The 115343-nt window shown below is 51.6% G+C and carries 101 protein-coding genes, 1 tRNA gene and 1 pseudogene (2 of these 103 cut by a window edge); 55 read left to right on the forward strand and 48 right to left on the reverse strand.

Annotation, left to right across the window (positions count from 1 at the left end; all coding sequences use genetic code 11):
• The 6 genes from KHQ09_RS06440 to KHQ09_RS06465 form a co-directional block, all read left to right on the forward strand.
• Positions 1–1317, forward strand: the 3' portion of a protein-coding gene (locus KHQ09_RS06440; protein WP_213630818.1) for a heme lyase CcmF/NrfE family subunit. The gene continues 672 nt to the left of window position 1, outside the view; the window shows 1317 of its 1989 coding nt (coding positions 673–1989); its start codon lies off the left edge, out of view; the stop codon is at positions 1315–1317.
• On the forward strand, positions 1314–1826 hold the full coding sequence (locus KHQ09_RS06445; protein WP_238481577.1) for a cytochrome c-type biogenesis protein: 513 nt from the start codon (positions 1314–1316) through the stop codon (positions 1824–1826). The genes KHQ09_RS06440 and KHQ09_RS06445 overlap by 4 nt, the downstream gene beginning before the upstream one ends.
• A gap of 127 nt (positions 1827–1953) precedes the next feature.
• Positions 1954–3486, forward strand: a complete 1533-nt coding sequence (locus tag KHQ09_RS06450) for a Do family serine endopeptidase (protein WP_022709998.1) — start codon at positions 1954–1956, stop codon at positions 3484–3486.
• Between the two features lie 87 nt (positions 3487–3573).
• A complete protein-coding gene (locus KHQ09_RS06455) occupies positions 3574–4284 on the forward strand; it encodes a response regulator transcription factor (RefSeq protein ID WP_022709997.1) in 711 nt (236 codons plus the stop codon).
• Positions 4281–5699, forward strand: a complete 1419-nt coding sequence (locus KHQ09_RS06460; RefSeq protein WP_213630819.1) for a sensor histidine kinase — start codon at positions 4281–4283, stop codon at positions 5697–5699. Before KHQ09_RS06455 ends, KHQ09_RS06460 begins: the two co-directional genes overlap by 4 nt.
• A gap of 30 nt (positions 5700–5729) precedes the next feature.
• On the forward strand, positions 5730–8660 hold the full coding sequence (locus KHQ09_RS06465) for a bifunctional [glutamine synthetase] adenylyltransferase/[glutamine synthetase]-adenylyl-L-tyrosine phosphorylase (protein WP_213597161.1): 2931 nt from the start codon (positions 5730–5732) through the stop codon (positions 8658–8660).
• A gap of 2 nt (positions 8661–8662) precedes the next feature.
• Here KHQ09_RS06465 and KHQ09_RS06470 read toward each other — a convergent pair whose 3' ends face one another.
• Entirely contained in the window at positions 8663–11047 is a 2385-nt protein-coding gene (locus KHQ09_RS06470) for a PAS domain-containing sensor histidine kinase (RefSeq protein ID WP_213630820.1), read from the reverse strand.
• A 319-nt stretch (positions 11048–11366) separates the two neighbouring features.
• Entirely contained in the window at positions 11367–14006 is a 2640-nt protein-coding gene (gene pepN, locus KHQ09_RS06475; protein WP_213597162.1) for an aminopeptidase N, read from the reverse strand.
• A gap of 287 nt (positions 14007–14293) precedes the next feature.
• Here pepN and KHQ09_RS06480 point away from each other — a divergent pair, with 287 nt between their 5' ends.
• Positions 14294–15250 carry a DMT family transporter gene (locus KHQ09_RS06480; protein ID WP_420832836.1) on the forward strand — a complete coding sequence of 319 codons (957 nt, stop codon included), beginning with the start codon at positions 14294–14296 and terminating at the stop codon, positions 15248–15250.
• Between the two features lie 110 nt (positions 15251–15360).
• Here the strand turns inward: KHQ09_RS06480 and KHQ09_RS06485 are convergent, their stop codons facing one another.
• Both KHQ09_RS06485 and KHQ09_RS06490 read right to left on the reverse strand, forming a co-directional pair.
• The gene (locus tag KHQ09_RS06485; RefSeq protein ID WP_213597163.1) at positions 15361–16659 is read right to left on the reverse strand and encodes an MFS transporter; all 1299 of its coding nucleotides are present in this window, start codon (positions 16657–16659) and stop codon (positions 15361–15363) included.
• Between the two features lie 271 nt (positions 16660–16930).
• Positions 16931–17836, reverse strand: coding sequence for a uracil-DNA glycosylase (locus tag KHQ09_RS06490; RefSeq protein WP_213597164.1), 906 nt, complete (start codon positions 17834–17836; stop codon positions 16931–16933).
• Between the two features lie 358 nt (positions 17837–18194).
• Between KHQ09_RS06490 and KHQ09_RS06495 the strand changes: the two genes are divergently transcribed.
• Positions 18195–19859: an electron transfer flavoprotein-ubiquinone oxidoreductase gene (locus KHQ09_RS06495; protein ID WP_213597166.1), complete on the forward strand. Its 1665-nt coding sequence runs from the start codon at positions 18195–18197 to the stop codon at positions 19857–19859.
• 169 nt (positions 19860–20028) lie between these two features.
• On the opposite strand, the gene KHQ09_RS06500 is transcribed toward KHQ09_RS06495, so the two are convergent.
• From KHQ09_RS06500 to KHQ09_RS06515, 4 genes are all read right to left on the reverse strand, one after another.
• Positions 20029–21069, reverse strand: a complete 1041-nt coding sequence (locus KHQ09_RS06500) for an endonuclease/exonuclease/phosphatase family protein (protein ID WP_213597177.1) — start codon at positions 21067–21069, stop codon at positions 20029–20031.
• A 114-nt stretch (positions 21070–21183) separates the two neighbouring features.
• A complete protein-coding gene (locus KHQ09_RS06505; RefSeq protein WP_213597179.1) occupies positions 21184–22710 on the reverse strand; it encodes an AMP nucleosidase in 1527 nt (508 codons plus the stop codon).
• An 85-nt stretch (positions 22711–22795) separates the two neighbouring features.
• Positions 22796–22972 carry a hypothetical protein gene (locus KHQ09_RS06510; RefSeq protein ID WP_022712261.1) on the reverse strand — a complete coding sequence of 59 codons (177 nt, stop codon included), beginning with the start codon at positions 22970–22972 and terminating at the stop codon, positions 22796–22798.
• The gene (locus KHQ09_RS06515) at positions 22969–23172 is read right to left on the reverse strand and encodes a hypothetical protein (protein WP_213597181.1); all 204 of its coding nucleotides are present in this window, start codon (positions 23170–23172) and stop codon (positions 22969–22971) included. Before KHQ09_RS06515 ends, KHQ09_RS06510 begins: the two co-directional genes overlap by 4 nt.
• A 406-nt stretch (positions 23173–23578) precedes the next feature.
• On the opposite strand from KHQ09_RS06515, the gene KHQ09_RS06520 reads away from it, so the two are divergent.
• Positions 23579–24298, forward strand: a complete 720-nt coding sequence (locus tag KHQ09_RS06520) for a glutathione S-transferase family protein (RefSeq protein ID WP_213597183.1) — start codon at positions 23579–23581, stop codon at positions 24296–24298.
• Between the two features lie 52 nt (positions 24299–24350).
• Here KHQ09_RS06520 and KHQ09_RS06525 read toward each other — a convergent pair whose 3' ends face one another.
• Positions 24351–24695 carry a DUF2147 domain-containing protein gene (locus KHQ09_RS06525; protein ID WP_022712258.1) on the reverse strand — a complete coding sequence of 115 codons (345 nt, stop codon included), beginning with the start codon at positions 24693–24695 and terminating at the stop codon, positions 24351–24353.
• A 401-nt stretch (positions 24696–25096) separates the two neighbouring features.
• Between KHQ09_RS06525 and KHQ09_RS06530 the strand changes: the two genes are divergently transcribed.
• Positions 25097–25357 (forward strand): SEL1-like repeat protein, encoded by a 261-nt coding sequence (locus tag KHQ09_RS06530; protein WP_022712257.1) that lies wholly within the window; start codon positions 25097–25099, stop codon positions 25355–25357.
• 75 nt (positions 25358–25432) lie between these two features.
• Here KHQ09_RS06530 and KHQ09_RS06535 read toward each other — a convergent pair whose 3' ends face one another.
• Positions 25433–26083 carry a YitT family protein gene (locus tag KHQ09_RS06535; protein WP_075654578.1) on the reverse strand — a complete coding sequence of 217 codons (651 nt, stop codon included), beginning with the start codon at positions 26081–26083 and terminating at the stop codon, positions 25433–25435.
• 520 nt (positions 26084–26603) lie between these two features.
• Between KHQ09_RS06535 and KHQ09_RS06540 the strand changes: the two genes are divergently transcribed.
• On the forward strand, positions 26604–27263 hold the full coding sequence (locus KHQ09_RS06540; RefSeq protein ID WP_121991685.1) for an antifreeze protein: 660 nt from the start codon (positions 26604–26606) through the stop codon (positions 27261–27263).
• Positions 27264–27374: 111 nt separating this feature from the next.
• On the opposite strand, the gene KHQ09_RS06545 is transcribed toward KHQ09_RS06540, so the two are convergent.
• The 3 genes from KHQ09_RS06545 to KHQ09_RS06555 all read right to left on the reverse strand — a co-directional run bounded on the left by KHQ09_RS06545 (position 27375) and on the right by KHQ09_RS06555 (position 29832).
• Positions 27375–28118 carry a hypothetical protein gene (locus KHQ09_RS06545; RefSeq protein ID WP_213597185.1) on the reverse strand — a complete coding sequence of 248 codons (744 nt, stop codon included), beginning with the start codon at positions 28116–28118 and terminating at the stop codon, positions 27375–27377.
• Between the two features lie 354 nt (positions 28119–28472).
• Positions 28473–29543: a porin gene (locus KHQ09_RS06550; protein ID WP_213597186.1), complete on the reverse strand. Its 1071-nt coding sequence runs from the start codon at positions 29541–29543 to the stop codon at positions 28473–28475.
• Positions 29544–29742: 199 nt separating this feature from the next.
• Positions 29743–29832, reverse strand: a tRNA-Ser gene (locus tag KHQ09_RS06555).
• 638 nt (positions 29833–30470) lie between these two features.
• On the opposite strand from KHQ09_RS06555, the gene KHQ09_RS06560 reads away from it, so the two are divergent.
• From KHQ09_RS06560 to KHQ09_RS06570, 3 genes are all read left to right on the forward strand, one after another.
• Entirely contained in the window at positions 30471–31550 is a 1080-nt protein-coding gene (locus KHQ09_RS06560; RefSeq protein WP_213597187.1) for a porin, read from the forward strand.
• Between the two features lie 286 nt (positions 31551–31836).
• Complete coding sequence (locus KHQ09_RS06565; RefSeq protein ID WP_213599849.1) at positions 31837–32763, forward strand: tyrosine-type recombinase/integrase; 927 nt, start codon at positions 31837–31839, stop codon at positions 32761–32763.
• A gap of 305 nt (positions 32764–33068) precedes the next feature.
• A complete protein-coding gene (locus tag KHQ09_RS06570) occupies positions 33069–33428 on the forward strand; it encodes a DUF423 domain-containing protein (protein WP_306401664.1) in 360 nt (119 codons plus the stop codon).
• A gap of 146 nt (positions 33429–33574) precedes the next feature.
• Here the strand turns inward: KHQ09_RS06570 and KHQ09_RS06575 are convergent, their stop codons facing one another.
• Positions 33575–35623: a lytic transglycosylase domain-containing protein gene (locus KHQ09_RS06575; protein WP_213597189.1), complete on the reverse strand. Its 2049-nt coding sequence runs from the start codon at positions 35621–35623 to the stop codon at positions 33575–33577.
• A 937-nt stretch (positions 35624–36560) separates the two neighbouring features.
• On the opposite strand from KHQ09_RS06575, the gene dapA reads away from it, so the two are divergent.
• Positions 36561–37445 (forward strand): 4-hydroxy-tetrahydrodipicolinate synthase, encoded by an 885-nt coding sequence (gene dapA / locus KHQ09_RS06580; RefSeq protein WP_022711956.1) that lies wholly within the window; start codon positions 36561–36563, stop codon positions 37443–37445.
• A 234-nt stretch (positions 37446–37679) separates the two neighbouring features.
• Positions 37680–38156, forward strand: a complete 477-nt coding sequence (smpB, locus tag KHQ09_RS06585) for an SsrA-binding protein SmpB (RefSeq protein WP_213597190.1) — start codon at positions 37680–37682, stop codon at positions 38154–38156.
• 46 nt (positions 38157–38202) lie between these two features.
• Here the strand turns inward: smpB and KHQ09_RS06590 are convergent, their stop codons facing one another.
• Both KHQ09_RS06590 and KHQ09_RS06595 read right to left on the reverse strand, forming a co-directional pair.
• Positions 38203–38907 carry a uracil-DNA glycosylase gene (locus KHQ09_RS06590; RefSeq protein ID WP_213597191.1) on the reverse strand — a complete coding sequence of 235 codons (705 nt, stop codon included), beginning with the start codon at positions 38905–38907 and terminating at the stop codon, positions 38203–38205.
• A gap of 16 nt (positions 38908–38923) precedes the next feature.
• Positions 38924–39496, reverse strand: coding sequence for a LabA-like NYN domain-containing protein (locus tag KHQ09_RS06595; RefSeq protein ID WP_022711959.1), 573 nt, complete (start codon positions 39494–39496; stop codon positions 38924–38926).
• Between the two features lie 485 nt (positions 39497–39981).
• Here KHQ09_RS06595 and rpoZ point away from each other — a divergent pair, with 485 nt between their 5' ends.
• The 11 genes from rpoZ to acpS all read left to right on the forward strand — a co-directional run bounded on the left by rpoZ (position 39982) and on the right by acpS (position 52189).
• Complete coding sequence (gene rpoZ, locus KHQ09_RS06600) at positions 39982–40383, forward strand: DNA-directed RNA polymerase subunit omega (RefSeq protein WP_022711960.1); 402 nt, start codon at positions 39982–39984, stop codon at positions 40381–40383.
• Positions 40384–40694: 311 nt separating this feature from the next.
• On the forward strand, positions 40695–42929 hold the full coding sequence (locus KHQ09_RS06605) for a RelA/SpoT family protein (protein WP_022711961.1): 2235 nt from the start codon (positions 40695–40697) through the stop codon (positions 42927–42929).
• 9 nt (positions 42930–42938) lie between these two features.
• Complete coding sequence (gene pyrE, locus KHQ09_RS06610) at positions 42939–43517, forward strand: orotate phosphoribosyltransferase (RefSeq protein ID WP_022711962.1); 579 nt, start codon at positions 42939–42941, stop codon at positions 43515–43517.
• Between the two features lie 262 nt (positions 43518–43779).
• Positions 43780–44502 carry a helix-turn-helix domain-containing protein gene (locus KHQ09_RS06615; protein ID WP_028233878.1) on the forward strand — a complete coding sequence of 241 codons (723 nt, stop codon included), beginning with the start codon at positions 43780–43782 and terminating at the stop codon, positions 44500–44502.
• Positions 44503–44655: 153 nt separating this feature from the next.
• Positions 44656–46233 (forward strand): peptide ABC transporter substrate-binding protein, encoded by a 1578-nt coding sequence (locus KHQ09_RS06620; protein ID WP_213597193.1) that lies wholly within the window; start codon positions 44656–44658, stop codon positions 46231–46233.
• Between the two features lie 200 nt (positions 46234–46433).
• Positions 46434–48014 carry a cytochrome ubiquinol oxidase subunit I gene (locus tag KHQ09_RS06625; RefSeq protein WP_213597195.1) on the forward strand — a complete coding sequence of 527 codons (1581 nt, stop codon included), beginning with the start codon at positions 46434–46436 and terminating at the stop codon, positions 48012–48014.
• A gap of 21 nt (positions 48015–48035) precedes the next feature.
• Positions 48036–49184, forward strand: a complete 1149-nt coding sequence (cydB, locus tag KHQ09_RS06630) for a cytochrome d ubiquinol oxidase subunit II (RefSeq protein WP_420801434.1) — start codon at positions 48036–48038, stop codon at positions 49182–49184.
• A gap of 33 nt (positions 49185–49217) precedes the next feature.
• Positions 49218–49388, forward strand: a complete 171-nt coding sequence (cydX, locus tag KHQ09_RS06635) for a cytochrome bd-I oxidase subunit CydX (protein WP_213597197.1) — start codon at positions 49218–49220, stop codon at positions 49386–49388.
• Positions 49385–50722 carry an oxygen-independent coproporphyrinogen III oxidase gene (gene hemN / locus KHQ09_RS06640; RefSeq protein ID WP_213597199.1) on the forward strand — a complete coding sequence of 446 codons (1338 nt, stop codon included), beginning with the start codon at positions 49385–49387 and terminating at the stop codon, positions 50720–50722. The genes cydX and hemN overlap by 4 nt, the downstream gene beginning before the upstream one ends.
• Positions 50723–51212: 490 nt before the next feature.
• Complete coding sequence (locus KHQ09_RS06645; protein WP_213597201.1) at positions 51213–51794, forward strand: DUF2062 domain-containing protein; 582 nt, start codon at positions 51213–51215, stop codon at positions 51792–51794.
• Entirely contained in the window at positions 51791–52189 is a 399-nt protein-coding gene (acpS, locus tag KHQ09_RS06650; RefSeq protein WP_213597203.1) for a holo-ACP synthase, read from the forward strand. Before KHQ09_RS06645 ends, acpS begins: the two co-directional genes overlap by 4 nt.
• 39 nt (positions 52190–52228) lie before the next feature.
• Here the strand turns inward: acpS and KHQ09_RS06655 are convergent, their stop codons facing one another.
• Positions 52229–52678, reverse strand: a complete 450-nt coding sequence (locus KHQ09_RS06655; protein ID WP_213597205.1) for a GNAT family N-acetyltransferase — start codon at positions 52676–52678, stop codon at positions 52229–52231.
• 372 nt (positions 52679–53050) lie between these two features.
• Here KHQ09_RS06655 and lepB point away from each other — a divergent pair, with 372 nt between their 5' ends.
• The 4 genes from lepB to recO all read left to right on the forward strand — a co-directional run bounded on the left by lepB (position 53051) and on the right by recO (position 56388).
• Positions 53051–53836, forward strand: coding sequence for a signal peptidase I (lepB, locus tag KHQ09_RS06660; RefSeq protein ID WP_213597207.1), 786 nt, complete (start codon positions 53051–53053; stop codon positions 53834–53836).
• Positions 53837–53890: 54 nt separating this feature from the next.
• Complete coding sequence (gene rnc / locus KHQ09_RS06665; protein WP_213597210.1) at positions 53891–54595, forward strand: ribonuclease III; 705 nt, start codon at positions 53891–53893, stop codon at positions 54593–54595.
• Between the two features lie 110 nt (positions 54596–54705).
• A complete protein-coding gene (gene era, locus KHQ09_RS06670; RefSeq protein WP_213597212.1) occupies positions 54706–55650 on the forward strand; it encodes a GTPase Era in 945 nt (314 codons plus the stop codon).
• 12 nt (positions 55651–55662) lie between these two features.
• The gene (gene recO / locus KHQ09_RS06675) at positions 55663–56388 is read left to right on the forward strand and encodes a DNA repair protein RecO (protein ID WP_075654596.1); all 726 of its coding nucleotides are present in this window, start codon (positions 55663–55665) and stop codon (positions 56386–56388) included.
• Here the strand turns inward: recO and KHQ09_RS06680 are convergent, their stop codons facing one another.
• Positions 56389–57621: an MFS transporter gene (locus KHQ09_RS06680; protein WP_213597214.1), complete on the reverse strand. Its 1233-nt coding sequence runs from the start codon at positions 57619–57621 to the stop codon at positions 56389–56391.
• A 367-nt stretch (positions 57622–57988) separates the two neighbouring features.
• Between KHQ09_RS06680 and nadA the strand changes: the two genes are divergently transcribed.
• From nadA to panB, 5 genes are read left to right on the forward strand one after another with little or no spacing between them, the layout of a single operon-like run.
• Positions 57989–59065 (forward strand): quinolinate synthase NadA, encoded by a 1077-nt coding sequence (gene nadA, locus KHQ09_RS06685; RefSeq protein WP_213597216.1) that lies wholly within the window; start codon positions 57989–57991, stop codon positions 59063–59065.
• Between the two features lie 10 nt (positions 59066–59075).
• Positions 59076–60641 (forward strand): L-aspartate oxidase, encoded by a 1566-nt coding sequence (locus tag KHQ09_RS06690; RefSeq protein WP_213597218.1) that lies wholly within the window; start codon positions 59076–59078, stop codon positions 60639–60641.
• The gene (nadC, locus tag KHQ09_RS06695) at positions 60641–61504 is read left to right on the forward strand and encodes a carboxylating nicotinate-nucleotide diphosphorylase (protein ID WP_213597220.1); all 864 of its coding nucleotides are present in this window, start codon (positions 60641–60643) and stop codon (positions 61502–61504) included. Before KHQ09_RS06690 ends, nadC begins: the two co-directional genes overlap by 1 nt.
• A 39-nt stretch (positions 61505–61543) precedes the next feature.
• The gene (panC, locus tag KHQ09_RS06700) at positions 61544–62401 is read left to right on the forward strand and encodes a pantoate--beta-alanine ligase (protein WP_213597222.1); all 858 of its coding nucleotides are present in this window, start codon (positions 61544–61546) and stop codon (positions 62399–62401) included.
• 22 nt (positions 62402–62423) lie between these two features.
• Positions 62424–63233 (forward strand): 3-methyl-2-oxobutanoate hydroxymethyltransferase, encoded by an 810-nt coding sequence (gene panB / locus KHQ09_RS06705; RefSeq protein ID WP_213597224.1) that lies wholly within the window; start codon positions 62424–62426, stop codon positions 63231–63233.
• Here panB and KHQ09_RS06710 read toward each other — a convergent pair.
• Genes KHQ09_RS06710 through ygfZ form a run of 3 tightly spaced genes read right to left on the reverse strand, consistent with a single transcriptional unit; the run spans position 63224 to position 65755 of the window.
• Positions 63224–64228: an NUDIX hydrolase gene (locus tag KHQ09_RS06710; RefSeq protein ID WP_213597227.1), complete on the reverse strand. Its 1005-nt coding sequence runs from the start codon at positions 64226–64228 to the stop codon at positions 63224–63226. The genes panB and KHQ09_RS06710 overlap by 10 nt on opposite strands.
• Positions 64221–64841 carry a YfbR-like 5'-deoxynucleotidase gene (locus tag KHQ09_RS06715; RefSeq protein ID WP_213597229.1) on the reverse strand — a complete coding sequence of 207 codons (621 nt, stop codon included), beginning with the start codon at positions 64839–64841 and terminating at the stop codon, positions 64221–64223. Before KHQ09_RS06715 ends, KHQ09_RS06710 begins: the two co-directional genes overlap by 8 nt.
• Positions 64841–65755, reverse strand: coding sequence for a CAF17-like 4Fe-4S cluster assembly/insertion protein YgfZ (ygfZ, locus tag KHQ09_RS06720; protein ID WP_213597231.1), 915 nt, complete (start codon positions 65753–65755; stop codon positions 64841–64843). Before ygfZ ends, KHQ09_RS06715 begins: the two co-directional genes overlap by 1 nt.
• Positions 65756–65884: 129 nt before the next feature.
• Between ygfZ and KHQ09_RS06725 the strand changes: the two genes are divergently transcribed.
• Both KHQ09_RS06725 and KHQ09_RS06730 read left to right on the forward strand, forming a co-directional pair.
• Complete coding sequence (locus KHQ09_RS06725) at positions 65885–67219, forward strand: dihydroorotase (RefSeq protein ID WP_213597233.1); 1335 nt, start codon at positions 65885–65887, stop codon at positions 67217–67219.
• 122 nt (positions 67220–67341) lie between these two features.
• On the forward strand, positions 67342–68322 hold the full coding sequence (locus KHQ09_RS06730; RefSeq protein WP_213597235.1) for a phosphatase PAP2 family protein: 981 nt from the start codon (positions 67342–67344) through the stop codon (positions 68320–68322).
• Here the strand turns inward: KHQ09_RS06730 and KHQ09_RS06735 are convergent.
• The 4 genes from KHQ09_RS06735 to KHQ09_RS06750 form a co-directional block, all read right to left on the reverse strand.
• Positions 68279–69085, reverse strand: a complete 807-nt coding sequence (locus tag KHQ09_RS06735) for a hypothetical protein (RefSeq protein WP_238481578.1) — start codon at positions 69083–69085, stop codon at positions 68279–68281. The two genes, KHQ09_RS06730 and KHQ09_RS06735, sit on opposite strands and share 44 nt — an antisense overlap.
• Before the next feature lie 103 nt (positions 69086–69188).
• Complete coding sequence (locus KHQ09_RS06740; RefSeq protein ID WP_022712213.1) at positions 69189–69446, reverse strand: hypothetical protein; 258 nt, start codon at positions 69444–69446, stop codon at positions 69189–69191.
• Positions 69447–69677: 231 nt separating this feature from the next.
• On the reverse strand, positions 69678–70064 hold the full coding sequence (locus tag KHQ09_RS06745; protein ID WP_116089314.1) for a TIGR02301 family protein: 387 nt from the start codon (positions 70062–70064) through the stop codon (positions 69678–69680).
• 57 nt (positions 70065–70121) lie between these two features.
• Positions 70122–70547 (reverse strand): NUDIX hydrolase, encoded by a 426-nt coding sequence (locus KHQ09_RS06750; protein ID WP_213597237.1) that lies wholly within the window; start codon positions 70545–70547, stop codon positions 70122–70124.
• Between the two features lie 91 nt (positions 70548–70638).
• Here KHQ09_RS06750 and KHQ09_RS06755 point away from each other — a divergent pair, with 91 nt between their 5' ends.
• Together KHQ09_RS06755 and KHQ09_RS06760 are read left to right on the forward strand one after the other, a co-directional pair.
• Positions 70639–71436 (forward strand): SOS response-associated peptidase, encoded by a 798-nt coding sequence (locus KHQ09_RS06755; protein WP_213599851.1) that lies wholly within the window; start codon positions 70639–70641, stop codon positions 71434–71436.
• Positions 71437–71632: 196 nt separating this feature from the next.
• Positions 71633–72247, forward strand: a complete 615-nt coding sequence (locus KHQ09_RS06760; RefSeq protein WP_213597239.1) for a LysE/ArgO family amino acid transporter — start codon at positions 71633–71635, stop codon at positions 72245–72247.
• Here KHQ09_RS06760 and KHQ09_RS06765 read toward each other — a convergent pair.
• Positions 72221–72403 (reverse strand): hypothetical protein, encoded by a 183-nt coding sequence (locus tag KHQ09_RS06765; RefSeq protein WP_116089219.1) that lies wholly within the window; start codon positions 72401–72403, stop codon positions 72221–72223. The two genes, KHQ09_RS06760 and KHQ09_RS06765, sit on opposite strands and share 27 nt — an antisense overlap.
• A gap of 367 nt (positions 72404–72770) precedes the next feature.
• Here KHQ09_RS06765 and cysS point away from each other — a divergent pair, with 367 nt between their 5' ends.
• The 4 genes from cysS to rarD all read left to right on the forward strand — a co-directional run bounded on the left by cysS (position 72771) and on the right by rarD (position 77456).
• Complete coding sequence (gene cysS / locus KHQ09_RS06770; protein WP_213597241.1) at positions 72771–74285, forward strand: cysteine--tRNA ligase; 1515 nt, start codon at positions 72771–72773, stop codon at positions 74283–74285.
• Complete coding sequence (locus KHQ09_RS06775) at positions 74267–74764, forward strand: GFA family protein (protein ID WP_213597243.1); 498 nt, start codon at positions 74267–74269, stop codon at positions 74762–74764. Before cysS ends, KHQ09_RS06775 begins: the two co-directional genes overlap by 19 nt.
• Positions 74765–74803: 39 nt before the next feature.
• The gene (cimA, locus tag KHQ09_RS06780; RefSeq protein WP_213630821.1) at positions 74804–76417 is read left to right on the forward strand and encodes a citramalate synthase; all 1614 of its coding nucleotides are present in this window, start codon (positions 74804–74806) and stop codon (positions 76415–76417) included.
• Between the two features lie 118 nt (positions 76418–76535).
• Entirely contained in the window at positions 76536–77456 is a 921-nt protein-coding gene (gene rarD / locus KHQ09_RS06785) for an EamA family transporter RarD (protein ID WP_213597247.1), read from the forward strand.
• Positions 77457–77528: 72 nt separating this feature from the next.
• Here the strand turns inward: rarD and pssA are convergent, their stop codons facing one another.
• From pssA to KHQ09_RS06805, 4 genes are all read right to left on the reverse strand, one after another.
• Positions 77529–78353, reverse strand: a complete 825-nt coding sequence (gene pssA / locus KHQ09_RS06790) for a CDP-diacylglycerol--serine O-phosphatidyltransferase (protein WP_022712203.1) — start codon at positions 78351–78353, stop codon at positions 77529–77531.
• Complete coding sequence (locus KHQ09_RS06795) at positions 78353–79051, reverse strand: phosphatidylserine decarboxylase (RefSeq protein WP_075654616.1); 699 nt, start codon at positions 79049–79051, stop codon at positions 78353–78355. Before KHQ09_RS06795 ends, pssA begins: the two co-directional genes overlap by 1 nt.
• Before the next feature lie 287 nt (positions 79052–79338).
• The gene (locus KHQ09_RS06800) at positions 79339–81225 is read right to left on the reverse strand and encodes an ABCB family ABC transporter ATP-binding protein/permease (RefSeq protein ID WP_213597249.1); all 1887 of its coding nucleotides are present in this window, start codon (positions 81223–81225) and stop codon (positions 79339–79341) included.
• 176 nt (positions 81226–81401) lie between these two features.
• On the reverse strand, positions 81402–82712 hold the full coding sequence (locus KHQ09_RS06805) for an Ig-like domain-containing protein (protein ID WP_213597251.1): 1311 nt from the start codon (positions 82710–82712) through the stop codon (positions 81402–81404).
• Positions 82713–83035: 323 nt separating this feature from the next.
• Here KHQ09_RS06805 and KHQ09_RS06810 point away from each other — a divergent pair, with 323 nt between their 5' ends.
• Entirely contained in the window at positions 83036–83641 is a 606-nt protein-coding gene (locus KHQ09_RS06810) for an LOG family protein (protein ID WP_213597253.1), read from the forward strand.
• Between the two features lie 57 nt (positions 83642–83698).
• Here the strand turns inward: KHQ09_RS06810 and KHQ09_RS06815 are convergent, their stop codons facing one another.
• From KHQ09_RS06815 to purF, 3 genes are all read right to left on the reverse strand, one after another.
• Positions 83699–84238 (reverse strand): AAA family ATPase, encoded by a 540-nt coding sequence (locus KHQ09_RS06815; RefSeq protein ID WP_238481579.1) that lies wholly within the window; start codon positions 84236–84238, stop codon positions 83699–83701.
• A 189-nt stretch (positions 84239–84427) separates the two neighbouring features.
• Positions 84428–85168 carry an SDR family NAD(P)-dependent oxidoreductase gene (locus KHQ09_RS06820; protein ID WP_075654620.1) on the reverse strand — a complete coding sequence of 247 codons (741 nt, stop codon included), beginning with the start codon at positions 85166–85168 and terminating at the stop codon, positions 84428–84430.
• A 61-nt stretch (positions 85169–85229) separates the two neighbouring features.
• Entirely contained in the window at positions 85230–86804 is a 1575-nt protein-coding gene (purF, locus tag KHQ09_RS06825; RefSeq protein WP_022712195.1) for an amidophosphoribosyltransferase, read from the reverse strand.
• A 449-nt stretch (positions 86805–87253) separates the two neighbouring features.
• On the opposite strand from purF, the gene KHQ09_RS06830 reads away from it, so the two are divergent.
• Both KHQ09_RS06830 and KHQ09_RS06835 read left to right on the forward strand, forming a co-directional pair.
• Positions 87254–87871 carry a TetR/AcrR family transcriptional regulator gene (locus KHQ09_RS06830; RefSeq protein ID WP_213597257.1) on the forward strand — a complete coding sequence of 206 codons (618 nt, stop codon included), beginning with the start codon at positions 87254–87256 and terminating at the stop codon, positions 87869–87871.
• Positions 87868–89085, forward strand: a complete 1218-nt coding sequence (locus tag KHQ09_RS06835) for a DUF418 domain-containing protein (RefSeq protein ID WP_213597259.1) — start codon at positions 87868–87870, stop codon at positions 89083–89085. Before KHQ09_RS06830 ends, KHQ09_RS06835 begins: the two co-directional genes overlap by 4 nt.
• A 56-nt stretch (positions 89086–89141) precedes the next feature.
• Here KHQ09_RS06835 and KHQ09_RS06840 read toward each other — a convergent pair whose 3' ends face one another.
• The 9 genes from KHQ09_RS06840 to rpsF form a co-directional block, all read right to left on the reverse strand.
• Complete coding sequence (locus KHQ09_RS06840; RefSeq protein ID WP_022712192.1) at positions 89142–89717, reverse strand: CvpA family protein; 576 nt, start codon at positions 89715–89717, stop codon at positions 89142–89144.
• Positions 89718–90018: 301 nt separating this feature from the next.
• Positions 90019–91422, reverse strand: a complete 1404-nt coding sequence (radA, locus tag KHQ09_RS06845; RefSeq protein WP_213597261.1) for a DNA repair protein RadA — start codon at positions 91420–91422, stop codon at positions 90019–90021.
• Positions 91423–91433: 11 nt separating this feature from the next.
• A complete protein-coding gene (locus KHQ09_RS06850; protein WP_075654624.1) occupies positions 91434–92945 on the reverse strand; it encodes a replicative DNA helicase in 1512 nt (503 codons plus the stop codon).
• A 196-nt stretch (positions 92946–93141) separates the two neighbouring features.
• Entirely contained in the window at positions 93142–93810 is a 669-nt protein-coding gene (locus KHQ09_RS06855; protein ID WP_213597263.1) for a hypothetical protein, read from the reverse strand.
• Between the two features lie 202 nt (positions 93811–94012).
• Positions 94013–95302, reverse strand: a complete 1290-nt coding sequence (locus tag KHQ09_RS06860) for an SAM-dependent methyltransferase (protein WP_213597265.1) — start codon at positions 95300–95302, stop codon at positions 94013–94015.
• Between the two features lie 322 nt (positions 95303–95624).
• A complete protein-coding gene (rplI, locus tag KHQ09_RS06865; RefSeq protein WP_022712186.1) occupies positions 95625–96194 on the reverse strand; it encodes a 50S ribosomal protein L9 in 570 nt (189 codons plus the stop codon).
• Positions 96195–96236: 42 nt separating this feature from the next.
• Positions 96237–97196: a DUF2232 domain-containing protein gene (locus KHQ09_RS06870; protein WP_022712185.1), complete on the reverse strand. Its 960-nt coding sequence runs from the start codon at positions 97194–97196 to the stop codon at positions 96237–96239.
• Between the two features lie 171 nt (positions 97197–97367).
• Entirely contained in the window at positions 97368–97616 is a 249-nt protein-coding gene (gene rpsR, locus KHQ09_RS06875; RefSeq protein ID WP_022712184.1) for a 30S ribosomal protein S18, read from the reverse strand.
• Positions 97616–98041, reverse strand: a complete 426-nt coding sequence (gene rpsF / locus KHQ09_RS06880; protein ID WP_022712183.1) for a 30S ribosomal protein S6 — start codon at positions 98039–98041, stop codon at positions 97616–97618. The genes rpsR and rpsF overlap by 1 nt, the downstream gene beginning before the upstream one ends.
• Positions 98042–98495: 454 nt before the next feature.
• Here rpsF and fabD point away from each other — a divergent pair, with 454 nt between their 5' ends.
• From fabD to gmk, 7 genes are all read left to right on the forward strand, one after another.
• Positions 98496–99440, forward strand: a complete 945-nt coding sequence (gene fabD, locus KHQ09_RS06885; RefSeq protein ID WP_213597267.1) for an ACP S-malonyltransferase — start codon at positions 98496–98498, stop codon at positions 99438–99440.
• A 79-nt stretch (positions 99441–99519) separates the two neighbouring features.
• A complete protein-coding gene (fabG, locus tag KHQ09_RS06890) occupies positions 99520–100257 on the forward strand; it encodes a 3-oxoacyl-[acyl-carrier-protein] reductase (protein ID WP_022712181.1) in 738 nt (245 codons plus the stop codon).
• Between the two features lie 453 nt (positions 100258–100710).
• The gene (locus KHQ09_RS06895; RefSeq protein WP_002963616.1) at positions 100711–100947 is read left to right on the forward strand and encodes an acyl carrier protein; all 237 of its coding nucleotides are present in this window, start codon (positions 100711–100713) and stop codon (positions 100945–100947) included.
• Positions 100948–101254: 307 nt separating this feature from the next.
• Complete coding sequence (gene fabF / locus KHQ09_RS06900) at positions 101255–102517, forward strand: beta-ketoacyl-ACP synthase II (protein ID WP_151158030.1); 1263 nt, start codon at positions 101255–101257, stop codon at positions 102515–102517.
• Positions 102518–102990: 473 nt separating this feature from the next.
• A complete protein-coding gene (mltG, locus tag KHQ09_RS06905) occupies positions 102991–104247 on the forward strand; it encodes an endolytic transglycosylase MltG (RefSeq protein ID WP_213599852.1) in 1257 nt (418 codons plus the stop codon).
• 209 nt (positions 104248–104456) lie between these two features.
• On the forward strand, positions 104457–105386 hold the full coding sequence (locus tag KHQ09_RS06910; protein WP_213597269.1) for a YicC/YloC family endoribonuclease: 930 nt from the start codon (positions 104457–104459) through the stop codon (positions 105384–105386).
• Between the two features lie 165 nt (positions 105387–105551).
• Positions 105552–106211: a guanylate kinase gene (gmk, locus tag KHQ09_RS06915; protein WP_075654629.1), complete on the forward strand. Its 660-nt coding sequence runs from the start codon at positions 105552–105554 to the stop codon at positions 106209–106211.
• A gap of 52 nt (positions 106212–106263) precedes the next feature.
• Here gmk and rsmA read toward each other — a convergent pair whose 3' ends face one another.
• From rsmA to lptF, 6 genes and pseudogenes are all read right to left on the reverse strand, one after another.
• Positions 106264–107091, reverse strand: coding sequence for a 16S rRNA (adenine(1518)-N(6)/adenine(1519)-N(6))-dimethyltransferase RsmA (rsmA, locus tag KHQ09_RS06920; RefSeq protein WP_213597271.1), 828 nt, complete (start codon positions 107089–107091; stop codon positions 106264–106266).
• The gene (gene pdxA / locus KHQ09_RS06925; RefSeq protein WP_075654631.1) at positions 107092–108135 is read right to left on the reverse strand and encodes a 4-hydroxythreonine-4-phosphate dehydrogenase PdxA; all 1044 of its coding nucleotides are present in this window, start codon (positions 108133–108135) and stop codon (positions 107092–107094) included.
• A 97-nt stretch (positions 108136–108232) separates the two neighbouring features.
• A complete protein-coding gene (locus KHQ09_RS06930; protein ID WP_028233922.1) occupies positions 108233–109186 on the reverse strand; it encodes a SurA N-terminal domain-containing protein in 954 nt (317 codons plus the stop codon).
• Positions 109187–109841: 655 nt separating this feature from the next.
• Positions 109842–112028 (reverse strand): annotated as a pseudogene (locus KHQ09_RS06935) (LPS-assembly protein LptD); the annotation flags it as partial.
• 170 nt (positions 112029–112198) lie between these two features.
• Positions 112199–113287: an LPS export ABC transporter permease LptG gene (lptG, locus tag KHQ09_RS06940; protein ID WP_116089198.1), complete on the reverse strand. Its 1089-nt coding sequence runs from the start codon at positions 113285–113287 to the stop codon at positions 112199–112201.
• Positions 113284–114489 (reverse strand): LPS export ABC transporter permease LptF, encoded by a 1206-nt coding sequence (lptF, locus tag KHQ09_RS06945; protein ID WP_075654634.1) that lies wholly within the window; start codon positions 114487–114489, stop codon positions 113284–113286. Before lptF ends, lptG begins: the two co-directional genes overlap by 4 nt.
• Positions 114490–114768: 279 nt before the next feature.
• Here lptF and KHQ09_RS06950 point away from each other — a divergent pair, with 279 nt between their 5' ends.
• On the forward strand, positions 114769–115343 hold the beginning of the coding sequence (locus tag KHQ09_RS06950; protein ID WP_213597275.1) for a leucyl aminopeptidase. It continues 913 nt past the right edge of the window; the window shows 575 of its 1488 coding nt (coding positions 1–575); its start codon is at positions 114769–114771; its stop codon lies beyond the right edge, outside the window.

Consider the following 115343-nt stretch of genomic DNA (forward strand, 5'->3'; position numbering starts at 1 on the left):
GGCTCTTATTGGGCTTATTATGAGCTGGGCTGGGGCGGCTGGTGGTTCTGGGATCCGGTTGAAAACGCATCTTTCATGCCATGGCTGATCGGCACCGCACTTCTGCATTCCGCTATTGTGATGGAAAAACGCGGCGCTTTGAAAATCTGGACAATTTTGCTGGCGCTGCTGACGTTCTCTCTGTCATTGCTCGGTGCATTCCTTGTTCGTTCGGGTGTGTTGACCTCGGTACACAGCTTTGCCACCGATCCGGGACGCGGCTTGTTCATTCTCGCTATTCTGGTGTTCTTCATCGGCGGTTCACTGGCACTATTTGCCTTGCGTGCACAGACATTGACGACCGGAACAATGTTCCAGCCGGTTTCGCGTGAAGGCGCACTGGTGCTCAACAATCTGTTCCTGAGCACGGCGACGGCAACTGTGCTGATCGGCACACTTTATCCGCTTTTGCTGGAAGCAATGACCGGAACCAAGATTTCCGTCGGCGCACCATTTTTCAATATGACTTTCGGCCCGCTGATGATCCCGCTGCTGGCCGCCGTACCATTCGGCCCGCTGCTGGCATGGAAGCGCGGCGATCTCTATGCAGTGGCGCAGCGCTTGATGTGGGTTTTCGGCCTGTGTCTCCTGAGCGTGGGACTGGTTCTTATTCTGATTGATCCGCGCGCTGTCTGGGCTGCTTTCGGTATTGGTCTGGGGCTGTGGGTTATTCTCGGCAGCCTGATGGATATTGTGACCAAAGCCGGTTTTGGCAAGGTTGAGCTTTCGCGGGCATTCCCGCGTTTGCTGGGACTGCCGCGTTCGGTATTCGGCACTGCACTGGCGCATATGGGGCTTGGCATTACCTTGCTGGGTATCGTGATTGTAACCAGTTTCGGCACGGAACAGGTTGTCACTATGAAACAGGGAGAAACGGTTGCTTTCTCCGGTTATCAGTTGCGTTATGATGCACAGCAGCCTTTTGCCGGTTCAAACTATACGGAAGATCAGGGATTATTCTCTCTACTCGACAGCAGCGGCAATACAATCGGCAATGTCATGGCGGCAAAGCGCTTCTATCCGGCGCGTAATATGCCAACGACCGAAGCCGGTATTCTGACCCGCGGCGTTAATCAGTATTATGTTGCGCTGGGCGATGCTCTGGAAAATGGCGGCATGGTTGTGCGCCTTTGGTGGAAACCATCGGTCACGCTGATCTGGCTTGGCACGGTTGCTATGGTTCTTGGCGGCCTCTTGTCTCTGATGGACAGACGTCTGCGTGTCGGTGCTCCGGCCAGAGCTAAAAAGGCGGTGAAAGCAGTAAGCGGGGTGGCATGATGAGTCTGTTGAAAAATCTGTGCAGCCGCTCCTTCTGCATCTTGCTCATTGCTGTGAGCATCGCCGCCGGTAGTATTCTGACTACAAATGTTCAGAATGCATGGGCGGTTAATCCGGATGAAATTCTGGCTGATCCTGTGCTGGAAAAACGTGCGCGTGATCTGTCTGCCGGTTTGCGTTGCATGGTGTGTCAGAACCAGTCGATTGATGATTCCGATGCCGATCTTGCGCGTGATCTGCGTTTGCTGGTGCGCGAGCGTCTGGTACAGGGCGACAGCGACGAACAGGTTATTGATTTTCTGGTGTCGCGCTATGGTGAATTCGTGCTTCTCAAGCCGCGTCTCGACAAGCAGACGATCATCCTGTGGAGCTTTCCGGTCGTTATTCTGATTATTGGTATCAGCGTTATCTGGTTTTCACGCCGTAAGGCCGGTGGCATGCAGCCACAAATTGTTCCGCTGAATGACGAGGAAAAACAACGTCTTCAAAATCTTCTGGACGGCAAATAACCGGAATTTCGTAACCTTACGAAAAATTCATGTTCCAGAAATTATCCGGTAATGTTCGGTAAGCTATCTCTTGTGAGGAATAGTTGATAATCTTTAGCTGGTTATCTGCCCTCTCAGGAGATATTTTATGTCTGATATTAAGTCATCTTCCCGTCGTCCGCTGACCCGCATTTTCTTGTCCGCTGCTCTGGCCGGTACAATTCTGGCGACTGGCCCTCTGGCATCAATCTCGTCTGCGCAGGCAGCTCCGGTCAGCGTGACCGCTCAGGCTCAGCCTGGCTTTTCTGAACTGGTTGAAAAAGTTCGCCCTGCCGTTGTGAGTGTGCGCGTGAAAAGCGATGTGCAGAACACACGCAATGACCGCACCCAGTATTTTGGCGGTAATGGTCTTGACCAGTTGCCGGACGGCCATCCTTTGAAGCGTTTCTTCAAAGAATTCGGCAATCCTTATGGTCCTGATGGTGAGCAGGCACGCCCGAATAAGCGTCAGAAGCGCGGTGATCGCGGCCATGCCCGTCCGTTTGCTCAGGGCTCAGGCTTCTTTATTTCTGAAGACGGCTATGTCGTCACCAACAACCACGTTGTGACAGACGGTGATTCATTCTCTGTCGTGATGGATGACGGCACTGAACTTGATGCCAAGCTGATCGGCACCGATGCCCGTACAGACCTTGCCGTGCTGAAAGTCGATGACAAGCGCAAGTTCACTTATGTGGCTTTTGATGATGACAGCACTGTCAAAGTCGGCGACTGGGTTGTTGCCGTAGGTAATCCGTTTGGCCTTGGCGGTACTGTGACTGCCGGTATTGTTTCTGCCCGTGGTCGTGATATTGGCGCAGGCCCTTACGATGATTTCATCCAGATTGATGCGGCGGTAAACAAAGGTAACTCCGGCGGCCCTGCTTTTGATCTGACCGGTAAGGTTGTCGGTATTAACACCGCGATCTTCTCACCATCGGGCGGCAGTGTTGGTATTGCCTTTGCAATTCCGGCATCCACTGCAAGCAAGGTTGTTGATCAGCTGATTAAGAAGGGCTCGGTCGAGCGCGGCTGGATCGGCGTGCAAATTCAGCCGGTGACCAAGGAAATCGCAGATTCGCTCGGTCTTGCAGAAGATAAAGGCGCAATCGTTGCCGAACCACAGGCTGATGGTCCTGCTGCTAAAGCGGGTATCGTTGCCGGTGATGTGATTACGGCAGTGAATGATGAGACTGTGAAAGATCCGCGTGATCTGGCTAAGAAAGTTGCTGCGATTAATCCGGGCGAAAAAGCCAGCCTGACGATCTGGCGCAAGGGCAAGGCTGAGACTGTCAGCATTGAAATCAAAGCCTATCCGGATGACCAGAAACAGGGTGACAAGAGCGCTGCTACATCATCGGGCGAGAGTGAAACCCTTGATGATTACGGCCTCACAGTCACACCGGATGACAGCGGCAAAGGTGTTGTTGTAACCGATGTTGATCCGGACAGTGATGCAGCTGACAAGGGCATGCGCGCAGGCGATACAATTGTGACCGTGAATAATAAGGATGTGAAGTCCGCATCTGATATTAACGCAGCGATTAAAGATGCTGTGAAAAACGGACGCAAGGCAGTTCTGCTGCAGGTTCAGCGGAATGGCCAGAACAGCTTTGTTGCTCTGCCGGTTGATCAGGGCTGATCTGTTCTGATAGGTTGGAATAAGAAAAGGCGGTGCTTAAACAGCGCCGCCTTTTCAAACATTTACACTCTGCTTTGAGGGTTGCTGATGCGTATTTTGATTATTGAAGATGACCGCGAAGCGGCACGTTATCTGGAAAAAGCATTTGCTGAAGCCGGACATATTGCTGATGTCGCCGGTGATGGCGAAACCGGCTATACGCTGGCTGAGAATAATCATTATGACGTGCTGATTATTGACCGGATGCTGCCGAAGCGTGACGGGCTTTCTGTCATCGCCGGATTACGCGCACAGGGGCAAACCACACCGGCGCTCATTCTTTCAGCTCTGGGGCAGGTGGACGACCGTGTGACAGGCCTGCGTGCAGGCGGTGATGATTATCTCACCAAGCCTTACGCATTCTCGGAGCTGCTGGCGCGTGTTGAGGTTTTGCAGCGCCGTGTCAGCCCGAAAGAAGCAGATACAGTTTACCGTGTTGGTGATCTGGAACTCGATCGTCTTTCTCATACGGCGCGCCGTGCCGGTACCGAGATTAATTTGCAGCCGCGCGAATTTCGCCTGCTGGAATATCTGATGCGCCATGCGGGGCAGGTGGTAACCCGCACGATGCTGCTAGAAAATGTCTGGGATTATCATTTCGATCCGCAAACCAATGTGATCGATGTCCATATCTCACGCCTGCGCTCCAAAATCGAAAAAGATTTTGATGAGCCTTTGCTGCATACCGTACGCGGGGCAGGCTATATGCTGAAGGCGGGAACATCCGCAGCCAAATCCAAAGTGGCGGACAGTCAATGATGAGCCGGCTGAGCGCCTTGCTGAGCACGACAGCCGTCCGGCTGTCGGCTTTATATTTGTTGCTGTTTCTGCTCAGTGCGATGGCACTGTTTTTCTATATGACCAATCTGTCGGTCAATTTTCTGACTGCGCAAACACAAAAAGCATTGCTCGATGAAGTGACAAGCGTCACGCAGTCTTATGAGCGCGGTGGTATTCCGCTGCTGGTGCGCACGATTGACCGGCGCTCCCGCCAGCCCGGTGCTTTTCTTTATCTGATTTCTGATCCTGCAGGGCGTATTCTCTCCGGCAATGTGGAGAGCCTTGAGCCGGGCGTGCTGGATATTAGCGGCATGTCTGACCGGCCATTCACCTATATGCGCTATGGCGAACAGGGCAATGCCGAGAAACACAAGGCAATTGCCATTGTCTTCGCTATTCCGAATGGTATGCGTGTTCTGATCGGCCGCGATCTGAGTGAGCCGGAGCTGTTCCGCGATATTATGCGCCGTGCTTTGGTGCTGGCGCTGGGCATCATGGGAATTGGCGCTTTCCTGATCTGGTATTTTGTCGGGCGCAGAGCGCTGTTACGGCTCAAACAAGTGTCCAGCTCTTCACAACGTATCATGGCCGGTGATCTGGGGGAACGTCTGCCGGTCAGTGGTTCAGGTGATGAATTTGACCGGCTGTCGATCAATCTGAACGCCATGCTGGGGCGGATTGAAGAGCTGAATGACGGGCTGAAACATGTCTCGGATAATATCGCCCATGATCTGAAAACGCCGCTGACGAGATTGCGCAACAAGGCGGAAGCCACACTTTCCGGCCAGAAAGAGAATACGGAATATCGTGCCGCTCTGGAAGATATTATTGCCGAATCCGATCAGCTGATCCGCACGTTCAATGCGATCCTGATGATCTCGCGCCTTGAGGCCGGTTACTCATCCGAGAATATGGAAGTGCTGCCAGTTAATCCGATCTTGCATGATGTGGCTGAGCTTTATGAGCCTGTTGCGGAAGATGCGGGGCTGGAGCTTGTGGTTGAGGCTGGCGAGGATATCAGCCTACGGATCAATCGTGAGCTGGTTGGCCAGACTATTTCCAATCTGATTGATAATGCAATCAAATATTCACCGGTCGCGGATGAGGGCGGTGAAAACCGGACAAAGATCACTGTGGCGATGAAGCAAGAGGGCGATCAGATATTAATCAGCGTTGCCGATCAGGGCGCGGGTATTCCGGAGGCGATGCGCGAACAGGCGACTGAACGCTTTGTGCGCCTTGAGGAAAGCCGCACACAGCCGGGCTCCGGTCTTGGTCTCAGTCTGGCAAAAGCGGTGATGAAACTGCATGGCGGCAGTCTGATGCTGGAAGATAATTCACCGGGACTGCGGGTTGTTCTTGCTTTTCCTGCCCTGCCTGAGACAAAACAGTAGTTAGGTATGAATCTGGGGTGGAATTGCAGCATGACCGGTGTTTTGTTTTTTGATAGTTCGCTGAAATCTCTGACAGTTCCCGATCCGCATCAGGCGAAAATCTACCTGCAAAATTTAACAGGAGCGGCGGCGGAACGCGGATGCATTGCTCTGAGCCGCTATCTCAAAACCGCAGATGAAACCGGATTTTTAGCAGCAATTCTCGATTGCTCATCCTTCCTGAGGGAAGTGACAGAAACCTGTCCTGAAATTCTGGAAAGCCTGTTTACCGCACCGCTCGACATGCTGCTGACACAGGCATTGGAGCAGATTTCTGCTCTGGGTATTGATCCGGAAATGACGGAAAATCGCTTGATGACGGAACTGCGCCGTCTCAAGAAAACTGCTCATGTGCTGATTGCACTGGATGATCTGGCAGGCTTTGCCGATGTGATGCAGACCACCAATCGCCTGAGTGATCTCGCAGAGGCCAGCCTGCGCGCTGCCGTACAGTTCTTGCTGCTTGAAAGCGATGCAAAAGGCAAACTGGCTTTGCCGGATCGTAATGATCCTGAAAAAGATAGCGGGCTGATTGTGCTTGGCATGGGTAAGTTCGGCGCAAGAGAGCTGAATTATTCCTCCGACATTGATCTGATTATTTTTATCGACAGCGCCCGTCCGGCAATTACCGACCCTTACGAATGTGTTGATCTGTTCTCACGCATGGCGCGGCGGCTGGTCAAGATTTTGCAGGACAGAACGGCAGACGGCTATGTCTTCCGTGTGGATTTGCGTCTGCGCCCTGATCCTGGTGCAACGCCGCTGGCTATTCCGGTGAGCGCGGCACTGCATTATTATGAGGGGCGCGGCCAGAATTGGGAACGCGCGGCGATGATTAAAGCGCGCCCTGTTGCCGGTGATATTGCCTCAGGTGAGCAATTTATCAAAGAACTTGCACCCTATGTCTGGCGCAAATATCTCGACTATGCGGCGATTGCCGATATCCATTCGATCAAGCGTCAAATCCATGCGCATCGCGGCCATGGCGATATTGCTGTACGCGGTCATAATGTGAAACTCGGGCGTGGTGGTATCCGCGAGATCGAGTTTTTCGTGCAGACCCAGCAGCTGATTGCAGGCGGGCGCTTTCCTGAATTGCGCGGCTCGCAAACGCTGGCGATGCTCACCAAACTCTATGAGCGTGGCTGGGTGGGTGAAAATGCCCGCGATCAGCTGAGCCGCAATTATCAGTTTCTGCGCAATGTTGAGCACCGTATTCAGATGGTGGCTGATGAACAGACGCATATTCTGCCGGAGGATGATGAGGGTTTCAGCCGTATAGCTTCGATGATGGGCTATCCGGATAATGAAAGTTTCACAGCGGAGTTTCTGGCCGTTCTGCGCACTGTCGAAAAGCACTATGCGGCATTGTTTGAACAAGCGCCGGAACTTGGCAGCAGCGGCGGTAATCTGGTCTTTACCGGCGAGACGGACGACCCTGATACGCTGCAAACCCTGTCACAGCTTGGTTTTGAGCGTCCGAGTGATATTTGCCGGATTATCCGCACATGGCATTTTGGCCGTTACCGCGCAACGCAAACAGCTGAGGCGCGTGAGCGCCTGACGGAACTGACACCCGCCTTGCTGAATGCTTTTGCAGCAACTGAGCGTGCCGATGATGCACTGCTGCGTTTTGACGGATTTCTGCAAGGTCTGCCATCCGGTATTCAGCTTTTCAGTCTGTTGCAGTCCAATCCGGCACTGCTCAATCTGCTGGTACTGGTGATGAGCGCGGCACCACGACTGGCCGAAATCATTACCCGTAAGCCGCATGTCTTTGACGGTATGCTCGACCCGCGTATTTTCTCCGAATTGCCAACGCGCAGCTATCTTGAGGAGCGGTTGGATACATTCCTCACCCATGATGAACCTTATGAAGAAACGCTTGATCGTTTACGTATTTTTGCAGCCGAGCAGCGTTTTCTGATTGGTATCCGCTTGCTGACCGGCGCGATTGACGGTGTGCGTGCGGGCAGGGCTTTTTCTGATCTGGCCGAGCTGATGATCGATCGCGCGCTGAGTGCGGTGATGAAGGAATTCACAATCCGCCACGGTCAGATTGCCGGTGGGCGCATTGCAGTGCTGGCGATGGGAAAACTGGGAAGCCGCGAACTCACCGCCGGTTCTGATATTGATATCATCCTGCTCTATGACCACGATGCAGATGCTGATTATTCGGACGGTGAGAAGCAGCTTGCCGCATCGCAATATTATATCCGCCTGACGCAGCGCCTGATCGCGGCATTGTCCGCACCTATGGCCGAGGGCGTGCTCTATGAAGTGGATATGCGCCTGCGCCCAAGCGGCAATAAAGGGCCGGTGGCAACCCATATCGAGGCTTTCGGAAAATATCAGCGCAATGATGCATGGGTATGGGAACATATGGCGCTGACCCGCGCCCGTGCCATTGCCGGTGACCAGTCTTTTCGTGACGAGATTGATGCAGAGGTCGATGCTATTCTCGCCATTCCTTCTGAGGTCAAAAAGACCGCCAAGGAAATGACTGATATGCGTGCGCTGATCGCCAGTGAAAAACCGCCGCGTGACAATTGGGATCTGAAGCTGCGCTCCGGCGGTTTGATTGATCTGGAGTTTATCGCCCAGTTCGCCGTGCTGACAGGGCAGGTGGCGACAGATATCCGTCACACTTCCACAGAGCTAAACCTGCGTCATCTGAAGCCGGATTTTTCCAGTCCTGCACTGGCCGAGGAACTGGCCACAGCCCATCATTTCTACAGCAATCTCACGCAGATCATCCGCCTGTGCGTGGATGATAATACAGGGCGTGAGGATTATCTGCCAGGCTTGCTGGAACTGCTGTGCCGCGCTGCTGAACTGCCGGATATTGCGCATGTCGAGCATCAGCTGGATCAGACAGCAGAGGCCGTGTCAAAAGCCTTTAAGCAATTGCTGAAAGGCTGATCTCACGCAGCAACATCATTGCTGATCTGGTTTGTGCCGGCAGGCACAACGCGGTCAGGAATACGCACGGATACAATGGTGCCAACGCCTTCGGTCGAGCAGATGCGCAGGGCACCATTATGCAGCTCAGCCAATGAGCGCGAGATAGCAAGGCCAAGACCTGAACCGGTATGGGTCTTGGTGAACTGGTTTTCTACCTGTTCAAACGGATGGCCGAGCTTCTTCAGTGCGTCACGAGGAATACCGCAACCGGTATCCTTGATGGTGAGGATCAGCGCACCATTGGTCTTGCGGGCGCGCACCAGAATGCGGCCACCATCACCGGTGAACTTCACTGCATTGGACAGAAGATTAATCAGCACCTGCTTGATTGCACGGCGATCAGCGCTGGCGGTGATCGTGTCGGCAATGCTGGTCTCAACGGCAATATGCTTCTGTTCTGCCTGCAGAGAGATCACGCGCACGGTTTCTTCAATCAGCGGATAGAGATCAATCTCTTCGCGATCCAGAGAGAAATGACCGGCTTCAATCTTCGACATATCGAGAATGTCATTGATAACATTAAGCAGATAATTGCCGCTGGTATGAATGTCGTGAATATATTCCGCATAACGCTCGGAGCCGAGCGGGCCGAATGTGCCTGCCGAGATCATTTCAGAGAAGCCGATAATCGCATTGAGCGGTGTGCGCAATTCATGAGACATATTGGCAAGGAATTCGGATTTGGCACGGTTCGCGCTTTCCGCACGTTCCTTTTCTGTCGCATATTTGGAGGCCAGTTCTGACAGCTCGCGCACGCGGTCTTTTTCCGCTTTACGGGCAAGGCTCAGATCCTGAATGGTCGCCATCAGACGGCGCTCACTATCCACCAGACGTTCCTGATGCAGCTTCAGCTGGGTAATATCGGTGCCCACTGATACCAGACCACCATCCTGCGTGCGGCGTTCGTTGACCTGCAGCCAGCGGCCGTCGCCAAGCTGGCGCTCGAAAGTCTGCGCACCGCTGCGGTCATTTTCATTGGCCATGCGGCGTTCAAAGGCGGCAGGACGCAGCAGCGGCTGAATATCTTCGCGTGTTACACCGGCTTTCAGAGCAGTGGCAGGCAGACCTGCATATTCATTATATTTGCCGTTTGACATCACCAAACGGCTCTCGGCATCCCAGAGAACGAAAGCCTCGGAAATGCTTTCAATCGCTTCACGGATGCGCAGGTCAGCCTCTGCAGTCGCCTGCGCAAAGCGGTGCTGTTCGCTGACGTCAAAAGCTATGCCAACCAGATGCACATCACCTTCATTGGCGATTTCCGCACGTACGCGCATCCACACCCAGTAGCCGTCGGCATGGCGCATGCGCAGCACTTTATCAACCTGACGCAATTCGCCGGACATTACCTGTGTGGCGATTTCGTAGAGATCACCATCAACCGGATTAACAATCGCGGCTACATCGCCGAAGGACAGCACACTGTCGACCGCTTCATAGCCGAGCATTTCATACATGGAGCGCGACCAGTACATGCGTCCGCGCGCCATGTCCCAGTCCCAGAGACCGCAGCGGCCGCGGGCCAGCGCCAGATCAATTCGCCTTTGAATTTGATGGGAGAAATCATCGGCATCGCGGGCACGCGCTGCCTGAGAGAAATAGGCATAAAGAATAGCCAGCAGGACACCGGCGGTTGCGGCAAACAGGGTAATATTCAGAGAGAGAACCTGTCGCCAGTCTTTAAAAATTACTTTTTCAGTATTGAAAGCAATAACAGAAAAGGCACCGGCCGCAGCAGCCTGCACATTTTGCGGTTCAACTTTTTCAGCAGCTGCAAAAGCAGCTTCACTGCGGTATTTTACAGGCAATACACCGGCGCGGCTGCCAAACATCAAGAGCGGCTGTGCTTCGGTGAACAGCGTCTCCGCCTGAATGCCAAGCAATTGGCGGCTGCTCAGAGCGGCAACGATTTTTGAATTTTCATCGAGAATGGCAAGTTCAAGACCTGCATTAATCAAGCCCTGCGAACGCAGCTCAACCAGTAAATTCTGGATGGAGCTATAGTCACCATCGCTGTCCGCAGGCGGTACAGATTCAATCTGTTTTTGCAGTTTTGAGGCGACATGCGCGGCAGTCAGCGCCATTTCATGACGCGCATCACTTTCGATCTCGTCGCGCTGGTTGAGCAGCGACAACATGCGCGCACCGGCGAGAATAATCAGAAAGGCAATAATCAGCACCGGCACGACGCGGCGCAGCAACGGCTCGAGGGAAAGGAGCTTGCGGTAGGCAGGGCCCGACAACAGATAAACATAGCCGGAAAGCTTGAAACGCTTGCGCTGGCTTTGTCTTTCTGAGGTGTAACGGACACCATTCGGCGCGCGGTACGCGTCGGTATTTGCCATCCTGTGGCCCCTCATCTGAGTGGTTGCTTTTGAAGTGATTCGGGGTGAGAAATCCGAATAACCCTAATGAATCAAATGTGATTCGCTGTGTCCAGTGCTTTTAATTAATAATTAATAAAAAACCTGCGCCGATTCGAAGGTGATTCGATCAGTTTTCGGAAGGTGACACATGAGGTCAGTGCTGCATGATTCTGATTTGATTCAGAAATACACTGCCGTTCAGTCTTTATCGTAAAACATTGTGTTCTTTTTAAAGCGTTTACTGAAATGCAGAAGGCGAGTGCGGAAGTTCTGATGAGCTTCCGCACCCTTAATTTTGTCAGGCCAGCATGCGTTCTGTAATATCACGCACATCGGCTGAGAGGTTTTCAGCCTGAGCGATGGTTTCCAGTGCTGTTTTCAGATGCTCGCGGCGTGCCGGTTCCAGCGTTTTCCATGAGCGCAGGCTGGTCAGCAGGCGCGACGCCAATTGCGGATTTTCACGGTCAATTGTCAGTATCAGATTGGTGAAAAACGCATAGGTTTTGCCGTCCGGCCGGTTGAAGCCGGTCGGGTTACCTGCTGCAAAAGCACCAAGCAAAGCGCGTGTTCGGTTCGGATTGTCGAGCGAGAACAGCGGATGCTGCATCAGTTGCTGCACAGTTTCCAGCGCATCAGGAGCAGGGCGGCGCGCCTGCACACCAAACCACTTGTCCATTGCCAGCGGTACATTGCCATAGTCTTTTTCAAACTGTGCCAAGGCCTGTGTCGCATTGTCATGACTGTAAAAGCGATGCACCAGCAAGGTCAGAGCTGCAATCTTGTCTGTCATATTATCAGCGTCATTGAACTGGGCATAGATCCGCGCAGGGTCGTTATCCGAGGCTGCAAGATAGCTCAGTAAGACTGCTTTGAGCGCGCGTTTTCCTGCACCTTCCGCATCCGGTGTGAAAGCTGCGTTGTCTTGCAAGCTCGCATAGGTTTTGGCGAACAGCGCAGCATTCTGCGCGGCAATCACGGAGAGCAGTGCTTCTCTGCTGCTACGGATCAGATCAGGATCAATATTGCTGCCAATCTCGCGGGCAATATCCGCCTCCTCAGGCAGGGAGAGGCATAGTGCACGGAAAGCGTGATCCAGTGTCTCATCCTGCACCAGTTCAGCCAATAATTCTGCCAGTGCCGGATCGAATGTGACCGGCTCCTGCAGCCGCAGTTTTTCAACATTGCTCATAATGGCAGTGCTCATCAGCTGATGGATAACCTGCCAGCGGCCAAAAGCATCACTGTCGTGACGGGCAAGAAACAATTGCTCCCCACGGCTCAGTTGCTGGCTGAGATGCACCGGCGCAGAGAAACCGCGCAACAGCGAGAGAACCGGCTTTTCAGCAATATTGTGGAATGTCCAGCTTTGTGATGCTTCACGCAGATGCAGCACATCGCCTTCAAGTCCTGCACCCTCATGGGAAGAAACAGCGATATCTTTGCCATTGGCACCGATCAGCCCGAATTTGACCGGAATATGCATAGGCTGCTTATGGCTCTGACCTGGTGTCGGATCCGTCTTTTGCCCCAATGTGAGGCGCAGGCTCCGGCTTGCGGCATCATAGTCACTGCTGACAGTCACAAGTGGTGTGCCTGCCTGATCGTACCACAGCGCAAAATGGGCGAGGGAGCGGCCGGTCACATCCTCAAAACATTTGATGAAATCTTCAATCGTCGCAGCATCACCATCATGACGGCTGAAATAGAGATCAAGACCTTTATAGAACGGCGCATCACCAATAATGGTGCGCAACATACGGATCAGTTCACTGCCTTTTTCATAAACGGTTGCCGTGTAGAAATTATTGATCTCGCGATATTCTTTCGGCCGAACCGGATGCGCCAGCGGGCCGCCGTCTTCCGGAAATTGCTGTGCTTTGAGGATTTTCACTTCGTCAATGCGATGCACAGCGCGGGAGCGCATATCGCTGGAAAATTCGTGGTCGCGATAAACGGTCAGGCCTTCTTTCAGGCAAAGCTGAAACCAGTCACGGCAGGTAATGCGGTTGCCCGTCCAGTTGTGAAAATATTCATGGGCAATCACCGCTTCGATACCGGCATAATCCGTATCAGTGGCCGTCTGCGGATCAGCGAGAACATATTTATCGTTAAAGATGTTCAGCCCTTTATTCTCCATCGCGCCCATATTGAAATCGGACACGGCAACAATGTTGAAAATATCGAGATCATATTCGCGGCCATAGACTTCTTCATCCCAGCGCATGGAGCGTTTCAGTGCATCCATTGCATAGGTCGCGCGGTCTTCATTGCCATGCTCGACATAGATATTCAGCGCGACTTGTTTACCGGACATTGTAGTGAATTGATCGCTGATCGACCCAAGATCACCGGCAACCAGCGCAAAAAGATAAGACGGCTTGGGATGCGGGTCATGCCACAGCGCAAAATGACGGCCATTGGCGAGATCGCCGCTTGCTTCAAGATTGCCGTTGGAGAGCAGAATTGGTGCAGCCTGTTTGTCTGCCTCAAGACGAACCGTATAGACCGAGAGAACATCCGGCCGGTCGGGGAAATAGGTTATGCGGCGAAACCCTTCCGCCTCGCATTGGGTCGTATAGATATTGCTGGAACGATAAAGCCCCATCAGCTGCCGGTTGGTTGTCGGGTTAATCCTTGTCACAATTTCCAGCGTAAACGCGCTCTGCTGTGGCAGGGAGCGGATGGTCAGCAGTTCCGGCGTCGCAGTATAATCGCTGACCGGCTGCCCATTAATGTGCAGGCTCACCAGTTCCAGCTCATCGCCGTCCAGTATCAGCGGTGTGGCGAGGGAAACACCATCGCGGCGCTCAATCGTCAGGCGGGCTGTGACAATGGTTTTTTCCGGAACAAGCTGAAAATCCAGCTCGGTTTTGCGTATCAGGTAATCTGACGGGCGGTAATCTTCGAGGCGAAAGACATGACCTGTATCGGTACGCATAACTGCTCCTGAACTGACTTAAAACATATGGATATGAAGCTAAAACATTTCGTGGACGGGTGAAACCGCCTGTGACGAGAAATTCCTGTGATTGTTTCAAATGATAATATGAAGCGCCTGTTTCGCCAGCACAATCAGCATGGCTTTCAGGGCTGATAAAGTTTTTGGTATTTCCCTGAATTTCTGCAAATAGTGCTGGAAAACCGGCCTCAACCAGCTATGGTGTTTGCATATAAAAAGAGGGAGTCTGCCGTATCGGATTTGACGGCAGTTAAGGAATTTTCATTGTGAATGCCCCTGAGCGCCATCTGCCTTTGGCAGATACACCCGCCGCTGCAGATGAACCAAGACCATTGCTTGGTATTGCCTGCAAAGTTACATCTGTCTTCATTTTTGTGCTGATGTCGACACTGCTGAAATCTGCAGAAGGCATACCTGCGGGAGAACTGGTATTCTTCCGCTCGTTCTTTGCGATTTTTCCGGTTGTGATTTATCTGGCCTATACGCATCAGCTGCAAGGCGCGATGCAGACCTCGGATATCTTCGGCCATATCTGGCGCGGGCTTGTCGGAGTTATGTCCATGCTCAGCGGGTTCTATGCGCTGACCTTGCTGCCTCTGCCGGAAAGCATTGCCATCAATTACGCATCCCCGCTGATGATCGTGGTGCTGAGCGCAATTTTCCTGAAAGAACAGGTGCGCATTTATCGCTGGAGCGCGGTACTGATCGGCTTTGTCGGCGTGCTGATTATTGTCTGGCCGCGTCTCAGCCTGTTCTCCGGCGGTGGTGTGAGCCATGGCGAGGCAGTCGGAGCGGTCTTTGCGCTGATCGGGGCTTTGTCATCGGCCGTTGCCATGATGCTGGTGCGCAAACTGGTAAAGCGTGAGCGTACCGCAACGATTGTGATCTATTTTTCGCTCACATCAACGGTGATTGCACTGTTCACAATGCCTTTCGGCTGGGTCGTGCCGCAATGGTGGCAGCTGGCGCTGCTGATTGCAGCGGGCTTTGCGGGCGGCATCGCGCAGATTTTCCTGACCGAATGTTATCGCCACGCGGATATGTCCACCATCGCTCCGTTTGAATATACATCCATGTTACTGGGTCTTGGTATCGGTTATGTGGTTTTTGGCGATGTACCGACACTGCCGATGCTGATCGGCAGCACAATTGTGATTGGCGCCGGTATTTTCATCATTTTCCGCGAGCATAAATTATCCGGCAGAAAACTGAGAAGGAACTGAAAAAACTTAGAGCATAATTCCTTAAATTTGGATCAGTTTAAGGTAAAATTATGCTCTACTTTTAAAAGTGTTAGAGCGATCTTTGTGCGCCCAGCGGGGCGCCCGACGCTCTAGTCCTTGATATTATCAGTTGAACTGTCTTCTGCCGGGGCTTCTTCTGTTTCTTCCTCCGGCACATCGCTGCGCGGATCCATCTGATAGCTTTCAGGTGTATTGATATTTTTGGTCGCCTGATATTTGAATTCGGTTTTCTGATCGCTGATGGCAGGGCGTTCGCGCAGGCTGATGCGCCATAAAGCATGCAACCCATAGGCTGCAAAACAGATAATCAGCGTTACCGGCATACCGGTCTTGCCGAAGCTCTCCATCATCCGCGCTGCAATCTGCGGACCGATCACATTGCCGATGCCGTAGACAATCAGCAAACCGCCGGAAATTTTAACGAATTCATTGGCTTCCGCATAGTCATTGGCATGAGCGACATTGAGGCTGTAAATCGGAAACAGCACTGCCCCCATCAGGAAAATGACCATATAGCCGCTCAGGCCGTCTGCCGGTGAAAACAGCATCAGCACCAGAGACAGAATAACGCCGATAATACCGCTCAGCACCATGACATAACGGCGGTCGACAAAATCCGAAAAGCGCCCCAGCGGATACTGAAAAATTGCACCGCCGATCATCGCTGTAACCAGCATCGTTGCGATGCTTAGATTGTCGAGACCATTCATCTGGCCGTAAATCGGCGCCAGAATATTCCACGCACCGGCAATAATGCCGGACACGAGGGAGCCGACAACAGCTGCGGGAGAGCGCTTATACAGGCCTTTAATATCGAGCGAAACCTGTGTCAGCGGCTTTGGCGACTCCGCGCGCGACAGGGCGGTGGGGATCAGAGCGAAGCTGTAAATCAGAGTGCAGATGATAAACAGGGTCTGCGTGGAAGGATCACCAAAAGGCAGAATATACTGACCGGACATAGTGCCGATCATGGTGGTGATCATATAGACTGAGAAGATCATGCCGCGGCTGTCATTATTGACGCGCTCATTCAGCCAGCTTTCCACCACCATATAGCCGCCTGCCAGAGAGAAACCGGCCAGCCCGCGAAAGGCCATCCATGCGATCGGGTCGATAATCAGCGAATGCAGCAGAAGCGACATGCCGAGAATGGTCAGCAAAACGGTAAAAACACGAACATGGCCGACATTGCGCACGAAGATCGGCACCACCAGACAGCCCGCTGTAAAGGCGAGGGAATAGAATGTTCCCATCCAGCCGATTGTAATGGTTGACCAGCCTTCCATACCGGCGCGGATCGGCAGCAACAGACCTGCCAGACCACCGGCCATAAGCATCAGAAGCGTACTGAAAAGAAGCGCTGTAATCGGCAACAACTGAGCTGGCATGGATTTATCCGGACACTGAACCTGAAAGAGCAGGCTATCGTAAATGCGAAAATATTCAGCGACGCTTTATTGTAAAAAACAATGCAGGGATACTGGCATTTTTAGTCGGGAATGAAATTCTTTTTCACGGATGTTTATGTCGCATTTAAACTGGTGATGCAGCTAGAGCGGTTTGCGTCCAGACTGGATTATAGCGCTCGCTCTAGATTCTTTATTTGGTCGCATTATCACGGGCGTCAAGTTGATCCAACTTGACTGTGAAATGCTCTAGTCAGACGGCACTCTCGGCCAGACGCATTTTGACCATCAGCCAGTCTTCCCATGCGAAGCGTTTTTGAGCCGGTGTGCGCAGCAAATAATCCGGATGCAGGCTTGGCATAATCGCAACGCTCTGCTCTCCGGCAGTCGTGAGACTGTGCCAGTTACCGCGCAATTTATAAATCGGCTCACGGGAGCCGGTCAGGGCTTTGGCAGCAGGGTCACCCAGTGCAACAATCACTTTAGGTGCAACCAGTTCAATCTGCCGGTCAAGGAACGGGCGGCATAAGTCCAGTTCCAGCGGTGTCGCAGGGCGATTACCCGGCGGACGCCATGGCAATGTATTGGCCAGATAGGCTTGCTCGCGCGTCAGATTAATAGCTGCAAGGATGCGGTTGAGCATCTGCCCTGCAGGGCCGGAGAAGGGAATACCTTCCAGATCATCATCACGCCCCGGCGTATCACCGATCACCATCAGTTCTGCATCTGCCGTACCGTCTGCAAAGCAGATATTCTTGGCAGTGAATTTCAGGCGGCAGCCGTCAAAACCGGCCATTGCCTGTTGCAGGTCATCAAGGCTGGCGGCGCTGCGGGCAAGCTTGCGGGCATCTTCCAGCAAAACTTCCGGTGCAATAGCAGCCTGTGCTGGCACAGATGCTGCGGCCTGCGGCTTTTGCTGCGTGCGGTTTACTTGCGGTGCATCACTGCGTGCCTGAGACTGCATGCCACCTGCCTGTGCAGGTGTGGCATTGCGCATAGAATTATCAGGCTGGGCTGTGCGTTTCGGCTGTGCAGCTGCCAGTGTTGCAGCTTCTGCAAAACGGTCAATTGGTGCATCACTCAGTGCGGAATCCACTCCGGCTTCCGCATAGAAGCGAATCAGATCTTCCCAATTGGCTGTGATTGCAGTGTCTGACACACGATTGTTCCGGTTTTAGGCTTGTTTACAGTTCTGAGGTCGCAAATTGCAGAAGCTTTGGCAAGGGCTTTCGGGCATGCCTGTTTAAAAACCATTTACATTGACGTAAACGTCAATATTATAGTGATCTGTTAGTGAACAAACGTCATGATCTGAGGCGATTTTGGACAATAGGACGCATTTGAACTGTGTTACAACTCTGTATCAGGTGGGGATGAAGCATTTCATCGTCCTTTGATCAGCACGATAATGCGGCAATTAAAAGAATAGAACGAGCGCAGCGGATGTGATGAACACGAGACGCTCTGGTTTATAAAAAACGGGAACCCAAGCTGCGCCCGATGCTATGGAGGTATAAATGAACAACGAACACGAACTTCCTGAACGGGAAAGTATGGAGTTCGACGTTGTGATCGTCGGCGCAGGCCCTGCCGGTCTTGCTGCGGCGATCCGTTTGAAACAGAATAATCCGGAACTCTCCGTCGTGGTTTTGGAAAAGGGCGGGGAAGTCGGTGCGCATATTCTGTCCGGCGCTGTTGTTGATCCGGTTGGTATCGACAAGCTGCTGCCTGACTGGCGCGAGGAAAGCGATCATCCTTTCAAAACTCCGGTAACGGATGACCAGTTTCTGGTGCTCGGGCCTGCGGGTTCTGTAAGATTACCGAATTTCGCAATGCCGCCGCTGATGAATAATCATGGCAATTATATTGTGTCGCTGGGCAATGTGGCGCGCTGGCTGGCTACCCATGCGGAAAATCTCGGCGTGGAAATCTATCCGGGCTTTGCCGCTGCCGAAGTGCTTTATAATGATGTCGGTGCTGTAACCGGCGTCGCGACCGGTGATATGGGCGTGGAACGCAATGGCGAGCCAGGGCCGAACTACACACGCGGCATGGAACTGCATGGTAAATATGTGCTGTTTGCCGAAGGTGCACGCGGCTCTCTCTCCAAGCAGGTGATTGCAAAATACAAGCTGGATGAAGGCCGTGAACCGGCCAAATTCGGTATCGGCCTGAAAGAACTCTGGCAGATTGACCCAAAGAAGAGCAAGCCGGGTCTGGTGCAGCACTCTTTCGGCTGGCCGCTGGATTTGAAAACCGGTGGCGGTTCCTTCCTTTACCATCTGGAAGACAATCTGGTGGCTGTCGGTTTTGTGGTGCATCTCAACTACAAGAACCCGTATCTGTCTCCGTTTGAAGAGTTTCAGCGTTACAAGACACATCCGACGATCCGTCCGACTTTTGAAGGTGCCAAGCGCATCTCCTATGGCGCGCGCGCGATTACCGAAGGTGGCTGGCAGTCTGTGCCGAAGCTGACTTTCCCCGGCGGTGCGCTGATCGGCTGTGCGGCCGGTTTCGTGAACGTGCCGCGTATCAAAGGCTCGCATAATGCGGTGCTGTCGGGCATTCTCGCAGCGGATAAAGTTGCGGAAGCCATTGCTGCCGGTCGTGCCAATGACGAAGTTGTCGGCATTGAAAATGAATGGCGCGATAGTGCTATCGGCAAAGATCTGAAACGCGTTCGCAATGTCAAACCGCTGTGGTCGAAATTCGGCACCATTATTGGTGTGGCGCTGGGCGGTCTGGATATGTGGACAAACCAGCTGTTTGGCTTCTCTTTCTTCGGAACGCTCAAGCACGGTAAGACCGATGCTGCGGCGCTGGAACCGGCGGCTAAACATAAGCCTATCAGCTATCCGAAGCCGGATGGTGTGGTGAGTTTTGATCGTCTGTCATCGGTGTTTCTGTCGAGCACCAACCATGAAGAAGATCAGCCGGTTCACTTGCAGGTCAAAAATCTGGAACTGCAGCTGAAATCCGAACATGATGTGTTTGCGGGGCCTTCAACACGCTACTGCCCTGCGGGTGTTTATGAATGGGTTGAGAAGGACGGCAAGGAAACTTACGTCATCAATGCGCAAAACTGCGTACATTGCAAAACCTGTGACATCAAAGACCCGAACCAGAATATCAACTGGGTTACGCCACAAGGCGGCGAAGGACCGGTTTACGCAAATATGTAATATTTGCAGTATTAAGCCGTGTCCGTCTCGACCGCCGTTAACAAAAGTGTCGGCGAAGGACATGGTCTCTACCACCGCCAGAAAAATGCCGGCGGGGTTCGGTTTAGGTAAACATGAGTAATACAAAAACGGCGCCTTTCGGGGCGCCGTTTTTTATTGAGAAATCATGTCAGATGCTGACGGCTTCCGGTGCCGTTTGCGGACTGTCTTCCGCCGGTTCGGAAACTGAAGTCGGAACCGAAAATTCTAACAGTACCGGAAAATGATCCGAGCCGAGCGCTTCACCGGTGCGGATATTGTGTAGTTTCACAGTCTCGTTGATGAGAATATGATCGATCGGTAATCCGACCCAGTGGCGCAGACTATCCGGCAGACGGGTTGTCAGCCATGTCGCACCTGCACCAGCAATGCGTTTGGTCTCGGTGAGCATTTCGTACTGGCGCAGATTGTAACTCCACGGGGCAGCATTGAAATCACCGGCGATAATCACCGGAATACCGTGAGGATTGGCCATCGGCTCCAATGCAGGGCGCAGCATTTCAAACTGCTGTACCTGTTTAAAAGGCCACGGCCATGACTGATGCAATGACGAGATCAGTACATTGGTGCCGCCAAGATTAACAAGAGCGGTGGCCAATACGCCGTCACCGGTGCAGACCGGAGAACCGAAATCAGCGAAAGGACGGCGCGAGAGAATACCGACGCCCCATCTTTTCGGCAATGTGCCGCATTGGTGGCGGTAAGGATAGTTGCCTTCCAGTATTTTAAGCCATGGCTGCCACTGCTCAGAACCTTCCTGATAGGTGATAATATCCGGCTTGTAGCGCGCCACAGCTTGCAACAGGGCTTTCGGATCATCATTATTTTGCAGCAGATTAATCTGCATCAGCCGGTAGGTAACATTTCCGTCTTGTGCCGTTGCCGGTTGTGATGAGCCTGCCCAGTTCACGGTTGTTGAAAAAGCGCTGAGGCCGAGCAGTGTCACCATTGCCGCTTCACGGCGCAGGCTGGTGAAAAGCAGAAAAATCCCGCCAATAGCCATGATTGCTGCAATATGAGCGCGAAAATGCGCAAAACTGTCCAGCGCCGGATGCACACGGCCAAAGAAACCTAGCACCAGCGGAACCGAGAGCAGAACTAAGAAGATCAGCAGTGCAAAGAGCAGGGGAGATGTGCGTTTTGAAGCAGGAGTTGGTTTTTCGCCGGACATAGAGACCACAGAGCAAGAGAAACAAGTATGACAGCACTGTTGGCTGTGAAAAGCAGCTTTATCAAGGCGCACTGCTCTGCAAACAATCTTGCAGAGCAGTGTTGATTGAAGCGTTTACTGGAATGCAGTCTCGAAGAAGCTGCGTAGTTTTCGTGAATGCAGACGGTCTTGCGGCATGGCGGCAATTTTTTCCATCGCACGGATGCCGATTTGCAAATGCTGGGCTACCTGTTTTTTGTAGAAATCGGTCGCCATGCCCGGCAATTTCAGCTCGCCATGCAAAGGCTTGTCAGACACGCAGAGCAAAGTACCGTATGGCACGCGGAAGCGGAAACCATTGGCCGCAATCGTGGCCGATTCCATATCCAGAGCCACAGCACGGGATTGGGAAAGCCGTTGCACTGGGCCGCGCTGGTCACGCAATTCCCAGTTGCGGTTGTCAATCGTGGCAACGGTGCCGGTACGCATGATGCGTTTCAGCTCATAGCCCTCAAGGCCGGTGATTTCCTCAACCGCATCTTCGAGAGCCACCTGAATTTCGGCCAGAGCAGGGATCGGCACCCAGATCGGCAGATCATCATCAAGAACGTGATCCTCACGCACATAGGCATGGGCAAGCACATAGTCGCCGAGCTGCTGGCTGTTGCGCAAACCGGCGCAGTGGCCAAGCATCAGCCATGCATGGGGGCGCAGTACAGCAATATGATCGGTAATGGTTTTGGCATTGGACGGGCCGACCCCGATATTGACCATTGTAATGCCCGAACCATCCGGCTTGACCAGATGATAGGCCGGCATTTGCGGCAGGCGCGCAGGCTCTGCACCTTGTGAAGGCGAGCTGTTACCGGCAAAAGTGACAAGATTGCCCGGTTCAACAAATTTGGTGAACCCGCCGCCGCCCTCTGCCATCAATTTACGGGCATAGGTGCAGAACTCGTCCATATAGAACTGGTAGTTTGTGAAAAGCACATAGTTCTGGAAATGCGACGGGCTGGTCGCGGTGTAATGCGACAGGCGCTGCAAAGAATAATCCACGCGCTGACCGGTAAATGGTGCCAGCGGCATGATTTCCAAAGTCTGGAACTCGGTATCACCATTAGCAATACTGTCATCGGTATTGCCGAGATCCGGCACATCAAACATATCACGCAGCGGATATTTGAAAGCATCGGAGACGGATGATTCCACATAGGTGCCTTCCAGAAAGGCAAAATGCAGCGGGATCGGCGTGGTGGATTCCTGAACAGTCACCGGAACACCGTGATTTTTAATCAGCAGACGGATTTGCTCCATCAGATAACTGTCAAAAAGATCGGGACGGGTCAGCGTGGTGGCATATTCACCTGGCAGGCTGACATGACCATAGGCCAGACGCGTATCTACATGGGCGAAACTGGCCGTTGAAAAGCAAAGCTCAGGGTAGAACGCGCGGAAACGCTGCGGCGCAATTTCGCCTTTGGCAACCTTATGAAAGGCATCGCGCAGAAAGGCAGTATTCCGGTCATAGAGAGCACGCAATGCGTCAACCGCAGCGCGGGCATCCGTAAATGATTGAGGAGCGACTGGCTCCGGTGTGGCTATGCCCGCAGAAATCAGATCTGAAACAGGTTTGCCGGAAAAAGTGTCGATTCTTTTGCTCATGCGCTACTATAAGCCGGAATTCTTACAGTTTATATGGCAAGCTTTGCGCTCCGCCTCCGGTTTTGCAGTATGGTTAAACGGGGCATTATTTCTGCAGGCTGACCACAAGAACCAGACCGGTTGCGGTAACTTTTCCGCCTGTATTGGCGGCAATGCCGGTAAAAGCAGCAACCGGCGCTACAAAGAACAGGCTGAACACTGCAATGCGCATGGCGAGATAACATGTGTCGGTCAGAGTGCTGAGAAAATTCGCGGACATCATGGCAGCATCTCCTTTACCTGTGATTTTGTGATTGTTGCTGCCTGTGCAGGGCGGGAGGTTTCTGTTTGCAGGAAAGAATATGATAATGTCTGAGCCAGATGACCGGCGCGGTTTGCATGATTTTCATTCATCAGCAGCAGGCTGAGAAATACCGTGCCGAGTGCGAACAGGCTGATAATGGTAAACCGGTGATACAACATCGCTTGGCCCCCTTTGGTCGAACATGTCGCTGCGGATATGATGATGTGCGACACGGTCTGGTCAGGAATGATCCTGTTATCCGTAATCTAACGACGGCGGGCTGAACTCTTTCTGAGAGGGGCGTTCATCGGGCGTTCAAATTCCTGAAATTGCATTAAGCATATATTTTTCAACGTGAAACGAAATTTGGTTTTATGGATTGCCTAATCTGTAGTCATGACTATATATTGTTTGCAACCGGACAATCACGCATATGATCATGATGTTTGTCCTTACCGGTTTCACCGGAGTATAATTTCTTAAACCTGAAACAGTTTAAGTTGAAATTATGCTCTCATTTTAAAGTGTTAGAGCGCGTTTTGTACGCCGATGTGTGTACGGCGCTCTAGTCAGGAGCTGATCTCTATGAGTGCCGAGCCTAAAACCCAGACGAAGCCGATTGAACTTTATTACTGGCCGACACCAAACGGCTGGAAGATCAGCATCATGCTGGAGGAACTGGGTGTTCCTTATGAAGTGAAATATGTGAATATCGGCAAAGGCGATCAGTTCGAGCCGTCATTTCTGAAAATCGCACCGAATAACCGTATGCCTGCGATTATTGATCCGGAAGGGCCGGATGGCCAGCCGATTTCGGTTTTTGAATCCGGCGCTATTCTGCAATATCTGGGGCGTAAATTCGGTAAATTCTATCCGGCTGATGAACGCAAGCGCGTCGCCGTTGACGAATGGCTGATGTGGCAGATGGGCGGGCTTGGACCAATGTCCGGTCAGGCAGGACATTTCCGCGTCTATGCGCCGGAAAAAGTCGAATATGGTATCAATCGCTATACAAATGAAGTGAACCGGCTCTACGGTGTACTGAATCGTCAGCTTGAAGGCCGCGATTATATTGCCGGCGATTATTCCATAGCCGATATGGCCTGTGTGGGCTGGATCAGCGCCTATAAAAACTACGATCAGAAGCTGGAAGATTTCCCGAATCTGAAGCGCTGGTATGAGGCTGTCACAGCCCGTGCTGCGGTGCAGCGCGGTATGGAGCTGGGCAAGACCGAACGCGAGAAAAGCAATCTTGCGACGGATAAATCAGCGCAGAGCGTTTTGTTTAATCAGAAAGCGCGCTGACTATAAAACAAAGCGTTGCGCGATCATCATCCGCAACGCTTTTTCATTTGTCTTACTGGCGTGCCAGTTTTTCGGTCTTGCAGATCAGCCCGCCTGCCACACAACCGGCCAGCGATAATGTGCTGCCGCTGACACTGGCTTTACCGGAATAGGTCTTGCCTTCGTCAAGCTTATTGACGGTGCCTTTATAGCTGCCGTCTTTACCGCTCATTTTGCCGATGGATTTGCCCTTATATTCACCGTTGAGCACGGTGCCGCAATAATCTTCACCGCCGCAGCTTTTATATTCAATGATAGTGCCGGATGTACGTTTCCACGTGCCGACAATCGGTTCTGCTGCCAGAGCAGGGCCGAACGACAATGTCAGGGCTGTCATTGCAAACAAGATTTTCTTCATCAGTTCCTCCCGAAGATGCGTAATATGTGATGGGCATATGGTTTACGCTCACGTAAACGTAATCCAAAGAATGACGCTTGAAAAGAGCCGATTTTGCATTGCGCAAATCTCACTTCTGTTCGGCATCGTAACGAGCTGATGTGATTATTGGTTAGCAGCAGGTTTAAATTATCCTGTGCTTAAAAGCCGTGATTTTTGCAGAAAACCCGCAAAAGCGGCAGAGTTATTCTTAATGAATTCTGATATTTACCCATTGTTTGGATTTTGTTGATTGCCCGTTAAGGATGGTATTTAACGGCGGTTTCAACTCTTTCCGGCATCTTGTTCATAACAACAGCAGAGATCTGCACGGGCTTTCCGGCTCTAAGCGGACCGCAGTTTAACAGGACAGGACGATAACAATGTTTGCACGTTTCAGCGCGAAGTCAGAGAATAATATCAATGCCATGCAGGCCGAAATGCTGTTTGAAACCGGCATGATGTATTATGCAGGGCGTGATTGCGTAGCAGACCGTATCGAGGCCTATAAATGGTTTAATATTGCTGCCATCCGCGGTGATGACCGTGCTCTGCCGATGCGCAGTAAATTGTCAGAAATGATGAGCAAGCCGGAACTGGTGCGTGCCCTGCGTGAGGCACGCGAATGGATGGCGCGTCACTGATCCCGCCATCCGGTTTCTTTTTAACTTGTGCCAGATACCGGCTTTGTCAGCTTGTGGCCAGATACCGACTTCTCTTTAACTTGTGGCCAGATACCGGCCGGGCTTGTGGTTGATTGCAATAATAACATTCATAACCACAGCGCCGATCAGCGAAATTGCAACCTGTTGCGGGGACAGGTAGAACAGCGATACGGCCATCAGCACCAGATCCAGAGTAAGCTGCGACCAGCCGGCGCGGATATTGTAATTATCCTGCAGATAGAGAGCCAGAATATTGATGCCGCCGACACCGGCACGGTGGCGGAACAGGGCAAGCACGCCCATTCCCATCAGAGTGCCGCCCATAAAAGCTGCAAAAACCGGTTGCAGGTTGGAGAAGTCCACCCACATCGGGAACAGGCGGGTAAAGAGCGACATCAGTGCCACAGCTACAAAGGTGCGGATTGTGAACCGCCAGCCCATGCGTTTGATAGCCAGATAATAAAAAGGCAGGTTGATCAGGAAAAAGACCAGAGCAAACTGCCAGTTGGTTGCATAATGCACGAGAAGGGCAACACCGGCTGTGCTGCCGGTCATCAGTTTGGCTTGCGCATAAAGGGTTAGTCCGAGGCTTACAAAGCTGGTGCCGATCAGCATCGCCACAACATCTTCATAGAAGCGGTGTCTCTCGGTCACAGATATTGGTGATAGAGCCGGAATCGCATCCGGAGTTGTGACTTCAGCCATGAAAAAAGACCCTGCAACATGCTGCTGCGGCGTATTTTAAACGTCGGACAGGATATTGTTTAAAAGAAAACTGAAAAACAGCAGAACCTTCATTGATCTCTGCCACTGGCATTATTTAGCCGATAAACGGTGCAAAATCAGCGGTGAGAAAATTGTTATTTTTAGCGTGGCAATAGCGATTTATGAGCAAAATCCGGCTTTTTATATGCCAATAATTGCGCGAATATTTTGCTTGGGTGATGGTGAAGGGGCGAAGGGGAATATGTATAGGCCAAGTTAAAAAGGCTGATTTACAACGTTTTACTGCCCTGAAATGCATCTGAATTACAAAATATTGCACCTCAGGATATTATAAAAATGCTATGTTTGAGAGCTATAATATAAACAATCACGATGTTGTCTCACAGCGCATCAACTCTTTTCAGAATTTGTGAAAAGGTTTTGCGTGCGGAATATTATACGATATTGACAGAAAAACGCTTTAGGCACAGTGTTTTAAAACCTAATCAGGAGAACAGAGATGAAAATTCAAACTCTCAGCCGCCTTGGCGGCGCAGCATTGCTGACAGGAATGGCCGTCTTTGTGCTGTCTTCACCGGCAAGTGCGCTGACAATGGCAGAATGCAGCACGAAATATCAGGCTGCAAAAGATGCCGGCACGCTCGGTACTATGAAATGGAATGATTTCCGTAAAGCACAGTGCGGTACTGACGCGGCTGCAACTCCGGCACCTGCCGCACCGGCCAAACCGGCAACAACTGCTGCAAAGCCTGCCAAACAGGCTCCTGCTGCTGACAGCGCAGATGCCGCCAAAGGCCTGACAATGCAGCAGTGCTCTGCAAAATATAAAGCAGCCCAGGAAACTGGTCTGGCGACTGGTCTGAAATGGAATGCTTTCCGTAAGGCTGAATGTGGTCCGGGTGCTGATCCTGAAAAAGTAACATCCGTATCAACAAAAGAGCCGGCAGCTCCGACTGTTGCTGCGCCAAGCGGTGTTAAATTCCCGTCTGCGGTTTCTGCTAAGTATGCGACTGAAACTGAAGGCAAGCAGCGTATGAAAACCTGTCTGGATCAGTATTATGCCAATAAGAGCGCGAATTCTCTGAATGGTCTGCGCTGGATCCAGAAGGGCGGCGGTTATTACAGCCTTTGCAATGCACGTCTGAAGGGCAATTCCTGATCTATTTATCAAGCCTAGACTATGAAAATAAAAAGACCCGCCTCAGTTTTGAGGCGGGTCTTTTTTAGATTGCACTTTGCTCTGAGTTCCATGCACCTGCCAAAACGTGTTTCAGGCTTTTTCAGTTTTCTTTACGGGTTTGGATTTGGCTTTTACCGCGGCGGGTTTTGTTGCTTTTTTAACCGCGCGCTTTGGCGCTTCTGTCGCCGCTGCAGCTTTGCTCATCAGTTTCTTTGCCTGTGTAACCCAGTTTTCCCGCTCAACACGTCCGGCAAAACCGGTGGTGCGGTTCAGCCATGTGATCTGATCCGCATTCAGATCGGTAAGCTGGTCATAATGAAAAATACCGGCATTATATAGTTTAGCCTGAATTGCGTTACCTATACCGGTAATCTGGGTCAGATCGTCAGCTTTATCCTGTCGCGGTTTTCTCAGGCGCTCCGGTTCGGAAGGGGCTGGAGGAGCCGGCGTTTCTGCTGCCGGTGAGGGCGCAGCAACTGCTTCGGCAGGATTTGTTTCCGCAGCTTTAGACGCAATATGAATAACAGGGCTATGGGCAGGGCCGACCGGTTCCGCATCCGGTACAATCTTTTGCGTGGCTTTTGTGGTTTCTGTTGCAGCCGGTGTTTTAATGACTGGCTGTGCCGCACGCTCTTGTTTGGATGAGCTTGCCTCCACCGGTGCTGGGGGTGCCAGTTTTTTCTCAGGCTCTTTGCTTTTGGGCGTCACTGCTGTTGCAGGCGGGATAATGCTTGCTGCCGGTTGCTTTGCCTTTGCCGTCGTAAGCTTGCTGTAAATTAAGCCAAGGAGAAATACGATTACACCGATCAGGGCGATCCAGAGTAAAAAATCCATATAATTCTCCTTGTGAAACGTGTCGGGCGGGGCAGGTGAATGCGATGCATTCTGACTCATCCTGATCAGCCTGCTGATTATCATTGGCTGTTTTAAAGCAGAGCAGAGGATAAGTGTGCTGTAAAATATAGCAGATCGCCGCCGACAGCAAAATGCCACGCATTATAAAGCGTGGGGATAAAGACCAGACATATAAATACCGCTTGTTATTTAAAGTCAGTTTTAGAGCATGTGGCGCAAAAGCGGATACCGGATTTCCTATAATGACACGCTCTGGAATGCACAAAACAGAAAACCCGGCAGCGTGAGCTGCCGGGTCTCTGTAACCTTACGGTCTGTTCTAAGTCGTAAAACTTAGAAAGAACGCTGGAAGCGGATCATACCACCCCAAGCATCTTCGCCGCGAACAGCTGTAGCATACTTGTCGGTGTCTTTCCACTTGGTGTAGGAAACTTCAGGAGTAATTGTGAAGCCTGGAACCAGCTGGTAAGCTACGTTTGCAGTGTAAGCCTGTTTGCCGAAATCTTCGTAAGCAGCCTGCAGGTTGAAAGTAGCTTTGTCGGTTGCCTTGTACTTCAGACCACCCCAGACAGCCCAATCGCCGCCCCAGTTGCCGTACATGCCAACAGCTTCTTCGTAAGAAGCGTAACCGCCCTGTACCCATACGGAGAATACGTCAGTTACGTTTACGTCGAGGCGAACTTTACCAGCCCACTCTTCGATTTCAGAGTCGTAAGCTGCAACACCAGCGATCGAACCCCAAGCCTGTTCGAACTTCAGACCACCAACAACGTGTGGCATGTAGTCGTCGATTACGCCGTCATAAACGTTGCCGTTGATGTCGGTGAATGCGTCAACGCGTTCGCCCTGTTCGGCGGAGATGATTGCCGAGAAGCCGTTACCACCGGTGAAGGTGTAGCTGATCAGGTTTGTGTCATATGCACCTGGCGATACAACGTCATCGTTGATTACGTCGCCGAGGTAACCTGTGAAGGTGTGGAATGCGGATTCATCTTTACCGATGCGCAGACCGCCCAGTTCGATGTAAGCATATTTCAGCTTGTCCTGTTTGAAGTCGCCGTCGCCGAATTCAAAACGGTTTTCGGTGAAGGTCTTCAGTGTGCCGAGTTCGGTTTCCGAAGCTGTGTGTGTACGCAGTGTGAAACGGGTGTTGGTGGACCATGTCTTACGGTCACGACCGGAATACACATCGTCGCCGCCTTTGAAGTCAGCGCGAACATAACCGGAAATACGCAGGCAGGTTTCTGTGCCTGGAATGTAGAAGTAGCCAGCGCCGTAAGCGTCGCAAACGCGTACATATTCAACAGCTTCTGGTTCTGGTGCAACGATGGCGTCGGCAGCCTGAGCGCCGGTTGCTGCAACGAGAGCGGCAGCGGAGCCGAGAAGAAGGCTCTTAATGTTCATTTCTGACCTCCAGTCAGAAACATCCACAATCATAAAAATTCCAATACTTTCAATATGTTAAAAAAATTGTCGGAATCTTTTATTTTTAAAGCCCTAAAATTGGTCATCAAAAGCGAGGGATAAAAAGCGCGTAAAACACAAAAAAACCGGCAAGAATGAATTCTGCCAGCTGCGTAAAAATCAGTTTTATATGAAACAATGGCGGAGAGGATGGGATTCGAACCCACGATACCCTTCCGGGTATACTCCCTTAGCAGGGGAGCGCCTTCGACCACTCGGCCACCTCTCCGGTAAAGGCGCAATAGCCGGTAATAATCATGAGTTCAAGCACTTTACGCATCCGGAGCCAAAAAATCTTATCCATCAACAGGATGATTTCAAAAAAGGCATTAAATTCCGATAGTTTTCCGCAGTTTATGCCCCTCTATAAAGAGAAGCCTGCTTCTAAACGCATAAAACGGAATCAAAATCACAGAATCAAAACACTTGATGCGCCACAGCTGATTCACGGGCACGAACAGGGCAAATCACCTGCCAATATTACGTCTATAAGAGGATGAAACCGGGCGGCTCAATTCAGGTCTTCTCTGGCACGCAACACTGTTTCAGCCTGTGGAAACATCTGAAAACCCCGCAAAAGCGGCAATTTTTCGTTAATTTATTTTAATAAATATAAACAAAACATAAATAAAATCCGGTACCTAGGGGGTGTTTCGTGTCTTTTCTGCAACACGATATGTCGATAGCAACATCTTACCCCCTCCTTATGCGTTTTCAGTGTTGCAACGAAACTGAGCACGAGTATCTTGAGGGCAGAAGAAGGAGCGCTTCGGTAGCGACTTTTTCATCCAAGGGGATGGGGACAGGTTGTCCTTCAGCCAAAACAAAATGCCCAGACCCATTTAAAACTTTGACTGGAGGTCAGAAATGAACATTAAGAGCCTTCTTCTCGGCTCCGCTGCAGCTCTCGTTGCAGTATCCGGCGCTCAGGCTGCCGACGCCATCGTTGCACCAGAACCAGAAGCAGTAGAATATGTACGCGTTTGCGACGCTTACGGCGCTGGCTACTTCTACATTCCAGGCACAGAAACCTGCCTGCGCATCTCCGGTTATGTTCGTTTTGATGCGTCTGCTGGCGATGATCCATATTCCGGCAAGGACAGCGACACTTGGGGTACAAACACCCGTTTCACGCTGCGCACACACACAGCTTCGGAAACTGAGCTTGGTACTCTGAAAACTTTCACCGAAAACCGTTTCAACTTCGGTGACGGCGAACAGGGCAGCCACACTCTGAAGCATGCTTACATTCAGCTGGGCGGCCTGATGCTCGGTAAAACCGACTCAGCTTTCCATAGCTTTACCGGTTACCTCGGCGACATCATCAACGATGACGTGGTAAGTGCAGGTCTCTACAATACCAACCTGGTTAGCTACACCTTCACTGGCGGTAACGGCTTCTCGGCAATCATCTCTGCTGAGCAGGGCGAAAAAGCTAAAGCTTTCAGCCATGGCAACTCGATTCCGCTCGCTTATGACGCTGTAATCGACGATTACATGCCGCATGTTGTTGGTGGTCTGAAGTTCGAACAGGCTTGGGGTTCGATCGCTGGTGTTGCAGCTTATGACGCTGAGCTCGAAGAGTGGGCAGGTAAAATCCGCCTCGACGTAAACGTAACAGACCAGTTCTCCGTATGGGTACAGGGCGGTTATGCTTCTTATGAAGCTCCTGTTGGTATGTACGGTAACTGGGGCGGCGATTGGGCTGTCTGGGGTGGCGCGAAGTTCAAAGCAACTGACAAAGCTACCATCAACGTACAGGCTGCTTACGAAGATTGGGGTAAAACCGCTGTTGCTGCAAACGTAGCTTACCAGCTGGTTCCAGGTTTCACCATCACTCCAGAAATCAACTACACCTCTTGGAAGGGTGATCACCCAGTACGCGTACTTGGTGGAGCTCCTAAGGATGCTTTCGGTGGTATGATCCGCTTCCAGCGTTCTTTCTAAGCCATTGGTTTAGTTCGAAAAAAGATACCAGCGGCCATGTCGCTGGTATTTTCGTCTCAAATGGGGCGTTCAAGCGGGGACCATCTTTAACGAGATGCGCTTATACAAATACCAGATGTAAATTTTTGTATTGATGGGGCGGACTAAGACTTTTCGAGGGGGCATATCAGAAACTCAACCAGAGTGGTTTTATCATGCTGACCTCACAAAAATGTTACTCAGACTTGTTTTATAAAGTTTCTGCCTATAAAGCTCCAAGTCGATCAAACGGCTGGGGGGCCTTATGATGGAGCTGAATCGGGACATTTCTTTCGAAAATTCTGAGAATTTTACGCCTGTAATGGGCTATAATCTCAGTTTTACGTCATCCAATACAAAAACACATCGCATTGTGAATCAGTACTCAGTTACTGATTTGTCCGAGCGCTATCTCAATATTTTATGGGACGACGGGTCTCATAAATACAATGTGAGATTATTTCTCGGTGAAATTAATGAAATTCTGAAGGGGGAGCGTTTCAGCGGCTTTAGTCAGGAAATGCTCGACAGAATTATCGGTTCCCTGCGTGAACGCAATAACAGCAATGCAACCATTAATAGAAAAATGGCTGCACTCAGCAAGTTGTTGCGAAAGGCGTATAAGATGGGGGACATCTTTAGCCTGCCGGAATTCATTCGTCAGAAAGAGCGGGCAGGGCGAATTCGTTTTCTTGAACTTGAAGAAGAGGCACGTCTTTTCGCTGCGATTAAAGCACGCTGCGAAAACAGCTATCGGCTGGCCGTGTTTCTGGTTGATACAGGTTGCCGTCTTGGTGAGGCAATCGGCCTGACGTGGAATGATTTACACGATCCGCGTGTCACTTTCTGGCTAACCAAGTCGAACCGGAGTCGTACTGTTCCCTTGACCAAACGTGCCAGAAAAACCTGTAAAATACCGGTTGAGCGCCATAAAGGGCCGTTTTCTATGCTGACGCAGGTTGAATTCCGCGCAGTGTGGAATGATGCCAAATATGAAGTGGGTCTTGGTACGGATACGCAGGTTGTTCCGCATATTCTTCGCCATACATGTGCATCACGTCTGGTTCGCGGCGGTATTGATATTCGCCGTGTGCAGATGTGGCTTGGTCACCAGACATTGCAGATGACAAAGCGTTATGCCCATCTTGCAACCAATGATCTGGATAGCTGCGTAAAGGTGCTGGAAGTTCGCTAAAGATTTCAACGAATTCACGCTGTTTCCTGTAGTCTCGGCGTTGCTGATTGGGGGCAACAGCAGTGTGAAGTGTTCAGAAATCCGGTGTGGCGCGCGGATATGACAGAATATGCATAGCGGCTTTGAGGAAGGTTCAGTATCCCGTAATCGGGCACGCTGCATGACGTACTCTAAACTATTATAGAAGCTTGTTTTCTTGAGTAAGAACGCGTTTTGGCGCGAACTATTTGACGGCAGCCATTGATTAAAGCTGTGCTTATCTGCATTGATGGCGGGCAGATAAGCAATTTACAGGATTTATGAAGATGACTGCTGGCGTTGAACGTTTGTTTCTGTTTTTCTCCGGTTTATCTGGTGCTGCTGCAATGACAAGCTATGCAGCATCTGCACACGGCGATCATGCGTTTTTAGGTGTTGTAGCGCCGATTCTGCTGGGGCATGCAGCTGCTTTTTTGGGTTTTTCTTTTTTAAGTGCACGCAGTCGCGCCATTTACTGGGCAGGCATTCTGGTGCTGCTCGGTCTTGTTTTATTCGCGGGTGATTTGATCTTGCGTGATCTGACAGGCAACAGATTATTTGCTATGGCCGCGCCGACAGGGGGCACATTGATGATTGGCGGATGGTTGATGACGGCTCTGTGCGCATTCATTCCTTCAAAAAAATAATATCATCACAGTCATTTTTCCCGAGAAATCTTAAATTGTAAAATATCTCGGACGGGAGAAAGACTGGATTTTCCATACAAAAAAGCCGCGCTATCAGCTGACTGCGCGGCTTTTTTGATAGTAGTTTCCAGAAATGACCGGAAAGTTTAACCGCGCCGGCCGCTTATCAAATCCTGCTGAATATTGGCATTGCCATAGAGACGGGATTTATAGACGGCGTAATTCTCCATCACCCGCTGCACATAGTTGCGGGTTTCTGTGTATGGGATACGCTCAATCCAATCGACAACCTGATCGAGATTCTGCCCGCGCGGATCACCATATTTGACAATCCATTCACTGGCGCGTCTCGGGCCTGCATTATATCCGGCAAAAGTCAGGATATAGGAGCCGTTGAAACGCTCAATCTGTTCGCCGAGATAATGCGCACCTAAAGTAGCATTATAAGCGGCATCAGTGGTCAGGCGCTTGTCGGAATAAGCAAGACCTGCGCGCTGGGCAACGCCTTTTGCCGTGCCCGGTAACAATTGCAGCAGGCCGCGCGCACCGGCGCTGGAAACTGCGGAAATGTTGAATTCACTTTCCTGACGGGCAATCGCATAGGCGAGGGCGGCGCCGGAGCCTTTAATATTTGCATTGGCCGGAATGGCGCCTGTCGGATGAGATAATGCTCCGACATCGAGACCGCGACCGGCAGCGATCTTGCCGACGCGCAGTGACAGGTAATGATTGCTGTTGCGTTCAGCCATGACAGCGAGAAGCGCCAGTTCACCTGTGCTGCTCAGTTCTTGCGCCATATTGATGTACAGGCTCTGCGCGCGATTACCATAACCGATGGATTCCAGACGGCGGATTGCACGAACCGGTTCGCGGCTGTCAAAACGTTCACGATCTGCGGCGCTTGGTTTCGGATAAGGCAGCTGCAGAACATTATTGCCAAGTTTGGCTGCCGCCAGCTGACCGTAGAACGATGTACCGTAATAGGATGCGCGCTGATACATCTGCTTTGCATTGCCGCCACCACCGGATTCTGCGGCACGACCCATCCAGTAATAGGCGCGGGATGCAGACATCGGACGCGAGGAAATTTCAGCAATACGGCTAAAATGTTTTTGCGCGGTAGAGGCATCATTTAACGCACGCAGAGCATACCAGCCCGCATGGAATTCTGCATCTGCAGCCATTGTCGGTGTTTCAGCACTGTGAGCGGCGGCTAAGCGATATGCAATTTGCGGCTTGCCGATATCCAGTAATTCACGAGATAAAACGCGGCGTTCAATCCACCATGCATCCGGATCAACCAGTGATCTTGCATCACGCGGTGCCTTCAGCATCAGATTGGCGGCTTCCGTATAGCGCTCGGAGCGGCGCAGATACTGGATTTTTGCAAATAAAAACGCAGGATTTGACTGCCATGAACTATGAACAGCATTAAGCTTTTGCGCCGCATCCGGTGCACGTTTGTTCACGGCAGCAAAGGCGGCATAAAGCGATTCCGCATTGGCTGATGCGGCTAAACGCGATGCTGATGACAGACGGTTATCATACAACATGCGCAGAAAACGTGTCTGATGATCTTCTTTGGTCAATACGCCGGAAAATTCACGCAAAATCAGCGTTTCATCTTTTGTATCAAGCTTGGCGCGTGCCCACCACGGCGCAAGCAACTGGCGTGCCTGTGCGCGGTTCCCGCTGGCGAGATAAGCGCGACCCAGCAGGATCATACCTTCGGTGGTCTGCGGTTTGCGATTTCCGAGATAGGAAATCACGGTGCCGGCAGGGGCATTTTCACGGTAAAGCGCCCGTTCTGTGTTGCGCTGAACTGTTGTCATCCCAGGCCAGTCACGCAGTTCCGCGGCGGCAGCAACATAGTCAGCACTCGACAAGCCGTCTGCACCGGACAGAGCCAGAGCCCATGTCAGGATATGGCGGTCGAGATCACTGGCGGACATACCGTTGCGGATTGCCAGCGCACGGCGTGCATCTTTTGAAGACAGGGCATCCAGTGCGGTTTTCAGGCTGCCGCTCATGGCGGCCGGTGCCTGCGCACGTGGTATAGTGGCGGTGGTTGTCGGATCCGGCCGCATCATCGGCGCGGGCATATTGCGCATCGCTGTTGGCGCAAAAGGGCGCAGCAATGGCGTTGGCACATTTTCAGCTTCCTGCGCACCGGCTGTCAGCACATTTCCTGCCATGCTTGCACTTAAAAGTGTAAGGGCTAAAAAAAACTGATCTGGTCGCTGTCCGAAAAGTGCAAATTTACGCATTACAAATCCGTTATAACCGTGTTGAAGCAAATTTAAGGCAGATTATTAAGATATCCGAGTGAAAACTGAGAGTTATAGAAATGTCGCTCTCAGTGGTCAGAGGTTCTGAATATGCTGTTGAATGCTGCCGGTCTTCTGTACTTCCAATTATAGGTCAGACCTGTGAAGGCAATGTTAATGAAGCCTTACCTGAAAGACGGGTTGATATCGTTTTTAATCATAAATTCATCGTGATTTGCGCCCCAATTTTGCCGGTATTGACTGTTGTTTCTCAGAAGAACGGGGATGAATTGCAAATCACTTGCTGACAGGTTTTCGTCGCTATGTATAAAACATTTCGTCGGACTGACGAAATGCGCGTTTATTTTTATCATAGTGATGAAATGCCTATGAATATGCGTAAATTTGCTTGATGCAGCAGTTTTGCAGGACTATGGTGCAGCACTTTTCACGAACAGGTGGTGGTGCCATCATTCTGTACGCGGCTGCGAGGCCTGTATGGATGGTCGTTCTATGGCATTTGTAGTGAATATAATAACATTCTTATAGGCTGTATATTAGAAACCATCATATATGCGGTTTGAAATTGCATACAGGCAGCGCAGGGCTTTTTTGATTTTGCAAAATTGGAAATTGCCGGAGATGCGGGGCTGATATTATCAGTCCGGATTTTCCTCTGCGTCACCTGATCTTCAATATTAGAGCGTGTGTGTCCGATCGGGTGCACAAAACCCGCTCTAACACTTTAAAATTAGAGCATACTATTCCGGGATTGCAAATCCGGCGTAATAAACTGCATTATCGGTCGATTTTTCGCTGATATGTAATTCATATTAAAACACAGGCAAACTTTTGGGAGTACCCGATGCTTAAGGGCTCAATCACGGCTATCGTCACACCTTTTACAGAGCAGGGTGGTTTTGACGAAAAAGCGTTCCGTGGCCTTGTAAACTGGCAGATCGAGGAGGGGACGCATGGCTTTGTACCGGTTGGTACAACCGGCGAAACTCCGACACTGTCCCATGATGAGCATAAACGGGTAATCGAGGTTTGCGTTGAAGAAGCGAAAGGCCGTGCGCAGGTTATAGCCGGTGCCGGTTCTAATAATACAGTTGAAGCCATTGAGCTTGCCCAGCATGCGCAAGGTGCTGGTGCTGATGCTGTTCTGGTTGTGACACCTTATTATAATAAGCCAAATCAGCGCGGGCTTTATGCGCATTTTTCCGCTGTTGCCAAGGCGATTTCTATTCCGCTGGTGATCTATAATATTCCGGGACGCTCAATCATTGATATGACACCGGAAACTATGGGCGCGCTTGTACGCGATCATAAGAATATTGTCGGCGTGAAAGATGCAACCGGCAAAATTGAACGTGTTTCCGAACAGCGCGCAACTTGCGGTACAGACTTCATTCAGCTGTCCGGCGAAGATGCCACGGCTCTGGGTTTCAATGCTCATGGTGGTCGCGGCTGTATTTCCGTAACATCCAATATTGCACCGCGTCTTTGCGCGCAGTTTCAGGAAGCCTGTCTGGCCGGTGATTATGCAACAGCACTGACAATTCAGGATCGTTTGATGCCGCTGCATAAAGCGTTGTTTATGGAGCCGAACCCTTCAGGCGTGAAATATGCGCTGGCACGTACCGGACGCATTACCAATCACCTGCGCCTGCCTTTGATGCCTGTTGAAGCTGAAACTGCAGAGAAAATCGATGCAGCGCTGCGTCATGCAGGTTTGCTCAATCAGTAATTTTGCGCAATCGGCACAACTAAACAGTTTACGCTGTTTATTTTGCTGCAAATCATCTATCGCCTGCCGGTACATGAATATTGAACCGGCAGGCTTTTTTATATTCAGCTTGTTGCAGTTTAAGCCGGAAAAGCTCTGGATTCTAAAGTGGTCGCATTATCACGGTCGTCAAGTTCATCCAACTTGACTGTGAAATGCTCTAGTAAAGTTGCGGATCAGATATATATTGCTGCCATGAATACGAAAAAAAATGCACCTGTACGCAAAGTCATCGCAGATAACCGCAAAGCGCGTTATAATTTCGAGATACTTGAAGTGATTGAAGCGGGCCTCGTTCTCTCGGGAACCGAGGTTAAATCTTTGCGCTCCAATCAGGCGAATATCGCTGAAAGCTATGCCAGCTTTGAGAATGATGCGTTCTGGCTGATTAATTCCTATATTCCTGAATATACGCAAGGCAATCGTTTCAATCATGATCCGCGGCGGTTGCGCAAATTACTCCTCAGCGAGAGAGAGACTGTGCGTCTGGCCAATTCCATCGCCCGCGACGGGATGACAGTTGTGCCGTTGAAGCTCTATTTCAACGAGCGTGGCCGTGCGAAGCTCGAAATCGCTCTGGCACGCGGTAAGAAACTGCATGACAAGCGCGAGACGGAAAAGAACCGCGACTGGAATCGTGAAAAATCACGATTGCTCCGTGATCGCGGGTAATACCCGAAATAAAAAGCCCTGTCTCAGACAGGGCTTTTTTAATGTCTCACTTCCGGGGATTATCGTTCAGATAATCGCGCACATTGCTGAATACATTACGGAACATGGCTTCCGTGAGAACACCGGTATTCGTGTTGTAGCGCGAGCAGTGGTAGCTGGAAAAAATGCGCAACTGTCCGATATCAGTTTGCGCGCCGTGGCCGAATTTATGTTTTGAGACCGGCTGGCCAAGGGCGCGGATTGTCGATTGATGGGCAATGGTGCCAAGCGTGACAATCGCCTGCAAATTTGGCAGGCCGGTAATGAACGGCGATAAAAACTGGCGGCAGGTATTGATCTCGGCGCCGGTCGGTTTGTTTTCCGGCGGCACGCAACGAACAGCATTGACGATAGCGCAATCATTCAGCGTCAATGTATCATCAGGCCGCGCTTCGAAATTGCCCTGAGCGAAGCCATAATCTTTCAATGTGGAATAGAGTAGCTCACCGGCATAGTCTCCGGTAAAAGGGCGGCCGGTGCGGTTGGCACCGCGTAAGCCCGGTGCAAGGCCGATAATCAGCAGGCGTGCCCGTTCGGTAAAAGCGGGCAGGGTGGTGGTGCAAACCGCTGTTGCACTGTTCTGCGGATCTGTCGGCAGAAATGCAGGAACCGGAGCATTATGCCATGACGGCTCATTGCCCCGCCAGACTTGAATAAAGTCGTGAAGGCGGGGGCAGAAAGCGCAATCGCGGGATGGTTCCGGATACTGCAAAACAAGTCAGAAGAGCTTAGTACAGCTCTTCTTCCTCTTCAAAACGGCGAGCCGGACGCTCAGAGGCTTCGCGGCTGATTTCAGACTTCAGGGTCACCAGATCAAGGAAATGGTCTGCCTGACGGCGCAGCTCATCGGAAATCATTGGCGGCTGTGTTGTGAGGGTTGAAACAACGCTCACTTTGCGGCCACGACGCTGCAATGCTTCCACGAGGCAGCGGAAATCGCCGTCGCCGGAGAAGATTACAAAATGATCGACGGTTTCAGTCAGTTGCATGGCATCGACAGCAAGTTCGATATCCATATTGCCTTTTACCTTGCGGCGGCCGGTTGCATCAGTAAATTCTTTGGCAGCTTTGGTAATGACCTTGTAGCCATTATAATCAAGCCAGTCGATCAGGGGGCGGATGGATGAATATTCCTGATCTTCAACAAGTGCAGTATAGTAATAAGCACGCAGCAAGTAACCGCGCTTCTGAAAAGCTTTCAACAATTTGCGGTAATCAATATCAAAGCCAAGTGTCTTGGATGCAGCGTAAAGATTGGCGCCATCGATAAAAAGCGCGATTTTTTCGCGTGAATCAAACATTTTGATAATTATCCATTCTTCAGCAAATAATATTTTGCTGATTAATTGTCCGCACTTTTCAATTTTTAGTTTTGAAAAAGCCTCTCCTAGTTTGCGTTCTAAGGCGCATCTACAGAAAGGCAAGCAATCACAGGTTGTTTTTATTGCCGTATTTGGAAAAGACAGGGAAAATGTGTGATTAAGATATCACAAATATCATATAAATGAAATCTATTCATTTGGGAGCAAGAGTATAAACGATTTAGAGGACTTTATTGCAGCTTTTTCAAAGCCCGCAGAACAGCGTGGATTTTAAAAGATCGGGAGCGATTCTGTGGGGTTTTATGACGGAAAAATGAAGTCTCAAGGCTATGTGAGCTGTGTTTGCGCACAGATATGGAAAATCAAAACCGCTCTATGTGCGCTTTTGCTTGTTTTTTGTGTCAAGTGGCGTTATGGAAATCGGGAATTCCTGAATTAATTTTGAGATATGAAAGGGGCGATCTATGGCCCGCGTTACCGTTGAGGATTGCGTTGACAAGGTAGACAACCGCTTTGAGCTGGTTCTGCTTGCCAGCCATCGTGCACGTCAGATCTCTCAGGGCGGTCAGATTACCATTGATCGCGACAACGATAAAAACCCGGTTGTTGCGTTGCGTGAAATCGCTGACGAGACCCTGTCACCGGGCGATCTGAAAGAAGACCTGATCCACTCGCTGCAGAAGCATGTGGAAATTGACGAACCGGAAGCACCGGCACCGTTGCAGATCAGCGGCGCTCTGGACGAGCTGGGCGGCGAAGTTGTTGTCGGCGCAGAAGACATCGTGACATTCGACAGCATGAGCGAAGAAGATCTGCTTGCTGGTATCGAAGGTCTGGTTGCACCGGAAAAGAGCGACGATTACTGATTTTTGTTGAGGCGCTTTAAGCTGTTTCAACAGATATCCGGCATTGTTTTCAGATTGCCGGTGTCAGTAAAGACCGGATTATTAAAGCGCTGCAGATCATTCTGTGGCGCTTTATTTTGTGCGCATCAGGCTATTCATTCGGCTAGCCGTTAAAATGCCGCATGAAAAATGCCGGTAGATGCCGGATTATTATATGCTTTAAAACCTGTAGTGCTTTGTGCCGGTTGCGTTTTACAGTAAATTCCGGAGTCGTGACGCCGGTGTCGCTATGTATGATTTGTTTGATGCGCGGGTAAGAGGAGTGCAGGCTGATGATGCGCCAATATGAGCTGGTTGAGCGGGTGCAGCACTATAAGCCTGATGTGAATGAGGCGCTGCTGAATAAGGCTTATGTTTATGCGATGCAGAAACATGGCAGTCAGAAACGTGCGTCCGGCGATCCTTATTTTTCCCATCCGCTGGAAGTTGCGGCAATCCTCACAGATATGCGTCTTGATGAGGCAACCATTGCCATTGCGCTGCTGCATGACACAATTGAAGATACTGACGCGACCCGCGCTGAGATTGACCAGCTTTTCGGCCCTGAAATCGGCAAGCTGGTTGAAGGTCTGACCAAGCTTAAAAAACTCGATCTGGTTTCCAAAAAAGCCGTACAGGCGGAAAATCTGCGCAAACTTCTGCTGGCGATTTCCGACGATGTGCGTGTGTTGCTGGTGAAACTGGCTGACCGTTTGCACAATATGCGCACCCTTGGCGTGATGCGCGAAGACAAACGTCTGCGCATTGCCGAAGAAACCATGGATATTTATGCGCCGCTGGCTGGCCGCATGGGTATGCAGGATATGCGCGAAGAGCTGGAAGAGCTGGCCTTCCGCTATATCAATCCGGAAGCATGGCGCGCGGTGACTGACCGCCTTGCGGAACTGATGGAAAAGAACCGTGGTCTGCTCAGCAAGATTGAGACAGATCTGGCGACGCTGTTTGCCGAAAAAGGCCTGCATTCTGATGTTTCCAGCCGGCAAAAAAAGCCATGGTCGGTTTTCCGTAAAATGGAAACTAAAGGCCTGTCTTTCGAGCAGCTGTCCGATATTTTCGGCTTCCGTGTCATCGTTGATAATGTTGATGATTGTTACAAGGCGCTGGGGATTATTCACCGCACATGGTCGATGGTGCCGGGGCGTTTCAAAGATTATATTTCAACGCCGAAGCAGAATGATTACCGTTCAATCCACACCACAATTATCGGGCCGTCCCGTCAGCGCGTAGAGCTGCAAATCCGCACTCGCGCTATGGATGACGTGGCGGAATATGGTGTGGCAGCTCATTCGATTTATAAAGACGGCCGCAGCAATACGGTGCCAACCGCGATTTCCACGGAATCCAATGCCTATGCATGGCTGCGTCGTACGATTGAGGCGCTGTCCGAAGGTGATAATCCGGAAGAATTTCTCGAACATACCAAGCTGGAACTGTTTCAGGATCAGGTTTTCTGCTTCACGCCGAAAGGTCGCCTGATTGCGCTGCCGCGCGGTGCAACGCCGATTGATTTTGCCTATGCGGTGCATACGGATATTGGCGACTCCACTGTTGGCGTGAAGATCAATGGCCGCATGATGCCGCTGATGACCGAGCTTAAAAACGGCGATGAGGTGGATATTATCCGCTCCAAATCGCAGGTTCCGCCTGCGGCATGGGAATCCATTGTGGTTACCGGTAAAGCGCGCTCGGCAATCCGCCGTGCAACCCGTGCTGCTGTTCGCAAGCAATATTCCGGTCTGGGTATGCGTATTCTGGAGCGAGCATTCGAACGCGGTAATAAGCCGTTCAGCAAGGATTTGCTCAAGCCTGCACTGGCACGGCTGGCGCGCAAAGATATTGAAGATGTATTTGCCGCGGTTGGTCGCGGTGAGCTGGCTTCCGGCGATGTGCTGAAAGCGGTTTATCCGGATTATCAGGATACGCGCGTTACAACGGGTAGTCCTGCGAAAACCGGCGAGAAGGGCTGGTTTAATCTGCAAAATGCTGCCGGTATGATCTTTAAGGTACCGGAGGGTGGTAGCACTGAGGATGTGCAAAAGCAGGCGGCAGCGCAAAATCATGCTGTGCCGATCCGCGGTGCGAATTCGGATTTGCCGGTGCGTTTCGCGCCGGAAGGCGCTGTTCCGGGCGATCGTATTGTCGGTATTTTGCAGCCGGGTGTCGGGATCACGATCTATCCGATCCAGTCTTCTGCACTGACCGCCTATGATGACCAGCCGGAGCGCTGGATTGATGTGCGCTGGGATATTGACGGCGAAATGCATGAGCGTTTTCCTGCCCGTATCTCTGTTTCCGCCATCAATTCACCGGGCTCACTGGCAGAGATTGCACAGGTTATTTCGGTCAATGATACGAATATCCACAATCTTTCCATGGTGCGAACAGCGCCTGATTTTACAGAAATGATTATGGATCTTGAGGTTTGGGATCTCAAACATCTCAACCGCATTATTACGCAATTAAAAGAAAGCGCCTGTGTGAGCGATGCACAGCGCGTTAACGGATAAGAGGCTTCTATGAATACTGAAGATGTGCTGGGCGTGTTTCGTGAGGCAGGTGCCATTCTTGAAGGGCATTTTATTCTGACTTCCGGTCGCCGCAGCCCTGTTTTCCTGCAAAAAGCGCGGGTGTTCATGCATGCCGACAAGACGGAAAAACTGTGCAAAGCGCTGGCTGAAAAGATCAAAGCCGCTGATCTCGGTCCGATTGACTATGTGGTCGGTCCTGCAATCGGCGGTCTGATCCCGTCTTATGAAACCTCGCGCCATCTCGGCGTGCCATCGATCTGGGTCGAGCGTGAAAATGGTGTTTTCAAACTGCGCCGTTTCGAACTGCCGGAAGGCTCCCGCGTTGTGATCGTGGAAGATATTGTGACCACCGGCCTGTCTATCCGCGAGACAATTGACACGCTGCGCGATTTGAAGGCGGAAGTTGTGGCTGCTGCCTGTATCGTTGATCGCTCGGCAGGTAAAGCCGATGTGGGCACCAAGCTGATCGCACTGGCTGAATATGAAGTGCCATCCTACGATAAGGATAATCTGCCGCCGGAACTGGCTGCACTTCCTGCTATCAAGCCGGGAAGCCGTAATATCTGAGCTAAACCATGACGCTCTGCTCGTTTTCAAAGCGTTTTTTGACGCAGGGCGGAGCGGGATATGGAAATTTCTGAACATTCATGCCATGAGGAACATATTCTTCGTGGCATGAACAGTTGTCGGCTCGCCTCTTTAAATTATTGTTGCGCATAAATCCCGTCGGGTACCAGAGCATTTCGCAGAAAAGCGGGCACCGGTTTTCCGATAACGACAAGTGTAAAAACAAGGCATCATCGTGGTTTCAGTTCTTACAGCTCAGACAATGCATAGCCAGCGTCACCGTGACCCGTGCGGAGCCTGCGTTGATTGTGAAGTGCGTAAAATGGCGATCTGTGCTGCTTTGCAGGATGATGCGCTGCATGCGCTGGAGGCAATCATGTCTTCACGTAAGCTTGAAACCGGTGAAATGCTGGTGGAAGAGGGTGCGCCGAAGCTGAAAGTTTTCAGCCTGACTTCCGGTCTGCTGCGTTTGTTTACATTGCTGCCGGACGGCCGCCGTCAGATTTCCGGTTTTCTCTATCCGGGCGATTATCTCGGTCTCGCCGATGACGGGACTTATTCCCAGACGGCTGAAGCTGTTGTGCCATCCACATTATGCTGCTTTTCCGTAAATGAGATGGACGAGCTGATGGATCAGCATCCTGCATTGAAAGACCGGCTCTATGTGATGACGCGTGAGGCTTTGCGCCAGTCGCGGGATAATCAGCTGGTGCTCGGGCGTCTTGCACCTGTTGAGAAACTCGCCTCTTTCCTGCTGGTGCTCTCAGCACAGGCGAAACGTGTCGGCCATCCGGACAATCCGGTACATTTGTCGATGAACCGCACGGATATTGCAGATTATCTCGGCCTGACCATTGAAACTGTCAGCCGTTGCTTCACAAAATTGCGCACTCAGGGTCTGATTCATCTGCCGGATGCCAATACGGTGAGCATTCTCTCGCATCGCTCGCTTTCAGCCGTTGCCGGTACTGAATTTAAAAGCTGATCTCTGATAATTTTAAGAATGTGTCCTGCGTTTGCCCCCTAAGGCAGACGCAGCTTTTTGCATTTTATTGGGATTTTCCTGAACCCGCGCTCGCGTAATATCGGCGCGGGATTTTTATTCATGTCTTTATTTTATTGATTGAGGAGGGGCTATATGCGCCGGTCATTATTGATTTCTAGTCTGTTGATCTCTGTGTTCAGTACATCTGCCAATGCCGAAATCATTTTAAATCGTGGCAATAATGGCGATCCGTCCTCGCTCAATCAGCAGCTGACATCAACGGTCGATGAGGCGGCGCTTCTCGCCGATCTCTATCAGGGGCTGGTGATGGAAGATGCCAAAGGCGCAATCCTCGCCGGTGTTGCACAATCATGGGAAATGTCACCGGATGGCGTGCGCTATATTTTCCACCTGCGCAACAATGCAAAATGGTCGAATGGTGATCCGGTTACCGCGCAGGATTTTGTCTATTCTTTCCGCCGTATTATGAACCCGCTTACAGCCGCACCTTATGCCAATGTGCTGTTTCCGATCAAAAATGCCGAAGCAATCTCCCGCGGACAGCTGCCGCCCGAGCAATTGGGCGTGGAGGCACCGGATGATTATACGGTGAAGTTCACACTGAAAGCGCCGACGCCCTATTTTCTGCAATTGATGGCACATCACACGGCACTGCCTTTACATCGCAAAAGCGTTGAAAAATACGGCGAAAAATTCACCGCTCCCGGAAATCTGGTGAGCAATGGTGCCTATCAACTGACCAGTTTTGTGCCGAATGACAAAATCATCATGAAGAAAAATCCCTATTATTATGATGCGGATAAGGTCAAAATTGATGTGGTGAACTGGCTGCCTTTTGAAGACCGTTCCAGTTGTATGCGCCGGTTTGAAGCAAAAGAGGTGCAGGTCTGTGCCGATGTGCCTGCCGAGCAGATGGATTATGTACGCAAGAGATTTGGCAGTCAGCTGCGCATTGCCCCGCAACTGGGCAGCTATTTTCTCAATATAAAGGGAGAGGACGGCAGCCCGTTGAAAGATATGCGTGTGCGCCGCGCTATTTCGATGGTGATTGACCGTGATTTTATGGCCAGAGAAGTTTGGCGCGGGACAATGCTGCCATCCTATTCTTTAGTGCCGCCGGAAATTGATAATTATATCAGCGGCGGGGTACGTCAGGATTATGCCAATCAGGATATTCTCGACCGTGAAGACAAAGCGAAAGAACTCCTGAAAGAGATAGGTATCGAGCCGGACAGTCTGACGGTTGAACTGCTTTATAATACGTCCGAAAATCATAAAAATGTCATGGCTGCCATTGCGGATATGCTGAAAAATATCGGCATCAGGGCAAAGCTGAATGAAATGGAAGGCACGACCTATTTCAATTATCTGCGCGAAGGCGGAAAATTTGATCTGGCAAGGGATGGCTGGATCGGGGATTACAGCGATCCGCAAAGCTTTTTGTTTCTCTATAAAAGTGACAGTAGTTTCAATTATGGAAAATGGTTCAATAAAACCTATGACGCTTTGCTGGATAAGGCCACAGTGACAACCGATCTCAGAGCGCGTGCGGTGATGCTGGCCGATGCTGAGCGCCTGTTGCTTCAGGAGCAGGTTGTCATTCCGCTTTTTACCTATGCGTCACGGGCGCTGGTTTCAGATCAGCTGGAAGGCTGGCACGATAATCTGAATAATGTCCACGCCACACAATGGCTGTCGCTGAAGCCATAGGCACAGACAAATTTTGAGCAAAGGGCGGGGCATTTCCCCGCCCTTTTTTGTTTCACAGCCATTGATCCAGATCAATGCGCTTTTTCACACCTTTGTTACACCAGCGATAAGGGAGGACGATCCGTTTGCAGAAAACGGATCCGGCAAGCTGCTTTCCCGTTGCGGAGCGGCGGTTATCCGAATGATAAAAGGCTGGAAGTATGATTGACTTTACTGTCGTTGATTTGTCGCGATTGCAGTTCGCTGCAACGGCGATGTATCATTTTATTTTTGTCCCCCTGACGCTCGGCCTCTCATTATTGATGGCGATTATGGAGAGCGTTTACGTCATGACCGGTCGCGACATCTGGCGTCGCATGACCATGTTCTGGGGTGTTTTGTTCGGCATCAATTTTGCCATGGGCGTCGCCACAGGGATCGTGATGGAGTTTCAGTTCGGTATGAACTGGAGCTATTACAGCCATTATGTCGGCGATATTTTTGGTGCGCCGCTGGCTATTGAAGGCCTGATGGCGTTCTTCCTTGAAGCCACATTTATCGGCCTGTTCTTTTTCGGCTGGGCGCGTCTGTCGCGCGTGGCGCATCTGGCCGTCACATGGCTGATGGCGCTTGGCGCCAATTTCTCCGCTTTGTGGATTCTGATTGCCAATGGCTGGATGCAAAATCCGGTCGGCGCGGTTTTCAATCCTGATACAATGCGTATGGAAGTCACAGATTTTATGGCTGTGCTGTTCAATCCGGTTGCACAGGCAAAATTCGTGCACACGGTGAGCGCCGGTTATGTGACCGGTGCCATGTTCATCATCGCGATCAGCAGTATCTATTTGCTGCGCGGTAAGCATGTGGAACTGGCAAAGCGTTCTGTGACCGTTGCCGCTTCTTTCGGTCTGGCTGCTGCTCTCTCGGTCGTCGTGCTGGGTGACGAAAGCGGCTATGTGGCCACCGAACAGCAGAAGATGAAAATCGCTGCGATGGAAGCTATGTGGGAAACAGAGCCTGCACCGGCCGGTTTTAACCTGTTCGCCATTCCGGGTGACGGCAAAAACAGCTACGAAGTGCATATTCCTTATGTTCTCGGCCTCATTACCACCCGCAGTCTGACAACAGAATTGCCGGGCATCCATGATCTGGTGGATATGGCTGAAAAGCGCATTGAAAATGGTATCAAGGCTTCTGTTGAGCTGGATCGTATCCGGACCAATCCGAATGATGCTGAAGCCCGCGAGGCCTTTAAGGCCAACTGGCATGATCTCGGCTATGGCCTGCTGCTGAAGCGCTATCGCGATGATATTCAAAACGCCACACCTGAAGAAATCCGCAAGGCTGCGGAAGATACAATTCCGAGTGTCGGCACTTTGTTCTGGTCGTTCCGTGTCATGGTGGCGCTGGGCTTCTATTTCATCGCTTTTTTTGCAATTGCCTTTGTTCTGGCGAGCAGACATCGCATCAATGAACATACCAATCGTGCGCTGCTTAAAATCGCTGTGTTCTCACTGCCTTTGCCGTGGATTGCGATTGAAGCAGGCTGGATCGTTGCGGAATATGGCCGTCAGCCTTGGGCGATTGAGGGTGTGCTGCCGACATTCTATGCGGCTTCCAATCTCACTATGACTGATCTGGTCATCAGTCTTGGTTTCTTCCTGACCGTCTACACCACTTTGTTATGCATCATGATCTGGCTGATGGTTCGTACCGTCAAAGCCGGACCAAAAGAACCGGTACGCCCTGATGTCGATATGGCACAGGATGCGGCCATCCTGAATATGCAGAACAACGGTTAATCAGGCGAAAGGAGCAAGATAATGACAAATATTCCTTTAGATTATGAAACAATGCGCCTGATCTGGTGGTTGCTGCTCGGTGTTCTGCTGATCGGTTTCGCGATCATGGACGGTTTTGATCTTGGCGTGGGCACTCTGTTGCCTTTCGCGGCTAAAACCGATGAAGAGCGCCGTATGCTGGTCAATCTGATCGGCCCGACATGGGAGGGCAATCAGGTTTGGCTGATCCTCGGCGGCGGCGCGATTTTTGCTGCATGGCCTGCACTTTATGCGGTGTCGTTCTCCGGCTTTTATCTGGCGATGATTGCCATTCTGCTGGCGCTGATCCTGCGTCCGGTCGGGTTTAAATTCCGCAGCAAAGTGGAAAATACCGCATGGCGTTCCACATGGGACTGGGCACTGTTTATCGGTGGTTTTGTGCCGGCGCTGATCTTCGGTGTGGCAGTTGGTAATGTGCTGCTTGGTGTGCCGTTCCGTTTTGATAATGCGATGCGCATTTATTATGACGGCAATTTCTTCGGCCTGCTGACACCTTTTGCACTGCTATGCGGTCTGGTCAGCCTGACCATGCTGGTTGCCCATGGTGCGACAGTGATTGTTGCCCGTGTTCCGGGTGTTGTGGCTGAACGGGCACGCAGCTTCGGCAAGATTGCAGCGCTGCTCAGCGTGGTTCTGTTTGCACTTGCCGGTGTGTGGCTTGCTTTCGGTATCAATGGTTATGTGGTCACTTCCGTGCAGGATGTTGCGGGGCCGTCCAATCCGATGCTGAAAACCGTAACAACCGGCTCCGGTGTCTGGCTGGAAAACTACACCAAACATAGTTGGATGCTGATTGCGCCTGTGCTTGGCTTTGCCGGTATGGCTCTGAGCTTTATCGCGCTGCATTGCCGCAAAGGTACGCTGGCTTTCTTGTGCAGCAGTGCCGGTATTTTCGGGATCATCAGCACAGCGGGCGTGTCACTGTTTCCGTTTCTGCTGCCAAGCTCGGTCATGCCAAATGCAAGCCTGACAGTGTGGGACGCATCGTCCAGCCACCTGACCCTGTTCATCATGCTCATCGCGACAGTGATCTTTCTGCCGCTCATTCTTCTCTATACCAGCTGGGTCTATAGCGTGATGCGCGGCCCGATTACTAAAGACAGTGTCGATAATACGCCTAATGCTTACTAACCCTTTGAAGAGTAAAGAAAAAGGAACAATGAAATGTGGTACTTTTCCTGGATCCTTGGATTGGGACTGGCCTCTTCCTTCGCAATTTTCAATGCCATGTGGTTTGAATTGCGCAATGACGTGCTGGTGCGCGCCAAAGCGTCTGCGCCGGAAATGAAACTGAACGAACAGGCAGCTGTTGCCGGTAAAGGACAAAAAGTATGACGGAGATTGCGGCAAGACATTATGCTTCTCTTGCCGTACCCCGCTATACATCTTATCCGACTGCTGCGGATTTCTCTCCGGCAGTCGGGAAAGATCAGTATGAGGCGTGGTTACGGCGTTTGAGACAGGGGGAACCGGTTTCTCTCTATCTTCACGTGCCTTATTGCCGTGACCTTTGCCACTATTGCGGCTGTCACGCCAAGATCGCGCGGCGTGATACCGTAATTGAGGCCTATGCCGATATATTAATCCGCGAAATTCGCCAAGCGGGGCAATATCTGACTGAACGCCCGAAAGCCGTGCATCTGCATTGGGGTGGTGGCACACCAAGCATTTTGGGTGGTGAGGGCATTGCCCGTATCACGCAGGTGCTGCGTGAGCAGTTCGATTTTGCTGATGATATGGAACATGCTATCGAGCTTGATCCGCGCAAAGTTGACAAGAAACTGTGCCGTGATCTGGCGCAGGTTGGTGTCAACCGTGCCAGCCTTGGCGTGCAGGATCTTAATGCGGATGTGCAGCAGGCCATTGGCCGTGTGCAGCCGATTGAGCAGGTTGAATCTGCGGTCAACTCGCTATGGCAAGTCGGTATATCCAGCCTGAACTTTGATCTTATCTACGGCCTGCCTTTGCAAACGGTCGCTACATTGCGTGAGACTTGCAAACGTGTGGCGGCATTCCGTCCGAGCCGTATTGCCTGTTACGGTTATGCGCATCTGCCTGCGCGCCGTGCCAATCAGCGGCTGATTGATACCAGCCTGCTGCCTGATGCTGATGCCCGTTTTGAGCAGGCGCAGATCGTCGGTGAGACATTCATGGCCATGGGCTATGAGCCGGTCGGCATCGATCATTATGCCCTGCCATCTGATACATTGGCTGTGGCCGCAAAAGCCGGACAATTGCGACGCAATTTTCAGGGCTATACGGATGATGACTGCCCGACACTGCTCGGTTTCGGTGCATCGTCTATCTCGCAGTTCCGCGAAGGCTACACGCAAAATATTGCCGATATCGGCCAGTATAAAGCTGCGGTGCTGTCAGAACGGGCACCGGTAACGCGTGGCTATGCATTTAACGATTCTGACCGCTTGCGGGCGCAGATCATTGAAAAGTTGATGTGCGATTTCCGTGTCGATCTGAATGATGTCGCAGCAGGTGTGAATTTTTCTGATGAGCTGGCATTGCTGCGCCCGCTGGCTGCCGATGGTATTGTCACGGTGCAGGGTTCATTGATTGTGATGGCACCGGAACATCATTCGCTGGTGAGGCTGGTCGCAGCAGTATTTGATGAATTCCGCAAGGAATGTGCACATAGTTTTAGTATGGCCATATAAAACCGGCCAGGTTTCAGCATGGCCATCTGATTTTGGCCATGGAAAGAGCTTCGCATTAGCCGCGGGGGCGCGGGCAGATGCGGAGAGGGCAGAGACTGCAGGCTGAAGGGGTAAGCTTCAGCGCGGATTTTGCCTGCAAGAGGCATCGCCTGATCAGCCACGGGGGCGCGGCGGATCAGTGCGATGCTTTTTTGTATTTAAAAGGGCAGTGCAGATGATGTGTAAAACTGCCTGATATTATTGGAAAAACTACATTTTCGCGGGACATAAAATCCCGTCTCATGATGCATTATTCAGGCGGCATACTACCTCTTGCCGCATTGCTGCTGTGCTTTCCTCATGCGATAACTATTTGAACTGTTAAAAAAGTCTTAATTCTCGTATAATTGAGATAGCTTCACGGGAGTTTCCCGCCTATGAAGCGAAGCAGTTATGTCTGTGCATCAATGCAGATATACTCAGATTTAGTTAAGGATGGTGGCAGAAAGTCATGTTGTTCAGACGCAGAGAACCCTTGAGTTACAGGGAGCGCCTTCGCACAATGATCTGGCCGCGCCGTTCTTTCTCGCGCTCAATGCGCTATATGGGCAAGCGGATCACCCGTATTACTGCCAGCCCTCATGCGGTTGCGGCAGGTCTGGCCGTTGGTGTTTTTGCGGCTTTTACCCCGTTTTTCGGCTTTCATCTTATTCTTGCGATTGTTCTCGCTTACCTCATTGCCGGTAATATTGCTGCCGCTGCGATTGGTACGGCATTGGCAAATCCGCTGACAATTCCGTTTATCTGGGGCGGCACCTATGAAGTCGGCCGGATGATCGTTGATGAAAACGGTCAGGCACAGGCTTTGCCTCTGACCCGAATTCTGGAAAGCGAAATTTTCAAGCAGATGAGTTTTGCTGAACTGTGGCAGCCGATTTTGAAGCCGATGCTGTTCGGTTCTCTGGTGCTTGGGCTTGGTTGTGCGCTGGCTGTTTATGTGGCAACGCGCTGGGCAACGATCAGCTATCGTCATAAGCGCCTGCAGCGTATTTCATTAAAGAAAACTCTGGCAGAGCAGGGCGCTTCCCGATGATTATTGGTATCGGCAGTGATCTGATTGATATCCGCCGCATTGAAAAAACACTTGAGCGTCACGGCAGCCGCTTTACGGAGCGGGTGTTCACGGAGCGCGAGCGTGCCAAGGCTGAAAGCCGTAAGCGTCAGGCGGATACCTATGCCAAGCGTTTTGCCGCCAAGGAAGCCTGTTCCAAAGCTCTGGGTACCGGCCTGTCTCACGGTGTTTTCTGGCGGGATATGGAAGTGATTAACCTGCCCTCCGGCAAGCCGACTATGCACCTCACCAATGGCGCTGAAGTTCGTTTGTACTCTATGATGCCGGAAGGCATGAAGCCTGTTGTGCATCTGAGTATTACGGATGAATATCCGATGGCGCAGGCTTTTGTGATTATTGAAGCCGTACCGGCTTAAAAGCAGCGCCCGCTTGATAGATACGGGCGCTTTCGCACATCACAGCATTTTGCGATATTGAATGAAGCCGGATTTATCGGCAACGCGGTCATAGAGCACCATCGCATCCGTATTGGTCTCATGGGTCAGCCAATAGACGCGTGAGCAGTCTGCTTCCGCTGCAGCTTGATAAACATGCTCAATCAGTGCGCGGCCAAGGCCTTTGCCGCGAACATCCGGATTAACGTAGAGATCCTGCAAATAGCAGTAACCGCCTGTCGACCATGTGGAGCGGTGGCGGATATAATGTACAAAACCAGCAATCTTATCGTCAATAATTGCCAGCGCACCATTCATAGGTTCATTCGCATCCAGCAATCTTTGCCAGCTTAAATCGGTGACGTTGTCGGCAATGCTGGTCTTATAAAAATCCTGATAGGCTTTCCATAAAGGCAGCCATGCTGCTTTATTCTGTGCTGTGAAGAGACGGATTTCCACTGGCTGAGACATGATTATGTTTATTCCCCTGCGTTTTATGCAACGTCCGATCGTCGTTTTATAATGGCATTCGGGCGCTGATTTATGAACATTACGCCAGAGAATACATCATGTCTGTTTGATGATAACCAGAGCGACAGAGCCGGTAAATGCAATAATTTGAACAATTTTCAGGCTCAAAGCTGTCGGCATTTCAGTCGTGAATCGCAAACGAAAATATCAAGAGCCGGTATGGGCTTTTTTACTCAAAAACCGGCATAGGATGCGGGTTTTATGCAACGCAAGCGGGGCGCAGTCCTTTGAGTTGCGAGTTCCTGATTGCTTCATGGCTTTGTAGAGGTTAAGAGTCGCACAATAAACGCGCAGAAGCGGAGAAAACCCAGCTTGTCTAACAAGAATGAAGTAAAAAAGTCCGGCGGTGTTGGTGAACTCGTCAGTATTATTGTGCAGGCTTTGCTGCTGGCACTTGTGATCCGTACCTTGCTGTTTCAGCCATTCAGCATTCCGTCCGGCTCGATGCGTCCGACGCTTCTGGAAGGTGATTATCTGTTCGTTTCCAAATATGCCTATGGCTATTCGAAATATTCCCTGCCGCTGTCACCGGATCTGTTTGAAGGCCGCATCTGGGGTGCTGAGCCGAAACGCGGTGATGTTGTTGTATTCAAGCTGCCAAGCGATACCAATATTGACTATATCAAACGCGTAATCGGCTTGCCTGGCGATAAGATTCAGGTGCGCGACAGCGTTGTTTATATCAATGATGTGGCCGTACAGCGTGAGAAGGTTGGCGAGATTGCCAATCCTGACGTGACCGATGAAAACCGTCCGATTGAAGTCTATCGTGAGACATTGCCGAATGGCATTTCTTACGAAACGCTGGACGTGAATCCGAATGCTATGGGCGACAATACGCGTGTATTCGAGGTGCCTGCCGGTCATTATTTCATGATGGGCGACAATCGCGATAACTCGCTGGATAGCCGCTATTCTGTAGGATATGTGCCTTATGAAAATCTTGTTGGCCGTGCCAATGTGATCTTCTTCTCCATTTCCGGAAAATACAGCCCGCTTGAACTGTGGCGCTGGCCAACCAATCTGCGGTTCGACCGCTTGCTGAGCTGGGTCGGAGCAACGGAAAATCCTAAATCCGTTGTAACGACAAATAACTGATGTGTGTTTTGACGAAATTAAACAACAATAAAGCTGCCGGTCAGGAGCCTGATAATGGTTTCTGATCGTCGGCGTATAAAAATACTGGAAGAAAAAACCGGTCATAGCTTTGTCGATCATGCGCGCCTTGAGCGCGCATTGACGCATTCCAGCGCACGGCCGCAATCCGGCTCCAATTATGAGCGGCTGGAATTTCTCGGTGATCGCGTTCTAGGACTGATTATTGCGGAAATGCTGTTTGCGGCTTTTCCCGATGCGCCGGAAGGTGAATTGTCCGTGCGCCTGAATGCGCTGGTCAGTGCTGAAGGCTGTGCGTCCGTTGCCGATGAAATCGGTCTGGGCGATCTGATTGAAACCGGTTCCGATATCAAAAGTCTCAATGACAAGCGCCTCCTGAATGTGCGCGCCGATGTGATTGAAGCACTGATTGCCACGATTTATCTGGATGGTGGTTTAGAGGCGGCACGTGGTTTTGTGCTGAAATACTGGGAGCCGCGCTCCAGAGTGAGCGATGCGGCGCGCCGTGATGCTAAAACTGAATTGCAGGAATGGGCACATCAGCAGGGCAAGCAGCAAGGCAAATTGCAACCTGTTTACCGCATTGTCAGCCGCACTGGTCCCGACCATGAGCCCGTCTTTGTGGTGGAGGTGGCAATTTCCGGTTTCCAGCCGGCAACCGGAACAGGACGTTCCAAACGTATTGCCGAGCAGGATGCCGCTGAAAATCTGCTGCACCGCCAAGGCGTCTGGCAGAAATAACTGATCTTATAAAATTTCCGTATTTGCGCTAAACTTAAATAAAGCTCGTTAAACCTGCGCAGGTTCTTCAGAGCATTTCCGATACAGCGCTTGGCTTAAAAGAGATAAAAATGACTGAAATCAACCATCCGCAGGGTGAAAGCACAACCACAGCAGAAGCACAGACCCGTTCGGGTTTCGTGACGCTGATTGGTGCGCCGAATGCGGGCAAATCCACTTTGGTGAACCGTCTGGTCGGCACCAAAGTGTCGATTGTGACCCATAAGGTGCAGACCACCCGTGCTCTGGTGCGTGGCATTATCACTGAAGACCAGACACAGATCGTGCTGGTTGACACACCGGGTATCTTCAAACCAAAGCGCCGTCTTGACCGCGCTATGGTGACAACCGCATGGGGCGGTGCCCGTGATGCCGATCTGGTGCTGATCCTGCTCGATGCGCAGGGCGGTCTGAACGAATCCGCTGAGGCTCTGTTGACCAGCCTTGAAAACACGCGTCAGAAGAAAATTCTAATCCTCAACAAGGTTGATCGTGTTGACCCGCCAAAGCTGCTGGAACTGGCACAGGCTGCCAATGAGAAAGTGAAATTTGAAAGCACTTTCATGATTTCGGCACTGAACGGTTCGGGCTGTAAAGATCTGCTGAAATATCTGGTCGCCCAAATGCCTTACGGCCCTTGGTATTATCCGGAAGATCAGATTTCCGATATGCCGATGCGTCAGCTTGCTGCGGAAGTGACCCGTGAGAAACTCTATCTGCGCTTGCATGAAGAACTGCCTTATTCCTCAACGGTAGAAACCGAAAAGTGGGAAGAGCGCAAAGACGGTTCGGTGCGTATCGAACAGGTTGTTTATGTCGAGCGCGACAGCCAGAAGAAGATTGTTCTCGGCCATAAAGGCGAGACGATTAAGGCAATCGGTCAGGCATCCCGCAAGGAAATGTCTGCTATTCTCGAGCAGCCGGTTCACCTGTTCTTGTTTGTGAAAGTGCGTGACAACTGGGGCAATGATCCTGAGCGTTACCGTGAAATGGGTCTGGAATTCCCGAATTCCTGAGGTTAACTGATTATGGAGTGGCGCGACGAGGGCATCATTCTCGGCACAAGACGGCACGGCGAGAGCAGTGCCATTGTGGAGGTGATGACTCGTGCCCATGGCCGCCATATGGGTGTGGTGCGCGGCGGCCGCTCCAAGCGTATGCAGCCGATGCTGCAGGTCGGCAATCATGTTTCGCTACATTGGTGGGCTCGGCTCGATGAGCATCTGGGGTCTTACCAGATTGAACCTCTGAGCTTTTCCGCAGCGCGGCTGATTGATCTGCCGGTGGCGCTGTTCGCTATTCAGCTCGCGGCAGCGCATTTGCGTCTGCTGCCGGAGCGTGACCCGCATGAAAATCTCTATGAGACATTGCAGCTCTTGCTGGAGCATTGTGACACGCCGGTTGCTGCCGGTGAGTTGCTGTTGCGTTTTGAGCTGATGTTGCTGGAAGAACTGGGCTTTGGCCTTGATCTTAAAAGCTGTGCCGCAACCGGCGGTACCACTGATCTGATTTATGTCTCGCCGAAAAGCGGACGCGCCGTGTCCCGCGATGCCGGTGCACCTTGGGCAGACCGGTTGCTGGCGATGCCGGAATTTGTTTGCAATTCCCGTGTCAGAGCCGAGACTGTTCCGGATATTTGCACGGCGTTTAAACTGACCGGTTTTTTCTTCACCCGTCATGTATGGGAGCCGCGCGGTCAGCAACAGCCGGAGTCGCGCTCCGGCTTTATTTCTGCTTTAAATCGGGCAGCTTAATCAGGCTGCTGCGAGGGCAGGGCGCTGTACTGCTGTTTCACGGATCGGCAGATGGATAAGCGCCGCAAACAATCCGAGAATAATGCTCAGCCACCATACGGCATCATAGCTGTTATAAAGCTGGTAGAGCGTGCCGCCCAGCCAGACACCAATGAATGAGCCGATCTGGTGTGAGAAGAACACCATGCCGCCGAGCAGGCCGAGATGGCGTGTGCCGAACATCGTGGCGACAAGACCATTGGTCGGCGGTACGGTTGAGAGCCAGAGCAGTCCCATAATAGCAGAGAAAATCAGAACACTGGTGCCGGACTGCGGCAACAGGATAAAACCGGCCACCAATATGGAACGCAGCAGATAGATCAGCGCCAGCATTTTCGGTTTGGAATGGGTCTGGCCGAGGAAACCTGCACCAAGTGATCCGATAATGTTGAAGAAACCGATCAGCGCCAGTCCCCAGACCGCATAATGCTTATCCACGCCGATATCGGAAATATAGGCCGGAAAATGCGTGGTGATGAAAGCCACCTGAAAGCCGCAGACGAAAAAACCGGCAGTCAGAAACAGATAGCTTTTGTGGCTCAAAGCTTCTTTGAGCGCCTCGGAAACAGTCTGCTTGGCATTGGTGTCCGGCATCCGTGCATTGGAGGCATTTCCGCGCAGCGGGATGGCCAGCAGTGGCACCAGCAGCATAGCAACACCAAGCCAAACCAGCGCATCCGACCAGCCGAAGCGTTCAATCAGACCCAGCGAAATCGGTGCAAAAGCAAACATACCGGCAGAACCGGCTGCGGTACCAAGGCCAAATACCAGACTGCGCTGCTGTGCGCTGACATGGCGGGCAAAGGCAGAAAGAATAATACCGTAAGAACCGGCAGCAACACCAAGGCCAACCAGCACACCGCCACCGATATGCAGGGCAATCGGGGCATCCGCATGTGCCATCAATAGCAGGCCGGATGCATAGAAAATACCGGACATCAGCAACACGCGCCACGAACCATATTTATCGGCAATCATACCAAAGATTGGCTGACCGGCACCCCAGAACAGGTTTTGCAATGCCATAGCCAGACCATAGGTGCTGCGATCCCAGCCCTTGTCGCCGATGATCGGCAGCTGGAAAAAACCCATGGCCGAGCGCGGGCCAAAGGTCAGAAAGGTGATAAGACAACCGGCGATAATGATCAGCCAGGGCATGGAGGGGCTTCGATAGTCTTGCGAGCGAGTGGACATGCTGTGCGTTCTTTCAGCGGAGATGCCGGTAAATCTATTGTGTAATAGTGATTACAATATTTTTTTTACACTTGAAAGAGGCTTGAGTGCTAACGCACTGTTTGAATAGCTTACTTATTGATTTTTAAGCCTTATCAAAAATTACTTGGGTTCCGTTTTCACATACGCTTTTGACCGGTTGATTAATTTTACTCACTTTGAGCAAAATAATTCCTTGTCATGAAACTGTAATAGGCATAAAGATTCGCGCCACGGTTTAACCGCTTTTATTTTTCAAATCTTTATACTCATTTTGAGTATAAGTGATCGGGTGGCGGTTAAGGGGAACAGGAGAGGGCAGTTTTACCACTGCTTTATGAGGCGTAATATGACGACAGCCACCACAAAAGAGAACCTGAATAAAGGTGAAATCCGCAGCGCAGCAGAACGTTTCGGCGTTTTGGAAATGCCGTCTCTGGACTATACACCGGAGATCGCTGCAGAAACCGAGCATCTCTATCAGCGCGTGGCGCATCATATTCCGCGCATCGAGTGGCCTGCCTATGCGCCTTATGTGGCGGCGATCAACCGTATCAAAAAACAGCGCAATGCCGTTATCCTTGCTCATAATTATCAGACACCGGAAATCTTCCATTGCGTGGCGGATATTGTCGGCGACAGCTTGCAGCTGGCGCGTGAAGCTGCCCGTGTCGATGCCGATATTATCGTGCAGTGCGGTGTGCATTTCATGGCGGAAACCTCAAAACTGCTGAGCCCTGAAAAAACCGTGCTGATACCGGATATGAAGGCAGGTTGTTCTCTGGCTGAATCTATCACCGGTGCCGATGTGCGTCTGCTGCGTGAAACCTATCCGGGCGTGCCGATTGTCACCTATGTCAACACCTCTGCCGATGTGAAGGCCGAGAGCGATATTTGCTGCACCTCTGCCAATGCTGTGCAGGTGGTGGAGAGCTTCGGTGTTGACCGCGTGCTGTGCATTCCTGATGAATTTCTGGCGCAGAATGTTGCGGCTCAGACTTCCGTTAAAGTGCTGACATGGAAAGGCCGTTGCGAGGTGCATGAGCGCTTTACGGCAGAGGAACTGCTGGCGTACCGCGCTGCTGATCCGTCGGTGCAGATTGTTGCCCATCCGGAGTGCCCGCCTGAAGTGGTGGCGGTGGCTGATTTTGCCGGTTCCACCAAAGGTATGATTGACTATGTGCGCGACAATCGTCCGGCCAAGGTGATGCTGGTAACCGAATGTTCCATGGCTTCCAATATTGCGGCAGAAGTGCCGGAGGTGGAATTCGTCAAACCGTGCAATCTCTGCCCGTATATGAAACGCATTACCCTGCCGAAAATTCTCGACACGCTGGTGAATATGAGTGGTGAGGTTTTTGTTGACGCAACAATGGCTGTCAAAGCGCGGCAGGCTGTTGAACGTATGATCAATCTGAAAAACTGATGGCGTGACGATGAGCACGAAACCCAATCAGATTATACCCGGTCAGATTATAATTGTCGGCGGCGGGCTGGCAGGGCTGTTTTGCGCCCTGCAGCTCAGTCCTGTGCCTGTTACGGTGATAGCGGCTGCGCCTATCGGGCAGGGCGCATCTTCCGCATGGGCGCAGGCCGGTATTGCTGCGGCTGTGTCATCCGATGATACAGTGGAAAGCCATGTAACGGATACGCTGATCGCCGGTGACGGTATTGTGGATGAGGATGTCATTCGCATGATGGCCTCTTCGGCCTCAGATCGTGTGCATGATCTTCTCGAACTCGGCGTGCCGTTCGACCGCGATCTGGCCGGTCATTTGCAAGTGTCGCGCGAGGCAGCGCATAGTCATAACCGTATCGTGCGCGTGCGTGGCGATATGGCTGGCCGTGCGATCATGCAGGCACTGGTTGCCAAAGTGCGGGAAGCACCATCCGTCACGCTGATCGAAAATGCTTCGGCCTATCAGCTGATTTCGGATGCAGATGGCATCAGCGGGCTGATCATTCGCCGTACAGATGGCTCAGACCAGATTTTGCCTGCGCATCAGGTGGTAATTGCCAGTGGCGGTATCGGCCATCTCTATCAGGTGACCACCAATCCGGTTGAGGCCAGCGGTTCCGGTATCGGTATGGCGGCACAGGCCGGTGCGCTTTTGGCGGATATGGAATTTGTGCAGTTTCACCCGACAGCGCTGGATGTGAAGGCTGATCCGGCACCTTTGGCAACAGAGGCGCTGCGTGGCCACGGCGCGCATCTCGTCAATAAAGCCGGCGAACGCTTTATGCTGCACCATGATCCGGCTGCGGAAATGGCACCGCGCGATGTCGTGGCACGCGGTATTTATGAAGAGGTGATGAGCGGGCGCGGTGCTTATCTCGATTGCACCAAGGCAATCGGTGAGAGTTTTGCGCAGGAATTCCCGACCGTTTATGCCTATTGTCAGGCCGTGGGCATCGATCCGGCGCGTGATCTCATTCCCGTTGTGCCTGCAGCGCATTATTTTATGGGTGGTATTCTCACGGATATGGATGGCCGCACGACGGTTAAAGGCCTGTGGGCTTGCGGCGAGGCAGCCTCCACCGGCGCACATGGTGCCAATCGCTTGGCATCCAATTCTTTGCTTGAAGCGGTAGTGTTTGGCGCGCGGGTAGCTGAGGTGATCAGGCAGTTGCCGCAGGAAGAATGTGCATCCCAATCTGTCGTGCAGGTTCTGCCTGCTGCAAATAAAAAGGATTGCACTGAGGGTATGCAGCAGTTGCGGGCGGTTATGAGCCGCAGTTTCGGTGTTATCCGCAGGCAGGATCAGATGTTGCAGGGGCTGCAACAAATCCGGCAACTGGCACAGAGTAATCATGATCCGCTATTCGCCAATTGCTTGGCAACTGCCGAAGTCTTGGCCGTATCGGCTTTGGCGCGCAAGGAAAGCCGCGGCGGTCATTATCGCAGCGACTATCCTGAAAGCTCGGTCATCTGGCAACATCGCTCAATGATGACTTTGCAAGATGCTCAGGAAACCTATCAAAAATTAGCGGAAACTGCCTGATGAAAACTGCTTATCCTTCTGTTCTGCCGCGTCCGCTGGTTGAAGAGGCTGTGCGCAATGCGCTGCTCGAAGATCTGGGACGTGCCGGAGACATTACCAGTCATGCCACAATTGCTCCTGAAAAACAGGCAACAGCGATACTGACCAGCCGTGAGGACGGCGTGCTTGCCGGTCTGGATTTTGTGCGTGCCGCTTTCGCACAGATTGATTCGTCTTTGGAGGTTTCGGTCGCTGTCACTGATGCGACCCGCATCAAAGCAGGACAGGAGATTGTCCGTATCAGCGGCAATGCCCGATCCATTTTGTCGGCTGAACGTGTGGCACTCAATTATCTGATGGTTCTGTCCGGTATTGCGACTTACACGGCACGTTTCGCGGACAAGATTGCGCATACGCAGGCGAAAATCTGTGACACTCGCAAAACCATGCCCGGTATGCGCTCATTTGCCAAATATGCGGTGCGATGCGGCGGCGGTGCCAATCACCGTTTCGGTCTCGATGATGCAGTGTTGATTAAGGACAACCATATTGCCGTTGCAGGCGGTGTTAAACAGGCGATTGAAGCCGCCCGCAGCTTTGTCGGGCATCTGGTGAAGATCGAAGTTGAGGTTGATACGCTGGAACAGATGGCAGAGGCGCTGTCTGTGCAGGCGGATGTGATTCTTCTTGATAATATGCCGCCGGAAACCCTTGTTAAGGCAGTGGAAATTAATGCCGGACGCGCAAAGCTTGAGGCGTCGGGCAATATTAATTTCGATACGCTGAAAGCCGTTGCCGAGACGGGTGTCGACTATATCTCAACCTCGAAAATCACAATGTCTGCACCGACGCTTGATGTCGGGCTGGATATTATCATCACTTGATGAGATAGAGTGCGCACTGGTTTTTCAGGGGATGATGATATGCAACTGATCCGCACAATTGCAGATTTACGCACGGCTTTGAGAGCCGAGCGGAGTGCAGGCAAGAGTATCGGCTTCGTGCCGACGATGGGCTATCTGCATATCGGCCATCTCACATTGGTCAAGAACAGCCAGCAGCATTGCGATGTGTCTGTGGTGTCAATTTTCGTCAATCCCACGCAATTCGCGCCCAATGAAGATCTGGCGCAATATCCGCGTGATCTGCCCCGTGATCTGAAACTGCTCGAAGAGCAGGGCGTGGATTATGTTTTCGCACCTGAGGTGGATGAGATGTATCCGGATGGCAGCGGTAAAACAGCGACCTATGTTGATGTTGGTGATTTGTCTTCCATCCTGATGGGGGCATTGCGCCCTAATCATTTTCGTGGCGTGGCAACGGTGGTGAGCAAGCTGTTTAATATTGTGCAGCCGGATAAAGCTTTCTTCGGCGAGAAAGATTATCAGCAGCTCGCTGTTATCAAGCGTATGGCTGCTGATCTCAATCAGCCGGTTGAAGTCTTCGGCGTGCCGACAGTGCGCGAACCGGATGGTCTTGCCTGTTCATCGCGCAACAGTCTTTTGAGTGCGGAAGACCGTGCTGCTGCTATTATCCTGCCGCAGGCGATGCAAATGGCTCAAGTCTTGGTGGATCAGGGCGAGCGTTCGGTTGCTGCATTGCGCCATGCTGTTGTCGATAAGTTGCAGCAGGAACCGCGCGGTGAGATCGAGGCCGTGGATATCCGTGATGCAGAAACACTGGCCGAAACCGCAGAGCTGCTCACTGCAGCGGCGGTGCTGTTGCTGACGGTGCGTTTTGGTAAAACCCGCCTGATCGACCAGCATGTGCTGCGCTTTTAACTTCTAATCAAAGGAAACGGCCATGAGTGTCCAGAAACAAATCCGCCGTATCACCGTGCCGGAAATCCGTGCTCGCAAAGGCGGTGTGCCGCTGGTGTCCCTCACGGCTTATCATGCCCATACAGCGGCGATTGTTGATCGCTATGCGGATTTTATGCTGGTGGGTGACAGTGTTGGCATGGTGATGCATGGCATGGATTCGACTATCGGCGTATCTCTGGAAATGATGATCATGCACGGGCAGGCGGTGATGCGCGGCTCATCCCGTGCGCTGGTCGTGGTGGATATGCCGTTCGGCTCCTATGAGGAAAGTCCGCAAGTTGCGTTCCGTAATGCGGCGCGGATCATGGCGGAAACCGGCTGCGGTGCGGTTAAGCTTGAGGGCGGCGTGCAGATGTCTGAGACGATCAGCTTTCTGACCAAACGCGGCATTCCGGTGCTGGCGCATATCGGTCTTACCCCGCAGGCCGTGCATGTGATGGGTGGTTATAAAGTGCAGGGGCGCGATCAGGCGCTGTGGGATCTGATTAAACAGGATGCGCAGGCGGTTGCTGATGCCGGTGCTTTCGGCATTGTGCTGGAGGGCATTGTCGAGCCGCTGGCGCGTGAGATTACGGCGCAGGTTGCGGTGCCGACCATCGGTATCGGCGCGTCAGCGGAATGTGACGGGCAAATTCTGGTGCTGGAAGATATGCTCGGTCTCAACGACAAGCCTGCGAAATTTGTTCGTCAATATGGTGCCATTGGTGCAGCTATTGACGAGGCGGTGAAGACTTACGCGGAAGATGTGAAAAGCCGCAGCTTTCCTGACGAGCGACATATTTATCGCTGAGATAGGGTAACTTTTAAGCCAGGTGCAGGGCGCTCTTCCAGAACCGCACGGCGGAAACGGTAGAGCGCAGCCGGTCTTCCGCGTTGCTGGCTGAGGCTGGCACCGGTCGGTTCCACCAGTTCGGCATTTTCCACCAGACGTCGGAAATTCTGCTTATGCAGATGACGACCGGAGATCGCCTCAACGGTTTCCTGCAAGGCTGTGAGGGTGAAGCAATCGGGCATCAGCTCGAAAATCACCGGACGGTATTTCAGCTTGGCACGCAGGCGGGCAATTGCGGTTGCGAGAATACGGCGATGATCGAACACCATGGCTTTGCCGGTATGGCGTTGCAATTCGTCCAGCTGTGCGCTCGGGCTGACGGTGCCGTCTATGGTTGCCTCCCGCACCAGACCAGCCTCATAAAGAAGCTCGTAGCGTTCGAGTGCACGCTCCTCATCCCATTGAATACCATCGGTGCCGAAGGCAAGACGCAGACGTGTCAGACGTGGGAGCTGATGCAGATCATAGGCCGGATGGCTGCGTTTGTCGCTCTGCGCCCACTCACGTAAGGCAGGGATAATAAGCTGGTCGATGAGTGGCGGCTTACCGCTGCGCCAGTCTTCCCAAGGCAGAAAATCATACCAATATTGCCAGTCATTTTCCGGCTGCTCGCCATTCTGACGTGTCAGTGCCAGATAGCCGACAGAAATCACATGGGTATCATCGGTCGGCATGGCAGATTTGGCACGGCCACGGTCGCCGAATGTATAGAGCTGTTCCACATAGCCGAGGCGCAAGGCCGTTTGCGCTTCCACCCATAGCCGCAAACCCATTTCCAATGTGCGATGTTTTAGCGGATCAAACCGTCCGTAAGGGAGTGAAAGCGCGGCAGACATTTCGTGTGCTGCGGGCATTTCATGGTCATCAGAGCAGAGAATAACCGGACGGTTATTGCTGATTGTAACAACTGCAGCACTCAAACCCACCTCAACGACAGCGGAAACATCAGCCATGAATTTGTGTCTCCAATTCGTTGAATCGGTTGATAAAAGCCTGTTCTATCTCTGCGGTTGGCCGTGGTGATAAATCAAAGTGACCGGCATGGAAACCGCGCGGACGACCGAAAAACTCTGCGGCCTCTGTCGTACTGAAACCGGCCAGTTCTGTTGCTTCAAAATAAGCGGAAACAATGTCAGCTTTCTTAATCGCTTTTTTTAAAACTGCAGGCACGGTCGCGGGCAGGGAAAAGCGCAGATGAATGGCAGTTTCCAGTCGCGCTTCAATCTGTTTATAGGCACCGCCCAGCACCGCCTTGAAGGGTGAGATCATATCGCCGATCACATATTCCGGCGCATCATGCAGCAAAGCCAGCAGTTGATGCTGCAAGGGAGTAGCCGGATTTTGCTCGCGGAAAATCTGTTCCACCAACAGCGAATGTTGCGCCACGGAATAAGCATGGTCGCCACGGGTCTGGCCATTCCAGCGGGCAACGCGTGCCAGCCCGTGGGCAATATCACTGATTTCAATATCCAGCGGTGAAGGGTCAAGCAAATCCAGCCTGCGGCCTGACAACATACGCTGCCATGCCCGAACCGGTTTTGTTTTAGAACCGCCGGATACTGCCATTAGTCTGCTGCCCCTTCAGGGAAAGTGAATTTAGCATAGGCAGGAATTGTTAGGTTCACTTCCGTTTCACCGGCAAGCAGCGGAATGTTTTTATCCATTGCGTCTTTAACGCGGTCGATGCGAACCAGAGCGAGTGCATTGCTGCCTTTAACACTACGCAAGGTTCCGACTTCTTTGCCAGCAGCAGTAATCGGCGTGTCTGATGCGGGCAAGTCTGCCTGTGCCGTCACCTGCAAAATCCGGCGCCGTGCAGTGCCGCGATGCTGCATACGGGACACAACTTCCTGTCCGACGAAACAGCCCTTCTTAAATGACACACCGCTGAATTGCTCGAAATTAATATCATGCGGGAAAACATCATTCATGATGAAATCCGCACCGCCTTCGGCAATACCATAGTGAATACGCAAAGCTGCCCATGCATCGCGATCAGATTGCGTGGCGGGGGAGGCGCTGCCGCTTTCAGCATAATGACGCAGGACATTCGTTTCTTCAGGGAAGCGCTCATCGCGCACGGTCTGATAGCTCTCAAGGCTAATTGAATCACTTTCTGAACTGCCTGAATCAGTTTTCCAGCTAATTCTGATAATCGATTCATTTAAAACGATAATTTCCGCTTTGGCACGCAGGCGATAAAGCGTGAGACGCTTGGCAAAAACCTCTGCCACATCCTTCGCAATATCAATGCGGAAGCCGTCTTCAACGCGTGAGATCAGAAAATCGAACTGGATTTTACCTTGCGGGCTCAGCAGTGCCGATGCGCGCAGAATACCGGTTTCGAGGGAACTCAGATCAGCCGTGAAAATAGATTGCAGAAAAGCTTCCGCATCGGGACCTCGCACGAGAATCTGTGTGCGGTCGTCGAGATTTCCGGTTGGTCCGGTAAACAGAGTTAAAGGTTCTGTCGTTGTCATATCAACTTTCCGGTTTATAAAGCAGTGCAGATGCAATTATCTTGATATTCATCGCTTTGTTACGTAAGCCGCATTGCGAGTAATCGCAAGTCAGGAACAGCGAGTTATCGCAAGACAGGAGAGCCGCGAATGACCACAACATTCGATACGATTTTCAAAGGCGCAACGGTAGTCAATCATGACGGCAGTGCCGTTCGTGATATCGGCGTTAAAAACGGTCGCATTACCGCTATCGGTTCCCTGTCAGAGAATGCCGCAGGCGAGGTTGTCAACTGCACCGGCCTTCATATTCTGCCGGGTGTTGTGGATAGCCAGGTGCATTTTCGTGAGCCAGGTCTGGAGCATAAAGAAGATTTGCAGACCGGTTCGCTTGCAGCTGTACTTGGCGGCGTGACCTCTGTTTTCGAAATGCCGAATACCAAGCCGCTGACAACTTCACCGGAAGCGCTGGCCGATAAAGTCAAGCGCGGCACGCATCGCATGCATTGCGACTTCGCTTTCTGGGTTGGTGGTACACGCGACAATGCCAAAGATGTGCCTGAGTTGGAGCGCCTGCCGGGCGCTGCGGGTATCAAAGTGTTTATGGGCTCTTCAACCGGCGATCTGCTGGTGGAGGATGATGAAGGCGTTGCATCCATTCTGCGCAATACACGCCGCCGCGCGGCTTTCCACTCGGAAGATGAATTCCGCCTGCGCGAGCGCGAAAGTCTGCGTGTTGAAAACGATCCGTCCAGCCATCCGGTCTGGCGCGATGAGATTGCAGCACTGACCTGCACCCAGCGTTTGGTGCGCATTGCCCGCGAAACCGGCGCGCGCATTCATGTACTGCATATTTCGACTGCGGAAGAAATTGAATTCCTGAAAGACTATAAAGATGTGGCGACCTGTGAGGCGACACCGCATCACCTGACGCTGTCTTCGGAAGATTATAAAACACTCGGCAATCTCATTCAGATGAACCCGCCGGTGCGCGATGCACGTCACCGCGATGGTATCTGGCATGGTATCGGGCAGGGTGTTGTGGATGTGCTGGGTTCTGACCATGCACCACATACTCTGGAAGAAAAGCAGAAGCCTTATCCGGCATCACCATCCGGCATGACCGGTGTGCAGACGCTGGTGCCGATCATGCTCGATCACGTTAATGCAGGTCGTTTGTCGCTGGAGCGCTTTGTTGATTTGTCATCACATGGTCCGAACCGCATTTTCGGCATGTCCCGTAAAGGGCGTATTGCAGTCGGTTACGATGCGGATCTGACAATTGTTGATATGAAACGCAGTGTGACGATCACACATGAACAGGCTGGTTCGAAAGCGGGCTGGACACCATATCATGGCAAGACAGTCACCGGCTGGCCTGTTGGTACTATCGTGCGTGGTCATAAAGTGATGTGGGAAGGCGAGATCGTTAATCCTGCACTCGGTGAGCCGGTGGAATTTGTTGAGGCACTTCCGAGAAATTAAAAAAGCTCGCTTTACAGAAAATTATAAGAGACCGCATTATCCGATAATGCGGTCTTGTGCATTTTAGAGTGCGCTTCTTTAGATTTACGACTGATCAATGAGTTTGTGTGTATTGATGCAGTATGAAAACACAATCGTCTGTCCTGCATCATTATTTTCGTCCTGTAGAGTTGGCTCTGCTGGGGATCATTCTTATTACGCTGCTTGCAGATGCCGTTCTGCTTCTGAGTTCAGGGCAGAAAGTATTTTACTTCGCTTATAGCGGACAGCTTATCTTTGCTGCATTGATGTTCGGATTGAGTTTCATATACCGCTGGCGCGGGCGTAGCGAGCGCATTGCCACTGTTACGATGAGCACTGGCTTGTTTATGATTTTTACTTCGGCAATGGCACTGCTGAATTATTTGTTCTTACCCAATTTACGCCCGACACTTGATCTTTGGCTTGTCTCACTGGATGCCAGCCTTGGCTATAACTGGGTGGACGCTGTGACATGGAGTGTCAGCTATCCTTTGGTTAATGATATTCTAGGCTATGCTTATTTGTCTAATCTCTATCAGATCGTTATCCTGATAATTTTACTTGGTTTCAGCGGGCGTATTTATGCCTTGCACGGTATGATTTTGACCCTGACGCTGAGTGGAGCTGTTACCGTACTGTTCTGGATACTTTTTCCCTCGATCGGGCCGAGTGCGTTATTTCCGTTGCCTGAAAGTGTGATTTCAAAATCTCAGCAGATTGTAGGGACTGCATATGGCAAGGAACTAACTGATCTTCTGTATAATGGTACAGCAATGATTATGCCGAATGATGCACGTGGACTGATTTCATTTCCGTCTTTTCATACGGTTATGGCGCTGGCGGGCATGTGGTATTCCCGTTCAGTCAAGTGGCTGTTTCCGTTTTTCCTGCTTTTGAATTTGACAGTGCTACCAGCCGTCTTGGTTCATGGCGGACACCATCTTGTTGATATACCGGCAGGTATGGCTGTTTTTGCTCTGTGTGCATGGGCAACAGAGCGTTTTCAGCAGCGCTTTGACAGACAGGGAAAAACGATCGTCAGTCGCCGGCTACAAAAAACTTCCATGAGCCATCCGGCGTAATGCCGAGGCGATAGAAAATATAGGCGCCGACGCCCTTCATTTCTTCAAAATCACCGGCAGTTACAATCTGATACAGCTCAACCATCTGCCGGTCGTCCAGCTTGTCCAGCGGGTAGGCGAAGAAATACGGCCAGACATAAACTTCATTCGGTGTACCGGCATCGAGATGCGCATAGCCGGACTCGAGCAGATCTACGAGAATGGCAAGCAATTCCTGACCATTACTGTCGCCGGAAAGGCTTTTGAGAAATTCCAGCGGTGTGCCGTCATATTCACCGAGTGAAAGCATCGGGCTGGTTTCGCCGCCGTCACCGAGCAATGGTTTCAGCGCGTCAATCTTTCCGGCTTTCGCAATATCGAGAATTTTCTTGCGGGTGTCCTGCACAGCCTGCGGAAGCTTTGAATAGTCATAGGAGACTTCCGGAATCTTACCTTCCGGTGAAACATGCGGACGGGTAATATCGCGCTCCGGACTGCCGTTTTCGGAGGCTGCGCCGGATTCAGGCGCTCTGTAGGTTTCAGTAGGCACCTGACGCAATGGCCCCGGTAAAGGCACCTGCGCCGGATTGACCTCTTCGCCGTCTTCACCGGCAGGTGTTTCGCTCAACGCTAGAATTTGTGGTTTCCCGCTCAAAGTTCCGGCGGAGGCCGGTACTGAGACAGATGCGGCAATCATGGCCAGAGCCAGACCGGAGAGGAAAGACGTGCTCAGAAACTTGTCTGAGCTGAGTTTGCTCGGCCAGTGGCGGGATGAAAGCAACATCAGAAACTCCGGAAGAGAAATATATATTCAAAATAAATGTTTACGGCATCCAATAGCACAAATTATGACGGATGCCGACTGTGCCCGGAAGATTACTGCAAAATTACTGCAAAATACGGTTGGGCAAAAACTCACCGGCAATGATCTGCTCACGCAATTTATCGAGCAGGCCAAGCGCCGCATCTTCGCCCGTGCTGCGCAGAAGCTCGGTCAATGCATTGGCAAAAGCAGCCTCTGCGAGAATTTCCGGTTCAATGCCTTCTGAAATCCCGTCAGCCCAGGCTTCATGCTGATATTCGATCGCCGCCTGTTTTTTCTCATGGGCAATCAATTCATCGAGGTCTGTCGGAGCATGATTCATTAAAATATCACCTTGGCTTTATGCCGTTGGACACTGCATCGCAGAAGACGGACAGGACTTAGCTAAAGAAAGTGCTGTCATAGAGCCATTCAGAGCAGAAACGACTATCTGAAGACCGTTTCTTACACTATCAGCCGACGCATCACCATCAATAATTTAATCTCTTGTTAACAGATTGCGATGGTTTGTGAATGGCAGATTTCGCCTTTATTGCAATGAATGAAGTTTTGGTTAATTGCCGTAATGGGCAACCAGTCCTTCAGAGAGCTTTTCACCCTGCAATTTAAACCGGTCGATTGCTTTCAGTGCCTGATCGGTACATTGGCTGTAATTGTCAGCATAGCTGCGATAGTTGTTGTTAAAGGCTGAAACCAGATTTTTACGTCGCGTTTCATCCGCTTTTTCAGCTGTGAGCAATTCATTCATCTGATCACGCCAGAGACTGGTTTTGTCGCCGCAAAGATTGCTCAAATAGTGGAGGGAGCCGAGGGTGCCTGCCAGCTGGATCATCTGGCTTTCATAGGGCGGGCCGCTGGTTTCCTGTGTTTGTGCCTGTGCGGAAATACCGGATGCAGAAAATCCTGTAACCAACAGGAAGCTAACAAGAAATCTGGTCATACACATACTCCGCGCCTTCACTATAAATTGTGCAGTAATCAGGCTGTTTCAAGGCGTTCAGCCTTCTTCCTGCAGAATACGGCGCGCAAAAACCAAAGTGCTGACGGTTACAATATGCTGCACCATATCTTCAACTGTCAGCCAGTGCAGCGAAACAGCATCATCGCCAGCCTGTTCCTGTCCGCTGAGGTCATAAGCGCGGAAAATACAAAGATTATAGACCCTGCCGTACAGCCCTTCCTGAGACAGATCAATTGTATCGACCAGCCGCAGGCGGTTGCAGTGCAAGCCGGTTTCTTCTGTGAGTTCGCGCCGTGCGGCCTGTTCGGCATTTTCTCCTGCTTCAACCCCGCCACCCGGAAAAGCGAGTGAACCTTTGAGTGGCTCCTTGCCGCGTTTCACCAGCAGGAAGCGGTTCTCCTTACGGCAGATGATGGAGGCACCATGGGCGATGAGCGGGTGAGGGGAAATGTCCTGTATCATAGAATGAGTGGTAAAAACCTGCCCGCAGATTTGCAAGCTTTGTTTATCAGGTACCTTGACCTTTACGGTAAAACTCGCAACACCAAACATTATGTGTGGACGTTTTGCATTACTGGCAACAATTGATGAGGTGGAGGCGCAGTTCGGCGTGATTGTCGATGAAGCCTTTCCGCCGCGCTATAATATTTCACCGACCCAACCGATCATGATTGTGATGAATGGTGAAACACCGGCACCCGGCAGCAACCGGCCGGATCGTATTGCAATGCTGGTGCGTTGGGGCTTTGTGCCGTCATGGACAAAAGACCCGCTGAACTTTCCGCTGATGATCAATGCCCGCTCTGAGACAGCGCATGAAAAGCCGTCTTTCCGCACAGCGATAGAGCACCGGCGTAGCTTGCTGCCGGTGAGCGGTTTTTATGAATGGCGCAAGCTTGGGGATGGCAGAAAACAGGCCTATTGGATACGCCCGCGTCATGGCGGAACCATTGCTTTTGGTGCGTTGATGGAAACATGGGTAAGCGGTGACGGTTCACAGATGGATACGGCAGCCATTCTGACGATGGCCACCAATCATGCGCTATCACATATTCATGACCGTCTGCCGTTGGTGATCCATCCTGAGGACTATCAGGAGTGGCTGGATTGCAAGCGCAACCGTGCCAAGGATGTGAAGCATTTGCTCAAACCGGTGCAGGATGATTTTTTTGAGGCGATTCCCGTCTCGGATAAGATCAATAATGCCCGTTATTTTGGCACAGATGTGCATGAGGTGGTGGAAGAACGGACAGTTTCTCAGGAACCAGTCGTCAAAAAACCGGCTAAACCTAAAAAGCCTGCTGTCAAAAAGAAAACAGATGACAATGACGACCAGTTCAGTATGTTTTAATTAATTCTTTCAAAAACATAACTGACAGCGCATCCCGAAAAGTGGTTGCCGGTTTTCGGGTGGGATGCGCGTTGATGTAAAGTTTGCATCCCGAAAAGTGGTTGCCGCCTACACGGGAAATCAGTCCACCGGACTGATTTCTAATCCCGCTTCGATCGGATAAGATGCGCGTCAATTTAACAAGAACGAGTCTATCGTGGGAACAGCAGCAATTTCGGGCTTTCTGCTCGGACTATCCTTGATTGTCGCCATTGGTGCGCAAAATGCCTATATTCTGAGACAGGGACTGCTGCGCCAGCATGTGTTTATTCTCTGTCTGATCTGCGCTCTGTCTGATGCCTTGCTGATTGCAGCAGGCGTTGCAGGGCTGGGCACGCTGATCGCAAAGTCCCCTTCATTGATTACAGTGGTGACTGTCGGCGGCGCTGCTTTTCTGTTCTGGTATGGTCTGTCTGCTTTTCGCCGTGCGATGCATCCTGACGGGTTGCGTGCCGGCAATGGCGGCGCGGTCAGCCTGAAGGCTGCTGTCGGGACTTGTCTGGCGCTGACCTTCCTCAATCCGCATGTCTATCTTGATACGGTTGTGCTGGTCGGCAGCCTCTCTGCGCGTTTTGAAGGGCAGGCGCGTCTGGCCTATGGGCTGGGTGCGATAACAGCCTCTTTTGTCTGGTTTTTCTCGCTCGGCTATGGTGCACGATTGCTGCAGCCGTTTTTTGCCAAACCTTCGGCATGGCGTATTCTCGACTGCATTATCGGCATCATTATGTGGGCGATTGCGTTCAGCCTACTTAGCCGCCTGTTGGGGCCGTAAGGCTTTATCTGACGGCAGATAAGAGACGTGCAGCCGCTTCTCGTCACGGTGGCTGCGCGGTGCCGAACGCAGAGCTGCCGCCAAAAATGCAGGGCCGATTGCACGATACTGCTCGGTAAGCTGATCTTTTTTAGATGCGCTGAAGATCTTTTTCATAATGTTTCCTTCCCTAACTCACAGCTCCCATTATCGTGAAAAATGGGACTGAAGCATGGCTGGAAATGTGCAAATTCGGGCGCAAATCTGGGTAATGTCACGGCGGTAATGCCGCGTGTCATGATTGCCGCCGGTCATAAAAATCTCTGAGCTGTCTCTTGACGCGGCACAGGATCAGAGAGATAAGTGCTGTCATGAAAACACCATTCGCAAACACCATTTGTATTATTGCGGTCATTATTCGCTAGCAGATTGCTGGCTCGGATGTTTTCGTCTTCCTTTTCCTTTTGAAGCAGACAAATGCACCGGCCAGCAGGCTGCGCAAGTCTTGTTTGTGCTTTAGAACCGTATGTTAAAGGGAAGTCAGATGTCTGCCACTGAATTGCGTTTGTATAATACGCTGACCCGCAGGAAAGAGGACTTTGTTCCGATCAATCCTGATCATGTGCGCATGTATGTCTGCGGCCCGACAGTTTATGATTTTGCCCATATCGGCAATGCGCGTCCGGTGATTGTATTTGACGTGCTGTTCCGTCTGCTGCGCCATGTCTATGGTGAGAGCCAAGTGACTTATGCGCGTAACCTCACTGATGTGGACGACAAGATTAATGCGCGTGCCGTGCGCGATTATCCTGATTTACCGCTGAATGAAGCTATTCGCAAAGTCACGGAAAGCACCAATGCGCAGTTCCAGAGCGATGTAACGGCGCTTGGCAATCTCGAACCATCCAGCCAGCCGCGTGCAACCGAACATCTGGAAGAAATGCGCCAGCTGATCGAACGTCTGATTGAGCGCGGTCATGCCTATGTGGCTGACGATCATGTGCTGTTTGCAGTTAAAACCATGAGCGGCGACCATGGCCCCCGTTATGGTGCGCTTGCCCGCCGCTCACTGGATGAGATGATTGCCGGTGCACGTGTGGATGTGGCTTCTTACAAGCGCGATGAGATGGATTTCGTGCTGTGGAAACCATCCAAAGAGGGTGAGCCGGGCTGGCCGTCTCCGGCAGGTATTGCGGTTCACGGTCGTCCGGGCTGGCACATTGAGTGCTCGGCTATGTCGATGGCCAAATTGCTGGAGCCGTTTGGTGGCGGTCTGAAATGCGATGATCCGCTGAAAAATACTTTCGACATTCATGCCGGCGGTATTGATCTGGTATTCCCGCATCATGAGAATGAGATTGCCCAGTCATGCTGCGCTTTTGGTTCAGAACGCATGGCCAATATCTGGATGCATAATGGTTTTCTGCAGGTCGAAGGTCAGAAAATGTCCAAATCTCTGGGCAATTTCATCACCATTGATGATGTGCTGAAATCGGAACTGCCGCAATTGTCAGGCACAGATGCGCCAGAGGATTTCCGCCGTCGCTGGACCGGCATGGCTGCACGTCTTTCCATGTTGCAGACCCATTATCGTGAGCCGATCAACTGGACGCAGCAGCGTTTGATCGAATCCGGTGAGGAACTGGCGAAGTGGTATCAGGTGATTTCCGAACAGCCGGTTGCTGCCTCTGCGAATAAGGCAACAGTGTTTGCGGATAGTATTGGCGATGACCTGAATACTTGGTCAGCAATCACAGAATTGCGCAAAGCCTATAAACAGGGTGATGTGGAGGCGTTGGTTTCCGGCCTCAACCTGCTTGGTCTTCACGATGCGCAATTATTGGCTGAGGCTGCACAATATCTGTTCAGCGCTGCCGCAGATGTCGACACGGCAGATGTTGAAAGACAGATCTCCGAGCGTCTGGCATTCATCAACGGAAAAAATTGGGCGGAAGCTGACCGTATTCGTGACTCATTGCTGGCACAGAATATTCAGCTCAAGGACGGCAAAGATCCGGCTACGGGAGAACGGGTGACAACATGGGAAGTGAAACGCTGAGTGAAAATCCGGTCGCCAGCGGGGGCTGCCAATGCGGTGCTGTGCGTTTTCGTGTGAAGGGGCGGCTGGGCAGTGCATCCATCTGTCATTGTCGCATGTGCCAGAAAGCCTTCGGAAATTACTTTGCTCCTTTGGTCTCCGTTAAAGAGGGGACATTGGAATGGACGCGCGGAACACGAAAACTGTTCCGCTCATCCAATCATGTGCAGCGCGGCTTTTGTGCCGATTGCGGCACACCGCTGACCTATGAAGCGCCGGACGGTCTGGCGCTGTCCATTGCGGCTTTTGACAATCCGCAGGAAATTGAGCCGGTTGTGCAATGGGGCATGGAGGGCAGGCTGCCTTATCTGGACAAGCTGAGCACCTTGCCTGCCTATACGACAGATCGTGATCCTGAAAGCGCGGAATTCGTGCGTACTATGGTATCTTATCAGCATCCGGATCATGACACTGAGACATGGCCGCAAGGCCATGCATAAATCTCACGCATAAATACGGATATGGAGGAAAGAACAACAATGAAAAAAGAGCGTATCTATATTTATGATACCACCCTGCGCGATGGTCAGCAGACACCGGGCATTGATTTCTCGGTTGCGGATAAGAAAGCCATTGCCGCCATGCTGGATGATTTCGGCATGGATTATGTTGAGGGCGGTTATCCGGGCGCAAACCCGACAGATACGAGCTTTTTTCAGCGCAAACATACGGCAAAGGCAAAATTCGCCGCTTTTGGTATGACCAAACGTCCGGGTGTTTCCACCTCCAATGATCCGGGCATGTCAGTGCTGTTACAGGCTTCCAGCGATGTGATCACCTATGTTGCCAAAAGCTGGGACTACCATGTGCATCTGGCACTCGGCTGCTCTCTGGAAGATAATCTGGAATCGATCACTTCATCAGTCACTGCGGCGCGCATGGCCGGTAAGGAATGTATTGTCGATTGCGAGCATTTCTTCGACGGTTTTAAAGCCAATCCTGATTATGCGCTGGCCTGTGCCAAAGCGGCCTATGGTGCCGGTGCGCGCTGGGTAGTGCTTTGCGATACCAATGGCGGTACGCAGCCGGGTGAAGTCGGTGACATTGTCCGTGCTGTTAAGAGTGTTGTACCGGGCGAATGTCTGGGTATTCATGCGCATAATGACACGGAACAGGCCGTTGCCGTGTCGCTGGCCGCAATTGATGCCGGTGTGCGGCAGGTGCAGGGCACGCTCAATGGTATCGGTGAGCGTTGCGGCAATGCCAATCTTGTCACGCTGATCCCGACATTGATGCTTAAACCTGTCTGGGCAGACCGCTTCGAAGTCGGCATCAGCATGGATGCTCTGGCAGGTATTACCAAACTGTCCCGTACTTTCGATGATATTCTCAACCGCGCACCGAACGATCAGGCGGCTTTCACCGGCAGTTCAGCTTTCGCTACCAAAGCAGGCATTCATGCTTCTGCTTTGCTGAAAGAGCCTAAAACCTATGAACATGTGCCGCCGGAAATGGTGGGCAATCATCGCCGTGTCATGGTGTCCGATCAGGGAGGCAAGTCCAACTTTATTGCTGAGCTCAACAAGCGTGGCATTCAGGTTGCCAAGGATGACCGCCATCTCGATACGCTGATTGCGCTGGTCAAAGAACGTGAAGCTGAAGGTTATGCATATGAAAGCGCGGATGCGAGTTTTGAATTGCTTGCCCGTCAGCAATTGGGGGCGGTGCCGCAGTTTTTCCGTGTGGAAGCCTTCCGCTGTATGGTTGAGCGCCGCTATGACAGCAATGGCTGCCTGAAAACCGTGTCGGAAGCGATTGTTAAAATCATCATCGATGGTGAGGAGCACTTGTCGGTGGCAGAAGGTCATGGTCCGGTTAACGCGCTCGACCTTGCCTTGCGCAAAGATCTCGGCCGTTATCAGGAAGAACTTGCTGATCTTGAACTGGTGGATTTTAAAGTCCGTATCCTCAATGGCGGTACGGAAGCGATCACCCGCGTTCTGATCGAGTCGCATGATGCCAGCGGCCAGCGCTGGCGCACAGTCGGTGTGTCAGACAATATTATTGATGCATCCTTTCAGGCACTGATGGATTCTGTCGTCTATAAGCTGATGAAAAACCGCGAACTTGCGGGACATATTGCAGCAGAATAAAATTTGCCGTTTGCGGAGCCGATAAAACGGGAGTACCGGTTGTTACTGATGCAATTGTAATGAACGGCTCCCGCTGTAAGAATAAAGCCCGAGACCGGAAATCTGAGGATGGATAACTATGAGTGACCGGTCTCAAGCGGCAATGCCGGAGGCGACACGCGGTTTTATTTTCGCGATGCTGGCCTATTTGTTCTGGGGGCTTTTCCCGTTTTATATGAAGGCCGTCGCCCATATTCCGGTTGTGGAGGTGCTGGCGCATCGGGTGATCTGGTCTTTGCCTGTAGCGGCCGTCATTTTGGTTTTTATGGGACGTACCAAGGATGTCGGTGCCGCATTGCGTAATCCGCGCACCTTGGCTATGGCCTGCCTGACAGCTTCCCTGATCACGTTGAACTGGGGTGTCTATGTCTGGGCGATTTTCAATGATCACGCGCTGGATGCCGCACTTGGTTATTATATCAACCCGCTGGTCAATGTGCTGCTTGGCGCGATTTTCCTTAAAGAGCGTCTGACAAGAGTACAGCTGGTTGCTGTATTCCTTGCTGCTGCTGCGGTGGTGTTGCTGACAGTAGAGCAGGGCGGTCTGCCTTGGGTATCTATCATTCTGCCGCTGTCATTCGGCTTTTATGGTTTCTTCCGTAAATCTCTGCCGATTGGCCCGTCACAGGGCTTCATGCTGGAAGTGATCATCCTGTTCATTCCGGCCAGTGCCTATGCAATCTGGCTGTATACACAAGGGCAGGATCATTTCGTTACCGGTACACCAGCGGATATTTCTCTGCTGATGCTGGCCGGTGTGGTGACCGCTGTACCGCTGATTATGTATGCGACCGGTGCGAAACTGCTGCGCTACACCACACTGGGACTGATGCAGTATATTACACCGACCATGCTGTTCCTGATCGCAGTTTTCGCGTTCAAGGAACCGTTTAATACAATTCAGCTTTATGCCTTTGCGCTGATCTGGGCAGGGTTGATCCTCTATACATGGTCAATCCTGAAAGAAGCACGGGCGGATAAGATCGCTGCCAAAGCATAAAAGCAGAGATAACAGAACAAATAAAAAGCCCGCTCAAAAGCGGGCTTTTTATTTTTCATTATCTGAACAGTTTCACGCCTGATTTTCAGAGGATTTTTTTTCTTCCGCCGCGAAACGGCGCTTCCATGCCAGTGCACTAAAAGGCAGGAATACCAGATAGGCCAAAGCTGTCAGTGTCAGTGTCTGCCAGGTAAAGCTCATCAGAAAACCGGCATAGATCACCACGCCGAGGATCAGCGGCATAACAAAGTCACGACGGATAAAGCTGCCTGCGGTTTTGCCGTTATAAACCGGCAGACGGCTGACGAGCAAAAAGGCAATCACAATTGTGAAGCCTGCTGTGCCATAGGCCAGAGCCTTGCTTGGCAGCACGCCGAGGAAGCCGGAATAGACCGGCAGCAAAACCAGCATCGCACCGGCCGGTGCCGGAACGCCGATAAAATAATTGCCCTGCCATGCAGGCTGGTTCGGATCTTCCAGCATCACATTAAAGCGCGCTAAGCGCAGGCAGCAGGCAATCGTATAGATCAGTGCGGCAATCCAGCCGAAAGAACCGGCCTGATCCAGCATGAACAGATAGAGCACCAGTGCCGGAGCCACGCCGAAATTGACGATATCGGCCAGAGAATCCATCTGGGCACCGAATTTGGAAGACCCTTTCAGGAGCCGCGCAATCCGTCCGTCAATACCGTCGAGAAAGGCTGCAAGCAGCACCATAGCCACGGCCTGTTCGAAACGATGCTCAATGGCAAGACGGATACCGCTCAAGCCTGCACAGATCGCAAGAACGGTAATCAGATTAGGAATGATGATCCGCATCGGAATTTCGGAAAAGCGCGGACCGCGCCCTTCCGTATTGCCATTTGGATCCAGCGGCGGGAAAGGTGCTTCAAGCATCAGGCAATCCGCACGGTTGGCGCAGTGCGCGTTTCATCAAATTCTGCCAGAACGGTTTCACCTGCCACAGCCGTCTGGCCGACAGCAACGCGGGCAACGGCACCTTTTGGCAGATAAATATCATTACGCGAACCAAAGCGGATCAGACCAAAGCGCTCGCCGGTTGAAAGATCTTCACCGGCTTTTGACCAGCAAACGATACGGCGGGCTACAAGACCGGCAATCTGCACTACAGCAACGGTGCCATGGGCGCTGTCGATCAGCACCGAATTGCGCTCATTCTCAGTGCTGGCTTTGTCCAGTTCTGCATTCAGGAATTTACCCGGACGGTGCATCACGGCAGTGATTTTGCCACGCACCGGTGCACGGTTGATATGAACCGAAAACACATTCATGAACACGCAGATGCGCAGCATCGGCTCTGTACCCAGATCCAGCTCTGCCGGCGGAACGCACATGCCAACGGAAGAAATTTTGCCATCCGCAGAGCTGATGACGAGTTTGTCATCCAGCGGCGTGATGCGCAGCGGATCACGATAGAAATAAATGCACCAGATGGTCAGCACCATCCCTACCCAGAACAAAGGTTCCCACAACCAGCCAAGCAACAGCGACACAACAAAAAATGCTGCGATAAAGGGGTAGCCCTCGCGGTGGATAGGAACAAAAGTATTGCGAATGGTATCGGACAGGCTCATCGGTTTTCCTCAGATTTTCCGCTTCAATAACGCAAAGTAACAGCGTTTAAAATGATTAAGCGCAATCAGCGCAACAAAATTCATGATATTCGTGCTTTATCATAACAAAATGCTCACAGAACATTACCGCAAGCACCGGTTTTGATTTTTTTTATATTCCGCATCGACACGGAATCAAAACGGTTCAGGTGATGTTGATCTCACCGGAACCGCCATTGCTGCATGCATATACAATGAACAGCCAGCGCGAATATCTGCTGTCATCATAGAGGATCATCAGTGCCCTGTCATTCTCCGGCAGGGGCGCCGCGAGTAACAACGCCAAGTTCATCGCTTTCACGAACCTGACGCAGACGGGCTTCCGCTTCATCAGCTTCACGCTGACGATCCCACATGGAAGCATAAAGTCCGCCTTCTACCAGCAGATCACGATGGGTGCCGCGCTCGGCAATCTGGCCGTCTTTGAGCACGATAATTTCATCGGCACTGATAACAGTCGACAGACGGTGCGCAATCACCAGAGTAGTGCGGTCACGGCTGACCAGATCCAAAGACTGCTGGATATCCTGCTCGGTTGCTGTGTCCAGTGCCGAAGTTGCTTCGTCAAGGATCAGGATCGGCGGGGCTTTCAGAATCGTACGGGCAATCGCCACGCGCTGCTTCTCGCCACCGGAGAGTTTAAGTCCGCGCTCACCAACCATTGACTGATAGCCTTCCGGCAATAGCTGGATGAAGCGGTCGATCTGCGCCAGCTTGGCAGCCTGTTCTACTTCCTGCTCTGACGCCGACGGGCGGCCATAGCGGATATTGTAAGCGATTGTATCGTTAAACAGCACCGTATCCTGCGGCACCATACCAATCGCATGACGCAGGCTGACCTGCGACACTTCGCGGATATCCTGCCCGTCAATTGTCACCGAACCCTGCTGCACATCATAGAAACGATAAAGCAGGCGGGAGATAGTTGATTTACCTGCACCGGACGGTCCTACAATCGCAATGGTCTTGCCTGATGGTACTTCAAAGCTGATATTACGCAGGATCGGACGGGACGGATCATAGGCAAAGCTGACATTGTTGAAGCGGATTGCCCCTTGCGAGACGGCCAGAGCCGGTGCATCGGGTTTGTCTTTAACCTCTTCTTCAACTTCAAGAAGATCAAACATCTGCTCAATATCGGTCAGCCCCTGACGGATTTCACGATAGATAAAGCCGATCATATTCAGCGGCAATGACAGCTGCATCAACAGCGCATTGATGAAGACAAAATCGCCGAGCGTATGGGTTCCGGCCTGTACTTCGCGGGCAGACATCACCATCAGGATCATCATGCCGACACCAAAAATCACGGCCTGACCAAAGTTCAGCCAGCCAAGTGATGTCCATGTCTGGGTTGCTGCTTTTTCATAACGTGCCATCGAGCGGTCATAGCGCTCGGCTTCCATGGCCTCATTGCCGAAATATTTGACCGTTTCAAAATTCAGCAGTGAGTCAATCGCTTTGGTATTGGCATCCGTATCGGATTCATTCATTTCGCGGCGGATATTAATACGCCAGTCACTCGCCTTGACGGTGAACCACATATAGAGCCAGACCGTTGCCGCAACCACGATCAGATAGCTGACACCATAAGCAAAACCGAAAATCGCTGCAGTCAGCGCAAATTCCAGAAGGGTCGGAACCGAGCTCAGAATGGTGAAGCGCACAATGGTTTCAATGCCTTTGACGCCACGTTCAATCACACGGGACAGGCCGCCGGTGCGGCGCTCAAGATGAAAACGCAGCGACAATTTATGCATATGCACAAAAGTACGATAGGCAAGCTGACGCACTGCATATTGGCCGACGCGGGCAAATAACGCATCGCGCAGCTGGTTCAGACCGGCCTGAATGATACGTGCCAGATTATAGGCAACGACCAGCATCAAAGCGCCGACAAAAATCTGCGGCACCCAGCTTTCCGGTTTGAAAGAACCATCCAGCGCATTGGTTGCCCATTTGAAAAAATAAGGCACCAGCATCAGCACGAATTTGGCGATGACCAGATAGAAGGTCGCCCAGACGACCCGCATTTTGAGATCATGACGCTCACTCGGCCACATATATGGCCAGAGTTTCGCCAGTGTTTTCAGGGTCTGACCGGATTCTGCCGAGACTGTTTTTTGTTTTTTCATCTTTTTATTTAACGCCACAGACGGTCACTGCTGCCGCCTTCATGCTGTATTGCGGTCTAAGTGCCGCAGAATTGCTGCAAGTTTCTTCATCGTCTTATCATAGCTGCAGGCGTGATAGAAACAAAACGCCTGCACAATGTTGTGAGGAAGACAAACACGCTCCGGAGAAACAGGATTTACGGTAGTTTCTGCTTCACATCCTGCTCGCTGAGCGGGGTTTTCGGCATGACGAAAACCTGTCCCGGCCAGATCAGGTCAGGGTTCTTAATCTGATCAGTATTGGCCAGATAAATCGTGGTGTAACGCGTGCCGCTGCCATAAGTGCGCTTGGAGATTGTCCAGAGATTATCGCCTTTACGGATAATCACCGAGCCTTCCGCTTTTTCCAGAGGCTGTGCCTGTGTCTCTCCGGCAGGCTGGCTTTCCTGAGCGGTCTGTCCGGCATCCGGTGCATTTTGCGCGGCGATTGCAGGGGCGACAGCCGCAATATTCTCACCGGCTTCACGACGGAAAGGCACACGCGCTGTGGCCAGAATTTTACCGCCCTTATCCATCAGATCAGCGCGGATAATATAGTCACCAACAGCAAGCGGCTGCTGGGTCTGCACCAGATAGCGCCCCTCAGGGGTGATGACGGCTGTGCCGAGCAAAGTCTCATTGGCTGAGACATTAACCGTCTGGCCACCGCGTGCATGACCGGCGACAAATACCGAGCGGCCTTCAATCTCCACGGCTTCCACGGCAATGCTGACGGCATCCTGAGAATTGCCCTCTGCAAGTCCGCCCTGTACGGCCTGCGACGGCAGCAGGGTAACAGCAGCATCATTGCCATGCGCAGCTGCCGGTGCATCTTTATTCTCAGGTGTATGCGCAGCATTTCCGCTACTGGCCTGCGGCGTTGTAATCATGCGGCTGGCCTGACCAGGCTCTTCAACAAGTGCGAGAACCTGACCATCCGGTGTTGCAGGAACAGAGAGGATCGCGGTCTGCTGCGATGTTGCAACGGAATTATCTTCCGCAGTTGCACGCAGAACCAGCTGATAATCGCCGCTTTTCAGCGCCTCATCCAGAATAATTGCAAAATCACCGTTCTCACCGGCCTTGGCAGAGCCTAGCACACGGGTTTTAGAAATTACATCAACCACAGAATTCGGTGCGGCTTTACCGGCAATGACCAGTGAGCCGTTGCCCTCAAGGCGCAGCACATCAAAAACCGGAACTGTAACACTCTGTTCCGGTACTGTTTTTTCCGGTTCTGTTGGTTTGGTATCCGCCGGTGCAGCAGTATTACCCGCAACAGACTTGTCAGTCTGGGCAGGAGTTTCAGGTTGGGTCGTCGCAGCAGGCTTGTTATCTGTTGCTGTTTTTGAAACAGGTGCCTGCGGAGGCTGATCCGTTTTCTGCGGAGCCATGCTAAAATATGCAAGAAGACCACCTGCTATAACAACAGCAGCAAAACCGGCAAGCGCATAACGACTATTCTGCATACGGGGCTGACCCTTTTAACACCAAGCTTAAAAAAATATTATAACATGCTGTGTCTGCTTATAAATCCAAATGTATAAGCAGCACATTTGCCAACAACTAGCGCTTTTTTATTGTTACAGCAAGAATATCACATATCGGCGCTAAAATTCTTGTCACATATTGCGCGATAAGATGTCAGCCATACATGGTTTTCGGTACAAGGCCATGATTTTAAAAAGACTTCGGGAACAGCGGTGAAAGAACTGGTTTTTTATACGGATTATTAGCGGCCGATTTCACTGCATAAACTTGACGGCAAACAGCCCGCGCGCGAAAAGAAAGCATGAGCAAGATTCGATCAATATGTGTCTATTGCGGTTCTTCAACCGGCAATAATCCGGTTTACCGGGAAGCAGGACTGGCTCTTGGCCGCTCCATTGCAGAAAACGGTCTTCGCCTGATTTATGGCGGCGGCACAAAAGGAATTATGGGTGCAGTTGCAGAAGGCGCTTACAAGGCTGGCGGTAAAGTCACCGGTATCATTCCGACATTTCTTCTCAATAAAGAAGCTGACGGCAAGCAGAATGAAATGCTTGATGAGCAGATCATTACCGAGAATATGCATCAGCGCAAACAGCTGATGTTTGAACGCTCGGATGCATTTGTCACCCTGCCGGGTGGTATTGGTTCTGTTGAGGAAATCGTGGAAATGATGACCTGGGCACAGCTCGGCCATCATAAAAAGCCGATGGTTTTCGCCAATATCAATCATTTCTGGGAGCCGATGATCGCTATGCTCGATCATATGCGTACCGAAGGTTTTATCCATACCGGTCATCGCGTGCAGCCTAAAATGCTGGATACTGTGGAAGAAATTATCCCTTACATCTTTGATGCAGTCACGAAAGGCGATGCATCCGGTGATGAAGAGATTATTGCCCGCATGTAAGCAGATTACATGACTATTTAAAAAGCCCCTCAGTGAGGGGCTTTTTTATTGCGTAAATTAAGCTGTGTGGGCGAGTATAAAATCTGCTCTTGTCTCAACATCTGCCTTAGGCAACTCCATCAGAGTGAAGCCATAATCTTGATAGACTGCCAGCATGGCCTCAAATGTGCGCTCAGCCTCTTGCGGTGATTGCTTACGCTCTTCGTCTCCCTGATAAATCTCCGGCCAGTGCGGCGCGATGAAAACGGTTTTATTATAGTAAAAGTGCTTCACTGCCTGATGCACATGATCCGGTACAGGCAGGCCGGAAAGCGTGAGGTAACCGGCAATATCGGCCATGCCGCGATCAAAGAAATACGGCTTATCAGATGTTGTCTGTGTGGCCAGCAGGTGAGAGCGCATTTCCCATGACAGCATCATTTCCGCGAAAAGTGCGGGATCGAGCCATGGCAAAGCCTTGCCGCTGATTTTGACCTGATCCTGAATGATATGTCGTCCGCCTTCCTGACTATGTTGGTACCCCCGCTGTTTGAGAACATTGAGCAGAGTGGTTTTGCCGGAGCCCGGGCCACCGGTAAGTATATAAAAATGATCCATAACAGACCCTTCTGTTTTCATGGAATTGAAAAATCGGACAGTTCAGAGGGGAAGGCGGCAGGATAAAATGAGGCAGCAGGGAGCTGCGAATAAAAAAGCCGCGAAGAATATTATTTAATTGAAAAGATTGGATAAAAAACAGTTCTGGCCGGTTATTAATAATCCGGCCAGACGATTATAGACATGTGTTTATGAAGGCATATGATATTGCAGGAATTTATCCTGACGTACATCATAAAGCTGGCCGGTAATGGTCAGCGCCGGATCGGCGAGCTGCACAATTTTTGCAGCGACATCGGCCGGATGCGGCAGAGTTTCCGGATCTTCACCCGGCATTGCTTTGGCGCGCATCGCTGTGCGCGTAGCACCCGGATTGACGGAGTTAACCCGCAGCGGCATTTGTTTGGTCTCTTCTGCCCATGAGCGCCCCATCACTTCTACCGCAGCTTTGGAAGCGGCATAAGGCGCCCAGAATGCGCGTGCTGTATGGGCGACGCCGGAGGACATCAGAATAGCACGACCGGCATCAGAACGGCGCAGCAGCGGGTCAACCGAGCGGATCAGGCGCCAGATTGAGGTCAGATTGGTGCTGATAACATTGTCAAACACCTTGGCTTCCACATGGCCGACCGGAGAGATTGTGCCAAGCACACCGGCATTGGCGACGAGAATATCCAGTTTGCCCCAGCGGTCATTGATAGATGAGCCGAGCAGGTCAAGAGCAGGCATGTCTTTCAGATCAAGCGGGACAAGGGTTGCTGTATTGCCCATTGCCTGAATTTCATCATCCAGTTCTTCAAGGCCGCCGACAGTCCGTGCAACAGCAATGACATGGGCACCGCGTTTCGCCAGTTCCAATGCCAGAAAATAACCAATGCCGCGGGATGCGCCGGTCACCAGTGCTGTGCGTCCGCTCAGATCAAAGCTCATAAAAATCCACCCGTTTCAGTCTGCATAATGTAAAGGCGGCTGAAAGCCGCCTTTTAGGATTTTAGCCGTTGCTGGAAAGTAATGCGAAATTGTGAATATTCGACAATTCTTCCTGATCGACCAGACGGGTCGGATAGTCGCCCGTGAAATAATGGTCGGTAAATTGCGGAGCTTTCGGATTACGCTTCTCGCCGCCGACCGCCTCATAAAGACCGTCAATGGAGAGGAATTCCAGCGAATCCGCACCGATATAATCGCACATTGCCTGCAGGTCAGGATATTGGTTGGCCAGCAGCTTGTCTGCATCCGGCGTATCAATACCGTAGAAATCCGGATGATGGATCATCGGGGAGGCAACACGGATATGGACTTCCTTGGCTCCGGCATCGCGGATCATTCGCACGATTTTCATCGAAGTGGTGCCGCGCACAATGGAGTCATCCACCAGCACAACACGTTTGCCTTCAATGATCGCGCGGTTTGCTGAATGTTTCAGCTTCACGCCGAGGGCGCGGATCTGCTGTGTCGGTTCAATAAAGGTGCGGCCGACATAGTGATTGCGGATAATGCCGAGCTCAAACGGAATACCGCTGGCTTGTGCATAGCCGATTGCTGCCGGAGTGCCGCCATCCGGCACAGGCACTACAACATCCGCTTCAACCGGAGATTCTTTGGCCAGATTAATACCGGCGTTTTTACGCGCAACATAAACATTGCGGCCGCCGACAACGGAGTCAGGACGGGCAAAATAGACATATTCAAACAGGCAAACACGTTCCGGCTTGCGGTTCGAGGCCTTGATGGATGTGGTGCTGATAGAACCGTCTGCCTGTGTTTCGCAGATGATAACTTCGCCGTTTTCCACATCGCGGATATATTTTGCGCCGATAATGTCGAGTGCGCAGGTCTCGGAGCAGAAAATCGGCTTGCCGTCGAGTTCACCCATAACCAGCGGGCGGATACCGACAGGATCGCGCGCTGCAATCAGTTTGGTACGGGTCATAGCGAGGATCGCATAGCCGCCTTCAACCTGACGGATTGCATCGACAAAACGGTCGCTGGATGACGCGAGGCGCGAACGGGCGATGAGATGCAGCACAACTTCAGAATCAGAAGTGGACTGGCAGATCGCACCGGAGGCAATCAGATGACGGCGCAGGCTCAGACCATTGGTGAAATTGCCGTTATGGGCAATGGCGATGCCGCCGACTTCCAGTTCGGCAAATAGCGGCTGCACATTGCGCAGCACAGTCTCACCGGTGGTGGAGTAACGCACATGACCGATCGAAAGATTGCCCGGAAGCTGTTTCAGGGTTGCAGGATTGGTGAAATGATCGCCAACCAGCCCCATGTGACGTTCGGAATAGAAGCGTCCTTCATGATAGGAAACAATACCGGCCGCTTCCTGTCCGCGATGCTGCAGGGCATGAAGGCCGAGAGCTGTCAGCGTTGCTGCATCCTCATGGCCGAGAATGCCAAAGACGCCGCATTCTTCATGCAAGGCGTCTTCATCAAAGGAAAAACGGGAAGAATTATGAAGCGGTTCTGTGCCGCCGCTCTCTCCTGTGTGAGAGGCGCAGATCTTCTGAGAATGATCTGACGAAATATGGGCGGTTTCACCGGAATGACTTATCATAGCCGCTGGGCCTTTCGATTGCAGAGCAATTAAAAATGCTCTCTATCATAAGAGTGCTTTTGCTGCATAGTCCCAAAACCGAAAGCTTTCCGGTTGCAGTGCCATGCAAAAGGAACAATTCAGAGCATTGCGCAGAGTTCAGACGACTGAGGCTCAAAATGCAGCTCTGATGAAAAGTCTGAGCGGGACATCAGGGAGAGGGTGTTCGGGAGACGATTATGTTTTCTGCTGTTCTCAGCAGGAAAATTGCTCCTTCGCAGACATTACTCCCCATATGTCTCTGATTTTCAGCCTCATATATGGCGGTTAGTCCTTAGACACAACAGTTCTCCTCAGGTTTTAAACAATAGCACAATTTGGTCGCAGTCTGTGTGGATTATTTTATCGCTTGCGTAAGCTGTGATTTCAAATTAATAAACCGAGCGTTCAGTCTATTTTAGAGGTGCGCTATGCGCGTGACAGATCCTGAAAAACATCAGGCAAAGAAACAGATGATTTTGGAGGCGGCGAAAGCCTGTTTCGCGGAGCAGGGGTTTCACCAGACCAGCACGGCACAAATTTGTGCAGCGGCAGGCGTCAGTACCGGAAATCTGTTTCATTATTTCTCAAGCAAGAAAGCAATCATCGCTGCGATTGTTGAAGAAGATTTGCAGCAGACCCAGATATTTGTTGCGGCATTGCGCGAGCAGGAAAATCTTGTGACTGCATTGGACGCTTTTTTTGATGTGGTGCTGGATGTTGCTTCTGACCCTGCACAGGCATCGCTGGCTCTGGAAATTGCTGCAGAGGCAGGGCGGGATGCGGAGATTGGTGTTTTGTACCGGCTGAGCACCCGTGTGATGCGTGAGGAACTGGAATATCTGGTCAGTCTGGGAATGGAGAACGGACAGTTCAGCCGGCAATTTTCTGCCGCGTCAGTTGTGCATTGTCTGATGGTGATGGTGGACGGTATTTTCAGCCGTGTTTCTGTCGACCTGCAATTTAAGCCTCAGGAACAGAAAGCAGCATTGAAAACAATGATGACGGGCGTGCTTGGTCTTGCAAATGGCAGGGAAGCGCAGAAATGAAATCAGATGTCCCGTCTCCGGCTGCAAAGCCTGTATCCCGTATTGCGGATGTGGATGCCCTGCGTGGTTTTGCACTGCTTGGCATTTTGCAGGTTAATATTCTGGCCTTTTCTTCCGTTTTTTATGGGTTTCCAAATAGCGATGCAGAATTAAGCTTTGGTTTTAACGAGTTCGTGCAGTTAATCATCTCAACAATCTTTGAGATGAAGTTCTATCTGCTGTTCTCTTTCCTGTTCGGCTATAGCGTCACGCTGCAAATGCAGTCGGCAGAGCGTGCCGGAGAGGCTTTTGTTCCGCGTTTTTTACGGCGTCAGGCCGGTTTGTGGATTGTCGGTCTGCTGCATGCAGTTCTGCTTTTCCATGGCGACATTCTCACAACCTATGCTGTGCTCGGCGTGGTTTTATTATATTGGCGAAACAAGCCGGATAACACGCTGATTAAAGCTGCGGTGTGGCTGATTGGTTTAACGGCATTGCTCTGGTTGTTGGTCGGCGCTTTGTTCTGGAACCCGGATCAGACAGACATTGCTGAACTCTTAGCTGAAGCGCAGCTGGCTCATACAGCATATAGCGGCAGTTTTGGCGCAGTTATCATGCAGCATATAACAGAGCTGCAAACCATGTGGGTTTTGCTGTTACTGATACAGGCTCCCTGTGCGCTGGCTATGTTCTTACTCGGTTTTCTGGCAGGCAGGCACCAGTTTTTGGCACAACCGGAGCTGTACAGACCTTATCTGAAACCGGCAATAAAAGCCGCTATCATGATCGGTTTGCCCGCATCGGTACTGACTGCGCTGACAGGTTTGTTTGCAAGCGGTACAGAATGGGAAGTGTTTGGTCTGGCATTGACCCTTGTGACGGCGCCACTACTGACTTTTGGTATAATCGCACTGATGCTCCGGCTTTTCGGCACAAAACATGGCCAGTTCTGGCGTGATGCACTGGCTCCGGCGGGGCGTATGGCGCTGTCCAATTATCTGCTGCAATCGCTGATATGCAGTTTCATTTTCTACGGCTTCGGTCTTGGGTTGATCGAGAAAACAACGGCAATTGTCAATGTTCTGATTGGCCTGTCCGTTTTCATTGTCCAGCTATTTGTGAGCCGGTGGTGGCTGCGCCATTATTATTACGGGCCGCTGGAATGGCTGCTGAGAGCTTTGACAATCGGGCGCTGGCCGGATTTCCGAAAGCCGAATGCCAGACTGGGAGTATAACAAAAACGCCGGCAGATTTATCTGCCGGCGTTTTTATTAAAATATGCGAACTGAATTTAGTTTGCCGGTTGAGCCGGTACATCATTCTCAGGCACATCCTGCGCGGAAGGCTGGGTGCCCAATTGCGGCTTCAGGCGCTCAATGATTGCGGTTTCAGGGTCTTCCGGCAGCATATCCACCAGTTGCTGGCCAAGAGAATCCAGCATCGGCTTGGATTTGGCATTGGTGATCCAGCTTGGCTGATCTGTAGCCACAAGCCAGTTGAAGAACAGCATTGCAACCACAACCAGCAGAACGCCGCGTGCTGCGCCGAAAATAAAACCCAGTGTGCGGTCAAGCGCACCAATACGGCTGTCGATGATGAAATCGGCAATTTTCATGGTGATGATTGATACAACAATCAATGTCACCAGAAAGACCGAACCGGCTGCCGCAATATTCAGAATGGTTTCATTGCTGATATATGGCTGCAGGTAGGGCACGACAGGCTTATAGAAGAAATAGGCGGCCAGAGCTGCCGCAGCCCAGGATGCCACCGAAAGCACTTCGCGCGAAAATCCGCGTACCATGGCCAGAATGGCCGATACGAGGGTTACCCCGATAAGAATTCCGTCTAGCAATGTAATCGGCATCCTGCCTAATTCCTCTGTGTCGGTCTGTCCCTCGGGACATATAATTTCGTGCGGGCATAATTGCCGCAGCTCAAAGATTTACAGTGTCTCGCGTCAGTCCGATAGAGTTGTGACACTTTTGTCGTCGAAAATTAACCTGAATTTCTTTCATAAATCACTAATTCGGGAGCCGATTGCAATTTAAAGCCGTTATAGCCTGTAAAAAAATTCAGCCTATGTCCGGTTGTTAATGCTCCGCATCCGTTATTTTAAGTTGCAGAGAGCCTATGATTCCCGAGTTTTCTGTTGTGATAGACCTATGCTAATCTCGGTTCTGCGCATTCTTTCCGGGGCCGGAAGCAGCAATTCGTGCCACCAGATCGGGCAGGGAGCCGGTTTCTGTCAGCGTGAAATTGTGTGGGCGTGACAACTCACCCCCGCCCACAGGCAGAACAGCCTGTTTAAAGCCGAGTTTCTCCGCCTCTTTAATGCGTTGCGCAGCATGAGCTACGGCACGTACTGCACCGGAAAGACTGACTTCACCAAAATAAACGCTGTTTGCAGGCAGCGGAATACCGGCAAGCGACGAGACAAGCGCTGCCGCTACAGCCATATCCGCAGCAGGCTCGGAAATACGATAACCACCAGCCACATTGAGATAAACATCATGCTGGCCGAAGCGCACACCGCAATGGGCTTCCAGCACGGCAAGGGTCATGGATAGACGGCTGTTATCCCAGCCGACAACGGCGCGACGCGGAGTGCCGAGTGTGGATGGTGCAACAAGCGCCTGAATTTCCACGAGAACAGGGCGGGTACCTTCCATACCGGCAAATACCGCAGCTCCCGGAGCCTTTTCATTGCGCTCGCCAAGAAACAGTTCGGACGGGTTGGAGACTTCCCGCAAACCTTTATCGGACATTTCAAAAACGCCGATTTCATCAGTCGGACCAAAGCGGTTTTTGACTGTGCGCAGGATGCGGTAGTGATGGCCGCCTTCGCCTTCAAAATACAAAACGCCGTCAACCATATGCTCAACCACACGCGGGCCTGCGATCTGGCCTTCTTTGGTCACATGGCCGACCAGCACCACGGCTGCGCCGGTTGACTTGGCGTAGCGGATCATCGCCTGCGCACCGGCACGTACCTGCGTCACCGAACCCGGTGCGCTGTCAGCCGCATCTGTCCACAGGGTCTGGATGGAATCAATAATCACCAGATCAGGGCGTGGTTTGGTATCAATGGTCGCGAGAATATCCTCGACATTGGTTTCTGCTGCCAGTTCCACAGATGTGTCTGCGGCATGCAATCTCTGAGCGCGCAAACGAATCTGTGCCACCGCTTCTTCACCGGATACATAGATGATGCGGTTGCCGCGACGAGCTAAAGCCGCAGCGGCTTGTGTAAGTAAGGTTGATTTGCCAATGCCCGGGTCACCGCCGACCAGCAGTGCGGAACCGCGGACAAAGCCGCCACCTGTCACACGATCTAGCTCACCGATACCGGACTGGATACGCGGTGCATCTTCAATCTCACCGGAGAGGGTGGTGAGCGCAACGGCACGGCCTTTGCGCATCGCCATTTTGCCCGGACCCGAGCCGATGCCGCCGGATGTGCCTTCTTCGACAAGTGTGTTCCACTCGCCGCAGCCGTCGCATTTGCCTGCCCAGCGCGAATGCGTGGCACCGCAATTCTGGCAGATGAACTGAATCCGGTTTTTAGCCAAGCTCTTATCTTTCAGTGATCGTCATATTGTTCAGGCAGATAAGTGCCTTCGGCCAGATCGGTAAAGCGCGTGAATTCCGACTGGAAGGCGAGCTTTACAGTACCGGTAGGACCGTGACGCTGTTTGGCAATGATAACGTCTGCCGTGCCTTTGACTTTCTCAAAGTGCATTTTCCACTCGTCATATTTCGGATCGAATTCGTCGCGTGGTTCAAGGTTTTTGACGTAATATTCTTCACGATACACGAAGAGCACAACGTCCGCATCCTGCTCGATGGAACCCGATTCACGAAGATCGGAGAGCTGCGGGCGTTTGTCTTCGCGGTTTTCCACCTGACGGGAGAGCTGTGACAGCGCGATGATCGGCACGTTCAGCTCTTTGCCAAGGGCTTTGAGACCCGTGGTGATTTCGGTGATTTCCTGCACGCGGTTTTGCGCCGAGGCTTTGGACGAACCGGTCATCAGCTGAATATAGTCAATCACCAGACAATCAAGGCCGCGTTGACGCTTGAGGCGGCGGGCACGTGCAGACAGCTGCGCAATGGAGATACCACCGGTCTGGTCAATATAAAGCGGAATACGCTGCATCGTCTGGGTGCAGGCGATCAGCTTTTCAAAATCGGTTTCCGAGATTTCACCACGACGGATTTTGGATGAGGAAACTTCTGTCTGCTCGGAAATAATACGGGTTGCCAGCTGTTCGGCGGACATTTCGAGCGAGAAGAAGCCGACCACACCACCATTGATGGCTTTCATTGAGCCGTCTGCCAGCTGTTCACCTTGATAGGCAGCGGCAATATTGAAGGCGATATTGGTGGCAAGGGAGGTCTTACCCATACCCGGACGCCCTGCCAGCACGATCAAGTCGGAAGACTGCAAGCCACCCATCTTACCATCCAGCATGTGGATGCCGGTGGAAACACCGGACAGATGTCCGTCACGCTGGAAGGCAACACCCGCTAGATCAATCGCGGTTTTAACGGCTTCGTTGAAGGGCTGGAAGCCGCCGTCATAACGGCCGGTTTCCGCCAGTTCAAACAGGCGGCGTTCCGCATCTTCAATCTGTGAGCGCGGAGCCATATCGACCGGCGCATCATAGGCGACATTGACCATTTCCTCACCGATGCCAATCAGCGAGCGGCGTGTGGCAAGGTCATAGATCGCGCGGCCATAATCTTCCGCATTGATAACGGTTACCGCTTCAGCGGCAAGACGCACCACATATTGAAACACAGTCATGTCGCCGACTTTATCATCGGCAGGCAGGAAGGTTTTCATGGTCACCGGATTGGCCATTTTACCAACGCGGATCAGCTCGGACGCCAGTTCATAAATACGGCGATGCAGCGGGTCGTAAAAATGCGGCGGCTTCAGAAAGTCCGAAACACGGTAAAAAGCATCATTATTAATCAGAATTGCGCCGAGAAGAGCCTGTTCCGCTTCGATATTGTTCGGGGCTTCGCGGTAAAGCGAATTCTGGGTGTCCCGTGTCTCTTCAAGTTTGTGAACAGTCGCGTCAGCCATAAAGTTCTGGATCCTTTGCCGCAATCAAGCGGGAATTATCCGGCAAAAAGCCGGACATCAGAGTCTGTTGAAATATGAGTGTAAACAATCTGCCGGTGCAGTTGAAGCGGCTATACCATGATTCACAGCGATTCACAGGCTGCAGCTGCAAGAACTGCCTGTCAGATAGTCGTCGCGTGGGGTCTTTTGATAGAGGTTAGTCCGCAGTCGCCAGCAAAGACTGGTGATAGCGGAGCTGGAACTGTCCGGTCAGAAGAAAAATATAGGCTGCCAATTCGCTCAGTTCTTCAAGGTTTTGAGCGGCTGCGCCGGTCAGGCCGGTTGTAAGGCCAAGATGCTCTTCTGCTGCTGTTGAAATCATCATGCACAGCGTTGCCAGCAAAAATGCCCCCCATGGCAACCCGCCGGATTGCTGCAATGGTTTGAGCAATTTATGCGAGCCGTTTTTCAGCATCAGAACCGCTAACAGCAAAACAGAGGCAATCAATGCCGGCATGATGGCTGGTTTGTACCAGAGCTGGCGTGATGAGAAGAAAGGGCCAAGCTCGGAAAGGCTGATCGGCTCAAGGAAAACCGCACCCCAGCTTAATTCCCGAACTGCGCAGATAAACCAGATCAATGCCGCACCGCGCCAGAACCATTTCCAGTCAGAACTACCGGATTTTTGAAAAATCAGTGCCTGTATCATACCCAGAAACAGCAATATTGCCTGAGCATTTTCAACAGGGCCGTTTTCCCACGATGTCCATGCAGGGAGAATGAGTGCCAGCGGATAGGAAGCGAGAAGAACCAGTAATCCTGCTGATAAGACAAGCAGGGTTGTTTTATTCAGGCGTGGGTGCAGCTTGGTTTGCACGCTGGGCATCAGATATTTATCCCTTGAAACAACAGCGCTCCGAAAGATGCGATGCAGGTTTCAGGTAAAAGAGCGCGTAAAAGCAAACAGATAAATGTCTGAAGCGCACCAGCGGTGCAATCGCCGGAACTTCACAATCTCTTGATAAAAACTTTATGAACAACAGAGTGTCGTCAATTTGTCACAAAATTGCAGCCCGTTGACCCGCGCTTTAATAAACCAGATGTTTCGGGCTGATCTTCTCGCTGCTGCTGTCATTGCAAGCTTTGAATTTCCGCATTTCCAGTCGCTTAAGCCGCTTTTCCTCCTGCTCAATATAATTACGGGTCAGCGGCACGGCATCCTGTCTGTGTGCAAGCTGTATCTGAAACACCATCATATTCTGCCAGCGGAAGGCGGATTCCGAGCCTGCCAGATAAAATTCCCACATCCGGCAAAAACGCTCATCATAAATGGCTTTTGCTTTATCGCGGTTTGCCATGAAAGCTTCACGCCATGCTTTGAGCGTTTCCGCATAATGCAGGCGGAGGATTTCGATATCCGTTATAATCAGTCCTGCATTTTCAATATGCGGCAGGACTTCCGAGAGAGAGGGGATATAGCCGCCGGGGAAAATATATTTACGGATGAACGGATTGGTGACGGAAGGCTCGTCACTACGGCCGATAGAGTGCAGCAGCATGGAACCATCCGGTTTTAACAGCCGCGCAACCTGCTGAAAAAACTCGGCATAATGGGTAACGCCTACATGTTCAAACATGCCGACTGAACTGATCCGGTCGAATTGCTGGTTCAGCTCGCGATAATCCTGCAAGAGAAACTGCGCCTGTTGATTCAGGCCGCTCTCTTTTGCCCTTTGATTGGCAATCTGGAACTGCTCCTGAGATAGGGTTACACCGGTAACATCAGCATCAAGAAATTCTGCGAAATACAGACCTAACCCGCCCCAGCCGCAGCCGATATCCAGTAATTTATCTTCCGGCTTGATTTGCAGCTTGGCCGCAATATGCCGTTTCTTGGCCAGTTGTGCTTCCGCAAGGCTGGTCTGCGGTGTTTCAAAATAAGCGCAGGAATATTGCTTGTCGGGATCAAGAAACAGATCATACAATTCGCCGCTCAGATCATAGTGCCGTTGCACATTTCTGGATGAGCGTGCCAGCGTGTTCATTTGCTGTAATGGTCTGAAAATTTTGCGTAATCGGGTTAAGACACGCATCCACGGCTCTTTTGCCGCCGTGGGGCCGGTATTCTCAAAGACCAGCCGGAGAAAGCTGTAAATATCGCCTTCCGGAAAACTGATATCCCCGTCCATGAAGCATTCGCCGAGCTTCAGTTCCGGATCAAGAGCAATTGCTCTTTCCGCCGCTTTGTTGTGAAAGGCAAGCGTAACATGTGGCGCAGTGCCGTTGCCGTAAGTGTGTGTCGCGCCATCGGCAAATTGTACTTTAAGATCGCCGCTTGAGATCAGCTTGTTCAGAACCGAATGCAGCATGCTACTCATGTCTCATCCTCCTCCGATCTTGCAGAACCGGTTGAGCGACGGATGAAGCGGCGAGTTTCCGCGCCTGTATCCGCCTTTCGAGCATTTCCAGAAAAAGTGCAAAGCGGTTTTTCTTTGGATAATGCGTCAACACAAAGAGCTAAACACGGTACAGCGCTTTAAGAATAGCCGGTTTTATTGTTCTGGAAAGAGCGGGGCAGAAATAATTACGGAGAGTGTAATCATTTTCGCGTGATGGTTTCATAAATAAACGGGTAATAAAAAAGCTGCACCGGATGTCCGGTGCAGCCTTTCAGATACGAGATCTGTAGGAAAACGCTGATTATGCGTTTTCTTCGCCATCGAAGTCTTCGTCGAAAACTTCTTCAGCCAGAGGCTCTTCTTCGATGCCGTAGATAGCAGCAGCAGTCGACAGATCTTCACCTTTTTCCTGACGCAGAGCTTCGTCAGCTGTACGTGCGATATTGATGGTGATTGTGGCCGATACTTCCGGGTGCAGAACGATCGAGATTGTGTGAATGCCGATTGTCTTGATCGCGTGGTTCAGGTCAACCTGGTTGCGGTTCAGCGAGAAGCCTTCAGCAGTTACAACATCAGCAACGTCACGTGTCGAAACCGAACCGTACAGCTGACCGGTTTCACCAGCCGAGCGAACAACGATGAAGCTTTTGCCGTCCAGCTTGTCAGCAACGGCCTGTGCTTCGGTTTTGCGTTCCAGATCACGGGCTTCGAGCTGAGCGCGCTGGGATTCAAAACGAGCCATGTTGGCTTCGTTGGCACGCAGTGCCTTGCCCTGCGGGAGCAGGAAGTTACGGGCAAAGCCGTCTTTTACAGTAACAGTATCGCCCATCTGACCGAGGCGGCTGATGCGTTCAAGCAGGATAACTTTCATTGGACTATTCCTTGAGTGTTTAAGTTCTGAATGTGTTTATGGTTATGAATTCTGGGACGGATCTTTGGAGAGCGGAGCGCCGCGCGATGTATCGAGCAGGCCGAATACCAGAAAGATCAGTGCAGAGAATGCGAAGATGATGAGCAGAAAATAGGCAAGCCACAGAGCAAACGGACGCCATGTGGCACCGCGTGTCCGCCAGTGAATAATTGCCAGACCGGCCATGATAAAGCCCGCCGCAAGCGCACCGGCAAAAGTGGTGGCGATCATGCTGGCAGGGCCGGACAGGAACATGGAGCCGGCAAAGGTCAGTGCGAAAACCAGCAAAGCAGGGCGCGGCATGCGCAATGTTGCAGGCCAGTTATCGCGCGGGCGGCGCAGCACGCCGGAGCGTTCAGTGATGCGCAGCGCGAGATAGAAATTCGCGGTCAGGAACATCAGGCTGGTTGCAGCCTGAATGGCAGGCAGACCGAACAGCAGAAACTGCTGCAGCATTTCACGGAAATCGTCGCTTGCATTGAACTGGGGATCAGAGGCTTGCAGGCTTGCAATCATCGCACCGGTCAGTTCACGCACCATTTCTTCACCATAGCCGATAATCGAGCCGACGATGATGAAGCTGACAGAAATCAGCAGTGCGAGGCGGAACATGATGTCCGGCAGCGGATACCATACCAGTGCATCTTTAGGGCCGCCCAGTTCCTGAGCAGGCCGCGCAAGACCGGCAAGATAAGCGCCGGTTGCAGCAGGGATGAAACTGGTGAGGGCAATCAGAACCGCAACCATAGGTGCGGCGAAAATCGCAACGGCAATGCTCGCCGTGGCAGCGGCAATCAAACCGGCGGCAGTGCCCCAGCCAAGAGCGGCAATAAAAATAGGAAGAGGGGTGAGGACATAGAGAACCATAGCAAGGCCGCTTTGGACCAGTACACCAGAAGCCAGCAGCGCGGCTGCAAGCCCCGCAAGAACACCGGTTCCGATATGTTTGCTATTGTAATTCATCTTAATCCTGCTGTCCTGCCCGGAAGTTTCCGGTTGCAGTTAGAGAATGATCGCTTCCGCGCTCTGTTCCCAACCTGACCTTGCGGTCACTAAATCATTTATTCCGGTTTTTAATGCCCCGGTGCATCAGAAATGAACCGGGGTGTGCGGACACACCCCGAATCAAAAATCTTATTTCACAACATATGGCAGCAGGCCGAGGAAACGTGCACGCTTGATCGCTTTTGCGAGTTCGCGCTGTTTTTTCTGGCTTACAGCTGTAATGCGGGAAGGAACGATCTTGCCGCGTTCAGAAATGTAACGCTGCAGGAGTTTGATGTCCTTGTAATCGATCTTCGGTGCGTTTGGACCTGTGAATGGGCAGGTCTTACGACGACGATGGAACGGACGACGGGTCGGGATCTGATTGATATCAACCATTATTCTTCTCCTTCACCGGCAGATTCGTTGTCGCGTGGACGACGCGGACGGCGTGGACGATCGTCATCACGGCCGAAACGGTCTTCACGTTCACGGCGGTCATCACGACGGCTCAGCATTGCTGACTGGCCTTCTTCGTGTTCTTCAACACGAATGGTCATGAAGCGGAGAACGTCTTCGTTAATACGCATCTGGCGTTCCATTTCAGCAACTGCAGCAGCAGGAGCATCGATGTTTACCAGTGTGTAGTAAGCTTTACGGTTCTTTTTGATACGATAAGTCAGAGGACGCAGTCCCCAGCTTTCGATTTTCCCGACTTTACCACCGTTAGCTTCAAGAACGCCCTTGTACTGTTCTACCAGTGCGTCAACCTGCTGCTGCGAGATATCCTGTCGGGCAAGGATCACATGTTCATAAAGAGCCATTGTCTTTGCCTTTCTTCAAAAAACCACCATCCGGATCAACGGCTAAGCCTCTGCGACTTGTCTATATCCGTAAAACGGAGAAGAAAGGACGCGGGTCGAGACGATCGAGAGCGGAGACACGGGAGGTTGAAATCGCTAGAATTTCTCCGGATATTTAAATCCGGCCTCCGTTCAGCCCCCAGCTGATGCCGGACAATGACGAGTGCCTATTAGTGGCTTTTTGAAAATTTTGCAACCGGCAAAAGCAAAGCTATACGCGTTGTGCCGCTTATGCAGGCAAAAACACGGGTTATCGCAGCGGCGTATACGGGTTTTCAGGCGCGAAGACTTGACTTGAAAGCGGCTGAAAGGCACAGGGCGTTGCAGTTATAGATAATTTTATCGTATCCGCAGAGGCAATATAATATATATGTGTGCGGATCGCCAAACACAGATACAAAATAAAGAGGCTTTAATGACTGTAGCATTTACATTTCCGGGACAGGGCAGTCAGGCTGTCGGTATGGGCAAGGCTTTGGCTGAAACCTATCCGGAAGCGCGCGCTGTTTTCGAAGAAGTTGATGATGCGCTCGGTGAAAAACTCTCAACCCTGATGTTTGAAGGACCGGAAGACCAGCTGACTCTGACAGCAAATGCCCAGCCTGCGCTGATGGCAGTTTCGATGGCTGTTATGCGGGTGCTGGAATCACAGGGGCTGAAGCTGCAGGATAAAGTCGCTTATGTTGCCGGTCATTCGCTCGGCGAATATTCGGCTCTGTGCGCTGCCGGTACATTCTCCATTTCCGATACTGCCCGCTTGCTGCGTATCCGCGGCAATGCAATGCAGGCTGCCGTGCCGGTTGGTGAAGGCGCGATGGCTGCAATCATCGGACTTGAACATGCTGATGTTTTTGCAATTTGCGAACAGGCTTCCGCAGAAGGCTCTTGCCAGATCGCTAATGATAATGGCGGCGGTCAGCTGGTTGTTTCCGGCTCCAAAGCGGCTGTTGAGCTGGCTGCAAAGCTGGCTTCAGAGCGCGGTGCAAAGCGCGCAATCATGCTGCCGGTCTCCGCACCATTCCATTCCAGCCTGATGGCGCCTGCTGCCAATGCCATGCGTGAAGCACTGGCAACTGTGAATAAGCAGGCACCTGTTGTGCCGGTAATCGCCAATGTGCGCGTTGCTCCGGTTAAGGATCCGATTGAAATTGCTGATCTGCTGGTTGAGCAGGTCACAGGTCAGGTACGCTGGCGCGAGACTGTTGAATGGTTCGCAGGCCACGGCGTAACAACGCTTTATGAAGTCGGTTCCGGAAAAGTGCTGACCGGCTTGGCACGCCGCATCTCCAAAGATGTAACCGGTGTGACCGTCGGCACTGCTGAAGAGATTGATTTAGTTCTTCAGGCTCTGCTGGCGTAATCGCTCAGATTTTGAAGCGCTGAAAATAATGTTATAAAGCGGACGAAGATTGTCCGCGTATCAGATTCAAGAGGATTTCATGTTTGATCTGACTGGCCGCAAGGCTCTCGTAACCGGTGCAACCGGCGGTATCGGTGAAGAAGTAGCACGCGCGCTGCATGCACAGGGCGCTATTGTTGCTCTGCACGGCACCCGCGTTGAAAAGCTGGAAGCGCTGGCCAAAGAGCTGGGCGAACGCGCTTATATCTTCCCTGCGAACCTTTCCGACCGTGAAGAAGTGAAAGCGCTTGGTCAGGCTGTGGAGAAGCAGCTCGAAGGCGTCGATATTCTCGTTAACAACGCCGGTATCACCCGTGATGGTCTGTTTGTACGTATGAGCGATGCAGACTGGGATGCGGTGATCGAAGTGAATCTGACTTCCGTATTCGGTCTGACTCGCGAGCTGACCCATCCGATGATGCGCCGCCGCTTTGGCCGTATTATCAATATTACATCCATCGTCGGTGTAACCGGTAATCCGGGACAGGCAAACTATTGCGCTTCTAAGGCCGGTATTATCGGCTTCTCCAAATCGCTGGCTCAGGAAATTGCTTCGCGCAATGTGACTGTGAACTGCGTTGCTCCGGGCTTTATTGAGTCGGCTATGACCGACAAGCTCAATGAGAAGCAAAAAGACACAATCATGTCGGCTATCCCGATGAAGCGCATGGGGCAGGGTGCTGAAATTGCATCGGCCGTTGTCTATCTGGCAAGTAATGAAGCCGCTTATGTGACAGGCCAGACCCTGCACGTAAACGGCGGTATGGCCATGATCTGATGAAGATCCGGCCGGTTTCTGAACGGTTCCGGCCGGAATAATCATGAATAAAAGAACTTTAAAAAGCTGATAATACAGCAATAAAGCTCTTTTTTCTGTTCTTTTAACGGTTTTTGCTCTGTTTCGCTGTGGTTGCTTGTTAAAATGGACTTTGCCAAACAGCAGAACCGTGATAATGCCCCGAATATTGCTGCGCTGCATGTTTTATGCTTCGTGGCGGCTGCAGTGATAAAATATGATTGCGCTTCAACGGCGCAGCAGTTAAATCGCTGCAACTGAAATATATTGTATAATGCGTCTGAAATGCATTTCTGTTTCAGGCATTATGCAGTAGGAATATCCACAGGGTGCTTTTCATTGTGATGAATGTTGCAATGGTGAGTTATCTTAACACTTGATTACAATCAGCCATGCCGCTACCAAGGCTATGGTATTAACAGGTCGAGGTCCGACATGAGCGACACCGCAGAACGCGTCAAGAAAATCGTTGTTGAACATCTGGGCGTAGATGCCGATAAAGTAACTGAAGGCGCAAGCTTCATTGATGATCTGGGCGCAGACAGCCTGGACACAGTTGAGCTGGTAATGGCTTTCGAAGAAGAATTCGGCGTAGAAATTCCTGATGATGCAGCTGAAACCATCCTGACGGTCGGCGACGCTGTTAAATTCATCGATAAAGCTTCTGCCTGATTATTTGTATAATCGGCAGGCAGATATCGGGCCGGAAGATCATATCTTCCGGCCCTTATCGTTTGAAGCGCGGAAAATATTTGGATAAGGCTCAGGCAATGTTTTACTGCCTTTATGCCGATCAGACAGCATTGTTTGCGGATCTGTAATTAGCTACTCCACAAAAGCGCTGTAACAATCTATTAATTCTGCGTAATTCTAACCCTTGATCGATTCCGGTCGAGATATTACGCGGTTGATTAATCTGTGCCGCCTGCCGCTGGCGAAGACCAGCGAGAAACAGGGTCAGGTGCAGGGAAGGATACATATGAGAAGAGTCGTCGTTACCGGTCTTGGCCTGGTGTCACCTTTGGCAAATGGTGTTGAAGAAACCTGGAAGCGTTTGCTCGCCGGCCAAAGCGCAGCGCGCCGCGTGACCGAATTCGAAGTTGACGACCTTGCCTGTCAGATTGCCTGCCGTATTCCTGTCGGCGATGGCACGGACGGCACATTCAACGCTGATCTCTATATGGAACCGAAGGAACAGCGCAAAGTTGATCCTTTCATCGTCTATGCGGTCGGCGCTGCCGATCAGGCACTGGATGATGCGAACTGGCATCCGGAAAGCGATGAAGACCAGATCCGCACCGGTGTGCTGATCGGTTCCGGTATCGGCGGTATTGAAGGTATTGTTGAAGCCGGTTATACGCTGCGCGACAAAGGTCCGCGCCGTATTTCGCCTTTCTTCATTCCGGGTCGCCTGATCAATCTGGCTTCCGGCCATGTTTCGATCAAGCACAAGCTGCGCGGCCCGAACCACTCCGTGGTCACAGCCTGCGCGACCGGTACACATGCTATTGGTGATGCTGCCCGTATGATTGCTTTCGGCGATGCCGATGTGATGGTTGCCGGTGGTACAGAATCGCCGGTCAGCCGTATTTCTCTGGCCGGTTTTGCTGCCTGTAAAGCGCTCTCCACCAAGCGGAATGATGATCCGACAGCGGCATCGCGCCCATATGACGAAGACCGCGACGGTTTCGTTATGGGTGAAGGTGCAGGCGTTGTGGTTCTGGAAGAGCTGGAACATGCGCTGGCACGCGGTGCGAAAATCTATGCGGAAGTGATCGGCTACGGCATGTCCGGCGATGCTTATCACATCACAGCGCCAAGCGAGAACGGTGAAGGCGCACAGCGCTGCATGGAAGCCGCGTTACGCAGCGCCAAAATCACACCGGATGCTGTTGATTATATCAATGCTCACGGCACATCGACCATGGCTGATACGCTCGAACTGGCAGCAGTTGAACGCGTTGTCGGAGATTCAGCCTCGAAGATTTCCATGTCTTCGACCAAATCCTCGATCGGTCACCTGCTCGGTGCAGCCGGTGCGGCAGAAGCGATTTTCTCGACGCTGGCAATCCGCGATAATATTGCGCCTGCTACACTCAATCTCGACAATCCGTCGGTCAGTACCAAGATCGATCTGGTGCCGCACAAGCCGCGCGCCCGTCAGATTGATGTTGCTGTGTCGAACTCGTTCGGCTTCGGCGGCACCAATGCTTCGCTGATCCTGCGCCGCTATCAGGCCTGATACAGCATTTTAGCTGATGGAATGAAAAGGCCGCTTTCAGTGAAGGCGGCCTTTTATTAAGAGCTTGTACCGCGACGGGTGAGGCCGTTTTTGAACAGCAGACGCAAGCAATCCGTATTTCAGATCAAAATACTCTCTTAAATATGGATTCTTTCTGTCGAAAGCTTTGTTCACGGGTTGCGACATTCGTGCTTTTGCCGCAATTATTGTGCCCATTGAGTGAAGAAACTAAAAATACAGATTAATCGGCTCAGGCCCTTGGTTTTCATTGCCATCGGGTCGGGTTGAACCGGAGTGTAAGTGTGACGTCAGACCAATCATCTGAAAATAAATCTGCTGGTCAGCCTGCCGTTTCTGATAGCGCTGTTCAGAATAATGCGTCACCATCTCATGCGGGGAGCGCTGCCTCTGCGAGCGCGCATAAGCCTGTTACCTCCGATGAAAATGCAATTGTTGCACCGGTTTCTCCGGAAATCGCCGCAGCACCAGCTGCACCTGCTTCTGCTCCGGTATCACCATCGGCACCGGCTCAGCCGCAAGCTGCCGCACAAGCTGAAAAACCTGCGACACCGGATGCGGCTGAACCGGCAACAGGGCCTTTGGTTCTGAAATCGGCAAGCGAAGCACTGCGCCCTGAACCGGGCACACCGCCGCCGCCGAAAAAGCGCAAGCGTTCGCGTCATGCCCGCAGCCAGATTGTGGTTTTTGCCAATTTCATGCTGTCTATGCTGGTCTTTCTGGTGATCGGCATGGGTGCCTTGTTCTATTTCGGCAAGGTTCAGTTCACGACTGAAGGGCCGCTGTCACAGGATTCGACATTCTTTGTGAAGCGCGGCAGCGGCATCATTGAAATTTCCGATCAGCTGGAGCGCGCAGACCTGATTACTGATGCGCGGATTTTCCGCTATGGCGCACGCGCTTATGGTCTGGAAAAGAGCATGAAGGCCGGTGAATATGCTATTCCTGCCCGTGCATCCATGCGCGATATTATGAATATCTTTGTTGAAGGTAAGTCGCTGATGCATTCAGTGACCATTCCTGAAGGCCTGACTGTTCAGCAGATTTTCGACCGTATTGCCAATAGCGAATTGCTTTCCGGCGACCTGCCAAAAGAACTGCCGGTTGAAGGTAGTCTGGTAGCAGATACGCTGAGCTTCACACGCGGCACACCGCGTGAGGAAGTGGTCAATCGTCTGAAAACCGCACAGGCCAAACTGGTAGATGAAGTCTGGGCCAAGCGCCGTGACGGTCTTCCGGTCAAAGACAAGAACGAATTTGTGACGCTTGCTTCCATCGTTGAGAAGGAAACCGGCGTGGCATCCGAGCGTCCGCATGTGGCGTCTGTTTTCGTAAATCGTCTGAATACGGGTATGCGCCTGCAATCTGATCCGACAATTATTTACGGTATTTTTGGCGGACGCGGCAAACCTGCAGACCGCCCGATCTATAAGTCGGATATCGAAAAAGAAACGGCTTATAATACCTATATTATCAAAGGCCTGCCGCCTACACCGATTGCCAATCCGGGACGCGATGCTCTGGAAGCTGTCGCTAATCCGCTGGATACTCAGGATCTGTATTTCGTGGCAGACGGTACCGGTGGCCATGTCTTCGCGGCAACGCTGAAAGAGCACAATGAAAATGTGCGTAAATGGCGTGAGGTTGAGCGTCAGCGCAAGGAAAATCCGGCGCCAGGAACAAACGGCACTGCACCAACGCCGGCTCCGTAAAGCTTGTAATTAAAGCGTATCCCGAAAAGTGTGAAGCGGTTTTCGGATAAGATACGCGTAGAAACAAATAGATAGAGCGGCTCCAGCGATTTAACATTAACTGGACCGCTCTAAATATACAGATAAAATATGATGCCGTCCGGCCATCCGGACGGCATTTTTGCAAAAGCCGCTTTCAAAGATAAACGGCGCAGATAACGGGTTTTAAGATGACAGTACAGAGCATGACCGGTTTCGCCCGCCATACGGCGACATTCATGTCGGGGGCGGATGAGAATGCGCAGACACGGATCAGCTGGGAAATTCGTTGTGTGAACGGTAAAGGGCTTGATGCCCGCTTTCGTATTCCGAATGGTTTTGATGATCTTGAACTGCACTTGCGCACTGCTTTGGGGCGTGTTTTTGCCCGCGGATCATTTCAGGTCAGCCTGACAATTGAAGAGCCGGAGGCGCAGACGGCGCTGGTTATCAATGAGGCTTTGCTGAGCAAGGTTATGCAAACAGCGCAGCAGTTGCAGAACCAATATGGTCTGGCGCCCGCCAGTGTGGATGCTGTGCTTAATCTGCGCGGTATTCTGGAACCGCCGCAGGCCTTGAGTGATGATGCAGGTAAAGCGGCTTTGAAAGCCGTATTGCTGTCATCCTTTGATGAAGCACTGGATGCGCTGAAGCTGATGCGTTTGCAGGAGGGCAAGCGCCTGTCCGATCTGCTTGGCAGCCATGTTGACCGGATTGCGGAACTGGCAGTGCAGGCGCGTCAGGATACGTCGCGCAGTGCTGAGGCGATCCGTGAACGCCTTGCGGGGCAGGTGGCATTGCTGCTGGATGCTATGAACAGCAATCGCAGTGCGGCCATTGTGTTGGACGAACAGCGACTGCATATGGAGGCAGCATTTCTTGCCACCAAAGCGGATATTCAAGAGGAACTTGACCGGCTGGATATGCATGTGGCTGCAGCGCATAAATTGCTCAGCGACGGCGGCCCTGCGGGGCGTAAGCTCGATTTTCTGTCGCAGGAATTCAATCGCGAAACCAATACGCTGTGTTCAAAATCCAATGCGGCCAGCATTACTGCAATCGGCCTTGAGCTGAAAGCGGTTGTCGATCAGTTCCGCGAGCAGGTTCAGAACCTCGAATAGTAAAGATTGCAAGCGTTTCCGCTCCGCGTATAGTGAAGATCAGGTAATGCTTTAATAACTAAAAAACGCCGCAATTGCTGTGAAAAGAGAGAACAAAAGAGACATCATTGCGGCGCAATGATATCAGACATAGCAGTGAATAGAGAATCTGGAGCAGAATAGATTATGGCCATCTCCTTCGTGGAAAATGCTGTCGCACGACGCGGCCTTATGTTGGTCATTTCTTCGCCGTCAGGCGCGGGTAAGTCAACGATTGCACGTTTGTTGCTGGAAGACCGCGACATGGATCTTTCCCTGTCTGTCAGCGTGACAACCCGTCAGCGTCGCGCCAGCGAGATTGAGGGCGTTCACTACCACTTTAAAAGCGTGCGTGAATTCGAGCGTCTGCGTGACAGCGATGCCCTGATTGAATGGGCAGAGGTGCATGGCAATTATTACGGAACGCTGCGTGAGACTGCGGAAAACGCCTTGGCAGACGGTCGTGACATGTTGTTTGACATTGACTGGCAGGGTGCGGAACAGCTTCAGGCCAAAATGCCGGCCGATGTCGTATCGATTTTTATTCTGCCACCGACCATGAAAGAACTTCAGATGCGTCTGAACCGCCGTGCGGAAGATACGCCTGAAGTGATTGAAACACGTCTGAACAATGCGCGTTTTGAAATCCAGAAATGGAGCAAATATGATTACATTGTTATCAATGAAGATCTGAACCAGTCCTATGCCGCTGTGAAGTCCATTGTTATGGCTGAGCGTCTGCGCCGCGACCGTCGTCCGGGTCTGTTTGAATTCGTCAATGGTTTGCTGGAAGAACAGCCTTCTTAAGTTCTCCATACGTCTGAAAAGAAAAACCGCCGTAAGGCGGTTTTTTTATATCTCAGAGCTGGTTTGCCAGATGCACAAATTCTTCGACACTCAGTGTCTCTGCACGGCGCGTCGGATCAATGCCTGCTTTATTGAGCAGGGCTTCACCACCAAGCGGCTTGAGGCTTTGGCGTAGCATCTTGCGGCGCTGACCGAATGCCGCTTGCGTTACCCGCTCCAGAAGCTGCGGCGGGCAGGCCAGCGGCTCTTCCCGCGGGATCATATGCACAACGGCAGACGTGACTTTCGGCGGCGGTGTGAAAGCCTGTGGCGGCAGATCAAAAGCGATTTTAGACTGCGTACGCCATCCGGCCAGCACACCAAGACGGCCATAGGCATCATCACCGGCATGGGCAACAATGCGCTCGGCAACTTCCTTCTGGAACATCAGGGTCATTGAGCTGTAAAAAGGCGGCCATGGCTCACTCAGCAACCAGCCGATCAGCAATTGCGTGCCGACATTATAAGGCAGGTTGGCGATGATTTTCGGCTTTTTGGCCGGATCAGGAAACAGCGCCTTAAAATCCTGCTGCAAAGCATCACCGGAAATGACACGTAAACGCCCCGGATATTCCGCAGCGATTTCCTCCAACGCGGGCAGGCAGCGCTCATCACGTTCGATTGCCGTGACAATGCCGCCCTGAGCCAGAATAGCGCGTGTCAGACCTCCGGGGCCGGGGCCGACCTCAATCACCGGCTGATCCTGTAAGTCACCGGCCTGTCGGGCAATTTTGGATGTCAGGTTGAGATCGAGCAGGAAGTTCTGGCCGAGGGATTTTTTGGCATTCAGTTCGTGACGTTCAATCACATCACGCAGTGGCGGCAGATTATCAATGCTCATTCAGTCTTGTGTCCGTTTATGATTATGTGCCAGTTCTGCGGCCAGTTTAAGCGCGGCAATCAGGCTGTCCGGTCGGGCAATGCCGCGTCCTGCAATGTCAAAAGCAGTTCCGTGGTCGGGAGAGGTGCGGATGAAAGGCAGACCGAGTGTTACATTGACCGTTTCATCAAAGGCCAGCGCTTTGGCAGGAATTAGTGCCTGATCGTGATACATGCAGATTGCCGTATCATAGGTTGTTAGCGCCTGTTTGTGGAACATTGTATCTGCAGGCAGCGGGCCGCGAATATTGATACCCTCGCTTTTGAGTTGCTCGATAGCAGGGCGGATGACAGCATCATCTTCATGGCCGAGCGCTCCGCCTTCACCGGCATGAGGATTGAGACCGGAGACTGCAATACGCGGATTTTTGATGCCAAAACGTGTGCGCAGATCATGATCGGTAATGCGGATAGTTTCAATGATCGCAGCCGTTGTCAGTGCTTCCGGCACTTTATGTAACGGAATATGAATTGTTACCGGCACGGCGCGCAATTGCGGGCCTGCGAGCATCATGACAGGGCGTACTTCAACCCCGAGATGGCGGGAAGCCAGATGGGCAAGAAATTCCGTATGCCCCGGAAAGCCAAAACCGGCTTCGTAAAGCGGTTTCTTGGCGATAGGGCAGGTTGTGACTGCACTGGCCTGACCATCGAGCACATAATGTGTGGCGCGTTCAATCGCTTCGATAATACCGGCGGCATTGGCGGTCTGCGGCACGCCCGGCTTATCAGTCAGCCGGTTGGCCAGAGGCACAACAGGCAGATAATGGCAAAAGCGCTGTGTTGCTTCAGACGGCTGGCAGATGCTGAAAGGGATATCAAGCCCGAGCTGTCTGGCTCTTGCTGTCAGCAAGGACGGGTCGGCAAGGATAAAAAACGGAGGCAGCGCATGCTTTTCCCGCTGCGCCCATGCGGTGAGGGCAATATCCGGCCCGATACCGGACGGGTCGCCGATGCTCAGAGCAACCGGTGCTATGGAAGCCTCTCCATGCTGCGGAAAAACCATTTTATGCTCCGGTTCTGCTGTGTAATGAGGCCGTAAACAGAAAAATACTTAAATCAGATCAGCCACGCAGAATAATTTCTGCGTGGCTTTTTCAGGGTTAGCGATTAACGATTTTCGCTTTTTCGCGCAGTTCTTTGACATATTTCTTGCTGATTTCTTCAGCTTTCTTTTCCTGATCTGCATTGCTACCGGTGCCTTCCATAGAGAAGGTCAGCTGTGCAACGCGATCATCCGATACAGTGCGCTTGGCACAGACGGCGAGGAATTCAACGCCTTTATCAGTATCCTGAACCGCTGTCGGACGGCCTACAGCTGTTGCTTTCAATTGTTTTGACCATTCCGGCGGCAATTGCAGTTCCAGATGCTTGCCGAGATCACGCACGGTCACATCCAGCATGCCCTTGGTCTGGGAACGTGTTGTTTCACAGCTGGAGAAGCGGTTGCGCAGAGCATTGGCTTCGGAACGGCGTTTCGCCATTGTGCCTGCCGAGCGGCTGGCGGCAGGTACAACGAAAATCACCTGCTGCAATGTGTATTCACTGGTTGAAGGCTTTTTACCGCCATCCTTCAGCATCCGCTGCACAGCATCCTGCTCGCTCATCATACCTTCGGAGCGGAAGCGGGCACCAATCGCACGGCTCCAGCCCATCTGCACCATGATAAAGGTTTTAAAATGCTTCGGCGTGATACCGGCCTGATTCATCAGCTGGTTAAGCTGCGCAACACTCATTTTGTTACGCGAGGCAAAGCCTGCATAGGCAGTTTCAATTTCCTGATCCGAAACAACAATACCGCGTGATTTCATTTCCACACGCTTGAGCATTTCTTCAACCAGCTCGTCCTGAGCCTGTTTGTTGAGATTGCCGCCGCGGCGCTGCAATTTAAGGAAGGCAGCGCGGTTCGCAATATCCACATTGGTAATCGGGTTGCTGTTGACGATCACTTTAATTTCGGCAGCTTTGGCAGTGCCGGTAAATTCCGTCACACTCAAAGCCGTCATTGCAACAGTACCGGCAAACACAGCAGCCAGAATGCGTTTATTAAAATTCATGCTCATAGTAGCAAATTTCATACCTGGTTTCCCGTTCCGTGCCTCAGGACGTGATCGTCTCCTGATAGGGAGAAGTAATAGATAAAATGACTTCTGTTGTCACATCCTGTCAGGATTTTCATTCTTGTATAGATGAGCAGTTGCAGTGAAACAATCTCTCATCTGTTTAAGAATGCATGAAAACAGCGAATTTCGACCCCGTTTATACCCGCTCTTACCTGAAACTACGCAGACAATCTTTATTCTTCACAGTCAAAGCCTGTGTGATTGCTGCCATTATCCCCTGTTTGCATTGCTGTATTCCGATATACAGATGCGTTCCGAATGAGAATTAGAGTGTAAATCGTACGATTTTATGATGCGTTTACGAAATAATCTGCGTGCAAAACGCAGGTTCAGAGCGGTTCCTGTTAATATTGAACCGGTAGAACTGCTCGATCTCTTTGTTTTACGCATGTCGTTATCGGAAAATCGGTGCCCGCTTTTCCGGCACATGCTCTGGAGCATTTCACAGTCAACTTGACGCCCGTGATAATGCGACCAAATAAAGAATCTAGAGCGAGCGCTATGATCCAATCTGGACGTAAACCGCTCTGGATAAAATTACGGCCCGCATAAAGCAGGCCGTAATATAATTTCTGATTGTCAGATGGGCTTAGAATGAACTGCCCAGATCGCCCAGTGTACGGAAGGAAATATTGAAGCCGACCGAATGGGAAATCTTATCCTGACCCGGACTGCGTGTCTGAATATAGGCCATCGAATAGGTGAAGCACTCATCGTCATAGGCCAGACCGGACTGAGCACGTACCAGAGTTTCTGATACGATATCATAGGTACCGGAACCAAACACACGCCAGTTTTCTTTGAAACGTGTTGAAGCGCTCAGGCTGACTTCCTGACGGTCATTCGCGTAGCCATAATCCGGCTGCTTGGCAATATAGGCATATTTAACCGAGGCCTGAACAATCTGTCCGCTGTGGCTGGCTTCCACTTCACCGCGTTTGACTTCAAAATTATCTTTGTCAAAGCGTCCGCGTGCCGCAAAAGCGAGACCGGAATTGTTGGACATGCCAAGCATTGCAACATAGTCAGAGCGCTTGCCTTCAAGACCGGAATCCGCACCGGCACCGGCAAAGTCGCTTTCGGCAAAGGAGTTCAGGCCACCCAGCTGGAAGGACTGACCGGCAAGACCATGGATGGACCAGCCATTATTCATATTGCCGGAATAGCGCAGACCAAGATTAGCGCGTGTGCCGCCTTCAACACGGTCGTAACCGGAGAACTTGTCGCGCTGGAAAAGACTGGTCGCATCAAAGACAAAGCTCTGTGCATCTTCATTCGGCAGACGACCGGCATAAGGCTCGTCATTACGAACAAAAATCTGCGCTGTCGGTTCCAGCACCTGTGTCATGCTGGTTGTGGAGAACAGGATCGGCCAGCGAACTTCCAGACCAGCAGTCGCCATACCACGGAAAGCCTGCGAACGGATTTCATTCACAGTACCGAATGTATCATTGGTGCTAATACCAATCGCATCGCCACGCAGCGCGAGGAGAGGGGTAATGACCAGACCCTGTTCAGTGATGAAAGTCCGTTTCCATTCTGCTTCCGTGGTCAGGCGGGCACTGGTGCCCTTCATGCCATTCAGGAAGCGGACAGCGTTGTTCTGATTCTGATTCAGATAAATTTTATCAGAAGTTTCGCGATAAATGCCCTGCAGATTGCTGGTAATGGTCAGTTCGCCGCCATAGACAGAACCCGGAACAGTATAGAGATAGTCAACACTTGGCAGAACCCAAGGCTGTTTCGTATCCACTGCATTTGTTGTGCCATTCAGCACATCTTCCTGAACTTTGAACTTGTACAGGTTAATATCCAGATGGTTGCGACCGGATATACCGCGCAAATAGACATTGGATGTCAGGGATTCACCGCTATAGCCGCCGATTTTATAGGTGCGGCTGAAATTCTTGTCAGTCTGGGCGATAACATCCCAGCCAAAGCTCCAGCGCGGATTGATTTTGAAGTCACCCTTGGAGGCAACCATGCCGCGGAAACGCTCTTGCGCATCAACTGTTGTGGAGCCGAACTCTCCCGGCTTCGCCTGATAAATACCCGCTACGCGAATATTATAAGAGCCGTTTTCAAGGCGGTGACGCCATTCGGTTTCACTTAAGAAGCCCTGTTTTGTCAGGCCTGTACCATAAGTGGTGATGTCATAATTCGGAGCCAGATTCCAGAAATAGCCCACCCGCATACCGAAACCCAGCTCGTCTTTATAGAGGAAGCTCGGGAACAGGAAGCCGCTCTTGCGCTTGATGGTCGGGTCAGCAATTTCGAAAGCAGGCAGGGCAAAAAGCGACTTGCCGAACATTTCAAAACGGCCGCCTTCAAAGCGGACAGTTTTCTTGGTGCCGTTCCAGATAATTTTCTTGGCTTTAACCTGCCAGAGAACCGGCTTGCTCGGATCTTTTTCACAGGCACGGCAGGCAGTGTAAACACCATTATTAAATGTGGTGATTTCACCGAGACTGCGTTCCGCGCTTTCCGCTGCAAAACGTGTGTCATCAACGGTTTCAACGCGCAGGCCGTTTACAAAGCCATCGCGGAAATCATCCGTTACATCGATTTCATCAGAATAAATGCGGTTGCCGTCTTTTTCGACAATTTCAACATTGCCTTTAGCAACCATGCGTTTGGTTTTTTGGTTGTAGACAACCTGACGTGCAACCAGACGATTGCCGTCATATTCAATCTGAACATTGCCCGCTGCGGTGACAGTATTCTGATCGCGGTCGACAATCAGATTGTCCGCCTGCAGCAGCATCTTGGCATCAGGATTAGTCTGATACTGGCTGCCGAAGTCGTCAGAAGGCGCTGCTTCCTGACTGTAAGCCACGGAAGACATAGAAATGATCACAGAGGTGGAAAAAATGCACGCCAGAGCTGTCCCGCGTGCAAGACGCGTGAAGTACTCAGATACTACCGTGCGGGAGCTACTCAATCCCACTAACCATCCTCCTTATGGAGCAAAAAGGAGATTCCAAAAAATGTTGCAATCAATACCGGTACCCATGCCGCTACAAAAGGCGGCACGAATCCTGCCGTGCCAAAAGCTTTGGCAAGTACAGTTACGACATAAAGCACGAACCCGGCAATGATGCCACCCAGAATCATTGCTCCGGACTGGCCGGAACGCACAAATTTTAATGAGACTGTTGCAGCAATCAGCGTCATGGCCATCAAAAGAGCAGGCAAAGCCAGCAAAGACTGGAACTGCATGTCAAAAGCGGTGGCCGAAAAGCCGAAAGAGCGGGCGACTTCAATCTTACGGGGCAATTGCACGAATGGAATCGTGTCGGGCGAAGAAAGTTTTTCTTCGAGAAATTCCGGTTTTAACTGGGTCGGAATCTTTGTGGATAAAAGTTCTTTAGGTTCCTGACCTTCGACAATATGGGTCACATTGGTCAGGTTCCAGTAACCGTCTTCCAGCTGAGCATCGCGGGCGTCAAAACGCTCTTTGATTGTCTTGTCTTCATTGAAGACGAAGAAGCTGACACCGGTCAGATGCGTTCCCTGTGCAAGAATGCCCTTGGCGCCGATAATGGTTTCCTGTTCATCAAATTTCTGGCGCAGCCACGGATCGCGCAGCGCTGTAACCTGATTAACATTGCCGTTTTGCCAGCGCGTGCTGATTTCCAGCGATTTTTCAAAACCATAAGCCGCAAGCGGATTAATGATGAAAATGGTGATGAGGCCGAACAGGAAGGCACCAAGACAGGCAGGCAGCAAAAACTGCCATGCGGAAACACCGACTGAACGCGCTACCACCAGTTCATAGCGGCGGTTCAGCGAAATCAGCGTGGCCATAGCAGAGAACAGCGCCACAAACGGAATAACCTGCTGCATGATGAAAGGAATGCGCATCGCTGAAAGCCCGAGTGCCGCCCATGCCGAATAATCGGGGAGGGTGGAGAGCTTGCTGGCATTTTCCGTAAAATCGAGCAGCAGCGACAATGCAAAAATACCCAGCAGAAAATACAGCGTGGTTTGCACATAGCGCATGAAAAAATAGCGTCCGAGCGTCCAGCCGATCATGACTGACCTCCTGATGTATTTTTCTTGCCGGCAAAGCGCTCATAAAGCGGACGCAGGCGGGCTGTTAATTGTTCGGTTATGTCCTGAATCCTGTCCGACCATGAGGTTGGCAGGCTGAGTGAGCGTCCGCTGAACAATGCATAGAGGCAGACCGCAATGACACCGAGCGGAATAAGATACATGACCGGCACATAGCTCAGATTCTTCTCAGCGCGGTCAGACACAAAATATCCGGCCCAATACACGATCAGCGACAGCGAGATCGCCGAGAAAGAAGCGGAAACTCGCGCTTCACGATGGGAGCGCGCATCGCCAGCCAGAACCAGAGCAATCATGGCGAAGACGAAAGGATAAAGCCAGTTTGTCAGACGTTTATGCAGTTCCGCGCGATATTGCAGCGGCTTGGTCTGAAAAATCGGATCATTCTTGTCCGGATTGATGAGGTAGGAGAGATGACGGTCTTTGGCATAAAGAACCATATCGCCGCCTGTATCTGTGAACTGGCTCAGATCAAACGCATATTGATCAAATTTAATGATGGAAACATTGCCGGTTTTAACTTCACGGCGCTGAATCTCACCATTATTCATCAGCAGAACGTCATTGCCATTATTATTGGCGATAGCGCCGTCCAGCGCATAATAAACCAGATCTGTATTGGCATCACGGGAATCGGCGATGAACATGCCGCCGATGCTGCCGTCTGATTTACGCTCGGCAATCTGCACATAAAGATTGTCGGACAATCTGCGGAAGCTGCCTTCCTGCACAACCACATTGATCAAATCTGCGCTCGCATTGGCCAGCATGGAACGCATATTATAGCGTGCATAAGGATCGACGAAATTGGCGACCAGAAATGAAATAACCGCAAGCATGGCAGCAAACAGCAATACCGGCCGGATAACGGCCGTGCGCGGGCTGCCGGAGGCATTGATGACCACCAGCTCCGAATCCTGATTCATGGTGGAGAGTGTCTGCGTGATGGCAATCACCAGCGCAAACGGCATCACCAGAGGGATGACGGAGGGAATAAACAGCGAGAAAAACTGGATGGCTGTTGCCAGAGACTGGCCGCTGGAAGTCAGGAAGTTGATGCGCTGCAATACCTGCACTGTCCACGTAATGCCGATGGCCGCGCAGAACACGGCCAGAAACATTATTCCTACGCGGCGCAGGATGTATCGCTCGATCAGTTTCATACGCTGAATTTACATCCTGAACCTTAGGGCTGAACCTGTTATTATCTGCCGGTTATACGAATTTGCTGACATCTTATAATCGTTTAAAGACGGCACGCAAACGCTTGTCATATAATCCGTGTTTATCATAATCGGGTCTTGGCTAAAAATAGACAAAGAAATTAGGTTAACAAAACACTTATTCGTCAGAGACGGTAATTTATGGCTTGTGGTTTGATCTTGATAGAGCCACACAATGCATTGAGTTATGCGACTCTGTTTTTACCTATTGGAGTTATTATGTCCAAAAATCCAGTCATCAAGTTTTCGAATTTTTCAGAAAAGCTGAAAGATGTCGTGATTGTACCCGTGAGCAAAGACGGTTCGGTTGCCGCACAGGCAAATCATGTTGGCGGCGAAGGTTTCGTTTCCGGCCTGATTACCAAAGCCGGTTTCAAGGGCAAACTTGGTGCAACGCTTGAAACTTACCTTGCTGACGGTGCAGGCGCAGAGCGTCTGGTTCTGGTTGGTATCGGCGATCCTGCCAAGTTGAAAAATGATGACTGGCTGAAAATCGGCGGCGCGGCATTCGCCAAAATCGGCAAATCCGCTGAAGCCAATGCAATTCTCGCAATTGACGGTCTGGAAATTCCGGCTGAAGCGGCTGCGGATTTTGCTCTGGGCGCACAGCTGCGCGCTTATCGTTTTGACAAGTACAAAACCAAGAAAAGCGACGACAAAGCTGAGGCCAAAGATGTTAAGCTGACCATTCAGGTTGCTGATGCTGCCGGTGCGGAAAAAGCTTACGAAGCCGCAGCTGAAATTGGTGAAGGTGTGCTGCTGGCGCGCGATCTGGTCAATGAGCCTGCAAATGT

Origin of the sequence: Pseudochrobactrum algeriensis, assembly GCF_018436245.1 — a bacterium.
GTDB lineage: Bacteria > Pseudomonadota > Alphaproteobacteria > Rhizobiales > Rhizobiaceae > Pseudochrobactrum > Pseudochrobactrum saccharolyticum.

What these genes read in the sequence shown, in the direction of transcription:
- KHQ09_RS06445 (WP_238481577.1), top strand. Translation starts at nt 1,314, where the DNA reads ATGATGAGTCTGTTGAAAAATCTGTGCAGCCGCTCCTTCTGCATCTTG.
- KHQ09_RS06450 (WP_022709998.1), top strand. Translation starts at nt 1,954, where the DNA reads ATGTCTGATATTAAGTCATCTTCCCGTCGTCCGCTGACCCGCATTTTC.
- KHQ09_RS06455 (WP_022709997.1), top strand. Translation starts at nt 3,574, where the DNA reads ATGCGTATTTTGATTATTGAAGATGACCGCGAAGCGGCACGTTATCTG.
- KHQ09_RS06460 (WP_213630819.1), top strand. Translation starts at nt 4,281, where the DNA reads ATGATGAGCCGGCTGAGCGCCTTGCTGAGCACGACAGCCGTCCGGCTG.
- KHQ09_RS06465 (WP_213597161.1), top strand. Translation starts at nt 5,730, where the DNA reads ATGACCGGTGTTTTGTTTTTTGATAGTTCGCTGAAATCTCTGACAGTT.
- KHQ09_RS06470 (WP_213630820.1), bottom strand. Translation starts at nt 11,047, where the DNA reads ATGGCAAATACCGACGCGTACCGCGCGCCGAATGGTGTCCGTTACACC.
- pepN (WP_213597162.1), bottom strand. Translation starts at nt 14,006, where the DNA reads ATGCGTACCGATACAGGTCATGTCTTTCGCCTCGAAGATTACCGCCCG.
- KHQ09_RS06485 (WP_213597163.1), bottom strand. Translation starts at nt 16,659, where the DNA reads ATGCCAGCTCAGTTGTTGCCGATTACAGCGCTTCTTTTCAGTACGCTT.
- KHQ09_RS06495 (WP_213597166.1), top strand. Translation starts at nt 18,195, where the DNA reads ATGAACAACGAACACGAACTTCCTGAACGGGAAAGTATGGAGTTCGAC.
- KHQ09_RS06500 (WP_213597177.1), bottom strand. Translation starts at nt 21,069, where the DNA reads ATGTCCGGCGAAAAACCAACTCCTGCTTCAAAACGCACATCTCCCCTG.
- KHQ09_RS06505 (WP_213597179.1), bottom strand. Translation starts at nt 22,710, where the DNA reads ATGAGCAAAAGAATCGACACTTTTTCCGGCAAACCTGTTTCAGATCTG.
- KHQ09_RS06510 (WP_022712261.1), bottom strand. Translation starts at nt 22,972, where the DNA reads ATGATGTCCGCGAATTTTCTCAGCACTCTGACCGACACATGTTATCTC.
- KHQ09_RS06515 (WP_213597181.1), bottom strand. Translation starts at nt 23,172, where the DNA reads ATGTTGTATCACCGGTTTACCATTATCAGCCTGTTCGCACTCGGCACG.
- KHQ09_RS06520 (WP_213597183.1), top strand. Translation starts at nt 23,579, where the DNA reads ATGAGTGCCGAGCCTAAAACCCAGACGAAGCCGATTGAACTTTATTAC.
- KHQ09_RS06525 (WP_022712258.1), bottom strand. Translation starts at nt 24,695, where the DNA reads ATGAAGAAAATCTTGTTTGCAATGACAGCCCTGACATTGTCGTTCGGC.
- KHQ09_RS06530 (WP_022712257.1), top strand. Translation starts at nt 25,097, where the DNA reads ATGTTTGCACGTTTCAGCGCGAAGTCAGAGAATAATATCAATGCCATG.
- KHQ09_RS06535 (WP_075654578.1), bottom strand. Translation starts at nt 26,083, where the DNA reads ATGGCTGAAGTCACAACTCCGGATGCGATTCCGGCTCTATCACCAATA.
- KHQ09_RS06540 (WP_121991685.1), top strand. Translation starts at nt 26,604, where the DNA reads ATGAAAATTCAAACTCTCAGCCGCCTTGGCGGCGCAGCATTGCTGACA.
- KHQ09_RS06545 (WP_213597185.1), bottom strand. Translation starts at nt 28,118, where the DNA reads ATGGATTTTTTACTCTGGATCGCCCTGATCGGTGTAATCGTATTTCTC.
- KHQ09_RS06550 (WP_213597186.1), bottom strand. Translation starts at nt 29,543, where the DNA reads ATGAACATTAAGAGCCTTCTTCTCGGCTCCGCTGCCGCTCTCGTTGCA.
- KHQ09_RS06560 (WP_213597187.1), top strand. Translation starts at nt 30,471, where the DNA reads ATGAACATTAAGAGCCTTCTTCTCGGCTCCGCTGCAGCTCTCGTTGCA.
- KHQ09_RS06565 (WP_213599849.1), top strand. Translation starts at nt 31,837, where the DNA reads ATGGAGCTGAATCGGGACATTTCTTTCGAAAATTCTGAGAATTTTACG.
- KHQ09_RS06570 (WP_306401664.1), top strand. Translation starts at nt 33,069, where the DNA reads ATGACTGCTGGCGTTGAACGTTTGTTTCTGTTTTTCTCCGGTTTATCT.
- KHQ09_RS06575 (WP_213597189.1), bottom strand. Translation starts at nt 35,623, where the DNA reads ATGGCAGGAAATGTGCTGACAGCCGGTGCGCAGGAAGCTGAAAATGTG.
- dapA (WP_022711956.1), top strand. Translation starts at nt 36,561, where the DNA reads ATGCTTAAGGGCTCAATCACGGCTATCGTCACACCTTTTACAGAGCAG.
- smpB (WP_213597190.1), top strand. Translation starts at nt 37,680, where the DNA reads ATGAATACGAAAAAAAATGCACCTGTACGCAAAGTCATCGCAGATAAC.
- KHQ09_RS06595 (WP_022711959.1), bottom strand. Translation starts at nt 39,496, where the DNA reads ATGTTTGATTCACGCGAAAAAATCGCGCTTTTTATCGATGGCGCCAAT.
- rpoZ (WP_022711960.1), top strand. Translation starts at nt 39,982, where the DNA reads ATGGCCCGCGTTACCGTTGAGGATTGCGTTGACAAGGTAGACAACCGC.
- KHQ09_RS06605 (WP_022711961.1), top strand. Translation starts at nt 40,695, where the DNA reads ATGATGCGCCAATATGAGCTGGTTGAGCGGGTGCAGCACTATAAGCCT.
- pyrE (WP_022711962.1), top strand. Translation starts at nt 42,939, where the DNA reads ATGAATACTGAAGATGTGCTGGGCGTGTTTCGTGAGGCAGGTGCCATT.
- KHQ09_RS06615 (WP_028233878.1), top strand. Translation starts at nt 43,780, where the DNA reads ATGCATAGCCAGCGTCACCGTGACCCGTGCGGAGCCTGCGTTGATTGT.
- KHQ09_RS06620 (WP_213597193.1), top strand. Translation starts at nt 44,656, where the DNA reads ATGCGCCGGTCATTATTGATTTCTAGTCTGTTGATCTCTGTGTTCAGT.
- KHQ09_RS06625 (WP_213597195.1), top strand. Translation starts at nt 46,434, where the DNA reads ATGATTGACTTTACTGTCGTTGATTTGTCGCGATTGCAGTTCGCTGCA.
- cydB (WP_420801434.1), top strand. Translation starts at nt 48,036, where the DNA reads ATGACAAATATTCCTTTAGATTATGAAACAATGCGCCTGATCTGGTGG.
- cydX (WP_213597197.1), top strand. Translation starts at nt 49,218, where the DNA reads ATGTGGTACTTTTCCTGGATCCTTGGATTGGGACTGGCCTCTTCCTTC.
- hemN (WP_213597199.1), top strand. Translation starts at nt 49,385, where the DNA reads ATGACGGAGATTGCGGCAAGACATTATGCTTCTCTTGCCGTACCCCGC.
- KHQ09_RS06645 (WP_213597201.1), top strand. Translation starts at nt 51,213, where the DNA reads ATGTTGTTCAGACGCAGAGAACCCTTGAGTTACAGGGAGCGCCTTCGC.
- acpS (WP_213597203.1), top strand. Translation starts at nt 51,791, where the DNA reads ATGATTATTGGTATCGGCAGTGATCTGATTGATATCCGCCGCATTGAA.
- KHQ09_RS06655 (WP_213597205.1), bottom strand. Translation starts at nt 52,678, where the DNA reads ATGTCTCAGCCAGTGGAAATCCGTCTCTTCACAGCACAGAATAAAGCA.
- rnc (WP_213597210.1), top strand. Translation starts at nt 53,891, where the DNA reads ATGGTTTCTGATCGTCGGCGTATAAAAATACTGGAAGAAAAAACCGGT.
- era (WP_213597212.1), top strand. Translation starts at nt 54,706, where the DNA reads ATGACTGAAATCAACCATCCGCAGGGTGAAAGCACAACCACAGCAGAA.
- recO (WP_075654596.1), top strand. Translation starts at nt 55,663, where the DNA reads ATGGAGTGGCGCGACGAGGGCATCATTCTCGGCACAAGACGGCACGGC.
- KHQ09_RS06680 (WP_213597214.1), bottom strand. Translation starts at nt 57,621, where the DNA reads ATGTCCACTCGCTCGCAAGACTATCGAAGCCCCTCCATGCCCTGGCTG.
- nadA (WP_213597216.1), top strand. Translation starts at nt 57,989, where the DNA reads ATGACGACAGCCACCACAAAAGAGAACCTGAATAAAGGTGAAATCCGC.
- KHQ09_RS06690 (WP_213597218.1), top strand. Translation starts at nt 59,076, where the DNA reads ATGAGCACGAAACCCAATCAGATTATACCCGGTCAGATTATAATTGTC.
- nadC (WP_213597220.1), top strand. Translation starts at nt 60,641, where the DNA reads ATGAAAACTGCTTATCCTTCTGTTCTGCCGCGTCCGCTGGTTGAAGAG.
- panC (WP_213597222.1), top strand. Translation starts at nt 61,544, where the DNA reads ATGCAACTGATCCGCACAATTGCAGATTTACGCACGGCTTTGAGAGCC.
- panB (WP_213597224.1), top strand. Translation starts at nt 62,424, where the DNA reads ATGAGTGTCCAGAAACAAATCCGCCGTATCACCGTGCCGGAAATCCGT.
- KHQ09_RS06710 (WP_213597227.1), bottom strand. Translation starts at nt 64,228, where the DNA reads ATGGCTGATGTTTCCGCTGTCGTTGAGGTGGGTTTGAGTGCTGCAGTT.
- KHQ09_RS06715 (WP_213597229.1), bottom strand. Translation starts at nt 64,841, where the DNA reads ATGGCAGTATCCGGCGGTTCTAAAACAAAACCGGTTCGGGCATGGCAG.
- ygfZ (WP_213597231.1), bottom strand. Translation starts at nt 65,755, where the DNA reads ATGACAACGACAGAACCTTTAACTCTGTTTACCGGACCAACCGGAAAT.
- KHQ09_RS06725 (WP_213597233.1), top strand. Translation starts at nt 65,885, where the DNA reads ATGACCACAACATTCGATACGATTTTCAAAGGCGCAACGGTAGTCAAT.
- KHQ09_RS06730 (WP_213597235.1), top strand. Translation starts at nt 67,342, where the DNA reads ATGAAAACACAATCGTCTGTCCTGCATCATTATTTTCGTCCTGTAGAG.
- KHQ09_RS06735 (WP_238481578.1), bottom strand. Translation starts at nt 69,085, where the DNA reads ATGTTGCTTTCATCCCGCCACTGGCCGAGCAAACTCAGCTCAGACAAG.
- KHQ09_RS06740 (WP_022712213.1), bottom strand. Translation starts at nt 69,446, where the DNA reads ATGAATCATGCTCCGACAGACCTCGATGAATTGATTGCCCATGAGAAA.
- KHQ09_RS06745 (WP_116089314.1), bottom strand. Translation starts at nt 70,064, where the DNA reads ATGACCAGATTTCTTGTTAGCTTCCTGTTGGTTACAGGATTTTCTGCA.
- KHQ09_RS06750 (WP_213597237.1), bottom strand. Translation starts at nt 70,547, where the DNA reads ATGATACAGGACATTTCCCCTCACCCGCTCATCGCCCATGGTGCCTCC.
- KHQ09_RS06755 (WP_213599851.1), top strand. Translation starts at nt 70,639, where the DNA reads ATGTGTGGACGTTTTGCATTACTGGCAACAATTGATGAGGTGGAGGCG.
- KHQ09_RS06765 (WP_116089219.1), bottom strand. Translation starts at nt 72,403, where the DNA reads ATGAAAAAGATCTTCAGCGCATCTAAAAAAGATCAGCTTACCGAGCAG.
- cysS (WP_213597241.1), top strand. Translation starts at nt 72,771, where the DNA reads ATGTCTGCCACTGAATTGCGTTTGTATAATACGCTGACCCGCAGGAAA.
- KHQ09_RS06775 (WP_213597243.1), top strand. Translation starts at nt 74,267, where the DNA reads ATGGGAAGTGAAACGCTGAGTGAAAATCCGGTCGCCAGCGGGGGCTGC.
- cimA (WP_213630821.1), top strand. Translation starts at nt 74,804, where the DNA reads ATGAAAAAAGAGCGTATCTATATTTATGATACCACCCTGCGCGATGGT.
- rarD (WP_213597247.1), top strand. Translation starts at nt 76,536, where the DNA reads ATGAGTGACCGGTCTCAAGCGGCAATGCCGGAGGCGACACGCGGTTTT.
- pssA (WP_022712203.1), bottom strand. Translation starts at nt 78,353, where the DNA reads ATGCTTGAAGCACCTTTCCCGCCGCTGGATCCAAATGGCAATACGGAA.
- KHQ09_RS06795 (WP_075654616.1), bottom strand. Translation starts at nt 79,051, where the DNA reads ATGAGCCTGTCCGATACCATTCGCAATACTTTTGTTCCTATCCACCGC.
- KHQ09_RS06800 (WP_213597249.1), bottom strand. Translation starts at nt 81,225, where the DNA reads ATGAAAAAACAAAAAACAGTCTCGGCAGAATCCGGTCAGACCCTGAAA.
- KHQ09_RS06805 (WP_213597251.1), bottom strand. Translation starts at nt 82,712, where the DNA reads ATGCAGAATAGTCGTTATGCGCTTGCCGGTTTTGCTGCTGTTGTTATA.
- KHQ09_RS06810 (WP_213597253.1), top strand. Translation starts at nt 83,036, where the DNA reads ATGAGCAAGATTCGATCAATATGTGTCTATTGCGGTTCTTCAACCGGC.
- KHQ09_RS06815 (WP_238481579.1), bottom strand. Translation starts at nt 84,238, where the DNA reads ATGGATCATTTTTATATACTTACCGGTGGCCCGGGCTCCGGCAAAACC.
- KHQ09_RS06820 (WP_075654620.1), bottom strand. Translation starts at nt 85,168, where the DNA reads ATGAGCTTTGATCTGAGCGGACGCACAGCACTGGTGACCGGCGCATCC.
- purF (WP_022712195.1), bottom strand. Translation starts at nt 86,804, where the DNA reads ATGATAAGTCATTCCGGTGAAACCGCCCATATTTCGTCAGATCATTCT.
- KHQ09_RS06830 (WP_213597257.1), top strand. Translation starts at nt 87,254, where the DNA reads ATGCGCGTGACAGATCCTGAAAAACATCAGGCAAAGAAACAGATGATT.
- KHQ09_RS06835 (WP_213597259.1), top strand. Translation starts at nt 87,868, where the DNA reads ATGAAATCAGATGTCCCGTCTCCGGCTGCAAAGCCTGTATCCCGTATT.
- KHQ09_RS06840 (WP_022712192.1), bottom strand. Translation starts at nt 89,717, where the DNA reads ATGCCGATTACATTGCTAGACGGAATTCTTATCGGGGTAACCCTCGTA.
- KHQ09_RS06850 (WP_075654624.1), bottom strand. Translation starts at nt 92,945, where the DNA reads ATGGCTGACGCGACTGTTCACAAACTTGAAGAGACACGGGACACCCAG.
- KHQ09_RS06855 (WP_213597263.1), bottom strand. Translation starts at nt 93,810, where the DNA reads ATGCCCAGCGTGCAAACCAAGCTGCACCCACGCCTGAATAAAACAACC.
- KHQ09_RS06860 (WP_213597265.1), bottom strand. Translation starts at nt 95,302, where the DNA reads ATGAGTAGCATGCTGCATTCGGTTCTGAACAAGCTGATCTCAAGCGGC.
- rplI (WP_022712186.1), bottom strand. Translation starts at nt 96,194, where the DNA reads ATGAAAGTTATCCTGCTTGAACGCATCAGCCGCCTCGGTCAGATGGGC.
- KHQ09_RS06870 (WP_022712185.1), bottom strand. Translation starts at nt 97,196, where the DNA reads ATGAATTACAATAGCAAACATATCGGAACCGGTGTTCTTGCGGGGCTT.
- rpsR (WP_022712184.1), bottom strand. Translation starts at nt 97,616, where the DNA reads ATGGTTGATATCAATCAGATCCCGACCCGTCGTCCGTTCCATCGTCGT.
- rpsF (WP_022712183.1), bottom strand. Translation starts at nt 98,041, where the DNA reads ATGGCTCTTTATGAACATGTGATCCTTGCCCGACAGGATATCTCGCAG.
- fabD (WP_213597267.1), top strand. Translation starts at nt 98,496, where the DNA reads ATGACTGTAGCATTTACATTTCCGGGACAGGGCAGTCAGGCTGTCGGT.
- fabG (WP_022712181.1), top strand. Translation starts at nt 99,520, where the DNA reads ATGTTTGATCTGACTGGCCGCAAGGCTCTCGTAACCGGTGCAACCGGC.
- KHQ09_RS06895 (WP_002963616.1), top strand. Translation starts at nt 100,711, where the DNA reads ATGAGCGACACCGCAGAACGCGTCAAGAAAATCGTTGTTGAACATCTG.
- fabF (WP_151158030.1), top strand. Translation starts at nt 101,255, where the DNA reads ATGAGAAGAGTCGTCGTTACCGGTCTTGGCCTGGTGTCACCTTTGGCA.
- KHQ09_RS06910 (WP_213597269.1), top strand. Translation starts at nt 104,457, where the DNA reads ATGACAGTACAGAGCATGACCGGTTTCGCCCGCCATACGGCGACATTC.
- gmk (WP_075654629.1), top strand. Translation starts at nt 105,552, where the DNA reads ATGGCCATCTCCTTCGTGGAAAATGCTGTCGCACGACGCGGCCTTATG.
- rsmA (WP_213597271.1), bottom strand. Translation starts at nt 107,091, where the DNA reads ATGAGCATTGATAATCTGCCGCCACTGCGTGATGTGATTGAACGTCAC.
- pdxA (WP_075654631.1), bottom strand. Translation starts at nt 108,135, where the DNA reads ATGGTTTTTCCGCAGCATGGAGAGGCTTCCATAGCACCGGTTGCTCTG.
- KHQ09_RS06930 (WP_028233922.1), bottom strand. Translation starts at nt 109,186, where the DNA reads ATGAATTTTAATAAACGCATTCTGGCTGCTGTGTTTGCCGGTACTGTT.
- lptG (WP_116089198.1), bottom strand. Translation starts at nt 113,287, where the DNA reads ATGATCGGCTGGACGCTCGGACGCTATTTTTTCATGCGCTATGTGCAA.
- lptF (WP_075654634.1), bottom strand. Translation starts at nt 114,489, where the DNA reads ATGAAACTGATCGAGCGATACATCCTGCGCCGCGTAGGAATAATGTTT.